The organism is Branchiibius sp. NY16-3462-2 (genome assembly GCF_001594145.1).
Classification (GTDB): Bacteria; Actinomycetota; Actinomycetes; order Actinomycetales; family Dermatophilaceae; genus Branchiibius.
On the sequence record NZ_LVCF01000035.1, the window covers coordinates 1 to 115343 of the forward strand.

At 68.1% G+C, this 115343-nt stretch carries 106 protein-coding genes, 1 tRNA gene and 1 riboswitch (1 of these 108 running past the window's edge); of the genes, 90 read left to right on the forward strand and 17 right to left on the reverse strand.

Annotation, left to right across the window (positions count from 1 at the left end):
• Window positions 1–798: 798 nt before the first annotated feature.
• The 17 genes from AZH51_RS09440 (at window position 799) to AZH51_RS09520 (ending at window position 17938) form a co-directional block, all read left to right on the forward strand.
• Window positions 799–1593, forward strand: coding sequence for a hypothetical protein (locus tag AZH51_RS09440; RefSeq protein WP_291523578.1), 795 nt, complete (start codon window positions 799–801; stop codon window positions 1591–1593).
• 143 nt (window positions 1594–1736) lie between these two features.
• Window positions 1737–2174: a single-stranded DNA-binding protein gene (locus tag AZH51_RS09445; RefSeq protein WP_291523580.1), complete on the forward strand. Its 438-nt coding sequence runs from the start codon at window positions 1737–1739 to the stop codon at window positions 2172–2174.
• A gap of 54 nt (window positions 2175–2228) precedes the next feature.
• Complete coding sequence (locus tag AZH51_RS09450) at window positions 2229–3242, forward strand: HAD-IIA family hydrolase (RefSeq protein ID WP_291523582.1); 1014 nt, start codon at window positions 2229–2231, stop codon at window positions 3240–3242.
• A gap of 27 nt (window positions 3243–3269) precedes the next feature.
• On the forward strand, window positions 3270–4229 hold the full coding sequence (locus AZH51_RS09455) for a hypothetical protein (RefSeq protein ID WP_291523584.1): 960 nt from the start codon (window positions 3270–3272) through the stop codon (window positions 4227–4229).
• Window positions 4226–4483: a hypothetical protein gene (locus tag AZH51_RS09460; protein WP_291523585.1), complete on the forward strand. Its 258-nt coding sequence runs from the start codon at window positions 4226–4228 to the stop codon at window positions 4481–4483. The genes AZH51_RS09455 and AZH51_RS09460 overlap by 4 nt, the downstream gene beginning before the upstream one ends.
• Window positions 4484–4485: 2 nt before the next feature.
• Complete coding sequence (locus AZH51_RS09465; RefSeq protein WP_291523587.1) at window positions 4486–5313, forward strand: TlyA family RNA methyltransferase; 828 nt, start codon at window positions 4486–4488, stop codon at window positions 5311–5313.
• Window positions 5310–6209: an NAD kinase gene (locus AZH51_RS09470; RefSeq protein WP_291523589.1), complete on the forward strand. Its 900-nt coding sequence runs from the start codon at window positions 5310–5312 to the stop codon at window positions 6207–6209. The genes AZH51_RS09465 and AZH51_RS09470 overlap by 4 nt, the downstream gene beginning before the upstream one ends.
• A 2-nt stretch (window positions 6210–6211) precedes the next feature.
• Window positions 6212–7924: a DNA repair protein RecN gene (gene recN / locus AZH51_RS09475; RefSeq protein ID WP_291523592.1), complete on the forward strand. Its 1713-nt coding sequence runs from the start codon at window positions 6212–6214 to the stop codon at window positions 7922–7924.
• Window positions 7925–7943: 19 nt separating this feature from the next.
• Window positions 7944–9134 carry a putative cytokinetic ring protein SteA gene (gene steA / locus AZH51_RS09480; RefSeq protein WP_291523594.1) on the forward strand — a complete coding sequence of 397 codons (1191 nt, stop codon included), beginning with the start codon at window positions 7944–7946 and terminating at the stop codon, window positions 9132–9134.
• Complete coding sequence (locus AZH51_RS09485) at window positions 9131–10051, forward strand: copper transporter (RefSeq protein ID WP_291523596.1); 921 nt, start codon at window positions 9131–9133, stop codon at window positions 10049–10051. Before steA ends, AZH51_RS09485 begins: the two co-directional genes overlap by 4 nt.
• 125 nt (window positions 10052–10176) lie before the next feature.
• Entirely contained in the window at window positions 10177–10833 is a 657-nt protein-coding gene (locus tag AZH51_RS09490) for a hypothetical protein (protein ID WP_291523598.1), read from the forward strand.
• A complete protein-coding gene (murJ, locus tag AZH51_RS09495) occupies window positions 10830–12401 on the forward strand; it encodes a murein biosynthesis integral membrane protein MurJ (protein WP_291523600.1) in 1572 nt (523 codons plus the stop codon). Before AZH51_RS09490 ends, murJ begins: the two co-directional genes overlap by 4 nt.
• A complete protein-coding gene (locus tag AZH51_RS09500) occupies window positions 12398–13435 on the forward strand; it encodes a glycosyltransferase (protein ID WP_291523602.1) in 1038 nt (345 codons plus the stop codon). Before murJ ends, AZH51_RS09500 begins: the two co-directional genes overlap by 4 nt.
• Before the next feature lie 11 nt (window positions 13436–13446).
• On the forward strand, window positions 13447–15132 hold the full coding sequence (locus tag AZH51_RS09505) for a CTP synthase (RefSeq protein ID WP_291523604.1): 1686 nt from the start codon (window positions 13447–13449) through the stop codon (window positions 15130–15132).
• Entirely contained in the window at window positions 15129–15806 is a 678-nt protein-coding gene (locus tag AZH51_RS09510; protein WP_291523606.1) for an NUDIX domain-containing protein, read from the forward strand. Before AZH51_RS09505 ends, AZH51_RS09510 begins: the two co-directional genes overlap by 4 nt.
• Window positions 15779–16954: an aminotransferase class I/II-fold pyridoxal phosphate-dependent enzyme gene (locus AZH51_RS09515; RefSeq protein ID WP_291523608.1), complete on the forward strand. Its 1176-nt coding sequence runs from the start codon at window positions 15779–15781 to the stop codon at window positions 16952–16954. Before AZH51_RS09510 ends, AZH51_RS09515 begins: the two co-directional genes overlap by 28 nt.
• Window positions 16955–16963: 9 nt before the next feature.
• Complete coding sequence (locus AZH51_RS09520; RefSeq protein ID WP_291523610.1) at window positions 16964–17938, forward strand: zinc-binding dehydrogenase; 975 nt, start codon at window positions 16964–16966, stop codon at window positions 17936–17938.
• A gap of 154 nt (window positions 17939–18092) precedes the next feature.
• Here AZH51_RS09520 and argG read toward each other — a convergent pair whose 3' ends face one another.
• Window positions 18093–19511: an argininosuccinate synthase gene (gene argG / locus AZH51_RS09525; protein ID WP_291523612.1), complete on the reverse strand. Its 1419-nt coding sequence runs from the start codon at window positions 19509–19511 to the stop codon at window positions 18093–18095.
• Window positions 19512–19821: 310 nt separating this feature from the next.
• Here argG and aspS point away from each other — a divergent pair, with 310 nt between their 5' ends.
• Genes aspS through AZH51_RS09540 form a run of 3 tightly spaced genes read left to right on the forward strand, consistent with a single transcriptional unit; the run spans window position 19822 to window position 22990 of the window.
• A complete protein-coding gene (aspS, locus tag AZH51_RS09530) occupies window positions 19822–21600 on the forward strand; it encodes an aspartate--tRNA ligase (RefSeq protein WP_291523614.1) in 1779 nt (592 codons plus the stop codon).
• Window positions 21597–22208, forward strand: coding sequence for an HAD family hydrolase (locus AZH51_RS09535; RefSeq protein ID WP_291523616.1), 612 nt, complete (start codon window positions 21597–21599; stop codon window positions 22206–22208). Before aspS ends, AZH51_RS09535 begins: the two co-directional genes overlap by 4 nt.
• A gap of 44 nt (window positions 22209–22252) precedes the next feature.
• Complete coding sequence (locus AZH51_RS09540; protein ID WP_291523618.1) at window positions 22253–22990, forward strand: DinB family protein; 738 nt, start codon at window positions 22253–22255, stop codon at window positions 22988–22990.
• On the opposite strand, the gene AZH51_RS09545 is transcribed toward AZH51_RS09540, so the two are convergent.
• The 3 genes from AZH51_RS09545 to AZH51_RS09555 form a co-directional block, all read right to left on the reverse strand.
• On the reverse strand, window positions 22976–23785 hold the full coding sequence (locus AZH51_RS09545; protein WP_291523620.1) for a thioesterase family protein: 810 nt from the start codon (window positions 23783–23785) through the stop codon (window positions 22976–22978). The genes AZH51_RS09540 and AZH51_RS09545 overlap by 15 nt on opposite strands.
• A gap of 16 nt (window positions 23786–23801) precedes the next feature.
• Entirely contained in the window at window positions 23802–25640 is a 1839-nt protein-coding gene (locus AZH51_RS09550) for a GMC family oxidoreductase (RefSeq protein WP_291523622.1), read from the reverse strand.
• A gap of 78 nt (window positions 25641–25718) precedes the next feature.
• On the reverse strand, window positions 25719–26501 hold the full coding sequence (locus AZH51_RS09555) for a GNAT family N-acetyltransferase (RefSeq protein WP_291523624.1): 783 nt from the start codon (window positions 26499–26501) through the stop codon (window positions 25719–25721).
• Between the two features lie 22 nt (window positions 26502–26523).
• On the opposite strand from AZH51_RS09555, the gene AZH51_RS09560 reads away from it, so the two are divergent.
• From AZH51_RS09560 to AZH51_RS09770, 43 genes are all read left to right on the forward strand, one after another.
• Complete coding sequence (locus tag AZH51_RS09560; RefSeq protein WP_291524263.1) at window positions 26524–27894, forward strand: replication-associated recombination protein A; 1371 nt, start codon at window positions 26524–26526, stop codon at window positions 27892–27894.
• Window positions 27895–28080: 186 nt separating this feature from the next.
• Entirely contained in the window at window positions 28081–29874 is a 1794-nt protein-coding gene (locus AZH51_RS09565) for an ABC transporter substrate-binding protein (protein WP_291523626.1), read from the forward strand.
• A gap of 147 nt (window positions 29875–30021) precedes the next feature.
• Complete coding sequence (locus tag AZH51_RS09570; protein ID WP_291523628.1) at window positions 30022–31065, forward strand: ABC transporter permease; 1044 nt, start codon at window positions 30022–30024, stop codon at window positions 31063–31065.
• An 80-nt stretch (window positions 31066–31145) separates the two neighbouring features.
• Complete coding sequence (locus AZH51_RS09575; RefSeq protein WP_291523630.1) at window positions 31146–32135, forward strand: ABC transporter permease; 990 nt, start codon at window positions 31146–31148, stop codon at window positions 32133–32135.
• A gap of 10 nt (window positions 32136–32145) precedes the next feature.
• Window positions 32146–33222 carry an ABC transporter ATP-binding protein gene (locus AZH51_RS09580; RefSeq protein ID WP_367188040.1) on the forward strand — a complete coding sequence of 359 codons (1077 nt, stop codon included), beginning with the start codon at window positions 32146–32148 and terminating at the stop codon, window positions 33220–33222.
• Between the two features lie 13 nt (window positions 33223–33235).
• Window positions 33236–34438 (forward strand): ABC transporter ATP-binding protein, encoded by a 1203-nt coding sequence (locus tag AZH51_RS09585; RefSeq protein WP_291523632.1) that lies wholly within the window; start codon window positions 33236–33238, stop codon window positions 34436–34438.
• 109 nt (window positions 34439–34547) lie between these two features.
• The gene (gene alaS, locus AZH51_RS09590) at window positions 34548–37256 is read left to right on the forward strand and encodes an alanine--tRNA ligase (protein WP_291523634.1); all 2709 of its coding nucleotides are present in this window, start codon (window positions 34548–34550) and stop codon (window positions 37254–37256) included.
• A 9-nt stretch (window positions 37257–37265) separates the two neighbouring features.
• Entirely contained in the window at window positions 37266–37769 is a 504-nt protein-coding gene (gene ruvX, locus AZH51_RS09595; RefSeq protein WP_291523636.1) for a Holliday junction resolvase RuvX, read from the forward strand.
• A gap of 2 nt (window positions 37770–37771) precedes the next feature.
• Window positions 37772–39115, forward strand: coding sequence for an endolytic transglycosylase MltG (gene mltG, locus AZH51_RS09600; RefSeq protein WP_291523638.1), 1344 nt, complete (start codon window positions 37772–37774; stop codon window positions 39113–39115).
• 6 nt (window positions 39116–39121) lie between these two features.
• Window positions 39122–39937: a shikimate dehydrogenase gene (locus AZH51_RS09605; RefSeq protein ID WP_291523640.1), complete on the forward strand. Its 816-nt coding sequence runs from the start codon at window positions 39122–39124 to the stop codon at window positions 39935–39937.
• A 42-nt stretch (window positions 39938–39979) separates the two neighbouring features.
• Window positions 39980–41200, forward strand: a complete 1221-nt coding sequence (gene aroC, locus AZH51_RS09610) for a chorismate synthase (protein ID WP_291523642.1) — start codon at window positions 39980–39982, stop codon at window positions 41198–41200.
• Window positions 41197–41718 carry a shikimate kinase gene (locus AZH51_RS09615; protein ID WP_367188041.1) on the forward strand — a complete coding sequence of 174 codons (522 nt, stop codon included), beginning with the start codon at window positions 41197–41199 and terminating at the stop codon, window positions 41716–41718. Before aroC ends, AZH51_RS09615 begins: the two co-directional genes overlap by 4 nt.
• Window positions 41715–42782 carry a 3-dehydroquinate synthase gene (gene aroB / locus AZH51_RS09620; protein ID WP_291523646.1) on the forward strand — a complete coding sequence of 356 codons (1068 nt, stop codon included), beginning with the start codon at window positions 41715–41717 and terminating at the stop codon, window positions 42780–42782. Before AZH51_RS09615 ends, aroB begins: the two co-directional genes overlap by 4 nt.
• 28 nt (window positions 42783–42810) lie before the next feature.
• Window positions 42811–43371 carry an elongation factor P gene (gene efp, locus AZH51_RS09625; protein WP_291523648.1) on the forward strand — a complete coding sequence of 187 codons (561 nt, stop codon included), beginning with the start codon at window positions 42811–42813 and terminating at the stop codon, window positions 43369–43371.
• A 3-nt stretch (window positions 43372–43374) separates the two neighbouring features.
• Complete coding sequence (gene nusB / locus AZH51_RS09630; RefSeq protein WP_291523650.1) at window positions 43375–43791, forward strand: transcription antitermination factor NusB; 417 nt, start codon at window positions 43375–43377, stop codon at window positions 43789–43791.
• Window positions 43792–43815: 24 nt separating this feature from the next.
• Window positions 43816–46623, forward strand: a complete 2808-nt coding sequence (locus AZH51_RS09635; protein WP_291523652.1) for an alpha/beta fold hydrolase — start codon at window positions 43816–43818, stop codon at window positions 46621–46623.
• A complete protein-coding gene (locus AZH51_RS09640; protein ID WP_291523654.1) occupies window positions 46623–47432 on the forward strand; it encodes an ABC transporter permease in 810 nt (269 codons plus the stop codon). Before AZH51_RS09635 ends, AZH51_RS09640 begins: the two co-directional genes overlap by 1 nt.
• A gap of 74 nt (window positions 47433–47506) precedes the next feature.
• Window positions 47507–47677: a hypothetical protein gene (locus AZH51_RS09645; protein WP_291523656.1), complete on the forward strand. Its 171-nt coding sequence runs from the start codon at window positions 47507–47509 to the stop codon at window positions 47675–47677.
• A 96-nt stretch (window positions 47678–47773) separates the two neighbouring features.
• On the forward strand, window positions 47774–48331 hold the full coding sequence (gene pyrR, locus AZH51_RS09650; RefSeq protein WP_291524267.1) for a bifunctional pyr operon transcriptional regulator/uracil phosphoribosyltransferase PyrR: 558 nt from the start codon (window positions 47774–47776) through the stop codon (window positions 48329–48331).
• Window positions 48328–49251: an aspartate carbamoyltransferase catalytic subunit gene (locus AZH51_RS09655; protein ID WP_291523658.1), complete on the forward strand. Its 924-nt coding sequence runs from the start codon at window positions 48328–48330 to the stop codon at window positions 49249–49251. Before pyrR ends, AZH51_RS09655 begins: the two co-directional genes overlap by 4 nt.
• Window positions 49248–50540 (forward strand): dihydroorotase, encoded by a 1293-nt coding sequence (locus AZH51_RS09660; protein WP_291523660.1) that lies wholly within the window; start codon window positions 49248–49250, stop codon window positions 50538–50540. The genes AZH51_RS09655 and AZH51_RS09660 overlap by 4 nt, the downstream gene beginning before the upstream one ends.
• Window positions 50537–51673: a glutamine-hydrolyzing carbamoyl-phosphate synthase small subunit gene (carA, locus tag AZH51_RS09665; protein WP_291523663.1), complete on the forward strand. Its 1137-nt coding sequence runs from the start codon at window positions 50537–50539 to the stop codon at window positions 51671–51673. The genes AZH51_RS09660 and carA overlap by 4 nt, the downstream gene beginning before the upstream one ends.
• Window positions 51673–54963, forward strand: coding sequence for a carbamoyl-phosphate synthase large subunit (carB, locus tag AZH51_RS09670; RefSeq protein WP_291523665.1), 3291 nt, complete (start codon window positions 51673–51675; stop codon window positions 54961–54963). Before carA ends, carB begins: the two co-directional genes overlap by 1 nt.
• Window positions 54950–55780 carry an orotidine-5'-phosphate decarboxylase gene (gene pyrF, locus AZH51_RS09675; RefSeq protein WP_291523668.1) on the forward strand — a complete coding sequence of 277 codons (831 nt, stop codon included), beginning with the start codon at window positions 54950–54952 and terminating at the stop codon, window positions 55778–55780. The genes carB and pyrF overlap by 14 nt, the downstream gene beginning before the upstream one ends.
• 61 nt (window positions 55781–55841) lie before the next feature.
• Window positions 55842–56159, forward strand: a complete 318-nt coding sequence (gene mihF, locus AZH51_RS09680) for an integration host factor, actinobacterial type (RefSeq protein ID WP_291523670.1) — start codon at window positions 55842–55844, stop codon at window positions 56157–56159.
• 16 nt (window positions 56160–56175) lie between these two features.
• The gene (gene gmk, locus AZH51_RS09685) at window positions 56176–56733 is read left to right on the forward strand and encodes a guanylate kinase (RefSeq protein WP_291523672.1); all 558 of its coding nucleotides are present in this window, start codon (window positions 56176–56178) and stop codon (window positions 56731–56733) included.
• Window positions 56734–56750: 17 nt separating this feature from the next.
• Entirely contained in the window at window positions 56751–57017 is a 267-nt protein-coding gene (gene rpoZ / locus AZH51_RS09690) for a DNA-directed RNA polymerase subunit omega (protein ID WP_109684753.1), read from the forward strand.
• A gap of 32 nt (window positions 57018–57049) precedes the next feature.
• Entirely contained in the window at window positions 57050–58273 is a 1224-nt protein-coding gene (gene coaBC / locus AZH51_RS09695; RefSeq protein ID WP_291523677.1) for a bifunctional phosphopantothenoylcysteine decarboxylase/phosphopantothenate--cysteine ligase CoaBC, read from the forward strand.
• Between the two features lie 47 nt (window positions 58274–58320).
• On the forward strand, window positions 58321–59535 hold the full coding sequence (gene metK / locus AZH51_RS09700) for a methionine adenosyltransferase (protein WP_291523678.1): 1215 nt from the start codon (window positions 58321–58323) through the stop codon (window positions 59533–59535).
• Between the two features lie 23 nt (window positions 59536–59558).
• Window positions 59559–61421, forward strand: coding sequence for a primosome assembly protein PriA (locus tag AZH51_RS09705; protein WP_291523680.1), 1863 nt, complete (start codon window positions 59559–59561; stop codon window positions 61419–61421).
• Window positions 61422–61443: 22 nt separating this feature from the next.
• Window positions 61444–62100 carry an HAD family hydrolase gene (locus AZH51_RS09710; protein ID WP_291523682.1) on the forward strand — a complete coding sequence of 219 codons (657 nt, stop codon included), beginning with the start codon at window positions 61444–61446 and terminating at the stop codon, window positions 62098–62100.
• On the forward strand, window positions 62101–62643 hold the full coding sequence (def, locus tag AZH51_RS09715; protein WP_291523683.1) for a peptide deformylase: 543 nt from the start codon (window positions 62101–62103) through the stop codon (window positions 62641–62643).
• Window positions 62640–63557 (forward strand): methionyl-tRNA formyltransferase, encoded by a 918-nt coding sequence (gene fmt, locus AZH51_RS09720; RefSeq protein WP_291523685.1) that lies wholly within the window; start codon window positions 62640–62642, stop codon window positions 63555–63557. The genes def and fmt overlap by 4 nt, the downstream gene beginning before the upstream one ends.
• Window positions 63550–65010 (forward strand): transcription antitermination factor NusB, encoded by a 1461-nt coding sequence (locus tag AZH51_RS09725; RefSeq protein ID WP_291523687.1) that lies wholly within the window; start codon window positions 63550–63552, stop codon window positions 65008–65010. The genes fmt and AZH51_RS09725 overlap by 8 nt, the downstream gene beginning before the upstream one ends.
• Window positions 65010–65669: a ribulose-phosphate 3-epimerase gene (gene rpe, locus AZH51_RS09730; RefSeq protein ID WP_291523688.1), complete on the forward strand. Its 660-nt coding sequence runs from the start codon at window positions 65010–65012 to the stop codon at window positions 65667–65669. The genes AZH51_RS09725 and rpe overlap by 1 nt, the downstream gene beginning before the upstream one ends.
• A 27-nt stretch (window positions 65670–65696) precedes the next feature.
• A riboswitch (FMN riboswitch) is annotated at window positions 65697–65832 on the forward strand.
• Window positions 65833–65914: 82 nt separating this feature from the next.
• Window positions 65915–66886, forward strand: a complete 972-nt coding sequence (gene ribD / locus AZH51_RS09735) for a bifunctional diaminohydroxyphosphoribosylaminopyrimidine deaminase/5-amino-6-(5-phosphoribosylamino)uracil reductase RibD (RefSeq protein ID WP_291523689.1) — start codon at window positions 65915–65917, stop codon at window positions 66884–66886.
• Entirely contained in the window at window positions 66886–67464 is a 579-nt protein-coding gene (locus AZH51_RS09740; RefSeq protein ID WP_291523690.1) for a riboflavin synthase, read from the forward strand. The genes ribD and AZH51_RS09740 overlap by 1 nt, the downstream gene beginning before the upstream one ends.
• A 17-nt stretch (window positions 67465–67481) precedes the next feature.
• Window positions 67482–68171 (forward strand): nicotinamide riboside transporter PnuC, encoded by a 690-nt coding sequence (gene pnuC / locus AZH51_RS09745; RefSeq protein WP_291524268.1) that lies wholly within the window; start codon window positions 67482–67484, stop codon window positions 68169–68171.
• A 7-nt stretch (window positions 68172–68178) separates the two neighbouring features.
• The gene (locus AZH51_RS09750) at window positions 68179–69387 is read left to right on the forward strand and encodes a bifunctional 3,4-dihydroxy-2-butanone-4-phosphate synthase/GTP cyclohydrolase II (RefSeq protein WP_367188044.1); all 1209 of its coding nucleotides are present in this window, start codon (window positions 68179–68181) and stop codon (window positions 69385–69387) included.
• Window positions 69384–69869 carry a 6,7-dimethyl-8-ribityllumazine synthase gene (ribH, locus tag AZH51_RS09755; RefSeq protein ID WP_291523701.1) on the forward strand — a complete coding sequence of 162 codons (486 nt, stop codon included), beginning with the start codon at window positions 69384–69386 and terminating at the stop codon, window positions 69867–69869. The genes AZH51_RS09750 and ribH overlap by 4 nt, the downstream gene beginning before the upstream one ends.
• Window positions 69829–70092: a phosphoribosyl-ATP diphosphatase gene (locus AZH51_RS09760; RefSeq protein WP_291523704.1), complete on the forward strand. Its 264-nt coding sequence runs from the start codon at window positions 69829–69831 to the stop codon at window positions 70090–70092. Before ribH ends, AZH51_RS09760 begins: the two co-directional genes overlap by 41 nt.
• A 9-nt stretch (window positions 70093–70101) precedes the next feature.
• Entirely contained in the window at window positions 70102–70938 is an 837-nt protein-coding gene (hisG, locus tag AZH51_RS09765) for an ATP phosphoribosyltransferase (protein ID WP_291523706.1), read from the forward strand.
• Window positions 70926–71372 carry a PH domain-containing protein gene (locus tag AZH51_RS09770; protein ID WP_291523708.1) on the forward strand — a complete coding sequence of 149 codons (447 nt, stop codon included), beginning with the start codon at window positions 70926–70928 and terminating at the stop codon, window positions 71370–71372. Before hisG ends, AZH51_RS09770 begins: the two co-directional genes overlap by 13 nt.
• A gap of 17 nt (window positions 71373–71389) precedes the next feature.
• Here the strand turns inward: AZH51_RS09770 and AZH51_RS09775 are convergent, their stop codons facing one another.
• Together AZH51_RS09775 and AZH51_RS09780 are read right to left on the reverse strand one after the other, a co-directional pair.
• Window positions 71390–71644 carry a GlsB/YeaQ/YmgE family stress response membrane protein gene (locus AZH51_RS09775; protein ID WP_291523710.1) on the reverse strand — a complete coding sequence of 85 codons (255 nt, stop codon included), beginning with the start codon at window positions 71642–71644 and terminating at the stop codon, window positions 71390–71392.
• Window positions 71645–71681: 37 nt separating this feature from the next.
• Window positions 71682–72401: a hypothetical protein gene (locus tag AZH51_RS09780; RefSeq protein ID WP_291523712.1), complete on the reverse strand. Its 720-nt coding sequence runs from the start codon at window positions 72399–72401 to the stop codon at window positions 71682–71684.
• An 18-nt stretch (window positions 72402–72419) separates the two neighbouring features.
• On the opposite strand from AZH51_RS09780, the gene hisF reads away from it, so the two are divergent.
• Complete coding sequence (gene hisF, locus AZH51_RS09785) at window positions 72420–73175, forward strand: imidazole glycerol phosphate synthase subunit HisF (RefSeq protein ID WP_291523715.1); 756 nt, start codon at window positions 72420–72422, stop codon at window positions 73173–73175.
• Between the two features lie 8 nt (window positions 73176–73183).
• Here hisF and AZH51_RS09790 read toward each other — a convergent pair whose 3' ends face one another.
• The gene (locus AZH51_RS09790; RefSeq protein WP_291523717.1) at window positions 73184–73828 is read right to left on the reverse strand and encodes a TIGR03085 family metal-binding protein; all 645 of its coding nucleotides are present in this window, start codon (window positions 73826–73828) and stop codon (window positions 73184–73186) included.
• A 17-nt stretch (window positions 73829–73845) separates the two neighbouring features.
• Here AZH51_RS09790 and hisI point away from each other — a divergent pair, with 17 nt between their 5' ends.
• The 12 genes from hisI to AZH51_RS09850 all read left to right on the forward strand — a co-directional run bounded on the left by hisI (window position 73846) and on the right by AZH51_RS09850 (window position 87959).
• Window positions 73846–74220 carry a phosphoribosyl-AMP cyclohydrolase gene (gene hisI / locus AZH51_RS09795; protein WP_291523719.1) on the forward strand — a complete coding sequence of 125 codons (375 nt, stop codon included), beginning with the start codon at window positions 73846–73848 and terminating at the stop codon, window positions 74218–74220.
• On the forward strand, window positions 74217–75734 hold the full coding sequence (locus AZH51_RS09800) for an anthranilate synthase component I (protein WP_291523721.1): 1518 nt from the start codon (window positions 74217–74219) through the stop codon (window positions 75732–75734). Before hisI ends, AZH51_RS09800 begins: the two co-directional genes overlap by 4 nt.
• Entirely contained in the window at window positions 75731–76297 is a 567-nt protein-coding gene (locus AZH51_RS09805) for a Trp biosynthesis-associated membrane protein (RefSeq protein ID WP_291523723.1), read from the forward strand. The genes AZH51_RS09800 and AZH51_RS09805 overlap by 4 nt, the downstream gene beginning before the upstream one ends.
• A 13-nt stretch (window positions 76298–76310) precedes the next feature.
• Window positions 76311–76574 (forward strand): HGxxPAAW family protein, encoded by a 264-nt coding sequence (locus AZH51_RS09810; RefSeq protein ID WP_291523725.1) that lies wholly within the window; start codon window positions 76311–76313, stop codon window positions 76572–76574.
• A 2-nt stretch (window positions 76575–76576) separates the two neighbouring features.
• On the forward strand, window positions 76577–77350 hold the full coding sequence (trpC, locus tag AZH51_RS09815; protein ID WP_291523726.1) for an indole-3-glycerol phosphate synthase TrpC: 774 nt from the start codon (window positions 76577–76579) through the stop codon (window positions 77348–77350).
• Entirely contained in the window at window positions 77347–78540 is a 1194-nt protein-coding gene (trpB, locus tag AZH51_RS09820) for a tryptophan synthase subunit beta (protein ID WP_291523728.1), read from the forward strand. Before trpC ends, trpB begins: the two co-directional genes overlap by 4 nt.
• Window positions 78537–79343, forward strand: coding sequence for a tryptophan synthase subunit alpha (gene trpA / locus AZH51_RS09825; RefSeq protein ID WP_291523730.1), 807 nt, complete (start codon window positions 78537–78539; stop codon window positions 79341–79343). Before trpB ends, trpA begins: the two co-directional genes overlap by 4 nt.
• Window positions 79343–80212, forward strand: a complete 870-nt coding sequence (gene lgt, locus AZH51_RS09830) for a prolipoprotein diacylglyceryl transferase (RefSeq protein ID WP_291523733.1) — start codon at window positions 79343–79345, stop codon at window positions 80210–80212. Before trpA ends, lgt begins: the two co-directional genes overlap by 1 nt.
• Window positions 80213–80354: 142 nt before the next feature.
• Complete coding sequence (gene gltB / locus AZH51_RS09835) at window positions 80355–84884, forward strand: glutamate synthase large subunit (RefSeq protein ID WP_291523735.1); 4530 nt, start codon at window positions 80355–80357, stop codon at window positions 84882–84884.
• Entirely contained in the window at window positions 84877–86334 is a 1458-nt protein-coding gene (locus AZH51_RS09840) for a glutamate synthase subunit beta (protein WP_291523737.1), read from the forward strand. Before gltB ends, AZH51_RS09840 begins: the two co-directional genes overlap by 8 nt.
• A 46-nt stretch (window positions 86335–86380) precedes the next feature.
• Window positions 86381–87826 carry a pyruvate kinase gene (gene pyk / locus AZH51_RS09845; RefSeq protein ID WP_291523739.1) on the forward strand — a complete coding sequence of 482 codons (1446 nt, stop codon included), beginning with the start codon at window positions 86381–86383 and terminating at the stop codon, window positions 87824–87826.
• Window positions 87827–87876: 50 nt separating this feature from the next.
• Window positions 87877–87959 (forward strand) — tRNA-Leu (locus AZH51_RS09850).
• 72 nt (window positions 87960–88031) lie between these two features.
• Here the strand turns inward: AZH51_RS09850 and ptsP are convergent.
• From ptsP to AZH51_RS09870, 4 genes are read right to left on the reverse strand one after another with little or no spacing between them, the layout of a single operon-like run.
• Window positions 88032–89705: a phosphoenolpyruvate--protein phosphotransferase gene (gene ptsP, locus AZH51_RS09855; RefSeq protein WP_291523741.1), complete on the reverse strand. Its 1674-nt coding sequence runs from the start codon at window positions 89703–89705 to the stop codon at window positions 88032–88034.
• A 4-nt stretch (window positions 89706–89709) separates the two neighbouring features.
• Window positions 89710–89976 carry an HPr family phosphocarrier protein gene (locus AZH51_RS09860; protein WP_291523744.1) on the reverse strand — a complete coding sequence of 89 codons (267 nt, stop codon included), beginning with the start codon at window positions 89974–89976 and terminating at the stop codon, window positions 89710–89712.
• A 36-nt stretch (window positions 89977–90012) separates the two neighbouring features.
• Window positions 90013–93012, reverse strand: coding sequence for a 1-phosphofructokinase (gene pfkB, locus AZH51_RS09865; protein WP_291523745.1), 3000 nt, complete (start codon window positions 93010–93012; stop codon window positions 90013–90015).
• Window positions 93009–93770 (reverse strand): DeoR/GlpR family DNA-binding transcription regulator, encoded by a 762-nt coding sequence (locus tag AZH51_RS09870; protein WP_291523746.1) that lies wholly within the window; start codon window positions 93768–93770, stop codon window positions 93009–93011. Before AZH51_RS09870 ends, pfkB begins: the two co-directional genes overlap by 4 nt.
• Window positions 93771–93919: 149 nt before the next feature.
• On the opposite strand from AZH51_RS09870, the gene AZH51_RS09875 reads away from it, so the two are divergent.
• From AZH51_RS09875 to AZH51_RS09920, 10 genes are all read left to right on the forward strand, one after another.
• Complete coding sequence (locus AZH51_RS09875; protein ID WP_291523748.1) at window positions 93920–95173, forward strand: GAF domain-containing protein; 1254 nt, start codon at window positions 93920–93922, stop codon at window positions 95171–95173.
• A 134-nt stretch (window positions 95174–95307) separates the two neighbouring features.
• Window positions 95308–96831 (forward strand): aldehyde dehydrogenase, encoded by a 1524-nt coding sequence (gene adh / locus AZH51_RS09880; RefSeq protein ID WP_291523750.1) that lies wholly within the window; start codon window positions 95308–95310, stop codon window positions 96829–96831.
• Between the two features lie 9 nt (window positions 96832–96840).
• Window positions 96841–97221 (forward strand): DUF779 domain-containing protein, encoded by a 381-nt coding sequence (locus tag AZH51_RS09885; RefSeq protein ID WP_291523752.1) that lies wholly within the window; start codon window positions 96841–96843, stop codon window positions 97219–97221.
• 57 nt (window positions 97222–97278) lie between these two features.
• Window positions 97279–97965, forward strand: coding sequence for a response regulator (locus AZH51_RS09890; RefSeq protein WP_291523754.1), 687 nt, complete (start codon window positions 97279–97281; stop codon window positions 97963–97965).
• A gap of 112 nt (window positions 97966–98077) precedes the next feature.
• The gene (locus tag AZH51_RS09895) at window positions 98078–99307 is read left to right on the forward strand and encodes a branched-chain amino acid ABC transporter substrate-binding protein (protein WP_291523756.1); all 1230 of its coding nucleotides are present in this window, start codon (window positions 98078–98080) and stop codon (window positions 99305–99307) included.
• A gap of 105 nt (window positions 99308–99412) precedes the next feature.
• Window positions 99413–100417 (forward strand): branched-chain amino acid ABC transporter permease, encoded by a 1005-nt coding sequence (locus AZH51_RS09900; RefSeq protein WP_291523758.1) that lies wholly within the window; start codon window positions 99413–99415, stop codon window positions 100415–100417.
• Window positions 100417–101598: a branched-chain amino acid ABC transporter permease gene (locus tag AZH51_RS09905; protein WP_291523760.1), complete on the forward strand. Its 1182-nt coding sequence runs from the start codon at window positions 100417–100419 to the stop codon at window positions 101596–101598. Before AZH51_RS09900 ends, AZH51_RS09905 begins: the two co-directional genes overlap by 1 nt.
• Window positions 101595–102524 carry an ABC transporter ATP-binding protein gene (locus AZH51_RS09910; RefSeq protein WP_291523762.1) on the forward strand — a complete coding sequence of 310 codons (930 nt, stop codon included), beginning with the start codon at window positions 101595–101597 and terminating at the stop codon, window positions 102522–102524. The genes AZH51_RS09905 and AZH51_RS09910 overlap by 4 nt, the downstream gene beginning before the upstream one ends.
• On the forward strand, window positions 102511–103221 hold the full coding sequence (locus tag AZH51_RS09915) for an ABC transporter ATP-binding protein (RefSeq protein WP_291523764.1): 711 nt from the start codon (window positions 102511–102513) through the stop codon (window positions 103219–103221). The genes AZH51_RS09910 and AZH51_RS09915 overlap by 14 nt, the downstream gene beginning before the upstream one ends.
• A 96-nt stretch (window positions 103222–103317) precedes the next feature.
• Window positions 103318–103857: a GNAT family N-acetyltransferase gene (locus tag AZH51_RS09920; RefSeq protein ID WP_291523766.1), complete on the forward strand. Its 540-nt coding sequence runs from the start codon at window positions 103318–103320 to the stop codon at window positions 103855–103857.
• Here the strand turns inward: AZH51_RS09920 and AZH51_RS09925 are convergent.
• The gene (locus tag AZH51_RS09925; protein ID WP_291523768.1) at window positions 103843–104253 is read right to left on the reverse strand and encodes a PaaI family thioesterase; all 411 of its coding nucleotides are present in this window, start codon (window positions 104251–104253) and stop codon (window positions 103843–103845) included. The two genes, AZH51_RS09920 and AZH51_RS09925, sit on opposite strands and share 15 nt — an antisense overlap.
• Before the next feature lie 19 nt (window positions 104254–104272).
• On the opposite strand from AZH51_RS09925, the gene polA reads away from it, so the two are divergent.
• A complete protein-coding gene (gene polA / locus AZH51_RS09930) occupies window positions 104273–106951 on the forward strand; it encodes a DNA polymerase I (protein ID WP_291523770.1) in 2679 nt (892 codons plus the stop codon).
• A gap of 35 nt (window positions 106952–106986) precedes the next feature.
• Here polA and AZH51_RS09935 read toward each other — a convergent pair whose 3' ends face one another.
• From AZH51_RS09935 to AZH51_RS09950, 4 genes are read right to left on the reverse strand one after another with little or no spacing between them, the layout of a single operon-like run.
• Window positions 106987–107760, reverse strand: coding sequence for a hypothetical protein (locus AZH51_RS09935; protein WP_291523772.1), 774 nt, complete (start codon window positions 107758–107760; stop codon window positions 106987–106989).
• The gene (locus AZH51_RS09940) at window positions 107718–108698 is read right to left on the reverse strand and encodes a hypothetical protein (protein ID WP_291523774.1); all 981 of its coding nucleotides are present in this window, start codon (window positions 108696–108698) and stop codon (window positions 107718–107720) included. The genes AZH51_RS09935 and AZH51_RS09940 overlap by 43 nt, the downstream gene beginning before the upstream one ends.
• Window positions 108695–109441 (reverse strand): nucleotidyltransferase family protein, encoded by a 747-nt coding sequence (locus tag AZH51_RS09945; RefSeq protein ID WP_291523776.1) that lies wholly within the window; start codon window positions 109439–109441, stop codon window positions 108695–108697. Before AZH51_RS09945 ends, AZH51_RS09940 begins: the two co-directional genes overlap by 4 nt.
• Window positions 109438–111408, reverse strand: coding sequence for an acyltransferase family protein (locus AZH51_RS09950; RefSeq protein ID WP_291523778.1), 1971 nt, complete (start codon window positions 111406–111408; stop codon window positions 109438–109440). The genes AZH51_RS09945 and AZH51_RS09950 overlap by 4 nt, the downstream gene beginning before the upstream one ends.
• A gap of 19 nt (window positions 111409–111427) precedes the next feature.
• Between AZH51_RS09950 and AZH51_RS09955 the strand changes: the two genes are divergently transcribed.
• A complete protein-coding gene (locus tag AZH51_RS09955; protein WP_291523780.1) occupies window positions 111428–111835 on the forward strand; it encodes a hypothetical protein in 408 nt (135 codons plus the stop codon).
• Complete coding sequence (locus tag AZH51_RS09960) at window positions 111835–112671, forward strand: class I SAM-dependent methyltransferase (protein WP_291523782.1); 837 nt, start codon at window positions 111835–111837, stop codon at window positions 112669–112671. The genes AZH51_RS09955 and AZH51_RS09960 overlap by 1 nt, the downstream gene beginning before the upstream one ends.
• A gap of 4 nt (window positions 112672–112675) precedes the next feature.
• On the opposite strand, the gene AZH51_RS09965 is transcribed toward AZH51_RS09960, so the two are convergent.
• The gene (locus AZH51_RS09965) at window positions 112676–113866 is read right to left on the reverse strand and encodes an oligosaccharide flippase family protein (protein ID WP_291523784.1); all 1191 of its coding nucleotides are present in this window, start codon (window positions 113864–113866) and stop codon (window positions 112676–112678) included.
• Between the two features lie 71 nt (window positions 113867–113937).
• Between AZH51_RS09965 and AZH51_RS09970 the strand changes: the two genes are divergently transcribed.
• Window positions 113938–115343, forward strand: the 5' end (the start) of a protein-coding gene (locus tag AZH51_RS09970; RefSeq protein WP_291523786.1) for an alpha-(1->3)-arabinofuranosyltransferase family protein. Its footprint extends 2752 nt past the window's final position; the window shows 1406 of its 4158 coding nt (coding positions 1–1406); its start codon is at window positions 113938–113940; its stop codon lies beyond the right edge, outside the window.

Here is a 115343-nt window from a genome sequence, read left to right on the forward strand (position 1 = left end):
ATCCCGAACCCGGAAGCTAAGCCCTTCAGCGCCGATGGTACTGCACCCGTGAGAGTGTGGGAGAGTAGGACACCGCCGAACAACCCTTCCCTTTCAGGGCCACCACACGGTGGCCCTGAAAGCATTTATGGACCCGTGGGCTAGGGTCGCAGTTGGTTGCCAACCACGAGTGGAGCAGTAATGAGCGACAAGGATCCGGACGCGCCGTCGACGGATGACGCATCGGGTTCGTCCCGGGGTGGTCGATCCGGACGCTGGACACGGGCTGCGGGTAACGCAGCGCAACGTGACCAGCCCCCGGAGTCGCAGGAGTCGCCGCGCCCGGAGGGCAGTTCGGGATCCCGAAGCGGTCGTGATGGCGCGGCCAGGGGTGAGTCGCGGGGTTCAGATCGTCGTGATCGCTCTGGTGACCGGCCCCGCAAGAACGCCGGTTCCGGCCGTGATCGAAGGGATGCTCCGCGGGGCCGCGGGGCTGATGCGGGACGCGGCGATCGCGCCGGCGGCTATCGCGGCGCGCGCGACGGCGGCAGTCAAGACCGCAATAGTCGTGATCGCGGGGGACGCCGGGAAGACTCGCGAGGTCGTAGCGGGGGTAGAGGTTTCGGGTCGCGTGACGCAGGCGGCCAGCGCGGGTCTGGTCGTTCGGACCGGGACCGCCAGGATCGGCCGATCTCCGATACGTCGAATCCGCAACGCGCGCCGCGCAGTTGGGACCGGACCTCGCCGCGTAACGAAGGCCGGGACCGCGGCCCGCGGGCCGTCGAGCCGGAGATCCCGGAGGACATCACCGGCCACGAATTGGATCGCGATGTCTGGACCCAGCTTCGAACACTGAGCAAGGACAACGCCGACGGCGTCGCCAAGCATTTGGTCGCGTCGGCATCGGAACTGGACGAGGACCCGGACAAGGCGTTGGCGCACGCGCTGCATGCCGCCGGCCGCGCCGGGCGGGTGCCCGCGGTGCGCGAGGCGCTCGGGCTGGTCTACTACCGTCGCGGCGAGTTCGCTGACGCTCTGCGCGAATTCCGGACCGCTCGCCGGTTGTCCGGCAGCGATCATCTGCTGCCGTACATGGTCGATGCCGAGCGCGGCCTGGGGCGGCACGAGCGTGCGCTGGACCTGGCGTCCAGTCCCGCCGCTCGCAAACTGGCCGAGGCTGACAACATCGAGTTGTTGATCGTCGTCTCGGGAATTCGTCGCGACCTGGACCAGCCCGAGGCCGCCGTAGCCGTGCTGAATGTCCCTGCGCTGCAGCGGGCGAGCACCCAGCCGTGGGCGGCACGGTTGTTCTATGCGTACGCCGATGCGCTGCTCGCAGCCGGGCGGCAGGCCGAGGCGAGGACCTGGTTCGCCAAGGCGGCCGCCGCAGACACCGATGCAGAGACTGACGCCGACGAGCGGCTCGACGAGCTTGAGGGCTTCCTGTTGGTGGACCTGGAAGACGCCGACTCTGATGCTGCCCCTGGCACCGACCCGGAGGACGACGCGGAGGTCACCGGGGTGGATGGTGCCGACGAGAGTGCCCCGACCGACAAGCCCGCCGCATCGAACGAGGCGTACGACGCCCTGACCAATCCGTTCAGCAACGACTGACCGAGGTCAGCGCCTAGGTCGTTGTCCACAGGGCGAATCCGGATATCCACACCGGGGCAGTTTCCGGTGGCGAGCGGTGGACAGTTGACCGCAGGCTGTTCTCCAGCGATGCCGAGGGCGCACCGCGTGGAGGGGGAATAGCGATGAAGGGTGCGCAGGAGGATGTCGCCGCCGAGCAGGAAACGCCACCGGTCAACACGGTGACGCTGTGTGGTCGGGTCAGTGGGGAGCCGACCGTACGCGAACTGCCCAGCGGCGATGAGATTGTCACGTTCCGGTTGGTGGTGCCGCGGCCCGAAGACAGCCGGGCGAGGACGACAGGGCAACGAGTGGACACGTTCGACCTGGTCTGCTGGGCTACGCGTCTGCGACGACAAGGCGCCCGGCTGGCCGATGGCGATCAGATCGCCGTATCCGGTTCGCTGCGGCGACGGTTCTGGCGGGCCGGTCCTGCCGTGCAGAGCCGGGTCGAGGTCGAGGTGGTGGCGATGACCGTCATCACCCGATCCGCGCCGGCGAGTGCGGCCAAACGCGGTGCTGCCGAGCGTGTCAGAGCAAAGTCCAAAGTTGCTGCGGGTTAGCGGTTGACCGGTGGCTGTCGGGCATCGGTTCAGGCGACCCGACACAATGACGGTGTGAGCACACTCGCCGATGGTTACCGCGCCCTTGTCGTCGATCTCGACGGCGTCGTCTACCGAGGTCCGCAACCCATCACACCGGCCGTCGATGCGTTGGCCGCGCTGTCGTCGGGCGGCATGAAGGTCGCCTTCGCGACGAACAACGCCTCCCGGAGCCCGCAGGAGGTCGCTGACCACCTGCGATCGTTCGGGTTGGACGTGCAGCCGGAGGAGGTATTCACCAGCTCGCTGGCAGGTGCGCACCATCTCTCGCAACGACTGTCTCAGGGCGCCAGCGTCCTTCCGGTTGGTGGCGATGGTGTCGCTATTGCGTTGCGGGACAACGGTTTTGAGGTAGCGGACAGTGCGCAGGACAATCCCGAGGCGGTTCTGCAGGGCTACGGTCCGAACGTGACGGCTGCTCGGTTGGCCGAGGCGGCCTACGCCATCGAGAACGGTGCGGTGTGGGTGGCCACCAACACCGACCGGACGCTGCCGACTGATCGCGGGGTGGCACCGGGCAACGGCACTCTGGTGGAAGCCGTCTCAGTCGCTACCGGTGTGCAACCCGAGGTCGTCGGCAAACCGGGGCCGTTGATGTACACCATGGCCGCGTCGGCCCTGGACGTCCCGGCCGCGAAGACCCTCGGGGTCGGCGACCGCTTGGACACCGACATCGCCGGTGCCTCGGCGGCCGGCATGGATTCGCTGTGCGTGCTGTCGGGAGTGCACGGCCCGGCCGACCTCGCCCAGGCGCCCCGCGACCAACGCCCGCGATTCGTCTGTGCCGACGCAGGCGGCTTGCGGGAGCCCTACGACGAACCTGTTTCCGATGGCGATGGCTATCGGGTCGCAGACGGCTCTGCCCACCTGGTGGCGGGAGCGATCCGGTGGTCCGGAACGGCTCCGCATGACGGCGTCGTGGCGCTGCGTGCGGTGCTCCGCGTCCTGTGGGATGCATTGGACGACAACCGGATAGACCAAGGGACGGCCGCACGGCTGGCGGCACAGTACGGTAAGACGAAGGAGTAGCCCCGCCGATGACACAGGAGTCTGGAGATGAGTGACGACATGTTGCAATCGGTGTTACGAGCCTTGTTACAGGTAGCAGACCGCACGATGGAAGCCGCGCACTCGGTGTCAGCCGGAGTCATGACCTCACCGGCCGTCGCGCCGGCGAGTCGACGGGCCCACGACTTCGCCGACCAGGTCGGTGACCTTGCCGGCGCGTTGAGCGATCAGTTCAACGACGTGGCCGATCAGTTGGGTGAGCGGGTCGGCGACTTCGGAGGCTTCACGTCAGCGGTGCCCGGCGGTGTCGGGGAACGCGCCTCCGCAGTGTCCGGTGTCGCCACCGAGTTGGTGACGGCGATCTCGGCCAACCGCGCGATGGTCGAGGATGTGATTCGCGCCGAGATCGAGGGTCAACTGCACCGGGTCGGACTCGCCTCGGAGAACGAGTTGGAACTTGCGCTGGGAGAGATCGACCGGTTGCGTGCGGAGAACCAGCGTCTCCAGCGGGCGCTGGCCCAAGACGCCGAACCGTCGCCGCGTGCCGCGCGGCCGAGCGGCCCGGGAACTCCCAGTCGGCCGGTGGTCTCCCGTGCGGCTCTGCGCCAGGCTGCGCAACAGCAGTCGTCGGCTGCGGGCGCTGCCACGAAGACGGCCGCCGCCACGAAGACAGCGCCTGCCAAGAAGACGGCGAACAAGTCGGCTGCGAAGAAGACGGGTGCGAAGAAGACACCGGCGAAGACCGCACCGGCGAAGACCGCACCGGCGAAGAAGGCCACTGCCAAGAAGACCTCTGCCACGAAGGCACCTGCGAAGACTGCGCCCGCCAAGACCGCCGCCGCGAAGAAGTCGACAGCGCAAAGGACGTCTGCGCAAAGGACGTCTGCGCAAAAGACGACTGCGAAGAAGGCCACGCCCGCCAAGAAGTCGACCACCAAGAAGGCAGCGGCAAAGAAGACGACTGCGAAGAAGGCGACCACCCCGGCCGCCTCGGGTGCCTCCGCATGACCACCGACGAGTCCGGCAACGGTGTGCCGCCGGAGGACGCCGACGACGCGGTGCCCCCATCCGAACTGCCCGGCGCGACGTCGTACACGACGGGCGATCAGGGGGTCGACGCGGTCCTGGCCGACCTGGGACCGATGGCGCACCAGTTGGCCGCTGACGCCGAATCCCGCGAACCGCTGGATGTCGACGCCGCTCTCGAACTGCTTACCGCGGCGCACCAGCGCCTGGCCGACCGGTTGTCCGGGCTGGACTGAGCATGACCCGCGCGCAGCGTGGGCAGCGTCTGGACCAGGCCCTGGTGGACCGGGGCGTAGCCCGATCACGCGCCCTTGCCCGGGAGTACATCGCGGCGGAACGTGTGCGGTGCAACGGGACGGTCCTGGCCAAGGCCAGCAGCCGAGTGACCGATGAGGACGACCTCGAACTGATCGGTGAGCCGGAGCGCTACGTCGGGCGCGCGGCGTACAAACTGATCGGCGCGCTCGAGGAGTTTCCGCAGGTGCGGGTCGAGGGTCGACGCTGTCTTGATGTGGGTGCGTCGACGGGCGGGTTCACCCAGGTCCTGCTCGAACGCGGCGCCGCTGAGGTGGTCGCGCTGGACGTCGGTCACGGACAGTTGGCCGAGCCGGTCCGGTCCGATCCCCGCGTCGTCGAACGATCGGGTACGTCGATCCGGGACGTGACGGTCGATGACCTGGGCGGCGGCTTCGGTGTGGTCGTTGCCGACCTGAGCTTCATCTCGCTCACTCTGGTCATGAACGTCCTGTCCAGCCTGCTGCATCCGGACGGTGACCTGGTGGTTCTGGTGAAACCGCAGTTCGAGGTGGGCCGGGAGCGGCTGGGCTCAGATGGTGTCGTGCGGTCGGCGCAACAACGTGCCGAAGCCGTCGGCGGGGTGCTCGAGGTGGCCGAACAGGCGGGGTTGTCGGTGCACGGCGTGACAATCAGTACGGTCACCGGCACGCACGGCAACCTGGAGTACCTGCTGTGGTTGCGAGCCGCCCCGGAAGGCAGGATGGACCCAGCACAGGTCGCGACCGCCCTCGCGACCATCCGGACCAACGACGACGAAGGACAGCGATGACCCGCCAGATCCTGCTGATCGGCCACCCCGGCCGTCCGGAGGCTCTAGAGATCGCTGCCCAGTTGGTTAAAGACCTGGGGGACAACGACATCCGGGTGGTCGGCACGGCTGAGGAGTTGCGCGCCTTCGGCGTCATCGACGAACCGTTGGTGGAAGTCGCTGCCGAGGACCCCGCGGCCGGCTGCGAGCTGGCCATCGTCCTGGGTGGCGACGGCACCATCCTGCGCGGTGCCGAACTCGTCCGCGATCACCGCGTGCCGCTGCTCGGCATCAACCTCGGACACGTCGGGTTCCTCGCGGAGGCCGAACGCGATGACATCCACACCACGGTCCGCAAGGTCGTCGACCGGTCCTGGACGGTGGAGGAGCGCGCCACCCTCGCGGTCACCGCGTCCTTGGACGGTGAGGTGCTCTGGCAGGACTGGGCGCTCAACGAGGCCAGCGTCGAGAAGCGGGCCCGTGAGCGGATGCTCGAAGTCGTGGTCGAGATCGACGGCCGGCCGTTGTCCAGCTGGGGCTGCGACGGCGTCGTGATGTCCACGCCCACCGGCTCCACGGCCTACGCCTTCTCCGCGGGCGGCCCGATCGTCTGGCCCGGGGTGGCCGCCATCCTGCTGGTTCCGATCTCCGCGCACGCCCTGTTCGCCCGGCCGCTGGTGTTGTCCACCGACGTGCAGATCGCCGTCGAACTCAAACAGGGCGCCGAGGCTGAGGCGGTGGTGTGGTGCGACGGCCGCCGCTCCTACGACCTGCCGGCGGGCTCGCGGATCGAGGTGTGCCGTGCGGACACCCCGGTGCTCCTGGCGAGGCTGACCGATGCGCCGTTCACCGACCGGTTGGTCGCCAAGTTCGATCTGTCCGTCTCCGGGTGGCGCGGCACCCGCCGCGGCAGCTGACGATGCTTCGCGAACTGCGGATCCGCAACCTCGGCGTCATCGAGGACGCCGCCCTCGAACTCAGTCCGGGGCTCAACGTGCTCACTGGTGAGACCGGGGCCGGCAAAACGATGGTCGTGCAGTCGCTGGGCATGCTGCTGGGTCAGCGGGCTGATCCGGGTCTGGTCCGCTCCGGCGCCGACCGCTCAAGTGTCGAAGGGATCGCCGAACTCGCGTCGGACCACCCGGCCGCGGTCCGGGCGCTTGAAGCCGGCGCGCAGATCGACGACGGGGAACTGATCCTGCAGCGCAGTGTGACGACCGCCGGGCGGTCCCGCGCAATCATCGGCGGTAGCACCAGTCCCGTCGGCGTCCTGCGTGAGGTGGGTGAGCAGATCGTCGCGGTCCACGGCCAGGCCGATCAGTGGCGGTTGGCGCGGGCCGATCAGCACCGGGCGGTGCTGGACGACTTCGGTCGCCGGCACGGCCGGGCACTGACCAAGGCGCTGGAGGGCTACCGATCGGCGTACGCCGAGTGGCAGGCAGCGCGCATGGAACTCGCTGCGCTGCAATCGGATTCGCAGACCCGCACGTTGCGGCTGGACCAACTCACCTCAGCGCTGCAGGACATCGAACGGGTCGACCCGGCGCCCGGCGAGGACGCGGCCCTAGCGGCTGAAGCCAATCGCCTCGACCACGTCGAGCTGCTCCGGGAGACCACCACCCAGGCGCACCGGGAACTCGCCGGGGACGACGAGGGCGGCGAACCCGTCCCGCACGTCCTGGGCTCCCTGAGCAGCGCCGGGCACGCGTTGGCCACGGCCGCGGAGTACGACGACACCCTGACCGAGCTGGGCGCCCGGGTCCGCGAACTGGCCGTGCTGGCTGCGGATGTCTCCGCCGACCTGGGCGGCTACCTTGCGGATCTGCCGAGCGACCCCGAGCGGCTGGCGTGGGTGCAACAGCGGCGCGCGGAGCTGAACCACCTGACCCGCCGCTACGGGTCCACGGTGGATGAGGTGCTCGCGTTCGCCGAGAGCGCTGCGAAGGAGATCGCCACGCTCGACGGTGGCGATGACCGGCTGACCGAGTTGCGGGACCAGGTGCCGGTGCTGCAGAAGAAGGCCGTCGAACGCGCCGGCGAACTCACCGCTGCCCGGCGCGCAGCCGCCAAAGCCCTCGCGAAGTCGGTCAACGCCGAACTGGGCCGATTGGCGATGGGTTCGGCGCAGTTGCATGTCACCGTCACACCACGGGAGCCAGCCGCTGCGCACCTGTCCGCTGACGGCGCCGACGACGTGAGCATCGACCTGAGTTCGGCGCCCGGGCAGCCCGCCCGGTCCGTGGCCAAAGCAGCCTCGGGCGGGGAACTGTCACGCATCATGCTGGCGCTCGAGGTCGTGCTGGGCGCCGATGACGTGCCGACGTTCGTCTTCGACGAGGTCGACGCCGGAGTCGGCGGGGCCGCGGCCCACGAGATCGGCGCCCGGCTGGCCGACCTCGCGCGCACCGCGCAGGTGATCGTCGTGACCCACCTGCCCCAGGTCGCGGCGTACGCCGATCATCACCTGGTCGTGCACAAACAGTCGGACGGGGCGGTCACCCAGTCCGATGTCACGGTCGTCGACGGTGAGCACCGGGTCGCCGAGTTGGCCCGGATGCTCGGCGGGGTCGCCGACAGCCGTCCGGCGCGGGAGCACGCCAGGGAGCTGCTGAGCGTTGCGCGGCAGCGGTGACCTGCGCCGACGTGCGACGATGGCAGGCGTGAAGCTGCCCGTACGTCGCGACAACGGCGCCGACGCCGTCGCGGTCCTCGGCACTGCGCGGGTGGACGCGCGCACCAAGACCCTCACCAAACGGTTGAAGCCCGGCGACGTGGCCATCATCGACCACCAGGATCTGGACCGGGTCAGCGCCGAGGCCCTGGTGGCCTGCCGCCCGGTCGCCATCGTCAACGCCGCCCGGTCCAGCACCGGCCGGTATCCCAACCTCGGCCCGGGCATCGTGGTCGACAGCGGCATTCCGCTGATCGACGCCGCCGGCCCGGAGGTGATGGCGGTCGCCGAGGGCCACCAGGTCGGGGTGAGCGCCGAGGGTGAGGTCCTGGTCGATGGTGCGGTGGTCGCGACCGGAACCACGATGACGCCGGCGGCTGTCGAACACGCCATGGACGAGGCCCGGGCCGGCCTGGCCGTGCAGATCGAGGCGTTCGCCGGCAACACGATGAGCTACCTGCGCGAAGAACGGGACCTACTGCTGAACGGCGTCGGCCTGCCTGACCTGCGCACATCGATGGACGGTCGGCCGGTGCTGATCGTCGTACGCGGTTATCACTACCGCGAGGACCTGCAGACGCTGCGCAGCTTCATCCGTGACCAGCGGCCGATCCTGATCGGTGTCGACGGTGGTGCCGACGCGCTGCGCGAGGCGGGGTACAAACCCGATCTGATCGTGGGCGACATGGACTCGGTCTCCGATGCGACCTTGCGCTGTGGCGCCGAGATCGTCGTGCACGCCTATCGCGACGGCCGGGCGCCGGGTCTGGCCCGCGTGCAGGAACTGGGCATCAACGATCCAGTGGTGTTCCCGGCCACCGGCACCAGCGAGGACATCGCGATGCTGCTGGCCGACGAGTCGGGCGCGAACCTGATCGTGGCCGTCGGCACCCACGTGACGTTGATCGAATTCCTCGACAAGGGCCGGGCCGGGATGGCCAGCACGTTCCTGACCCGGCTGCGGGTCGGCAGCAAGCTGGTCGACGCCAAGGGGGTCAGTCAGCTCTACCGCTCCACGATCAGTGCCCGCGCCCTGGTGCTGCTGGTCCTGGCGGGCCTGATCGCACTGATCGTCGCCATGATCGCGACCCCCGGCGGAAGTGCCGCGCTGCAGCTGCTCGGTGCCCGCTGGGATGACCTGTGGGCGTGGTTGCGAGGATTGTTCCAATGATCGACTTCCGCTACCACATCGTGTCGCTGGTCGCCGTGTTCCTGGCGCTCGCGGTCGGCATCGTCATCGGCGCGTTCACCCTGTCCGGTGGCGTCGGCGACTCGTTGAACCAGCAGGCCAGCAGTCTGCGATCCGAGCAGGCCCAACTGCGGGCGCAGGTCCAGGCCACCGGCAACGCCCTGAACCGGGCTGACAATTTCGCCACGCTCGCCGACCCGGCGCTGGTCGACGGGGTCCTGAACGGTGACTCGATCGCGCTGGTCCTGCTGCCCGGCACCCCCGACAGCTTGCTCTCGGCGACCAAGTCGTCGATCGCCTCCGCCGGCGGGTCGGTCGTCACGACAGTGACGCTTAACGAGTCCTGGCTGAAGGAGCCCTCGGTGGAACGCTTGCGGTCGGCTGCATCGACCGTCGGTGTCAACCCGGCCCAGACCGATGTTTCGCGGCTGCCGGGGATCGTGCTGGGCAAGGCCGTCATGAGCAGGGAGACCTCGACAGGGAAGGCAGCTCTGGAAAAGCTGCAATCGGAGTCGCTGATCGACATCGACGGCACCGGCGGGGGTAAACCCACCAGCATCGTGGTCCTGTGGCCGGGGCTGCCGACGACCACCGACCAGCAGACGGTCACCGGTTGGACCGGCTCAGTCGCCGGCATCGGGGCCTCCACCACGGCCGTCGTCGGGGTCTCCAGCGGCCCGGCCGACGGCGACCTCACCAACCCCGATCCGCTGGTGACCTCGTTGCGCGGTTCGGCTGACGCGACGGCCACGATGAGCGTGGTCGATGACGGCAGCCGGGCGATGGGTCAGACGGCAGTCGTGCTGGCCACGCAGAAGGAGTTGGCCGGTGTGTCGGGCCAGTACGGACTCGGAGCGGACGCGACGGGACCGATCCCGGCCATCACCGCAGGCCGGTGACCGGCTATCCGGCCGCCGCCGTCCGAGCGGTAGGGGCAGGGCTGATCACGACTGCGGCCTATCAGGGGCTGCTCCGGTCGTCGTACCGAAACCGCCTGTCCCGCAGGAACTTTGCCGGTCAGGAGGTGACCCTCGCTGAAGGCCCAGCGGTCGTTGCCGGCCTCGTTGTCGCCGGGCCGCTCCCGGCGGCGCTGGGTGTGGCAACGGGTGCTGCGGGACTGCTGGACGACCTGGCCGCCGGTGAAGGGTCGGTCGCCAAGGGGCTGCGTGGCCATCTGCGCGCGCTGGGGCGCGGTGAGGTCACCACCGGCGTCGTGAAGATCGCCGCTATCGGGACCGCCGCCCTGGCCAGCACCGCGGTCGCGGACCGGGGCCGACGCGGCATCGTGGACACGCTGATCGGCGGGGCACTGGTCGCAGGATCAGCGAACCTGCTCAACCTGTTCGACCTGCGCCCGGGCCGTGCGCTCAAAGTCGCCGTCGCCGGCGCCACACCGTTGCTACTGGTCGCGGATGAGTCGGCCGCAGCGATCCTGGGTGTCGCCGCTGCTGCCGCGCCGGCCGATCTGGCCGGGCGCAGCATGCTGGGAGACACCGGCGCCAACGCCCTGGGCGCCGTACTCGGGCTGGCCTGGGCGCGGGGGCTACCCCTGGCGGGCCGGGTGGTCGGCGCCACCGTCGTCGCCGGGCTGATCCTGGCCTCAGAACGCGTCAGTTTCACCGAGGTCATCGCCACCAACCCGGCGCTCAATGCGATCGACCGGTGGGGTCGGCCGGAATGAGCCGCCGCGGTTCCCTGGCCGCTGCCGCCGGAATGATCGCCGGGATCACCCTGCTGGCCCGGATCGTCGGCTTCGGCCGCTGGTTGGCGTTCTCCCACTCGGTCGGCGCGACCTGCGTGGGGCAGGTCTACAACACGGCCAACCTGCTGCCCAACGTCCTGTACGAAGTCGCTGCCGGCGGCGCCCTGGCCGCGGTCGCGGTCCCGCTGGTGGCCCGCGCCCTGGTCACGGATCGTGCCACTGCCGACCGGATCGCCTCCGCCCTGCTCACCTGGGCGATCGCGGTGTTGCTGCCTCTCGCCGTACTCCTGGCCCTGTTCGCCGGCCCGATCGCGTCGGCCATGTTGGGCACCGACGGCTGCGGGGACTCAGCGGTCGACCTCGCCGCGACCTTCGTGCGGATCTTCGCCCCCCAGGTCGTCCTCTACGGCATCGGCGTGGTCGCCGGGGGCGTGCTTCAGGCGCACCAGCGGTTCGTCGCCGCTGCCCTCGCACCGTTGCTGTCCAGCCTGGTCGTGATCGCCTGCTACCTGCTCTACGGCCGGATCGGCACGGGGGACCCGGAGACCATCACCCCGGCAGCCGTCGCCGTCCTGGCGGGTGGCACCACGTTGGGGGTGTGCGCGCTGAGCCTGCCGCTGCTGGCCGTGGCCGCCCGGGCCGGGATCCGACTGCGCCCGCGCTGGGACTTCCCGCCCGGTGTTGCCGCCCAGGCCCGCCGGCTCGCCGGGGCGGGTATCGCCGCGCTGATCGCGCAGCAGCTCGCGGTGCTGATCATCGCCTGGGTCACCAACCACCGGGGCGGCCCGGGCGCGCTGACGGTCTACAACTACGTCCAGGCCCTCTATCTGCTCCCGTACGCCGTGTTGGCCGTTCCCGTCGCGACCGCCGCTTTCCCGCGGCTGGCCACCGGAACTCCCGGCACACTGGGCCGTTCTGCGGCAGTGGTCGCCGTCGCCGGCGCTGCGTCGGCAGCCCTGTTGATCGCGGTGGCGCCGGCGGCGGGACGGTTCTTCGGCGCACTGGACGCAGGGCGCGGTGGCAGCGGAGCGAACGCCCTGGACGCGCTCGCCCCGTCGCTGACGGCGTTCGCCCCCGGAGTGCTCGGATTCGGCTTGACCGCACTGCTGCTACGCGCGGCGTACGCCCGGCACATCACTGGCGGTGCCGCCGCAGCGATGTGCCTCGGCTGGGCGATCGCCGGTCTCGGGCCGCTGTTGACCCTGGGCGCGCGCACTGACTCCAGCACGGTGCTGGTGCGCCTGGGCATCTTCAGCACGATCGGGATGAGCATCGCGGCCCTGGCGCTCGCGGCGCTCCTGCTGCGCGGTGGCCCGGGCTGGGTGCGTCTGCCGTGGCGGACGCTGCTGGCCGGACTGGTGGCCGGTGCAGCGGGCGCCCTCTGCGGGCGGTGGTGCGCCGACCGTCTCGACGGCGCCTCCCTGATCGCAGCGGCCGTCAGCGCGGTGCTTGCGGCGCTGGTGGCGATCGGCGTCTTCGCGGCCCTGCTCGCGCTGCTTGACCGGACCACGTTCGAGCGGCTGGTCGTGCACCGGGGGCGCGCATGAGGATCGCTTTCGTGCTCGGAGAAGTCGCCGGGGGAGTACTGGCGCACGTCCGATCCGTGGCGGGCGGACTGATCGACGCCGGACACGCCGTGGACGTCGCGGCGCCGGAGGGTGTGCTCGACGAGTTGGCCGTCTCCGGAATGGGACGGGTGCCGGTGCGCATCGGCGAGCGGCCTGACCCCCGCGCCGACGCGTCAACCGTGCGCACGCTGCGGTCCCTGCGTGACGCAGACGTCGTGCACGCCCACGGTGTGCGGGCCGGTGCCCTCGCCGCGCTGGCGCGCACCGGGCGACCGCTGGTGACCACCCTGCACAACGCCGCACCGACGACCTCGCGGGTCAACGCCGTGCTGTTCGCTCTGTTGCTGCGGGTCGCCGCTCACGGCAGCGCCGTGGTGCTTACGGTCAGTCCCGACCTGGAGGCGCCGGCCCGTCGCGCCGGCGCTCGGGACGTGCGCCGGGCCGTGATCGCCGCACCCGCCGTCGCAGTGCCGGCGGTCTCCCATGAGGGCTTCCGGGCCGTCTGCGTGGGCCGGTTGACGACCCAGAAACGGATCGACCTGCTGATCGACGCGGCCGGACTGGTCGACGGCGTCACCTGGTCGGTGGTGGGTGACGGTCCGGACCGGGCCGCGCTGCAGGCGCAGATCGACGCCGGCGACGCGCCGGTGGAGTTGCTCGGCCGGCGTGATGACGTGCCGCAGTTGCTGGCCGCCGCCGATGTCGCCGTCTCCACCGCGGCCTGGGAGGGGCAACCGGTGTGGCTGCAGGAAGCCGTCCGGGCCGGGTTGCCCGTGGTCGCCTTCGACGTCGGTGGTATCCGCGAAACCATCGGCGCCGCAGGGGTGTTCGCGCAATTCCCGGACGTGGAGGGGATCGCTCGCGAGGTACGCCGATTGGCCGGCGACGCGGCGTACCTCACCTCCCGACGCGCCCAGGTCCGCGCCGTCGCCGACACGCTCCCGACCCGGCGTGACGAGATCGACGCATTGATCCGGCTGTATCGGTCCCTGACCACCGCCGCGATGTCATAGACTGGTAACCCGTGGTGGACGTGACGAAACAGATCTTCGTAACCGGAGGCGTCGCCTCCTCACTCGGCAAGGGCCTGACCGCCTCGAGCCTCGGGCATCTGCTCCGGGCCCGCGGTCTGCGGGTCACGATGCAGAAACTCGACCCCTACATCAATGTCGATCCCGGCACGATGAACCCGTTCCAGCACGGCGAGGTCTTCGTCACCGAGGACGGCGCCGAGACCGACCTGGACATCGGGCACTACGAGCGGTTCCTGGACACCAACCTCGAGGGCAGCGCCAACGCGACCACAGGCGCGGTCTACAGCCAGGTCATCGCCAAGGAGCGGCGCGGGGAGTACCTCGGCGACACGGTCCAGGTCATCCCGCACATCACCAACGAGATCAAGCGGTTGATGCGCGCCCAGGCGGCCAAGGACGTCGACCTGATCATCACCGAGATCGGCGGCACCGTCGGCGACATCGAGTCGTTGCCGTTCCTGGAGGCGGCGCGTCAGGTGCGCCAGGATCTCGGCCGGGACAACGTCTTCTTCCTGCACGTCTCCCTCGTGCCCTACCTCGCACCCAGTGGGGAACTCAAGACCAAGCCGACCCAGCACTCGGTGGCGGCGTTGCGGCAGTTGGGTCTTCAGCCCGACGGACTGGTGCTGCGTGCCGACCGCGACCTGCCCGAGTCGATCAAACGCAAGATCTCGCTGATGTGCGACGTGGACAGTGAAGCAGTGGCCGCGTGCGTCGATGCGCCCTCGATCTACGACATCCCCAAGGTGCTGCACCGTGAAGGGCTCGACGCCTATGTCGTGCGCCGGCTCGGACTGCCGTTCCGCGACGTGGTCTGGGACGACTGGGATGAGTTGCTGCGCCGCGTCCACGACCCGGCCTACAACGTCGAGATCGCGTTGGTGGGCAAGTACATCGACCTGCCCGACGCCTACTTGTCGGTGACCGAGGCCATGCGCGCCGGGGGTTTCCACCACGACGCGAAGGTCGCCATCCGGTGGGTCGCGTCCGATGACTGCCAGACTCCGGCGGGCGCGCAGAAAGCCCTTGGCGGGGTCGACGCGATCCTGGTGCCGGGCGGTTTCGGCGTGCGCGGTATCGAAGGCAAACTCGGCGCGTTGCGGTGGGCCCGCGAGAACAAGATCCCGACGCTCGGCATCTGCCTCGGCCTGCAGTGCATGGTGATCGAGTACGCACGCAACGTGGTCGGCATCGAGGGCGCCAGTTCCAGCGAGTTCGACCCGCAGACGCCCGACCCGGTGATCGCCACGATGGAGGAGCAGAAGGCCTTCGTCGAGGGAGCGGGGGATCTCGGCGGCACCATGCGACTCGGCTCGTATGCCGCTGTGCTGCAAGAGGATTCGATTGCGGCGTCGGTGTATGACGCAACCGAGGTCACCGAGCGCCACCGGCACCGTTACGAGGTCAACAACGCCTACCGGGACCGGCTCGCGCAAGCCGGGCTGGTGATCAGCGGCACCTCACCGGACGGCAACCTGGTGGAGTTCGTGGAGTTGCCGCGCGACGTACATCCCTACTACGTCTCGACGCAGGCGCACCCGGAGTTCAAGTCACGCCCGGACCGTGCCCACCCGCTGTTCGCGGGTCTGGTCGGCGCGGCGATCGACGCCCAGAAGGCGAGCCGGCTGGTCGAGGTCGAGAAGCCGCGCGTCACCGAAACCGCTGCTGCACAGTGACTTCCAAGCCCTCAGGTACGTCGGCCCCTGGCTTGCCGGCGGATCTCGCCGACCGCATCGAGCCGGCCACGATCCTGTCGTCCAAGACGTCCTTCGCCGGTCACGTATGGGATGTGCGCACGGATGTGGTGGACCTGGGCGGCGAGGGTGGCACGGTGACGCGCGACTACGTGCAGCACCCGGGCGCGGTGGGCATCGTGACGTTGCGCGGTGAACCGGGTCGGGAGGAGTTACTGCTGGTGCGGCAGTACCGTCATCCGGTCCGTGCGCTGGAGTGGGAGCTTCCGGCCGGCCTGCTCGACGTGGCGGGGGAGCCGCCGTATGAGGCGGCGGCCCGTGAGTTGGCCGAGGAGGCACACCTCGGAGCCAGGCAGTGGCACGTTCTGGTCGACATGTTCTCCACGCCGGGCGGCTCCTCAGAAGCGATCCGGGTATTCCTCGCGCGCGACGTTTTCGACTCTGTCGCAGAGGGTTTCATCCGCGAAGGTGAGGAAGCGGGCATGACCTGCGGATGGATCGATCTCGACGCGGTGGTGGTCGCTGCGTTGGAGGGGCGGCTGCACAATTCGTTGCTGATCGCCGGGGCGCTGGCGGCGACTGCGTCGCGGGAGCGCGACTGGACCACGCTGCGCCCAGCAGATGCTCCGTGGCCGGAGCACCCCTCCTACCGATGATCCCGGTCTCCGTCCGCTCGGACGTGCCGCCCTTCCAGGTCATGGAGATCTTCAAGGCGGCGACCAAACGGCAGGCCACGCACGGTGATCTGTTGCTGCTGTGTGTCGGTCAGCCGTCGACTCCGGCGCCGCGGGTGGTGCGCGACGCGGTTGCGACCGCGGTGGAGACACAGAGCCTGGGTTACACCGACCCCGGTGGGACCACCGAGTTGTTGGCGGCGGTGGCGGCGCACTACCGCTCGGAGTACGGCGTCGAGGTCGACCCCGATGAGGTGCTGATCAGCAACGGATCCTCCGGTGGGTTCAGCACGGTGCTGCTCACGGCGTTCGAAGCCGGCGACCTGATCGCGATGACCCGGCCCGGCTATCCGGCCAACCGCAGCTCGGCGTTGGCCCTGGGGCTGCGCGTGGTCGACGTGCCGGTCGATGCCGGCACCCGGTTCCAACCGACGGTCGAGGCGTTGGAGGCACTGCCGGAGAAGCCGCGCGGGCTGGTCGTGGCCAGCCCCGGCAATCCCACCGGCACGATCATCGATCCGCACCGCCTCGCCGAGTTGGCGGCATGGTGCGTGGCGAACGACGTGGTGTTGCTGTCCGATGAGATCTACCACGGGATCAGCTTCGGTGCGCCATGCGTCACGGCCCGCCAGTTCAGCGACGACGCAATCGTGCTGGGATCCTTCAGCAAGTACCACTCGATGACCGGGTGGCGGGTCGGCTGGAGCGTTCTGCCGGCCAACCTGCGCGAGAGAGCCGAAGTGCTGCAGGCGAATCTGTCGATCTGTGCGCCCGCCGTGTCACAGGTCGCTGCGCTCGCCGCGCTCGGCCCGCAGGCTCGCGATGAGTTGGACGGGCACGTCACCAGGTACGCCCGCAACCGCGATCTGCTACTGCGCCGGCTGCCCGAACTCGGCATCACCCGGTTCGCGCCACCGGACGGTGCGTTCTACGCCTACGTGGACGTGTCGCATCTGACCGACGATTCACGGGTGTGGTGTTTCGAGATGCTCGATCGCACCGGTGTCGCGATGGCACCGGGAATCGACTTCGACCTGGTCGAAGGACATCGCTTCGCGCGGCTGTCCTTCTGTGGCAGCACGCAGGAACTGGACGAGGCCATCGACCGGTTGCGGGCGGTCACGCGTTAGCGTGGCTGCATGCTTGCTGCCTACGCCGTCACCGCCGATGCCGAGAACCCGCTGAACGCTCTAGAGGTCGGGCAGATCGACCCGCCGAGCACCCCCGAGGGGTGGGTGCCGGTGCAGATGAAGGCCGGCAGCATCAACCACCACGACGTGTTCTCCCTCAAGGGCGTCGGCCTGCCCGCTGATCGGCTGCCGATGATCCTGGGCTGCGACGGGGTGGGGATCGCGCCCGATGGCACCGAGTGTGTGCTGCACACCGTGATCGCCTCGCCGGGTTTCACCGGTGAGGACGAGACGCTTGACCCCAAGCGTTCGCTGCTCTCGGAGATCTACCCCGGGACCCTCGCCGAGGTCGTCCACGTGCCCCAGGCGAACCTGATCCCGAAACCCGCTGGCTTGAGCACGACGCACGCCGCGGTGCTGTCGACAAGCTGGCTCACGGCGTACCGGATGCTCTTCACCAACGCCCGCGTGAGCAAGGGGGACACGGTCCTGGTGCAGGGTGCTGGCGGTGGAGTTGCTACGGCCGCAGTCCAACTCGGCTCGGCCGCGGGTCTGAAGATGTGGGTCACCAGCCGCGATGAGACCAAGGCGCAGCGGGCGTTGGAGCTCGGCGCGGACCAGGTCTTCGCCTCCGGCGAGCGGCTGCCGGGCCGCGTTGACGCGGTCATCGAGACCGTCGGCGCTGCGACGTGGTCGCACTCGATCAAGTCGCTGCGCCCCGGCGGCACGGTCGTCATCGCCGGCGCCACCTCGGGCGACGCACCGGACAAGGCCGAGCTGACCCGGATCTTCTTCCTGCAGATGCGGATCCAGGGTTCGACCATGGGGACCAAGGCGGAGTTGAAGGACCTGCTGGACTTCCTGGTCGAGCACAAGGTCGAGCCGGTCATCGACTCCGTGCGCCCCCTGACCGAAGCCAAGGACGCGTTCGCCAAGATGATCAACGGCGACGTCTTCGGCAAGCTCGTCGTGACAATGGACTAGCCGCTACGTCCTCGGTCGGTACGCTGCAGGAATGAGCGAGTCGGTGCGATCTGCACCCTTACCGGCGGAGCTGATCAGGCGTCGCCGCACTCTGCCGCCCGTTGATTCGGTCACGTTGCGCTCGGACATTGACCAGGTTTTTCAGGGTCGGGCCTTAGTCGGCGCCGAAGTCGAACGACGCGGACTCCAGCGACTCCTCGCTGGGCTTCGGCACGTCGTTCTCCGCGATCTGTGACGCGCCGCCGGACTCCAACTCGCCCACGAGGTCCCGCTCGCGGGCCGGCAGAGACCCCTGACCGGCGTACTGCTCCAGCTTCGCGCGGGTGTCGGCGATGTCCAGGTTGCGCATCGTCAACTGACCGATCCGGTCGGTCGGGCCGAACGCTGCGTCCTCGGTCCGCTCCATCGACAGCTTGTCCGGGTGGTAGCTGAACGCTGGACCGGAGGTCGCGACGATCGAGTAGTCCTCACCGCGGCGCAGCCGCAGCGTCACCTCGCCGGTGACCACGGAGGCGACCCAGCGCAGCAGACCCTCACGGATCATCAGAGACTGCGGATCGAACCAACGTCCTTCGTAGAGCAGGCGACCCAGCCGCCGGCCGTCGGTGTGGTAGCCGGCGACGGTGTCCTCGTTGTGGATCGCGTTGAGCAACCGCTCGTAGGCGGTGAACAACAACGCCATTCCGGGCGCCTCGTAGATGCCGCGGGACTTGGCTTCGATGATCCGGTTCTCGATCTGGTCGGACATACCCAGGCCGTGCCGGCCGCCGATCTCGTTGGCGGCCATGAACAGCGCGACGATGTCGCCGCCGTACGTGTCGTCATTGATGGCCACCGGCCGGCCGCCCTCGAAGCGGATCGTCACGTCCTCGGCGGCGATGTGCTGCGACTCATCCCAGAACGGCACGCCCATGATGGGCTCGACGATTTCCAGCGAGGAGTCCAGCAGCTCAAGGGTTTTCGCTTCGTGCGTCGCGCCCAGGATGTTGGCGTCGGTGGAGTAGGCCTTCTCCGCGGAGGCCCGGTAGGGCAGGTCGCGAGCGGTCAGCCACTCCGACATCTCCTGACGGCCACCGAGTTCGTCCACGAAGGTCGCGTCCAGCCACGGCTTGTAGATGCGCAGGCCCGGGTTGGCCAGCAACCCGTACCGGTAGAACCGCTCGATGTCGTTGCCCTTGTACGTCGAGCCGTCACCCCAGATCGACACGTCGTCGTCCTGCATCGCGCGCACCAGCAGGGTGCCGGTGACCGCGCGGCCCAGGGGAGTGGTGTTGAAGTAGGTGCGTCCGCCGCTGCGGATGTGGAACGCGCCGCAGGCGATGGCGGCCAGACCTTCCTCGACCAACTGCCGGCGGCAGTCGACCAACCGGGCCAACTCAGCGCCGTACTGCCCGGCCCGGCCGGGGATGGAATCGATGTCCGGTTCGTCGTACTGACCCAGGTCGGCCGTGTAGGCACACGGCACTGCGCCGTGCTCACGCATCCAGGCGACCGCCACGGAGGTGTCCAGGCCACCGGAGAAAGCAATGCCGACGCGCTCGCCGACGGGGATCGAGTTCAACACCTTTGACACAAGGATCAAGCGTAAAGGCAGCAGGGCGGGTCAATGTCACCGCGTGCGCGCGGCGGATATTCAATTCGGAGTACGCCGGGTGGGGCCTTACGATGAAGAGGTCCGCGGCGGTGGAGTGACGCCCGCCAGGGAGCCCACGAGGTCCCGGCCGCCGGACCGCGCGTGCGGCGTACCGACGAGAGGCCGGGGTCTCCTCGGCGAAGGTGTGGTGGCACCGCGACCTAGCCCCCGCCCACACCTCCTGGGCTGCCTTCTCGACAAGGTGGCCGCTCGCGACCTCGTCGGGAACCGACCCGAAAGGACGCACCTCATGCTTCGAACCCATGACGCCGGCACGCTACGAGCCGCCGACGCCGGCAACACCGTGACGCTCACCGGTTGGGTGGCCCGACGCCGCGACCACGGTGGCGTGGCCTTCCTCGACCTGCGCGACGCCAGCGGCATCGTGCAGGTGGTCGCTCGCGACGAGGTGCTGACCGGCGCCGCACACGGCCTGCGCAACGAGTACTGCATCAAGGTCGTCGGCACGGTGACCCCGCGCGATGAGAAGGACGTCAACCCGGACCTGCCCACCGGCGAGGTGGACGTCGTCGCCGACGAGATCGAGGTGCTGAGCGCCGCCGCTCCGCTGCCCTTCCAGATCGACGAGCGCGTGACGGTCGGCGAAGAGGCCCGCCTGAAGTACCGCTACCTCGACCTGCGCCGGCCCGAGCAGGGCGACGCGATCCGGTTGCGCTCCAAGGTGAACGCCGCCGCCCGCACGGTATTGGCGGAGCGCGACTTCGTGGAGATCGAGACCCCCACGCTGACCCGCTCCACTCCCGAAGGCGCCCGCGACTTCCTGGTGCCGGCCCGTCTGGCGCCGGGCAGCTGGTACGCCCTGCCGCAGAGCCCGCAGCTGTTCAAGCAGTTGCTGATGGTGGCCGGTATGGAGCGCTACTACCAGATCGCCCGCTGCTACCGCGACGAGGACTTCCGGGCCGACCGGCAGCCGGAGTTCACCCAGCTCGACATCGAGATGAGCTTCGTCGAGCAGTCCGACATCATCGAGTTGGGCGAGGCCATCGCCAAGGCGCTGTGGGCTGTCATCGGCGTGGACATCCCGACGCCGTTCCCGCAGATGACGTACGCCGAGGCCATGGCCCGGTTCGGCTCGGACAAGCCGGACCTGCGGTTCGGCAACGAACTGACCGAGTGCACCGAGTTGTTCAAGGACACCACCTTCCGGGTCTTCCAGGCGCCGTACGTCGGTGCGGTCGTCATGCCCGGCGGCGCCAGTCAGCCGCGGCGCACGTTGGACGGCTGGCAGGACTGGGCCAAACAGCGTGGCGCGAAGGGCTTGGCGTACGTGCTGGTCCAGGAGGACGGCGAGCTGACCGGTCCGGTCGCCAAGAACCTGTCCGACGCGGAGAAGGCGGCCCTGCCGGGTCACGTGGGTGCCAACCCCGGTGACTGCATCTTCTTCGCCGCCGGCGACGTGAAGTCGTCGCGTGCCCTGCTGGGCGCGGCCCGGTTGGAGATCGGTAAGCGCTGCGAACTCATCGACGAGTCCGCGTGGAGCTTCCTGTGGGTGCTCGACGCGCCGCTGTTCGAACCGGCCGCGGACGCGGTGGCCTCGGGTGACGTGGCGGTCGGCGCCGGTGCCTGGACCGCGGTCCACCACGCCTTCACGATGCCGAAGAAGGAATACCTCGACACCTTCGACACCGACCCCGGCTCGGCGCTCGCGTACGCCTACGACATGGTGTGCAACGGCAACGAGATCGGTGGCGGCTCAATTCGTATTCACCGCAAGGACATTCAGGAGCGGGTGTTCAAGGTGATGGGTCTGTCCGAGGAGGAGGCGAACGAAAAGTTCGGCTTCCTGCTCGAGGCGTTTCAGTTCGGCGCACCGCCGCACGGCGGTATCGCCTTCGGCTGGGACCGGATCTGCGCGTTGCTGGCCGGTACGGACTCGATCCGTGAGGTCATCGCCTTCCCCAAGTCCGGTGGCGGCTACGACCCGCTGACGGCAGCCCCGGCTCCGATCACGGCGCAGCAGCGCAAGGAAGCCGGCGTCGACGCGAAGCCCGAGCCGAAGCAAGCGTGAGCAACGGCACCGGCTCGATCGCGGCGGTGCTGTGGGACGCGGACGGCGTCCTGCAGCACCACCGCGGCGACTGGGTCGCCAAGATGCGTGCCATCGGCGGTGACCATCTGCCTGAGGCGCTCTGGAACGCCGAGGGTCCGTCGCTGCGGGGTGACGAACCGTTCACCGACGGGATCCGCCGGGCGCTGGCCAAGCTGCAGCTGAGTCCTCACTTCACCGCGATCGTGGACACGTGGACGCACGTGGATGTCGACCCCGCCGCGTTCGCGCTGGTGGACCGGGTGAGGGCCGCTGGAACGCTGTGCGCGCTGGCCAGTAACCAGCACGACGAACGCCGCCGCCACATGGTGGAGAACATGGGGTACGCCGAGCACTTCGACCGGCTGTACTTCTCCAGTGATCTGCGGGTGGCCAAACCGGAGCCGCGCTTCTTCGAGACCATCGCTACCGACCTGGACCTTCCGGCCGGGGACCTCTTGTTCATCGACGACCTGGAGATGAACGTGCAGGCCGCGCGGGAGGTCGGGCTGCACGCCGTACGTCATGATCCGAACGACGGGGCCGAGGGCCTGCAGCGGATCCTGCGGCAGTTCGACGTACCCAGCTGACTACACCACGTGTGGATGTCAGTGCCGTGCACGACGATGATCAGATGGCACGCACGTTCCACCAAGAAGATCTACGCGACACCCGGTTCGTCGACTGCGACCTGACCGGGCTGACGATGCGCGGCGTCGAGATGCGCACCGCGGACATCGACTCGCCGTGGCTGTTCGACGACGCGGTCGTATTAGTCAACGGGGTCGACGTGATGCCGTACGTCGTGGCGCAGGTTAATGCGCGATTCCCGGGCCGCACACTGAAGGATGCGCACGACCCCGACGGTCTGCGCGCCGCCTGGACCGCGCTCGAGGAAGCGTGGGCGGCAGCGGTCGACCGCGCGGCGCAGTTGCCCGACCGTGCGGTTGATGTGCAGGTGGACGGGGAGTGGTCCTTCGCGCAGACGTTGCGGCACCTGGTGCTGGCGACCGACCTGTGGTGCGGCTACGCAATCCTGAAGCAGGAGAGGTCCTTTCACCCGCTGGGGATCTACGACGAGAGCCCGAGTGGCTTCCCGTTCGCCGAGCACGGGCTCACGCGTGAGCCGGCGGCGTACGCCGATGTGCTGAGTGCTCGAGCCTCCCGGCAGGCGATGGTGCGGGAGTTTCTGGCCAGCGTGACACCCCAGATCCTCGACGAGGAACGCTCGAACCCGCATGCGCCGCAACACCCCCAGACCGTCCGGTCCTGCCTTCACACCATCCTGGAGGAGGAGTGGGAGCACCTGCGGTTCGCCACCCGCGATCTGGCGTCCCTCAGCTCGCCGGACGCGGGATCAGAAACGCGCTGAGGCCAGCTGGCGGGATTGGGCCACCAGGCGACCGGTGGAGTCCCAGATCTGCGCGTCCTCCTCGTGCAACCCACCCGCGACGGTCGTGGTGCGGGTGCGCACCTGCAGCCAGCCCGGTGCGGGCCGCGCGTGCAGGTAGCCGCTGAACTGCACCGTCGGCACCCAACCCTTGGCGCCGAGATCGAAGGTGACCGGTGGGAAGGCGTCCAGGAAGAGCAACAACGAGTGCAGGTCCGGCTCCCGCCCGTCGGCGAACCGGATCCAGCCACGTAACTCACCGTTGCCGCTGGGTTGCCCGACCGCCCAGCCAACACACGCCGGGTCGAGGCGGATATCGACGCGCGACAGCAGCCCGCTCTGGGACAGCGCCTCCGGCGGGGCGTCAGAGGACCGGACGCACGCGTCGGGCTCCGGCATCGTCGGCGGTTGCGGGTTCAAGGTGATCGGCTCGGCGTAGCGGTCGATGTCGCCCAGCGTCACGAACGCGCGGACCCGTTCGGTGTCGTCCTGGGTGAGCACGGTCTGCGCGGTCGTCATCGAGCGGCCGCTCCGCAGGACGTCGGTGGTCGTCTCGCCGCCGCCGTCCGTGCCGGGCGACAGGAAGACGGCACTCAACCCCAGCACGTCGCCGTGACCGTCGGCGCCCCGGCTGACCGCGGAGGTGGCCTGCGCCAACAGCGACATGATGATGCCGCCGTTGACGGCGTTGCCGATGCCCCAGTCAGAGGACAGTTTCACCGCAGCGCGGTCGGCGGTCAGGTCGAAGGTGGTCGCGTCGTCGTACTCACTGGTCACCCGGCCCAGCCTAGGTTCACGCGTCTTTGAGGATCTCCGCGGCTGCCCGTTCGGCCATCGTCGCCACCGGGGCCCACAGGAAGCTGCCCGGGATGTTGCGGAACGAGGATGCATCAACAACACGAAGCCCGGTCGTGCCGCGCACCCGGTGCTTGGAGTCCAGGACGGCGATCGACTCGTTGGCGGCTCCGATCGGGTTGGTGCACGAACCGTGGTGGCCGAACTGCTCCCGCACCACGTAGGTGTCCAGGTCGGTCGTGGGTCCGGGTGCCAATTCGCGGTACTTCAGCCCGGAGCGTTTGTTGATCCGGCGGGCTGTGGCGATCCCCTCCGCGACCGCCTGGCGGTCGTAGAGATCGCCGGTGCCGTCGTCGAACGAGTGCTTGTTGATCAGCGGGGTGACCGTCGGGTCCGCCGAGCGCAACCGCACGGTGCCGGACCGGCTCTGCGAGTAGGCCTTGACCGCGATCCAGGTGAAGTGGTTGCTCGGCTTACCCAACGCCTTGTCGACCCAGCCGGGCCGGAAGTTGTAGAACTCACCGAAGACACCGAGCAGCGCGATCTCCGGCCGGTTCGGCCGGCCCTTGCTGTAGGGGCGGCGGATGTAGAACGGCGCCCCGTTGCTGCCGTAGACCGCGAGGTTCCCGCCGGTCTTCCACCGGTCGAGGCAGACGTCGTCCGCGGCACCGGTCAGGGCGCACGCGTCGATGGAGCTGAACGGCTTGTCCAGTTCGATGACTGTGGTCGCCTCGTGGCGGTCCTGGAAGTTGCCACCCACTCCGGGTACGTCGACCAGCGGCTCGATCCCGACCGAGCGTAGGTGGGCGGCCGGCCCGATCCCGGACAGCATCAGCAACTGCGGGGAGTTGAAGCAGCCGCCGGCCAGGATGACCTCTTTGCGCACCGAGACGGTCCTTCTCAACTCCGCCCGCTGGCTGTCGGTGAGCGCGGTGGCATCCGGGCTGGCCTGGTACAGATGCCGACCGGCCAGGTAGCTGACGGCGACCGCTCTTTGCGCGCCACCCGGCGTGGTCTCGAAGATCACCTTCTCGGCGAGGGCGTCGGTGAGGATCTGCAGGTTGCTGCGCTTGGCCGCCGTCGCCAGCAGGAACTCTCGCGGGCCGACGCGCTTGCCCTTCGTGGAGTTCTGCGGCGAGACGAAGAACCCCGGACCGTTGGCCTTGGTGTTGGCCCAGGAGTTCGGATCGACTCCCCACTTGATGCCGGCGCCGGGCGGCAGCGTGGTGTCGTCGGTGAGGCCGGCGAGGAACAGCGCGTCGATCTGCAGATCACCGATGTTGCGGAACGGGAGCACCTGTTCGACGGGCTGCCAGGACTTCACCGACTCCCAGTGCTTCCACATCTGGTCCGGATTGAAGGTGGGGTCGCCCGTGATCGTCTGCAGTTCGCTCCAGTCGTCGGGCGAGGCGGTGATGGTGACCATCGCGTGGTGCGCGGTGCAGCCACCGATAGTCGCCGACCGGGGGTAGAGCACGCCGTCCTTCTCCGGCACGAACTGACCGCCGTGCAGCGCTGCATTCGAATAGTGGCGCACGAAGTAGTCCCAGCGGATCTGCGGATCCGACACGGTTCGTGGCCACAACGACGGCACGGTGTAGTAGAGGTCGTCCCCATGGGCAGGCCCGGCCTCGAGGACCAGAACCGAGTAGCCGGCCAGGGCCAGACGGGCGGCAACAGGGCCACCGCCGGGTCCGGATCCCACGACGACGTAGTCGACCTCGCTGGGCTCCGCGGCTGCTTCGGCGGTCAGAATGCCAGGACGTAGGACAGGTGCGACGGCCGCCAGCGCGGCGCCGGTGACGACGGCCCGGCGGGAAGGTCGGAATGAGGGCATGGACGTTCCTCGTTTCGGTGGTGTGACGGTACCTACCGATCCGTAAGCTATGAGCGCGGTCACACGCCGGGAACCTCCCTAGGAGGGTTGCCACCGAAGCGATCGCCAGTCGTGCGCGGTGCCATATCCGAGCCCCCGGTAGAGGCCGACAGCCCGCGCGTTGTCCGTCATGACGCCGAGCGTGGCCACGCCGTACCGCCCGATCGCCCAGTCGGTCAGCGCCGCGGTGATCGCCAGGCCGAGACCGGCGCCGCGGTGGTCGGGGTCGACGGCGATGCCGGTCAGGTGGGGCGCCCCGGCCGGCGTCAGATGGATGGCGCCGACGGCGGCCAGTGGTCCCCGATCGCGGATCCCGAGCCAGTAACGCGAGCTACCTTCGCCCGGCTCGGACTCCGCCGCCGGGTTGGCCCGCCGGTAGAACCCAACCAGTTCCGCTTGATCGCGGGTATCGTCCAGTTCCTCCGGTTGCCAGTGGTTTTCGATGACAACCGGGGCGCGGGTGAACATCCAGCTCCAAGCGCCCATCAACACCATCGGGTACGCCGAGCCGAGCCGTGACTGCGCCTGCGCCACCAGGTGCGCATCCAGTGTGAGTCCTGCCAGCTCGGGGTGGGCCGCGGCCGCTTGCCCCAGCAGGTCCGGCAACGCCTCGATCAACGCGGCCGCGTCGTCACCGGGTCCTTGTAGGTTCATCGACAGACCCCGTCGATGCGGGGGGCGGCGCAGATAGGCGCTCGCCGTCCCCGATGACCACGCGGGCAGAGCAGTGACCGACCCGGGCCCGATGTCGTACCGCAGGAACGGATCGTCCGCGATGTCCAGCAGGTCCTGCACCGACGCGACCGATCGAATGTCACCCACGGTGGTTAGCGTGTCAGGTGTGGTGAGCGGATCTGGCGACGACCTCTTTGCCGCGGCGGCCGGCGACGCCGTCGACCTCGCGGCTCCGCTGGCGGTGCGGATGCGTCCGCGTTCGATCGAGCAGGTCCGTGGCCAGGAGGCCAGCTTGCGCCCGGGTAGCCCGTTGCGGCGGCTGATCGAGGGCGCCAGCGGTGCCGCCGGACCGATGTCGGCGATCCTGTGGGGTCCACCGGGCACCGGTAAGACGACCCTGGCCCACCTGGTGGCGCTCGCCGCCGACCGCAAGTTCGTGGAGTTGTCCGCGATCAACGCCGGCGTCAAGGACGTCCGGGCGGTGATCGATGCCGCCAAGCAGGACCGTGCTCTCTACGGTCGCGCGACGGTGCTCTTCCTCGATGAGATCCACCGGTTCAGCAAGGCCCAGCAGGATGCGTTGCTGCCAGCCGTCGAAAACCGTTTGATCATCCTGGTCGCAGCGACCACCGAGAACCCGTCGTTCAGTGTCATCGCGCCGCTGCTGTCGCGCTCGATTCTCGTGACTGTCCAGCCGTTGTCGGATGATGACATCGCGTCCGTGGTGCAGGATGCGTTGACCGACGAGCGCGGACTGGCGGGCGAGTTCACGCTGGCCGACGATGCGCAGGCCCATCTGGTGCGGATGGCGGGTGGCGATGCCCGTCGTGCCCTGACTGCACTAGAGGCAGCCGCCGGCGCCGCAGCGGGGCAGCAGCAGATCACCGCGGCCCACGTGGAGCAGGCGATGCAACAGGCGATGGTCCGCTACGACCGCGCCGGGGACCAGCACTACGACGTCGCCAGCGCGCTGATCAAGTCGATGAGGGGCAGCGACGTCGATGCGGCGCTGCACTACCTGGCCCGGATGCTCGAGGCGGGGGAGGATCCCCGGTTCATCGCCCGCCGGATCGTGATCGCCGCCAGCGAGGACGTGGGCATGGCGGACCCGACCGCGCTGCAGACCGCGGTTGCCGCGATGCACGCGGTCGCCCAGATCGGCATGCCCGAGGCACGGATCATCCTGGCCCAGGCCGTCGTGCACAACGCGCTGGCACCCAAGTCGAACGCGGCGTACGCCGGAATCAACGCGGCGATCGCCGATGTCCGCGCCGGCCGCGGGGGAGCGGTACCACCCCACCTGCGGGGCAGCGGGTACGCCGGAGCTGAGCGGCTGGGTCATGGTGAGGGGTACCGCTACAGCCACGACGAGCCCGGCGGGGTCGGCCCGCAGCAGTACCTGCCGGATGATCTGGTGGCTGAGGCGGACTACTACCAACCGACCGATCGCGGCTGGGAAAACACCCTGGGACCGCGGTGGAAAGCCAACCGCCGACGCATCCGTGGCGAAACCGCAGTCGATGACGAATCTTCGGTATAACTGGATGTTTACCGTAAAGTCGCCGCATCCACCCCCTCTGTAACGGTTCGGTTAACACCGATAACAGTTGGGTCAAGGGGCATGGACAGTCGGCGCTCAGCGTTGGATGGTGGTGGCCAGCGTGCCGCGGACAACCCGCGCGCTCGTGCCGGAAGTTCCCGGTTCTTACCTATGAGGAGCAACTCAATGCGTTGGACGAAGATCGTGGCGCTGGCCGCCGCAGGTTCGTTGTCGCTCGCCGCGTGTGGCGGCGGAAGCGATAAGGGTGGTGGAAGCAGCGACAACGCGACCAGCGGTGGGGGATCGCAGACGGTTGCGCTGGACCCCACCGCGAAGGGCCCGGCCCCCGCGGTTGACGGTGCCAAGACCGGTGGCACCCTGACGGTGCCCTACAACGCGGTGCCGGAGACGTTCGACCCGACCCGTGACTACTACCAGGACACCGACGCCATCATGAGCCAGTTGGTGACCCGGTCGCTGACCGCCTACCGGGTGGGCAAGGAAGGCAAGCCGGTCCTGGTGCCGGACCTGGCTGAGGACCTGGGCACCCAGTCCGACGGTGGTCTGACCTGGACCTTCAAGCTCAAGCCGAACATGAAGTACTCCGACGGCAGCACCATCAAGGCCGCCGACTTCGTCTACTCGATCAAGCGTTCGTTCGACACCGCGGACTACCCCGACGGTCCGGCCGCTAACTACGGCTTCCAGTACTACAAGAACTTCCCGGACCCCTCGGCTGAGAAGCAGGCGGACAACGTCTACACCGGCCCGTACACCGGCAAGGACGCCAACTTCACGACCGCTGAGGCGCCGAACGACACCACGCTGGTCGTCCACCTGAAGAAGAAGTGGCCGACCTTCCCGTACTACGCCGCGTTCCCGGTGATGTCGCCGATCCCGCAGGCCAAGGACACCAAGGCCAACTACGGCAACAACCCGATCGCCTCCGGGCCATACATGTTCGACAGCTACACCGTCGGCAGCGAGTTGAAGCTGAAGAAGAACCCGAACTGGGACCCCAACTCCGACCCGGTGCGTCACCAGTTCGTCGACGCTTACGACTTCAAGTTCGGCGTCGACATCGTTCCCAACCAGACCGCGATCATCGCCTCCAACGGCACCGCGGCGACGTCGCTGAACTTCGACGGCGTGGACTCCTCGCTGATCAGCAAGGTCAGCGGTGCGGGCGCGAGCAACGCCGACCAGTTGGTCGTCGGTCCGGACCCGTGTGTCACCTACGCGACCATCGACAGCCGGTCGGTCCCGCTCGAGGTTCGCAAGGCGTACGCCGTTGCGTACCCGATCGACCAGCTGCGCAAGGCCACCGGTGAGACGACCCTGTCGTTCACCCCGGCCACCACCTACGGTTCGGCGAACATCCCCGGCTTCGAGGCGTACGCCCCGGTGAACGGGCTGACCGGTAAGGGCAACGGCGACCCGGCCAAGGCCAAGGAAATGCTGGCGGCCGCGGGTAAGACCGGCTTCAAGATCTCCTACTACTACTCCAACAACGACCCGACAGCGGTTGCGGCCAACTCGGTCAAGAAGCAGGCGCTGACCGCGGCCGGCTTCACGGTGCAGGACGTGGGTGTCTCCAAGACCGATCTGCGTAAGAAGCGCAACCTGACGGACGGCTCGGTCAACACCGGCCAGGGTCCGCGCGGTTGGTGCTACGACTGGCCGGCGAACGACTCGGTCTACCCGCAGATCTTCACCTCTGCCGCCATCGGCGCGTCGATCAGCGTCGGCATGCTGAAGGACCCGGCCCTGGACGCGCAGATCGACGCGATCGCCGTCCTGCCGATCGACCAGCAGCAGGCGAAGTGGAACACGCTGGACAAGGAGATCGCGGAGAAGTACCTGCCGGCGGTTCCGCTCGACTACGGTCGTGCGAACCTGTTGTTCGGCAAGCAGGTGCACAACGTGATCAACGACCCGAACCGCGGTATGCCGGACTTCGCCCAGATCTGGGTCGGCTGACCTTCGGGTAGCAACGCCAGGTGAGCCCGCCTTCGCGACCGCGGAGGCGGGCTCACCGGTGCGGCAGTACACCTCACCGGACACACCCGTTCCGGTTAGGCTCGACCAGCGGGCATCAACCGCTCGTGGGCAGGTATTGGAGGATCGATGAGTCTCAGTCCGCAACTGAATCCGGATCAGGCCGCGGAGAGTGTGGAAACACTCACCCAGGCCGAGCACGCCCCTGACGACTCCGGGCGACGTGGCCGGCGCAAAAGTACGGACAACGCCAGCAAGTCCCCTTCGCGGATCGCCTGGGAGCGACTGCGTCGGGACAAAGTGGCGATCTTCTGCTCGTTCATCGTGCTGTTCTTCCTGCTGATGGCGATCTTCGCCCCGCTGCTCGCCTCGTGGGAGGGGCAGGACCCCAACGTCTCCGACACCAACCTGGTCGACCTGGACGGCAACCCGATCGACGGACCAAACTCCGAGCACTGGTTGGGCGTCACGCCCAAGGTCGGCCGTGACATCTTCGCCCGTTACGTCTACGGCGTGCGGCCCAGCCTCGCCATCGCCATCTTCGCCGCCATCGGCACCACGCTGATCGGCCTGGTGCTCGGTCTGCTGGCCGGCTACTTCGGTGGTTGGGTCGACAAGGTGGTCTCCTGGTGGGTCGACTTCCTGCTGTCCCTGCCGTTCCTGCTGTTCGCGATCGGTCTGGTGCCGATCGTCCAGTCGTGGTTCGGCAACCCGTTCACGATCACCCAGGAGACGACCGCCCGGGTCAGATTCGGGGCGCTGATCTTCATTCTGCTGATCTTCGGCTGGGCCACGATGGCCCGGTTGACCCGAAGTACCGTCATCTCCCTGCGTGAGTCTGAATTCATCCAGGCCGCAAGGGTGCTCGGCGTCCCGACCCGGCGGATCCTGTTCAAGGAGATGGTCCCCAACCTGGTTGGTGTGACCCTGGTCTTCCTCACGATGGCCGTCCCGACGTACATCTCCTCCGAGGCCGGTCTGTCCTATCTCGGTGTGGGCCTGCAGGACCCGATCGCCTCGTGGGGCAACATGATCGCCGACGCGCAGAAGTACTACGCCACCCAGCCGCTGTACCTATGGGTACCCGTGCTGTCCGTCGCCCTGCTCGTGCTCGCGCTGAGCCTGCTGGGCGATGCCGTCGCCGATGCGTTCAACCCCAGCACCCGACGATGATGCGGTTATCCCCGTTGCCCATCGTCCACCAACCGACGATCAACCGATCCGACGTGATGTCGCAGACCAAGGAGCGTTGAGTGCTCGTCTACATCCTGCGCCGGCTGGCGCTGACCCTGAGCGTGATCGTGGGGGCGGTCACTCTCACCTTCGTGATCTTCTACCTGGGTCCGAGCGACCCGGTCGCCTCGCTGTGCCCACGCAACTGCACGGCCAACCAGCAAGCCCAGATCGAACGCAAGATGGGCCTGGACCAGCCGCGTATCGAGCAGTACGGGCAGTACATGAAGGGTCTGGTCGCAGGCCGCGAGATCGGGTCCGGGCCGACGACCCAGAGCTGTGACGCGCCGTGCCTGGGGTGGTCGTTCATCCAGAACCGCCCCGTCAAGGACATCGTGTTCCAGGTGCTCCCGGTGACGTTGAGCATCCTCATCGGCGGCGCCGTCGTCTACATCATCTTCGGTCTGGCGTTCGGGGTGATCGCCGCGCGCAACCGGGGAAACTACCTGGATAGATTCATCGTTGGTGTCACCCAGACGGTCCCAGCCGTGCCCTACTACGTGCTGGCGCTGCTGTTCTACCTCTACCTGATGGTGTTGAACCCGATCCTGCCGCAGCCCGGCTATACATCGCCCTTCGAGAACCCCTTCGCCTGGATCACCGGCTTCATCGGGGTGTGGATGCTGTACGGGCTGTACGCCGCGACCGGGTACGTGCGGTATGTCCGCGCGAACATGATCGATGCGCTCTCCGGCGACTACGTCCGCACGGCGCGGTCCAAGGGCCTCTCGGAATGGCGGGTCACGCTGTCCCACGCTCTGCGCGCGACCATGGCACCGTTCCTCACCCTTGTCGGGTTGAACCTGGTGCTCGACGTCGGTGGCGCCATCTTCACCGAGAACATCTTCCAGTTGCAGGGCATGGGATACCTGTCGATCCAGTCCTTCAACAACTCCGATCTGCAGGTCATCAGCGGAATCGTCGTGGTGACCGCGATCGTGACCAGTGTGGGGAACCTGATCGTCGACCTGCTGTACGGCGTCGTCGACCCCCGCGTGAAACTGAGCTGAGGAGCCTTACGTGTCAGCGATTATCGAGACAGGTACCACCCGTCGCCCGCCGGTCGACAAGGACGCCAGGACGATTCTGACGGTCAAGGACCTGCAGGTTCAGTTCCCCACCGGCGACGGTGTCGTCAACGCGGTCAGCGGGGTGTCCTACGAGGTCAAACTGGGCCAGACGCTGGCCATCGTCGGCGAGTCCGGTTCGGGTAAATCCGTGTCCAGCATGGCTGTGATGGGATTGCACGATCCCAAGCGCAGCCTGATCAGTGGCTCGATCGACCTGGACGGCACCGAGTTGGTGGGTGCCGAGCCGAGCGTCTTCCGCAACGTCCGCAGCAAGAAGGTCGCGATGATCTTCCAGGACCCGCAGTCGGCGATGCACCCGTTCAAGCGCGTCGGTGACCAGATCGCCGAGGCCTACAAGATCCACAACAAGGTGTCCAAGAAGGTCGCGAATGCGCGGGCCATCGAGATGCTGGATCGCGTGGGCATCCCCAACCCGCAGCGACGGGCCAAGCAGTACCCGCACGAGTTCTCCGGCGGTATGCGGCAGCGGGCGATGATCGCCCTCGGTCTGGTCAACGACCCGCAGCTTTTGATCGCCGACGAGCCGACCACCGCCCTGGACGTCACCGTGCAGGCCCAGATCCTGGACCTGCTCAACGACCTGCAGAAGGAGTTCGGCTCGGCGATCATCATGATCACCCACGACCTGGCCGTCGTGGCCGAGGTCTCCGACTACGTCATGGTGATGTACGCCGGGCGCAGCGTTGAGTACGGCACCGCCCAGGAGATCCTGGCCAGCCCCCGGCACCCCTACACCTGGGGACTGCTGTCCAGTGTTCCGTCGCTGAGCACCGACGTGGGTAGTGAGTTGAAGCCGGTCCGCGGTAACCCGCCGAGCCTGTTGAAACTGCCGACCGGATGCTCGTTCCACCCTCGCTGCGACTACATGTCGCGTGTCCCGGGGGAGCGCTGCGTCACCGAACTGCCCGAATTCCTGCCCGTCCCCGGCGAGCCGGGCCGACTCTCCCGCTGTCACCTGGCCGACCCGGCCAGCATCTTCGCGGCCGAGATCGAACCGAACCTGTAAGCGAGCCGAGGCCATGACTGATCCAAAAAGAGACGAGATCCTCAGCGACGAGCTGCGCAAGCGCGTCGAGCAGACGAACGAAGGCACCACGCAGGGACTGTCCACCGACGCCGTCGCGGACAACGAGTTGGCGGGTGGTCCGGTCGATCTGACGCAGACCATCGTGCATCCGAGTTCGGATGCCGACCGCACGCCGATCCTGACGTTGGACAACGTCCAGAAGCTGTTCCCGGTCAAGGAGTACAGCGGGCTGTTCCCGACCACCCTGCAGACCCGTGCCGTGGACGGGGTCACCTTCGACCTCGCGGCCGGCGAAACCCTCGGTGTGGTGGGGGAGTCCGGGTGCGGTAAATCCACCGTCGGTCGGTTGATCACCCGTCTGCTGGAACCCACCGACGGCAAGATCACCTTCGAGGGCCAGGACATCACCCACGCCAAGGAGAAGGACCTGCGCCCGATGCGGCGCAACCTGCAGCTGATCTTCCAGGACCCGTACGGATCGTTGAACCCGCGGTTCACCGTGCAGACGATCATCGGCACGCCGCTGGAGATCCACAAGATCGTGCCGAAGAACAAGATCAAGGCGCGGGTCGAGGAACTACTCGACGTCGTGGGCCTGAACCCCGAGCACATCAATCGCTACCCCAACGAGTTCTCCGGCGGTCAGCGGCAGCGCATCGGCATCGCCCGCGCGTTGGCGGTCGAACCCAAGGTGATCGTCGCTGACGAACCGGTCTCGGCGCTGGATGTCTCCATCCAGGCCCAGGTGATGAACCTGATGAGCAAGTTGCGCAAGGAGATGGGCATCGCGTTCGTCTTCATCGCGCACGACCTGGGCGTCGTGCGCCACTTCTCCGACCGGATCGCCGTGATGTACCTGGGCAAGGTGATGGAACTGGGCAGCCGGGACGACATCTATGGCGCGCCCCAGCACCCCTACACGCAGGCCCTACTGTCGGCTGCTCCCGACCTGAACGTGGTCCGTGGCGCGGTCCCTGCCGAACGGATCCGCCTGGTCGGCGACGTACCCAGCCCGATCGACCCGCCGAGTGGTTGCCGCTTCCGCACGCGCTGCTGGAAGGCGCAGGACATCTGCGCCCAGACCGAGCCGCCTCTGGAGAACAAGAAGGGCGCCGAGCCGGGGCACACGATCGCCTGTCACTTCCCGGAGATCAACACCGAGATGATCGCGGACGCGGAGGCCACCCCGGCCTGACTACACTGGGCCGGGTGATCGACCGGTTGGTGCAGGAGCGAGCTATCGAGGGCTGAGAAAGCCCTGCCTAGCTGCCGCCTGCCCGACCACCACAAAGGACTGAATTCACATGGAAACCGCCGAGATCCGGCGCCGCTGGCTGACCTATTTCGAGAATCGCGATCACACGGTGGTGCCCAGCGCCCCACTGATCTACGACGATCCGAACCTGCTGTTCGTCAACGCCGGCATGGTGCCGTTCAAGCCGTATCTGCTGGGTCAGCAGACTCCGCCGTGGCCGCGCGCCACCAGCGTGCAGAAGTGTGTGCGCACCGGTGACATCGAGGAGGTGGGCAAGACCTCGCGGCACGGCACGTTCTTCCAGATGAACGGCAACTTCAGCTTCGGTGACTACTTCAAGCAGGGCGCCATCGAGCTGGCGTGGGGGCTCATCACCACCTCGCAGACCCAGGGCGGCTACGGCCTGGACCCGGAGCGGATCTGGCCGACGGTCTTCCGCGACGACGACGAGGCGTTCGCGCTGTGGCGCGACCTGATCGGTGTTCCCGCCGAACGCATCACCCGACGGGACGAGAACGATAACTACTGGCACATGGGCGTCCCCGGACCGGGCGGACCGTGTTCGGAACTGTTCTACGACCGCGGCCCGGAGTATGGCGCGGAGGGCGGCCCGGCGGTCGATGAGGACCGCTACATGGAGTTCTGGAACCTGGTCTTCATGCAGGACGACCTGTCAGCGGTGCGATCCAAGGCGGACTTCGATGTCGCGGGACCGCTGCCGGCCCAGAACATCGACACCGGAATGGGCCTGGAGCGGATGGCGAGCCTGCTGCAGGGGGTGGACAACCTCTACGAGATCGATGAGGTCTTCCCCGTGCTGGACAAGGCGGCCGAGATGACCGGGAAGAAGTACGGCGCGCACTCGGGTCACGCCGCGAGTTCCAGCCACCCCGACGACGTCCACCTGCGGGTGGTGGCCGACCACGTGCGCTCCTCGCTGATGCTGATCGGCGACGGTGTCACCCCCGGCAACGAGGGCCGGGGATACGTGCTGCGCCGGATGTTGCGCCGCGCCGTACGGGCGATGCGCCTGCTCGGCTACGAGGACGTCGCCCTGCCGCACCTGCTGCCGGTCAGCAAAGACCGGATGAAGGCCTCCTACCCGGAGCTGGAGACCGACTTCGCGCGGATCAGCCAGATCGCCTACGCCGAGGAGGACGCCTTCCGGCGCACCCTCGCGCAGGGCATCACCATCCTGGACACTGCTGTGGCCGACGTGAAGGCGAAGGCGAACGGTGGCTCGGCGACCCTGGGCGGCGACCAGGCGTTCGCGCTGCACGACACCTACGGCTTCCCGATCGACCTGACCCTGGAGATGGCCGCCGAGCAGGGCGTCGCCGTCGACCAGGACGGTTTCCGCACGCTCATGCAGGAGCAGCGCGCGCGGGCCAAGGCCGACGCGAAGGCCAAGAAGCACGGTCACGCTGACACGGAGGTCTGGAAGGAACTGCGCGAGCTCGGTGCGACGGATTGGATTGCCTACCAGTCACTTTCGGCCGAGGGCACGGTCCGCGGTCTCGTCGTGGACGGTGAGCAGGTCGCTGAGTTGCAGCCGGGTCAGACCGGTCAGGTCGTACTGGACCGCACCAGTTTCTACGCCGAGTCCGGTGGTCAGATCGCCGACTCGGGGACCATCACGGCCGACGGTTCCACGCTGAAGGTCATCGACGTACAGCGCCCGGTCAAGGGTCTGGTCGTGCACACCGTGACGGTCGAAGGTGGCCCGGTCACCGTCGGCAGCGCGGCGTACGCGCAAGTCGATCCGGATTGGCGGCTGTCCGCCTGCCAGGCGCACTCCGGCACCCACGTCGTGCACGCGGCACTGCGCCAGGTGCTCGGTCCGTCGGCGTTGCAGTCCGGCTCGTACAACAAGCCGGGCTACCTGCGGTTGGACTTCGCCTGGAACTCCGCGCTGTCCGAGGCGACCCGGTCCGAGATCGAGGAAGTCGCCAATCTCGCTGTGCGACAGGACCTTCCGGTCAGCGCGCAGTACATGACGCTGCCCGAAGCCAAGGAATGGGGCGCCCTGGCGCTCTTCGGCGAGACCTACGACGAGGAAGTCCGCGTCGTGGAGATCGGTGGTCCGTGGTCGCGTGAGTTGTGCGGTGGCACGCACGTGGCGCACTCCAGCCAGGTGGGTGCGATCAGCCTGACCGGCGAGTCGAGCGTGGGTTCGGGCGTACGCCGAGTGGAGGCCATGGTCGGTATCGACGCGTTGCGCTACCTGGGCAAGGAACGCACACTGCTGTCGCAGATCACCGGTCTGCTGAAGGCGCAGTCCTCCGAAGAACTGCCCGAGCGGATCCACGAATTGCTCACGCGCGTCAAGGAATCCGAGCGGGAGATCGCGCGTCTGCACCAGCAGCAGCTGCTTGCTGATGCCGGCCGCCTGGTCAACGAGGCCAGCGACGTCTACGGCGTGCAGTTCGCCAGCGTCGACCTCGGGGACGGGGCCGCCGACGATGCGCGCACCCTGGCGATCGACCTCCGTCAGCGGTTCGGCAACGACCGTCCCGCGGTCGTGGCGGTGACGGTGACCGCGAAGGGGCGCCCGTCGATCGTCGTCGCGACCAACGAGGCGGCCCGCCGGTGGGGTGTGCAGGCCGGTGCCCTGGTCAAGGTGGCCGCCGGAGTCCTCGGCGGCGGTGGCGGTGGCAAGCCGGACCTCGCACAGGGTGGCGGCACCAATCCCGCCAAGACCGGCGAGGCTCTGGAGGCGGGCGAGCACGCCATCGGGTCGACCGTCCCCACCCGCTGAGCCAGCACGGTGTCGGCAGCACGCATCGGGATCGACGTCGGGGCGGCCCGCGTGGGCGTGGCCGTCACCGACCCCGACGGTCTCGTGGTTCTACCGCTGACGACGTTGCAGCGCGACGCCACGAACGACACCGACATCAGCCAGGTGGCCGACCTCGTGGCCCAGCGTGAGGCGGTGGCGGTCATCGTCGGCCTGCCGCTCAACCTGGACGGCTCCGACAGCGCCTCCACCCAGGCGGCCCGGGACTGGGCGACCCGGTTGAGCCAGCTGATCGGCGCCACGCCGGTCCATCTGGTTGACGAGCGCCTGACCACCGTTTCGGCGTACCGTGACCTGCGAGACGGAGGAAAGAACGCCCGGCAGGCGCGGGACTTCATCGATCAGCAGTCCGCTGCCCTTATTCTTCAAAACGCACTGGACACAGAACGAGCCACCGGCCGCCCGGCCGGGGTGCGCGTCGGGGGGCGCAAGCCGAGGCATCGTCGTAAGCGCGACGATGTTGCGAAAGGGTGAACATGGACGAGGCCAACTTGTCGGAGTCGATCTTCGGCTCAGGCGGTTCGCCAACCCCCCGCGGGCCGGCTGACCCGGCCCAGGCGCGTCGTCCGGAGGAAGTTTCAGCCGAAGAACCCGTCCGTGAACCCCTGCCGGCTCCGGCCGCCCCCTTGACCCGTCGGGTCATCCGTGAGCGCGAAGAGGCGTTCGCCCAGGACGAGGACGCCGTTCCTGAGGACGCGCATCTGCACCATCCGGCGTTCTCCGATCAGGATCCGCACCTCGAGCGTTCGAAGGTCCGCGCCCGCCGCGGCTGTCTGGCGATCCTGCTGGTGCTCGCGCTGCTGCTCGCTGGCGCGTTCTTCGCGGTGAAGAACCTGGGGGGATCCCTGTTCAGTAGCAGTTCCTCCTCGCAGGAGAGCACCGACTACACCGGCAACGGGAGCGGATCGGTGCAGATCGTGGTGCGCAAGGGCGACAGTGGCGCAGCCATCGGCGAAACCCTGGAGAAGGCTGGTGTCGTGAAGTCCGCCGGCACCTTCGCCGTCGTCGCCGGATCCACCCCGGGCTTCACCTCGATCCAGCCGGGCACCTACACCATGCGCAAGCAGATGAGTTCCGCTGCAGCGGCGAGCCTGATGCTGGAACCAGGCACCCGGGATGCCGGTGCGATCGTGCGCGAGGGCCTGTGGAACAGCGAGATCTTCGCCCTGCTGTCCAAGGAGACCGGTGTCCCTGTCGCGCAGTACCAGAAAGTCACCGGCGCACAGGTCGGTCTGCCGGCCGACGCGAAGGGCAACCTGACCGGGTGGCTGTTCCCCTCGACGTACCAGTTCGCACCGGGCACCACGGCGGTCCAGCAGCTCAAGACCATGGTCGACCTGACCAAGACCAACCTGAAGTCGGTCGGGATCGATCCGGACAACGCGCAACGAACCCTGATCATCGCCTCGTTGGTGCAAGGTGAGGCTGATCCCGCCAAATACGGCGGCAAGGTCGCCCGGGTGATCGACAACCGCCTGAACCCCGCGGTCGACAAGGGTCAGACCAACGGACTGCTCGGCCTGGACAGCACGGTGAGTTTCGCGGAGGGTAAGCGGTCGCTGACCAACGCGGCGGCCGCGCGGGAGTCCACGAGTCCCTACAACACCTACCGGGTGCCGGGCCTGCCCCCGGGGCCGATCGGCAACCCGGGCTTGGTGGCGATCAAGGCGGCGCAGAATCCGACCCCAGGTCCATGGCTCTACTTCGTGACGGTCAACACCACTACCGGCGAGACCCTCTTCTCCACCACGTTGGAGCAATTCAACGCGGATACCGAAAAGTTCCGCCAGTTCTGCGCTGACAACCCGGGGAAGTGCTGATCGCTCGTGGCACATCGGGCTGCGGTCCTCGGTCAACCTATTGATCACTCGCTGTCCCCGCTCCTGCACCGCACGGCGTACGCCGAACTCGGGCTCACCGACTGGACCTACGAGCGCTTTGAGGTGGGGGCCGGCGAGTTGGCCGCTTTCCTGGCCGGGCGCGACGACCCCTGGCGGGGGTTCTCGGTCACCATGCCGGTAAAGGAGGACGCCTTTGCGATCGCGGCGACCCGCTCCCGGGTCGCCGAGCGCACCGGCGCGGTCAACACCCTGGTGCGTACGCCGGGTGGCTGGGCCGGTGACAACACCGACGTGTACGGCGTGCGGCAGGCCCTCCTCGACGCCGGGCTGGAGCCCGCGGCGGTGCGCGGCGGCGTACCGGTCATCCTCGGCAGTGGTGCCACGGCGCGCTCGGCACTGGCTGCGCTCACCGATCTCGGGGCCACGCGGGTCGGATTCGTGGTGCGTGACCAGGTACGACCCGCCACGCTTGCCCAGGCCGCGGGCGACGGCGTCTCCCTCGGGGCGGCCGACGTCCCGGATGCCCCGGTCGTGGTCAACACGGTGCCGGGCGATGCGGCCGACGGATATGCGTCGTTGTGGGCCGGGTCGACCCGGACCGGTCAGGTCGTCCTCGACGTGCGGTACGCGGCGGACCGTACGCCGCTCGGAGCGGCCGTCACGACGGCCGGTGGGCAGTTGGTCGGCGGGATCGAGATGCTCGTGCACCAGGCGGCCGCCCAGGTCCGGTTGATGACCGGGCACGATGCCCCGCTGGCTGCGATGCAGGTGGCGGGGCGCACTGCGATGGCCGCACGCTGACACACGTCGTCGGCCCCGCGGCGTGCGTGGGAGGATTCAGACATGCTGCGTTGGTTGACCGCGGGGGAGTCACATGGCCCCGCACTGACGGCCGTGATCGAGGGGATCCCGGCCGATGTCCAGGTGACCGTGCCCATGCTGCAGGACGCGTTGGCGCGTCGGCGACTGGGTTACGGGCGCGGTGCGCGGATGAGCTTCGAGAAGGACCAGGTCACCCTGACCGGCGGGATCCGGCACGGGCTGAGCATGGGTTCCCCGATCGCCATCACGATCGCCAACACCGAGTGGCACAAGTGGGAGACCGTGATGAGCCCGGCCCCCGTGGCCACCGAGGACCTCGAACGCGCCAACGACGTCGGGGCGCCGCAGGAGCTGGCCCGCAACAAACCCCTGACCCGGCCGCGACCGGGGCACGCCGACATGGCGGGTATGCAGAAGTACGGTTTCGAGGACGCGCGCCCGGTCCTGGAGCGGGCCTCGGCGCGGGAGACCGCTGCCCGGGTCGCGCTGGGCACGGTTGCCGCCGCGTTGCTGCGGCAGGCGTACGGCATCCGTCTGGTCGCGCACACCGTGGCGATCGGGTCGGCGTCCGTGGCTTCCGATAGTCCGTTGCCGACACCGGATGACGTTGCGGCGCTTGATGATTCGCCGGTCCGCAGTCTCGATGCGACCGGCAGTGCGGCCATGGTCGCCGCGATCGACGAGGCCAAGCAGAACGGAGACACCCTCGGCGGTGTCGTCGAAGTACTGGCGTACGGCGTGCCGCCGGGTCTGGGCTCGTATGTGCAGGCCGACCGGCGACTGGACGCGCGGCTGGCCGGAGCGCTGATGGGTATCCAGGCGATCAAGGGAGTCGAAGTCGGCGACGGCTTCGACGTGGCCCGGCAGCCGGGTTCGCAGGCGCACGACGAGATGGTGCCCGACGAGGAGCGCATCACGCGGCTGAGCAACCGCGCCGGTGGTATCGAGGGCGGGATGAGCAACGGCAGCATCGTGCGGGTCCGCGCGGCGATGAAGCCCATCTCCACGGTGCCCCGGGCGTTGCGCACGGTGGACGTCGCGACGGGTGAGGCGGCCACCGCGATCCATCAACGCTCTGATGTGTGTGCGGTGCCGGCTGCCGGCGTCGTCGCCGAGGCGATGGTCGCCCTGATCCTGGCCCAGGCGGCGTTGGAGAAGTTCGGTGGCGACAGCGTGGCCGAGACCGCCCGCAACCACCAGTCCTACCTGGCCGCGATCCCGGCCGCGATGCGCACGTGGTGAGCGCCGCGCCGCACCCCGCTGCAGTCCTTATCGGGCCGCCCGGAGCGGGCAAGAGCACCGTGGCCGCCGAGATCGCAGCCAGCACCGGCTGGGAGCACCTCGACACCGACGACGTCATCGTCGAGCAGGCCGGTATGCCGATCTCGGACATCTTCGTCGAGCACGGTGAGGCACATTTCCGCGGGCTCGAAGCCGACGTCGTTCGCCAGTCCCTGACCGGTCACGACGGCATCCTGTCCCTGGGTGGCGGCGCACCGATGCACCCGGACACGGCCGCCCTGTTGGACGGGCACGTCGTGGTCTTCCTGGACGTGGACGTCTCCGAGGCGGCCCGGCGCGTGGGGATGAACACGGCGCGGCCGCTGCTGGCGATCAACCCGCGGGCCCAGCTCAATGCGCTGCTCAAAGAACGCCGCCCGCGGTACCAGGAACTCGCGACGTTCACCGTCGACACCACCGGGCGCGAGCCGCAGGACATCGCAGCCGAGATCCTGACCCGCCTGGAGGAACTGGCATGACGGCGGTCATCTCGGTCGGCGGCGACTACGACGTCACCATCGGGCAAGGCGTCCTGGACCAGGTGCCGGCCGCTCTGCCGCCCGGGGTGCTGCGGGTGCTGATCGTGCACGCCCCGGTGATGGCGGCTGCTGCGTGGGCGTTGGAGGATGCGTTGGCGCATCAGGGGATCGGCGCGATCCTGGCGCCGCTGCCGGATGCCGAGGCCGCCAAGACCGCCGAGGTGACGGCGTGGCTGTGGGGACTGCTGGGGGAGGCCGGTTTCACCCGCTCGGACGCTGTCGTGGCGATCGGCGGCGGCGCGACGACTGACCTCGGGGGCTTCGTGGCCGCGACCTGGTTGCGCGGTGTGCCGGTCGTGCAGGTGCCGACGACGCTGCTGGGCATGGTCGACGCGGCCGTGGGTGGCAAGACCGGCATCAACACGGCCGAGGGCAAGAACCTCGTCGGTGCGTTCCATCCGCCCGCTGCGGTGATCGCGGACCTTTCACTCCTGCGCACCCTGCCACGCGAGGATCTGGTGGCCGGTCTGGCCGAGGTCATCAAGTGCGGCTTCATCGCCGACCCGGTAATCCTCGATCTGGTCGAGGCCGACCCGCAGGCCGCCCTCGACGTGGATGGCGAGGTGCTGCCCGAACTCATCCGCCGCGCGGTGCAGGTCAAGGCCGACGTGGTGGCCGCCGACCTCAAGGAATCCTCGCTGCGCGAGATCCTGAACTACGGGCACACCTTCGCGCACGCCATCGAACAGGTCGAGCACTACACCTGGCGGCACGGTGACGCGGTCGCGGTCGGGATGGTCTATGTCGCGGAGTTGTCCCGGTTGGCCGGCCTGATCGACGACGACCTGGTCCAGCGGCACCGGGCGGTGCTGTCGAGCGTGGGTCTGCCCACGGCGTACGCCGAGGGGGACTGGGACGCGCTGCTGACGGCGATGCGCCGGGACAAGAAGACCCGCGGCGACCTGCTGCGGTTCGTGGCCCTGACTGCGGTCGCCCAACCGACCCGGCTGGAAGGCCCCTCACCGGAGGACCTGAGGGCGGCGTACGACGCCGTTTCGGATTGAGCCCCGCGCATCGGTAGGATGGTCGGTCGTGGCTACGACGAATGATTTGAAGAACGGCATTGTGCTCAACATCGACGGTCAGCTGTGGACCGTCGTCGAATTCCAGCACGTCAAGCCGGGCAAGGGCCCGGCGTTTGTGCGCACGAAGCTGAAGAATGTCCTGTCCGGCAAGGTCGTCGACAAGACCTTCAACGCCGGCGTCAAGGTCGAGACGGCGAACGTCGACCGGTCGGACATGCAGTTCCTGTACAAGGACGGCAACGACTTCGTCTTCATGGACACCAAGGACTACGACCAGATCTCCATCCCGGCCGAGACCGTCGGTGACGCCGCGAACTACATGCTGGAGAACCAGGAAGCGATCGTCGCCCGGCACGACGGCACCGTGCTCTACGTTGAACTTCCGGTCTCTGTCGTTCTGGAGATCACCCACACCGAGCCGGGTCTACAGGGCGATCGCTCCACCGGTGGCACCAAGCCGGCGACCCTGGAGACCGGCGCCGAGATCCAGGTGCCGCTGTTCCTGGAGACCGGCACCAAGGTCAAGGTCGACACCCGCGACGGTTCCTACCTCGGTCGGGTCAGCTGACCCGTGGGCGCTCGCACCAAGTCCCGCAAGCGGGCGCTCGACATCCTCTTCGAGTCCGAGCAACGCGGTATCAACGCCGTGACGCTGCTCGAGGAGCGGGTCGCGGTGCCCGTCACCCAGGCACCAGTGAACGACTACACCCAGACGCTGGTGCGCGGTGTCGTCGACCACTGGGGTGTCATCAACGAGGCGATCGCGACCTACAGTCGCGACTGGCCGATGGACCGGATGCCCGCGGTCGACCGCGCGCTGCTGCGAGTTGCCGTGTGGGAGTTAGTGTTCGGACCGGAGGACGTGCCGGAGTCGGCGGCCATCGCCGAGGCGGTCGGCCTGGCGCGCGAACTGTCGACCGATGAGTCACCGCGTTTCGTCAACGGTCTGCTCGGACGCATCGCAGAGGTGAAGACCACCCTGGTCTGACGCGCCGGCGGGTTACCGTGGCGCATGCGCATCCGGTCGGCCCTGCTGGTGCTGCTGGCCGTGGTGGCGTTGCTGGTCCCGGTTCCGCTGGCCTCGGCCGCCACGTCGCTCGATCTGTCCGTGGCGGTCCGTGCGGAGCCCTCTGGTGCTCCGGTGTCCCTGGACACGACGGTCTATTTGCCGGATGGCACCGGCACCCACCCGGCGGTGCTGCTCGCGCACGGCTTCGGCGGCTCCAAGGACTCGGTCCAGTCGCAGGCTTCGTCGCTGGTCGACGACGGCTTCGTCGTGATCACCTACAGCGCTAGGGGTTTTGGCAAGTCCGGCGGCAAGATCCATCTGGACGACCCCGACTACGAGGTCGCCGATGCCCGCGCGGTGATCAGCGCGGTGCTGGCGTCACCGGCCGGTTCCCGGATCCTGCTGGACAAGCCAGGGGATCCGCGCCTGGGCGTCGCCGGTGGGTCGTACGGCGGGGCGCTGGCCTTGATGCTGGCCGCGACCGATCCGCGGGTGGACACCGTGGTCGCCTCGATCACCTGGAACGACCTGGCGCAGGCGTTCTTCCCCGACCATGCGGGTACGGCGATCGCGTCCTCTCCCGGCGCCGCACCGTCCGGTGGGGTGACCGGGCCGCTGAAGCAGCAGTGGGCGTCGTTGTTCTTCCTGGGCGAGGCGGGCGCCAGCAGCCGGGCCGCGGGTTCGGCGGACGCGACCGATCCGGTGTTCGGCGACTCCACCGCGTCCGCTGCCGCACCGCAGCCCTCTGTCAGCGCGCCGACGTCCTCGCAACCGCAGACCAGCGATCCGTGTGGCCGGTTCGACCCGACGATCTGTGCGGGATTCCTGTCCGCGTCGAGTTCGGGACAGCCGAGCGCCGAACTGCTTGCGATGCTGCGTGCGCACAGCCCGGCGGCCTTCTTGTCCCGGTTGAAGGTGCCGACCTTCCTGGTGCAGGGAATGAACGACACCCTGTTCGGCGTCGACCAGGCGGACGCCACCGCGCGGACCCTATCTGCGCAGGGCACGCCGGTGGCGATGCGCTGGATGGACGGCGGGCACGACGGGACCTCTTCGACGCAGGCTGCCGACGACCAGGCACAGGTCACGTGGTTACGGCACTACCTCCTGCGCGATGCGGCCACTGTGCCGGCGTTCGTGTTCGCCGATCCGCTCGGCCGCCGACAGAACACGGCGACGTTGGAGCGGGCGTCCGGGTCGTCGTACGTCGATGCGGCGACGTGGCGCGACCAGCCGATCGACGGTTCGACCCAAGCCATCATCAGCCCACCGGGTGGTCTCCCGGTATCGAACACGCTACTGCCACAGGCCGCTTCGCTCGGGGCAAGTCTCCCGACGTATTCGCTCGCCGCGCTGCCGGGTCTGAGCGCGGCGTACGACACCCCGGCGTTCACCGCACAGACCAAGGTCGTCGGCGCACCGCGATTGAAACTGACGGTCCGCTCCAGCGGGCCGGTCAGCACCCTCTTCCTCAGTGTGTGGACGGTCAACGGCGGCACCGCGACGCTGGCCCGATCGCTCGTCGCCCCGGTCCGGGTGACGGGTCCGGTCGGGCAGGCGCACACCGTTGACGTGTCGCTGCCGGCGGCAACCTGGAACTTCCCGGCGGGGACGTCGCTGCGGGTTCTCGTGACGCCCACGGACAGCACCTTTGCCAATAGCACTGTGGCGCGGGCTGATTCGGTGTCGATCTCGCAGTTCCAGCTGCCGCAGGTCGCATCGGTCGCGCTGCCGGCCGCCGGGTCGGGGGGAGTGGACCGGGAGAGTCTCGGCGTCGCCCTGGCCGTCGCCGCGCTGTTGGCAGTCTTCGGGCTCTGGGCGTGGCGGGATCGGCGGGCGGTGGCGCCGGCGGACGCCGCGTTGGCGGACGTGCCGCTGGTGGTGTCCGGGCTGACTCAGACCTTCAAGGACGGCCACCGTGCGGTGGACGACGTGTCGTGGCGGGCGGAGAGCGGGCAGATCGTCGGGTTGCTCGGTCCCAACGGTGCCGGCAAGACGACCACGTTGCGGATGATGCTGGGGCTGATCCGCCCGGACGCAGGGGAGACCCGCATCCTCGGTGATCAGGTCGTGCCCGGCGCTTCCGTGCTCGCCCGGGTGGGCGCGTTGGTGGAGGGACCGGGCTTCCTGCCGCACCTGACCGGCCGGGCGAACCTACAGGCGTACTGGGCCGCGACCGGACGCGCGGCCGCCGAGGCGCACTATGACGAAGCGCTGTCCGTTGCCGCGCTGGGGGATGCGATCGACCGGCCGGTGCGGTCCTACAGCCAGGGCATGCGGCAACGGCTCGGCATCGCCCAGGCCATGCTGGGTCTGCCGTCGGTGCTGATCCTGGACGAACCCACCAACGGGTTGGACCCGCCGCAGATCGCGGCGATGCGCCCGATCCTGCAGGAGTACGCCGCGGGCGGGCGGACCGTGATCGTCTCCAGTCACCTGCTGGCCGAGGTGGAGCAGACCTGCACGCACATCGTCGTGATGAACGCCGGTCGCGTGGTGACGACCGGTCCGGTGGCGGAGCTGGTGGCCAACAGCGATACGACGGTGCTGGAGGTGACGTCGTTGGATGGCTTGTCAGCGCTGAAGGCCGTGCCCGGGGTCGAGGTGTCGGTGGTGTCGGACACCGAAGTGGTGGTGACGTCCTCCCTGCCGCGCGCTTCGGTGGTGGCCGCGGCGGTGGGCGCCGGGATGGCCGTGACCGGGGTCAGCAGTCGCAAACATCTGGAGGAAGTCTTCCTGGGCATGATCGCCTCATCCAGTGCATCGGCGGACGTTTCGCCGGACGCCCTGCGACGGATCCGGGACCGCTGATGGCCCACCCACTGTCGATCAGAGCCGAGGCGCGGCGCCAACTGGGGCGCCGGCGTACGTTGTGGTCGTTCGTCCTGGTCCTGGCGCTCCCGCTGGTGCTCATCGCGGCGTTCGCCTTCGGGTCGCGGGGTGGTTCCGGGACGTCGCTGGTGTCGCTGGCGACCAGTGGAGCGGCGAATTTCGCTCTCTTCACAACGTCTTCGGCCGCACAGTTCCTCCTGATCGTGCTGACTGCGCTCTTCGTGGGGGATGCCGTGCCATCGGAGGCATCGTGGTCCTCGCTGCGGTACCTCTTGGTCGCACCCGTGCCCCGCTCCCGGCTGCTTACCTCGAAACTGATCGTCGGCCTGCTGACCGTCGCGCTGGCGGTCGTGGTGCTGGTGGGGTGGTCGGTGTTCGTGGGCGGCCTGGCGTATGGCTGGTCGTCGTTCTCGGTGCCCGGCGGCGGGACGCTGGACTGGTCGGTGTTCGGCTGGCGGCTGCTGGGGGTCGCTGTCTACGTGATCATCCTGATGCTGACGGTGGCCGGGATCGCATTCTTCTTCGGTGTCCGCACGGATGCGCCGCTGGCCGCAGTCGGTGGCGCTGTGCTGGTCACGATCATCAGCACGATTCTCGGCCAGATCGATAACCTCGGGTCGCTGCGCAACGGGCTGCCGCTGTACTACGACCGGGCGTGGTTCGACCTGCTGTCGCCGTCGGTGGACTGGATCGCGATGCGGCACGGAGCGTTGTGGTCGGTGCTGTGGTTCACGGCCTTCGTGGGATTGGCGTACGCCGTGTTCCGCCGCAAGGACATCCTCAGCTGAGCGGCTCCGACGAAACTGCCAGGTTTTTGTGAGCGCTCTCACAGCTGGCCCACTGATCAGGCCATGATGGGCGGATGGGTGATCTGCTGGCGGGGCTGACCGTGTGGTGGTTGCAGGTGTTCACCCTCCTGGTGCTCGGTCTGGGAGTGCTGGCTATGGTCGCCCTGCTGGTCGTGCTGGTGGTTTATCGGCGCAAGCCCGCCAAGGCTGGCAGCGGTTCGTCGTCAGCCGGTCCGCTCCGGTAGCATCGAGCGAAACCATCCTTTAACGATTCCGTCCTGTGAGGCGGCGAAGGAGGTCGACAACGCGTGTGCCCAAACACTGAGCGTTCAGACTCTGCCCTGTCCGGCGATGCAGCTATTGATGATCCCGGCGTTGGCAGAGTCGTTCTGTCTTCGGCGGACATCAGCCGCGCGATCCGCCGCATCGCCCACGAGATCCTCGAGCGCAACAAGGGCGCCGACGACCTGATCGTGCTGGGGATCCCGACCCGCGGCGCCGAACTCGCCCACCGCCTGGTCAAGGAGCTGGCCGCCGTCGAAGGGGTCGATGTGCCGGTGGGTGCCCTCGACATCACGATGTACCGCGACGACCTGCGTCGTCAGCCCACCCGGCCGGCGCAGCGCACCGAGATCCCGGCCGGCGGCATCGACGACAAGATCGTGGTGCTGGTCGATGACGTGCTCTACAGCGGACGCACCGTCCGCGCCGCGCTCGATGCGCTGGGTGACCTGGGCCGGCCACGCGCCGTACGTCTGGCGGTCCTGGTGGACCGGGGACACCGCGAACTACCGATCCGCGCCGACCACGTCGGCAAGAACCTGCCGACCTCCAGCAGTGAGCGGGTCCAGGTCCGGCTGGGCGGCATCGATGACACCGAGGAGGTCCGCATCTCATGAAGAACCTGCTGTCCGCGGCTGACCTGAGCCGCGACGAGATCGGCCAGATCCTGGACACGGCCGCCGAGATGCACGACGTGCAGCGGCGTGAGGTCAAGAAGCTGCCCGCGCTGCGTGGACGGACCGTCGTCAACCTGTTCTTCGAGGACTCGACCCGCACCCGGTCCTCCTTCGAGATCGCCGGTAAGTGGTTGTCGGCCGACGTGATCAACGTGTCGGCGAAGGGGTCCTCGGTGAGCAAGGGCGAGTCCCTGCGTGACACTGCGCTGACCATCGCGGCCATGGGCGTCGACGGCATGGTCATTCGCCACCACGCCAGTGGCGCGCCGCACCAGGTCGCCCAGTGGGTCGACGCGGCCATCGTCAACGCCGGTGACGGCACGCACGAGCACCCGACGCAGGCGTTGCTGGACGCCTACACGATGCAACAGCGACTCGGCGACCTCGAAGGCAAGCACGTCGCGATCGTCGGTGACCTCACGCACTCACGGGTCGTGCGGTCCAACCTGCTGTTGCTGAAAACCCTTGGCGCACAGGTCACCCTGGTGGCACCGCCGACGTTGATGCCCAGCGGCATCGTCGAGTGGGCGAAGGCCGACGGGTTCACCCTCAGCCAGGACTTCGATGCGGTGCTGCCGACCGTCGACGCGGTGATGATGCTGCGGGTGCAGAAGGAGCGGATGACCGGCGGCTACTTCCCAACGCCGCGCGAATACACCGTGCACTACGGCCTGACCCGCGATCGGCTGAAACTGCTGCCGGACCATGCGGTGATCTGCCACCCGGGACCGATGAACCGCGGTCTGGAAATTGCCGCCGATGCGGCCGACGAAGCGCGCTCAAGCATCCTGGACCAGGTGTCGGCCGGGGTGGCGGTGCGGATGAGCGTTCTGTACTACCTGCTGGGAGGCGCAGCGTGAAGACCATCATCAAGGGCGCGAAGGTCCTGGGGGACAAGGCGGCTGACGTTCTGATCGAGGACGGGGTCATCACCTCGCTCGACGGAGGCACGGCCGACCGGACGATCGACGCCGACGGACTGGTCCTGCTGCCCGGTCTGGTCGACCTGCACACCCACCTGCGCGAGCCGGGCCGCGAGGACGCCGAGACGGTGGAGACCGGTTCGCGGGCTGCCGCCGCCGGCGGGTTCACCGCGGTCCTGGCGATGGCCAACACCAACCCGGTCACCGACACCGCGGAGGCTGCTGAGCACGTCTACGACCTCGGGCGGCGGGCCGGTCTGGTGGATGTCCAGCCGGTGGGTGCGGTCACGAAAGACCTTGCGGGAGAACAACTTGCGGAGCTCGGCCTGATGGCTCGCTCGCGCGCGCAGGTGCGTGTTTTCTCCGACGACGGCCGCTGTGTGCACGACGCCCGGCTGATGCGCCGGGCGCTGGAGTACATCCGCAGCTTCGGCGGCGTGATCTCCCAGCACAGCCAGGACCCGCGGCTGGCCGATGGTCAGGCCTGCTGCCACGAGGGCGAGATCTCCGGGCGCCTGGGTCTGCCCGGCTGGCCGGTCGTTGCCGAGGAAGTCATCGTCGCGCGTGACGTCATGTTGGCCCGGCACACCGGCAGCCGCGTGCACGTCGCGCACGTGTCGACCGCTGGCTCGCTGGACGTGATCCGGTGGGCCAAGAAGCAGGGCATCGCGGTGACCGCCGAGGTCACGCCGCACCACCTGATGCTGACCACCGATCTGCTGACCGGCTACGACCCGGTCTTCAAGGTCAACCCCCCGCTGCGCCCGGACGAGCACGTGACCGCGCTGCGCGAGGGGTTGGCCGACGGCACGATTGATGCCGTCGCCACCGACCACGCTCCGCATGCCCGGCACGACAAGGAGCACGCGTTCGCCGAGGCCGCCTTCGGGATGCTCGGGCTGGAGCAGGCGCTGCAGGTGGTGAACACCACCATGGTCGCGACCGGTGCGATGACCTGGGCGCAGGTGGCTGAGGTCATGTCCGTGACGCCCGCCCGGATCGCCGGACTCAGCGGCCACGGACGACCGATCCAGGTCGGTGAGCCGGCCAACCTGACGCTGGTCGATCCCTCCGCGAAAGTCACCGTCGATGCCACCGCGTCGTACTCCCTGTCCCGCAACAACCCCTGGGCCGGAAGGGAACTCACCGGCCAGGTGCACACCACGCTGCTACGCGGCGTACCCACGTTTGAGCTTCAGACCCAGCCGCAGGAGGCCACCGCATGACCGACATCCTCACCGGCCGCGAGCCGGCCGTCCTGATCCTGGAGGACGGTACGACGTTCGCCGGGCAGGCGTACGGAGCGATCGGATCGACGTACGGCGAAGCGGTCTTCTCCACCGGCATGACCGGCTACCAGGAGACGCTCACCGACCCCAGCTACCACCGTCAGGTGGTCGTGATGACCGCGCCGCACGTCGGCAACACCGGCGTGAACGACCAGGACTCCGAGTCGCGCAAGATCTGGGTCAGTGGGTACGTCGTGCGCGACCCTGCCATCCGGCCCTCCAACTGGCGCTCGACCAAGACCCTGGAGGACGACCTGCGCGACCAGGGCATTGTCGGGATCTGCGACATCGACACCCGGGCCCTGACTCGCCACCTGCGCGAACGCGGTGCGATGCGCGTGGGCATCTTCTCCGGTGCCGAGGCGGCAGGTGCCAGCGTGCAGCAGGTGAGTGACCAGCCGCTGATGGCCGGCTCCGAGCTGGCCTCGGAGGTGGCGACCAAGGAGGCGTACGTCGTGCCGCCCGTTGGCGAGAAGCGGTTCACCGTCGCTGCTGTCGACCTGGGCATCAAGGCGATGACACCGGCCCTGATGGCCCAGCACGGGATTGAGGTCCACGTGCTGCCGGCCACGACCACGTTTGCGGAGATCGAGGCGATCAAGCCCGACGGGGTCTTCTTCTCCAACGGCCCCGGCGACCCGTCGACCGCCCCCCAGGTCGAACTGCTGCAAGAGGTGCTCGGTGCGAAGATCCCGTTCTTCGGGATCTGCTTCGGTAACCAACTACTCGGCCGGGCGCTCGGCTTCGGCACGTACAAGCTGAAGTACGGTCACCGCGGGATCAACCAGCCGGTGATGGACCGCACCACCGGCAAGGTCGAGGTCACCGCCCACAACCACGGCTTCGCAGTCGACGCGCCGCTGGACAAGGACAGCGAGACCGACTTCGGCCGGGTCCGGGTCTCCCACGTCAACCTCAACGACGACGTGGTGGAAGGGCTGGAATGCCTTGATATCCCGGCGTTCTCAGTGCAGTACCACCCGGAGGCAGCGGCCGGTCCGCACGATGCGGCCTACCTCTTCGATCGGTTCGTCGAGCTGATGAGCAACCAGCAGAAGGAGAACAACTGATGCCCCGCCGCGAGGACATCACGTCCGTCCTGGTCATCGGATCCGGCCCGATCGTCATCGGACAGGCCTGCGAATTCGACTACTCCGGCACCCAGGCCTGTCGGGTGCTGCGCGAGGAGGGCCTGCGCGTCATCCTGGTCAACTCCAACCCGGCCACGATCATGACCGACCCGGAGTTCGCCGACGCGACCTACATCGAGCCGATCAACCCCGAGGTCGTCGAGTCGATCATCGCCAAGGAGCGCCCCGACGCGGTGCTGGCCACCCTCGGTGGGCAGACCGCGCTGAACACCGCGATCGCGTTGCACGAGAACGGCGTCCTGGAGAAGTACAACTGCCCGCTGATCGGTGCGAGCGTCGAGGCGATCGAACTCGGTGAGGACCGCGAACGCTTCAAGGGCGTTGTCGAGCGCTGCGGTGCGGAGTCGGCAAAGTCCTTCATCTGTCACACCATCGACGAATGCATCACGGCCGCAGGTGAACTCGGCTATCCGCTGGTGGTGCGACCGTCCTTCACGATGGGTGGGCTCGGCTCCGGCTTCGCCTACGACGAAGCCGACCTGCGCCGCATCGCGGGGTCCGGTCTGCACGCCAGTCCCACCACCGAGGTGCTCCTGGAGGAGTCCATCCTGGGGTGGAAGGAGTACGAACTCGAGGTCATGCGCGACCGTGCGGACAACGTCGTGGTCGTCTGTTCGATCGAGAACGTCGACCCGGTCGGCGTGCACACCGGTGACTCCATCACCGTGGCTCCGGCGCTGACCCTAACCGACCGCGAGTACCAGCGGATGCGCGACATCGGCATCGCGGTCATCCGCGAGGTCGGTGTCGAGACCGGTGGCTGCAACATCCAGTTCGCGATCGACCCGGAGAACGGGCGGATCATCGTCATCGAGATGAACCCCCGCGTCTCGCGCTCGTCCGCCCTGGCTTCCAAGGCGACCGGCTTCCCGATCGCCAAGATCGCCGCCAAGATGGCGATCGGCTACACCCTGGATGAAGTGCCCAATGACATCACGAAGGAAACACCGGCCAGCTTCGAGCCGACGCTGGACTACATCGTGGTGAAGGTGCCGCGGTTCGCCTTCGAGAAGTTCCCGGCGGCCGACCCGACGTTGACCACCACCATGAAGTCCGTCGGTGAGGCGATGTCGATCGGGCGCAACTTCACCGAGGCGCTGCAGAAGGCGCTGCGCTCGATGGAGCGCAAGGGTGCGGCGTTCCACTGGGACCCGGATAACGAGCCGAGCAAGGAGATGGGTCGGGCCCTGCTGGAGCAGGCCAAGACCCCCACCGACGGCCGCATCGTCCTGGTGCAGCAAGCACTTCGTGCCGGCCTCAGCGTTGAAGAGGTCTTCGACGCCACCAAGATCGACCCGTGGTTCCTTGACCAGATCGCGTTGATCAACCAGGTGGCCGAGATCGTGAAGGACGCAGCGGAGCTGACGCCAGAACTACTGCGGATGGCCAAGAAGCACGGCTTCTCCGATGCCCAGTTGGCCCAGCTGCGCGCCATGCCCGAGGCCGTCGTCCGCGGTGTCCGGCACGCGCTGGGAGTGCGCCCGGTCTACAAGACGGTCGACACCTGCGCGGCCGAGTTCGCCGCCAGCACGCCGTACTACTACTCCTCCTACGACCAGGAGACCGAGGTACTCCCGCGGGAGAAGCCGGCCGTGTTGATCCTCGGCTCCGGTCCGAACCGCATCGGTCAGGGTGTGGAGTTCGACTACTCCTGCGTGCACGCGTCGTTCGCGTTGCGCGACGAGGGCTTCGACACCGTCATGGTCAACTGCAACCCGGAGACCGTCTCCACCGACTACGACACCTCCAGCCGGCTCTACTTCGAGCCGCTCACCCTGGAGGACGTGCTGGAGGTCTACCACGCCGAGCGCACCGCAGGACCGATCGCCGGAGTCATCGTGCAGTTCGGTGGCCAGACACCGCTCGGCCTGGCCGAAGCCCTTGCAGCAGAAGGGGTTCCGATTGTCGGCACCTCACCGGAGGCGATCGACCTGGCCGAGGACCGTGGCGCGTTCGGCCGTGTCCTCGCCGAAGCCGGACTGCCGGCCCCCAAGCACGGCACCGCCTACAGCGCCGCCGAGGCCCTGCAAGTCGCGCGCGGCATCGGCTACCCGGTGCTGGTGCGCCCGTCCTACGTCCTGGGCGGACGCGGGATGGAGATCGTGTACGACGACCCGACGCTGACCGACTACGTCACCCGGGCGACGACCGCCTCGCCGGAGCATCCGGTGCTGGTAGACCGCTTCCTCGACGACGCGATCGAGATCGACGTCGACGCGCTGTACGACGGCACCGATATCTACCTCGGCGGGATCATGGAGCACATCGAGGAGGCCGGGATCCACTCCGGTGACTCCGCGTGTGCGCTGCCGCCGGTGACCCTGGGCGCGGAGGAGATCGCCCGGGTCCGCGAATCCACCCTGAAGCTGGCTGAGGGGATCGGGGTGCGCGGTCTGATGAACGTGCAGTTCGCGCTGGCCCAGGACATACTCTACGTGCTGGAGGCCAACCCGCGGGCCAGCCGCACCGTCCCTTTCGTGGCCAAGGCGACCGGAGTCCCGCTCGCCAAGGCCGCGGCGCGGGTGATGTTGGGCGCCTCGATCAAAGAGCTGCGCGCCGAGGGTCTGCTGCCCGCAGAAGGTGACGGCACGACGTTGCCGCCGGACACCGCGATCTCGGTCAAGGAAGCCGTGTTGCCCTTCAAGCGGTTCCGGACCAAGGACGGTGAGGTCGTCGACAGTCTGCTCGGCCCGGAGATGCGCTCGACCGGTGAGGTCATGGGCATCGATCGCGACTTCGGCTCGGCGTTCGCCAAGAGCCAGCTCGGCAGTGTCACCGGGCTGCCGCGGGCGGGCAAGATCTTCGTCTCGGTCGCCAACCGCGACAAGCGCGCGATGATCTTCCCGGCCAAGCGACTAGCGGATCTCGGATTCACACTACTCGCGACGGCCGGAACCGCAGATGTGTTGCGCCGCAACGGAGTTCACGCGCAAGTGGTTCGCAAGCACAGCGACGGCCGCGGCCCGGACGGTGAGCCGACCATTGTCGACATCATCCTGTCCGGTGAGGTCGGGATGGTCGTCAACACGCCCTCGGGTCAGGGTGCGCGCGCCGACGGTTACGCCATCCGGGCGGCAACCACGAGCGTCGACCGGCCGATCATCACCACGGTCCAGCAACTGGCCGCGGCGGTGCAGGGGATCGAGGCGCAACTGGCCGGTCCGATGCGGGTGAAGTCCCTGCAGGAGCACGCCCGTGAGCTTCGGTAAGCGCCTCGCCGAGCAGGTCGACCGGTTCGGCCCGTTCTGTCCGGGCATCGACCCGCACGCGGCCCTGCTGAAGGCCTGGGGGCTGGCCGACGACGTCGAGGGCCTGCGGGTCTTCGCCGAGATCTGTGTCGAAGCGTTCGGTGGCCAGGTGGCGGTCGTCAAACCCCAGTCCGCGTTCTTCGAGCGCTTCGGTTCCGCGGGTATCGCGGTCCTGGAGGATGTGCTGGCCGGGCTGCGGGAGGCGGGCACGCTGAGTCTGCTGGATGTGAAGCGCGGCGACATCGGTTCCACGATGGGTGGCTATGCGGACGCCTACCTGAGCGAAGCATCACCCTTGCGCGCGGACGCCATCACGCTCTCGCCGTACCTCGGCTTCGGGTCGCTCCAGCCGGCCATCGACCTGGCCGCCGAGACCGGGCGCGGCATCTTCGTCCTGGCCCTGACGAGCAACCCGGAGGCGGCGCACGTCCAACAGGCGACGTACGCCGGGCGCCCAGTGGCCGCCGAGGTGATCGACCGCGTCGGGCGGCTCAACTGCGCCGCGGACCGGTTCGGTGACGTCGGCATGGTGGTGGGAGCCACCACCGGCAAACAGTTGGCAGATCTCGGACTGACCGATGCGCTGGCCGACGCGAAGGCGCCGCTTCTGGCACCCGGCCTCGGTGCGCAAGGTGCGACCTTCGAAGATGTCCGCCGCGGGTTCGGTCCCGCCGCTAGTCTCGTCCTACCAGCGAGTTCCCGGGAGGTACTCGCCGCAGGGCCGGTCGTTGCGGATCTGCGGGAGGCCGCCCGGGACGGCAACGAGGCCGCGCGGTAGGTTCGGCGGGCGTTCCCGTCCTACCGATCGCAGCGTCGTCACTACCGAGTCAGGAGTCTTCGTGGCCCTTCCCAATCTCACCCCGGAGCAGCGCGCCGAAGCCCTGGCCAAGGCCGCGGCAGCACGTCGCGAGCGGGCCGAGATCAAGAACCGGCTGAAGTATTCGCAAGGGTCGCTGCGCGAGGTCATCGAGGCCGGTCAGGAGAACGAAGTCATCGGCAAGATGAAGGTCACGGCATTACTGGAATCGCTGCCCGGCGTCGGACCGGTGACCGCGCGTCAGATCATGGATGAGATCGGCATCGCCCACACCCGCCGGGTGCGCGGGCTCGGGGTCAACCAGATCACCGCGCTGCTCGAACGGTTCGACAGCAACTAAGGGGAATTGCAACTCCGTGAGCCCACTGTTCGTGCTCGCCGGTCCGACGGCTGTCGGCAAAGGCACGGTGTCCGCCTACGTGCGTGATCACTTCCCGCAGGTCTGGCTGTCGGTGTCGGCCACGACCCGCCCGCCGCGGCCGGGAGAGGTCGACGGGGTGCAGTACCTCTTCCTGAGCCAGGACGAGTTCGACGACATGGTCCGGCGCGGGGAGTTCCTGGAGCACGCGGTGGTCCACGGACAGGCCAGTTACGGCACCCCGCGTGAACCCGTGGAGCGTGCCCAGGCCGATGGTCTGCTGCCTCTGCTGGAGATCGACCTGCAGGGTGCGCGCCAGGTCCGGGAAGCCATGCCCGATGCGCACCTGGTCTTCCTCGCGCCGCCGGATATGGATGAGTTGGTACGCCGATTGGTCGGCCGGGGTACCGAGGACGAGGCCGAGCGGGCCCGCCGGCTGCGTACCGCTGAAACCGAGATGGCCGCCATCGAGGAGTTCGATTCGGTCATCGTGAACGACGATGTTCGGCGGGCCGCCGAAGAACTCGTACACTTGATGCAGACCGACGCACACTGAAGAAACGAGATTCATCCGTGTCTGGGACCGTGGCCAAGCCGGAAGGCATCACCAACCCCCCGATCGACGACCTGTTGAAGGTCGCCGACTCCAAGTACGCCCTGGTGCTCTACGGCTCCAAGCGCGCCCGTCAGATCAACGCCTACTACTCACAGTTGTCCGAGGGGCTTCTGGAGTACGTCGGCCCGCTGGTCGACAGCCACATCACCGACAAGCCGTTGTCGATCGCGCTGCGTGAGATCAACGAAGGGCTCTTGTCGATCGAGCCCACGACCGAGGCCTGAGTTCTTCGGATCGAAGCGGCGGAAGCGGACTGGTGCGGATCGTCCTCGGCGTTGCGGGCGGGATCGCCGCCTATAAAACGTGCAGTCTGCTGCGGCTGTTCACCGAGGCCGGTCATGACGTCACCGTCGTGCCGACCGCGTCAGCACTGAAGTTCGTCGGCGCGCCCACGTGGGCTGCGCTATCCGGCAAACCTGTCACCGATGCCGTCTGGGACGACGTCGAACAGGTCCGTCACGTCAAACTCGGTCAGGAAGCTGACCTGATCGTTGTGGCGCCGGCCACTGCCGATCTGCTGGCTCGCGCCGCGCACGGTATGGCCAACGACCTGCTCACCAACGTCCTGCTGACCGCCTCCTGCCCCGTGGTGCTCGCACCGGCGATGCACACGGAGATGTGGCAGCACCCCGCTACCAGCGCGAACGTGGCTCTGCTGCGCGAACGCGGCGTCCACGTGATCGAGCCCGCCTCCGGCCGGTTGACCGGCCGGGATTCCGGACCGGGCCGGCTGCCGGAGCCCGAGGAGATCTTCCAGGCTGCACTGGCCGTCACCGAACTCGCCCCGCAGGACCTGGCCGGGACGTCGATGCTGATCTCCGCCGGTGGGACCCGCGAGCCGCTGGACCCGGTGCGCTATCTGGGAAACCGCTCGTCCGGCAAACAGGGCTACGCGTTGGCGCAGGTGGCAGCCGCCCGTGGGGCCAAGGTCACACTCGTTTCCACCGTCGATCTGCCGGTCCCCGATGGTGTTGACGTGCAACGGGTCGAGACGGCCGACCAACTGCGGGAGCGGGTGCTGGGCGCCGCGGTCGATGTGATCATCATGGCCGCCGCGGTGGCCGACTTCCGGCCCGCCAAGCGCGAAGCGGCCAAGATCAAGAAGACCTTCGATCCGGCTCACCCCGACGACGCCCCGACCATCACGTTGGTGCGCAACCCGGACATCCTGGCCCAGTCGGTGCAGGCTCGCGGCACCGCGCAATGGCCGATCCTGGTCGGCTTCGCCGCCGAGACCGGCGACGCTGAACACACCGTCCTGGAGCACGCCCGCGCCAAGCTCGCGCGCAAGGGATGTGACCTGCTGGTCGCCAACGAGGTCGGCGAGGACATCACGTTCGGCCAGGACACCAGCACCGCCTACCTGCTGCGCGCCGACGGTGGTCCCGAAGTTACCGTCGGTCCCGCTGACAAACGTGAGATCGCCGCCACGGTCCTGGATGTTGTCAGTGACCTGATTGCTGTCCGACGTTCCGTCTAGACTCACCACCAACCAGCCAGCAGCCGCTGCATTACGAGGAGATCTCCATGGCACGCCTTTTCACGTCCGAATCCGTTACCGAGGGTCACCCCGACAAGATCTGCGACCAGATCTCCGACAGCATCCTTGACGCGATGCTGACGGAGGACCCGAACTCGCGGGTAGCCGTCGAGACGATGGTCACGACCGGTCTGGTGCACGTTGCCGGTGAGGTGCGCACCAAGAGCTACGTGCCGATCGCGAAGCTGGTGCGCGACACCATCGTCGAGGTCGGTTACGACTCCTCCGACAAGGGGTTCGACGGCGGCTCCTGTGGTGTCTCGATCTCCATCGGCGAACAGAGCTCGGACATCGCCCAGGGCGTTGACGACGCCCACGAGAGCCGCACCCAGTCCTCCGAGGAGGCCTACGACAAGCAGGGCGCCGGCGACCAGGGCCTGATGTTCGGTTACGCGTGCAATGACACTGCCGAGCTCATGCCGCTGCCGATCTTCCTGGCCCACCGTCTGTCCGAGCGGTTGACCGGGGTGCGCAAGGACGGCACGCTGCCCTACCTGCGTCCCGACGGCAAGACCCAGGTCACCATCGCCTACGAGGGCGACACCGCCGTCTCGCTGGACACGGTGGTGCTGTCCACCCAGCACGCTGACGGCATCTCGCTGGAGGGCATGCTCGAGCCGGACATCGACACCCACGTCATCAAGCCGGTGCTGGAGGAGTTGGCCGCGAACGGCACCGCCCTTCAGACCGACGGCTACCGCAAGCTGATCAACCCGACCGGCAAGTTCGTCATCGGTGGTCCGATGGGCGACGCCGGGCTGACCGGCCGCAAGATCATCGTCGACACCTACGGTGGCATGGCCCGCCACGGTGGCGGTGCCTTCTCCGGCAAGGACCCGTCGAAGGTCGACCGGTCCGCGGCCTACGCCATGCGGTGGGTAGCCAAGAACGTCGTCGCGGCCGGCCTCGCCACGCGATGCGAGGCCCAGGTCGCCTACGCGATCGGCAAAGCCCAGCCCGTCGGCCTCTACGTCGAGACCTTCGGCACCGAGACCGTCCCGGTCGACAAGATCCAGAACGCCATCCAGACCGTCTTCGACCTGCGCCCGGCCGCCATCGTGGACGAGCTGGAGCTGTTGCGTCCGATCTACAAGCCGACCGCTGCCTACGGCCACTTCGGCCGCACCCGCGCGGACGGTGTCGAGAACGCCTTCACCTGGGAGCGGACCAACAAGGTCGAGGATCTCAAGCGCGCTCTGTAATTACACCGGTCGCACAGCCAGCGGTGCCGGGTCTACCGGTCGCCCGGGTCGTGCTCGATGGTCCACTGCCGCATCTGGACCGCGAGTTCGAGTACGCCGTTCCGACTGACCTCGCCGACCTCGCCCTGCCCGGGGTCCGGATCCGGGCCCGGTTCGCCGGTAAGGACACAGCAGGGTTTGTGGTGGCCCGGGCCGACACGGCGCAGCACACCGGCAAACTAACCCCGTTGCGGACAGTGGTCAGCGACGAACCGGTTCTCACCCCGCACATCCTGCGGGTGGCCCGGCAGATCGCTGACCACTACGCGGGGACCTTGTCGGATGTGCTGCGCCTGGCGATCCCACCACGACACGCCCGCGCTGAGAAGGCGCTGACTTCAGTAAGTGCACCACCGCTGCCGGACCTCGACGGTTCGGTGTGGCAGCGCTACGACGCCGGCCCGGCGTTCCTGGACCACCTGCGATCCGGCGGCGCCCCGGCAGCGGTCTGGACCGCCGGGCCGGACTGGCCCGACGGCATCGCCCAGGCGGCCCACGCATCGCTGAGCGCGGGCAGGGGCGTGGTGATCGTCGTACCCGATCACCGGGACGTGAGCCGGGCCGACGCGGCACTGTCCGCCGCGCTCGGTCCGGGCCAGCACGTCCGGCTGACGGCCGATCAGGGACCCCAGGCGCGCTACACCGCGTGGCTGAAAGCCCTTCGGGGACAGGTCAAGTGCGTGGTGGGCAATCGTGCCGCGGCGTTCGCCCCCGTGCACGATCCCGGCCTGTTCATCTGGTGGGACGACGGTGACGACCTGCTCGTGGAGCCCCGGGCGCCCTATCCGCACGTGCGCGAGATCCTGCGGGCCCGCGCGGCGGACGCCGGAGCAGCGCTGCTGTCCGGGGCGGTTTCCCGGTCGGTCGCGGTGCAGGCCTGGCACCTGCCGGAGATCACCAGTCGCGATCCGCATCCGGTCGTGCACATCGCCGGTGATGAGGTCGAGCGCGAACGATCGGGACCCGCCGCGACGGCCCGGATTCCCACCCGGGCCTGGCAACTGGCGCACGATGCGTTGCAGCACGGTCCCGTCCTGGTGCAGGTGCCGCGGCGCGGATATCTGCCAGCACTGCGGTGCGCCGACTGTGGGACGCGGGCCACCTGCGAACGCTGTCAGGGGCCGTTGGCGCTGGCCGGTCCGGACGGTCCAGCGGTGTGCCGGTGGTGCGGGGCACGCGGCGCGCACTGCCGCGAGTGCGGCAGCACCGCGCTGCGGGCAACCGTGGTCGGCGCCCGACGGACCGCCGAGGAGTTGGGCCGGGCGTTCCCGGGGGTGCCGGTCGTGCAATCCGGGGCACGGGAGGTGCTGGAGGCCGTACCCGCAACTCCCGCCCTGGTGATCGCCACCCCGGGTGCCGAACCGGTCGCCGCCGGTGGCTATCGTGCCGCTCTGCTCCTGGACGCCTGGGCGCTGACCGAGCGACCCACCCTCGACGCGGGAGAGGAGGCGCTGCGCCGCTGGCTGGCCGCAGCCGTCCTGGTGGATCCGGCGGGCGCGGTGGTGCTGTGTGGAGTCTCCCGCCAACTGCCGGTGCACCAGGCGCTGGTGCGTTGGGCCCCCGCGGCGTACGCCGATCGCGAACTGGCCGACCGGAGCGAGCTTGGCCTGCCACCGGCCCGGTGGATGGCGCTGCTGCGCGGGGACGATGCGGATGTGCGGCATTTCGCGGCAGGGCTGCCCGCCGACTGGGAACGACTGGCCACGCCCACCCAGACCATCGTACGGGCGCCGGAGGCGCTGGATGATCCGGCCGCGGTCCTCAAGGCGGTGCGTTCGCGGTGGTCGGCAGCCAAGTCCGGTGGCCCGGTCACCGTCCGGGTAGAACCGACCGCGGGCGAACTGTGAGTACGCCGGTAGCCTCGTGACCATGACAGACACTCCCACCACCGACGCCCCCGTCGCCTACGACGTGGTGGTCTTCGACCTGGGGAACGTCCTGATCAAATGGGACCCGGTCGAAGCGATCGCCCAGGACGTCGGTGTCGAGCGGGCCCGCAGATTCGTAAACGATCCGGATTTTGACTTCGCGGGCTGGAACCTGTTGCAGGACAGCGGTCGTAGCTGGGAGGACGCCGAGGCGGCGGCCATCGCATCGCATCCGCACTACCGCGAGGAAGTCCTGGCCTACCGCAACCACTTCCGGCACTCGATCAAGGAACCCGTCGAAGGTACCGAGCAGATCCTGCGGGAGTTGCACGCCGCGGGCGTCCCCCTCGTGGCACTGACCAACTGGTCGGCCGGCATGTTCCCCGCAGCGCTGGACCGCTTCGACTTCCTGGATCTCTTCGACGACATCGTTGTCTCCGGCGAGGAGGGGGTCGCCAAGCCCGACCCGGCGATCTTCGCCATTCTCGCCGACCGGATCCGGCACCTGGGCAGCCTGGACGATGCGCTCTTCGTCGATGATTCCTTGGCCAACGTGCAGGGTGCGATCGACGCGGGACTGGACGCGATCGCGTTCACCACTGCAGCCGAGTTGCGGGCCGATCTGCACGCCCGCGGCCTGCCGATCAAGGAGGCGTGAGTGTCGGTCACCGATATCCGGATCTTCGGTGATCCGGTCCTACGACAGCCGGCCGCCGAGGTCACGGTCTTCGACAAAGAACTGCGGCAACTGGTCAAGGACCTCACCGACACCATGATGGACGCGCCCGGAGCTGGTCTGGCGGCTCCGCAGATCGGCGTCAGTCTTCGGGTCTTCACCTACTACATCGACGGCCAGCTGGGCCATCTAATCAACCCGGACCTGTCGCTGTCGAGCGAGCAGCAGATCGGGGATGAGGGGTGCTTGTCCCTGCCCGGGTTGGTCTTCGAGACACCGCGGGCGTTGCGGACCGTCGCACGCGGGTTCGATATGTACGGCGAGCCGGTCACCATCGAGGGCACCGACCTGATGGCGCGCTGTCTGCAGCACGAGACCGATCACCTGGACGGCATCATCTTCATCGACCGGCTGGACCACGAGACCAAACGCCTGGCAATGAAGGCGATTCGCAATGCGCAGTGGACGGGGCAGGACGTCCCCGAGGTCCGGGTCAGTCCCCACGCATCCGGGGTGCGCCGATGAGAGTGGTGTTCGCGGGGACTCCGGAGGCCGCCGTACCCTCGCTGCAGGCCGTCCTGCACTCACGCCATGAGGTGCTCGCGGTGCTCACCCGACCCGACGCACCCGCGGGCAGAGGTCGTTCGACCCAGCGGTCACCGGTCGGGCAGATCGCCGACCACGCCGGGATCCCCGTCCTCACTCCGGGCCGACCGCGGGAGGTGGCCGCCCAACTCACCGACCTGCACCCCGACGCCTGCCCCGTGGTGGCGTACGGCGCCCTGCTGCCAGCCGATCTCCTCGCGATCCCGCAGTACGGCTGGATCAATCTGCACTTCTCGCTGCTTCCGGCGTGGCGTGGTGCGGCACCGGTCCAGCACGCGATCGCGCACGGTGACGAAGTCACCGGGGCAACGACGTTCGTGATCGATGAAGGGATGGACACCGGTCCGATCCTGGGCCGGATGACCGCCTCGATCGGCCGTCGGGAGACCAGTGGAGACCTGCTGGAACGGCTGGCCCGGACCGGGGCCGATCTGTTGGTGGCCACCTTGGACGCACTGGAGTCGGGCGCGTTGGAGCCTGATCCGCAGCCGTACGACGGCGTCTCCATGGCGCCCAAGATCACCGTTGAGGATGCGCGGATCGATTGGGGCACACCGGCATTCGCCGTTGACCGGCACGTCCGAGCGATGACTCCCGCCCCCGGGGCCTGGACGACGTTCCGCGGTGAGCGGCTCAAGGTGCTGCCGGTCGGCACCTCTGATCAGGTGCTGCCCGCCGGGCAGTTGCAGGTCAGCAAGCGATCGGTACTGGTCGGTACCGGGACGCAGGCCGTTGAGCTGGACCAGGTGCAGGCGGTCGGCAAGAAGGTGATGGACGCGGCGGCGTGGGCGCGCGGCGTACGGGACAGTGATGGTGAGGTGCTCGGTGGCTGAACGGGACGCACGGGGACGGCAACGGCCTGCCGCCCGGACGCAGAAGCGGGGTCAGTTCTCGGCGAACCGGCCCAGCCAACGTCGCCGGGACGGCGATCCGGCCCGCCGTGCTGCCTGGGACCTGCTGCGCCGGGTGGACGGCGGCGGCTACGCGAACCTGGAGATGCCCCGGTTGCTGCGCGCGGCGGGCCTCACCGGTCGTGACGCAGCGTTCGCGACGGAGTTGGGATACGGCACGCTGCGGATGCAGGGGTTCTACGACCCGGTCATCGAACTGTGCGCCGGTCGGCCCGTCGACACGATCGACCCTCCGGTGTTATCGACCCTGCGGCTGGGCGCGCACCAGTTGCTCGGGATGCGGGTGCCGGCGCACGCCGCGGCCTCGGAGACGGTGGGTCTGGCCCGCTCGGTGAACGGTGCAGGCGCGGCCGGCTTCGTCAACGCCGTCCTGCGGCGCGTGACCGAGCGCACCCGCGAGGACTGGGTCGCTGAGGTCACGGCAGGTCGGGAACCGTTGGAGGCGTTGGCGATCGAGCACTCGCACCCGCTGTGGGTGGTCCGGGCGCTGCGTTCCTCCTTACTGGCCAACGGGGTTTCGGCGGACACACTGGAAGCGTTGCTGGTGGCGGACAACACGCCGGCTCCCGTGACTCTGGTCGCGCGACCCGGCCTGTCCAGCGTCCAGGAGTTGGAGCAGTTCGGCGCGGTCGCCTCGGACGTCTCGCCCGTTGGCGCCGTGCTGGAATCCGGTGATCCCGGGGAGATTCCCGCGGTGCGCGACACCCGGGCCGCCGTGCAGGACGCCGGCTCGCAACTGGTGGCACTGGCTGTTGCGGGAGCAGAGGTCACGACCCGTGCCGACCAGGAGTGGCTGGACCTGTGTGCCGGCCCGGGCGGCAAGAGCGGTCTGCTCGCCGCGCTCGCGCACGAGCAGGGCGCCGTACTCTTCGCCAACGAGGTCAGTGAGCACCGCACTGAGCTCGTGCGCAAAACCCTTGTCGCAGCGATCGATTCGGGTGCCGAAGTGATGATCGGCACCGGCGACGGGCGCGACATCGGTGCCGAGGAGCCGGACACCTACGACCGGGTCCTGGTCGACGCACCGTGCACCGGCCTGGGCGCCTTGCGTCGCCGGCCGGAAGCGCGCTGGCGGCGGACACCTGCGGACGTGGCGCCGCTGACCGTGTTGCAGAGCGAGTTGTTGACCTCCGCGCTGGACGCTGCGCGCCCGGGCGGCATCGTCGCCTACGTCACGTGCAGTCCACACCTGGCCGAGACCCACCAGGTCGTCTCGGAGGTCCTGGCCGCTCGCGACGACGTGCGGCAGGAGGATGCGCGCGTGTTGTTCGAGCCGCTGAGTGATCTCGGACCCGGTCCTGCGGTCCAGCTGTGGCCGCACATCCACGGCACCGACGCGATGTTCTTCGCGCTGCTGCGAAAGGTTGCTCCCTGATGTTGATCTCACCCTCGATCCTGTCGGCGGATTTCGCGAATCTGCAGGCGGAGCTGGATCGCATTTCCAACGCCGACTGGGCGCACGTGGACGTCATGGACAACCACTTCGTCCCGAACCTGACATTGGGTGCGCCGGTGGTGGAGGCACTGGCCAAGGTGTCACCGATCCCGTTGGACGCGCACCTGATGATCGAGGACCCAGATCGATGGGCCCCGGAGTACGCCGAGGTCGGCGCGCGCAGCGTGACGTTCCACATCGAAGCGGCCGCTGATCCGGTCAAGCTCGCCCGCACGCTGCGCGCCGAAGGCGCCCGTGCGTCAATGGCGCTGAAGCCGGGAACCCCGTTCGCGCCGTACGAGGATCTGCTGCCCGAGCTCGACATGGTGCTGGTCATGACCGTCGAGCCGGGGTTCGGCGGCCAGTCGTTCATGGCCGACCAGATGCCCAAGGTGCATCAGGTGCGCGAGGCCGTGCGGCGCTTCGGTGGCGAGATCTGGGTGCAGGTCGACGGCGGTGTCTCAGCCTCGACGATCGAGCAGTGCGCGGCCGCCGGGGCCGACGTGTTCGTCGCCGGGTCCGCGGTGTACGGCGCTGAGTCGGCTGCCGGTGCCGTGGACGAACTGCGCGCACTGGCGGGTAAGCACCGGCATACCTGATTCCCGTTCGCGGTGTAGAGTTTCGCTGAACGTGCTCCGGGGTCGGTGTAATTCCGAGCCGGCGGTGATAGTCCGCGACCCACGAGTTCCTTGGGGAATGAGTGGTTGACCTGGTGGAACTCCAGGACCGACGGTGAAAGTCCGGATGGGAGGCAGCACGCCAGCGTCGACGCGCACCCCTGTGTGCGCTCGGCGGTCTCTGGTCACCCCGGTGCGCATCGGCGTACGACGGGAAGGTGGACCAGGTGACCGCGCACTATCTGCACCGGGCCATCGATCTCGCACGCCGCGGTCCGCTCGCCGACCCCAACCCCCAGGTCGGCTGTGTGCTGGTCCGCGGCGACCAGGTGATCGGCGAAGGGTGGCACGAGGGTGCCGGCAGCCCGCACGCCGAGGTCGCCGCGCTGCGCGCCGCCGGCGATGCCCGGGATGCCACCGCCTACGTCAGTCTCGAGCCGTGCAACCACACCGGTCGCACCGGGCCGTGCGCCCAGGCGTTGAACGACGCCGGGGTGGCGAAAGTCGTGTACGCGCAAGCTGATCCGAACGCCACGGCCGCTGGGGGAGCGGCTCGACTGCGCGCAGCGGGCATCGAGGTCGAGCACCAACCAATCGAGACCGACCTCAACCGCTATTGGACGTACGCCGTGACGCACCGGCGCCCGTTCGTCACCTGGAAGTTCGCCGCGACTCTCGATGGTCGCAGCGCGGCAGCCGATGGCAGTAGTCAGTGGATCACCGGCCCGGCGGCCCGTGCAGACGTCCAGGCGCGCCGCGCGACGGCCGGCGCGATCATCGCGGGGACAGGGACCGTACTGGCGGACGACCCGCGACTGACGGTGCGTGGCCACGACGGTAACCCACTGCGGGTGATCGTCGGTCATCGCGAGATCCCTCCCGCCGCACGCGTGAAAGCAGACGAGAACTACCTGCAGATCCCGACGCATGACCCGCTGGTGGTGCTGCATGCCCTGCAGGACAGGGAGATCCGCCATGCGTGGCTCGAAGGCGGGCCGCAGGTTGCCGCAGCGTTCCTGCGAGGGGGCCTGGTCGATGAGGTCGTCGCCTACCTCGCGCCCGCGCTGCTCGGCAAGGGCGCAAGCGCCGTGGGCGATCTCGGGATCGGCAACATCGCGGAGATCCAGCGTTTCGAGCTGCATGAGGTGGACCGGGTCGGCGGCGACGTGCGAATCATCCTGTCCGGAAAGGGAGTCTGATGTTCACCGGGATTGTCGAAGAGCTGGGTTCGATCGTCGCGATCGACACCGATGGCGATGCCGCCAGAGTCACGGTGCGCGGGCCGAAGGTGCTCGATGACGTCAGCCACGGCGCGTCGATCGCGGTGAACGGGGTGTGTCTGACCGTCACCGACTGGACGCAGGACACCTTCACCGTCGACGTGATGGCTGAGACACTGCGCCGCACCAGCCTGGGTTCGACCGGTGACCCGGTGAACCTCGAGCGGGCGATGCGCGCCGACGGCCGGTTCGGTGGACACATCGTGCAAGGGCACGTGGATGGCACGACGAGCATCCAGCACCGCGACGAGCAGCCGCACTGGACGGTGGTCCGGTTCGGGCTGCCGACCCAGCTGGCGCCGTACGTCGTGGAGAAGGGATCGATCACCATCGATGGGGTCTCCCTCACGGTCAGCGCGGTCGGCGAGGACTCCTTCGAGGTGTCGCTCATCCCCACCACGTTGGAGCTGACCACGCTGGGGTGCAAGGGAATCGGTGATCTGGTGAATCTCGAGGTGGATGTGTTGGCGAAGTACGTGGAGAGGTTGATGAAGTGACCGACAGCAACATCTTTATGACGTTGTTCGACGCCCACCTGACGATCGGCGGTCAGGCAATCACCTGGCGCGAGATCATCGGCAACGCGTTCGGCCTCGCCTCGGCGATCGGCGGGATGCGCCGCAAGGTGTGGGCGTGGCCGGTCGGGATCATCGGCAACGCGTTGCTCTTCACGGTGTTCTTCGCGGTCGGCTTCACCGGTCACGGCCAGGAGAAGCTGTACGGCCAGGCCGGTCGGCAGGTCTTCTTCATCCTGACCTCGATCTACGGCTGGTGGCTGTGGCAACGCACCAAGAACCAGTCGTCTGACCCGGATGCCCCTGCGGTGCAGCCGCGTTGGGCCACCACGCAGGAGCGGATCGGCTACCTGCTGGTGTGGGCCGTTGGTGTCGTGGTGTGCCAGTGGGTGTTCCGCACCATCGGCGTCGACTACTGGCAGCCGCCGGAGTTCTACTGGTGGGCGGACGCCTGGATCTTCGTCGGTTCGATGCTGGCGACCTACGCGATGGCCCGCGGGTGGACCGACTTCTGGCTGATGTGGCTGGCCGTCGACCTCGTCGGCGTGCCCGAGCTCATCTATTTCAAGTTCTACCCGTCCGCGGTGCTCTACCTGGTGTACGCCGCGTTCGTGGTCTGGGGCTTCTTCGTGTGGTGGCGTGCCTCCCGGGAGGAACAGCCCGTTCTCCAACCAGCAGGGCAGGTGTGACATGGCAATGGGCGAGTTGGCGACTATCGAGGACGCGTTACGCGACATCGCCTCGGGCCGACCGGTTTTCGTCGTTGACGACGAGGACCGGGAGAACGAGGCCGACCTGGTGATGGCCGCGTCCGCGGCCGACGAGCGGTGGATCGGCTTCGCTATCCGCTACGGCTCGGGGGTGCTGTGCGCTCCCGTGACCGGTGAGATCGCGGACCGCCTGGCGCTGCACCCGATGGTGAGCGACAACCAGGATCCCAAGGGCACGGCGTACACCGTGTCGGTTGACGCCCGCGACGGCGTCAGCACCGGCATCAGTGCCGCCGACCGGGCGCGCACGCTGCAGTTGCTCGCCGACCCAGCCACCACGGCCGGTGACCTCACCCGGCCCGGGCACGTCTTCCCGCTGCGGGCGCGTGACGGGGGCGTGCTCGAGCGGCCGGGGCACACCGAGGCGGCCGTCGATCTGGCCCGCCTGGCCGGGCTCGAGCCGGTCGGCGCCATCGTCGAACTCGTTCACGACGACGGTTCGATGATGCGCCTGGCCGCGGCCCAGGACCTTGCCGACCGCGAGGGCTTGCTACTGATCTCGATCGCCGACCTCATCGCGTGGCGGCAGCGACACGACCGGGTCCGGCGCGTTGCCAGCACCCGGTTGCCCACGGCGTACGGCGAGTTCACGGCCCACGGCTACCTGGACCTGGTCACGGGCGCCGAGCACATCGCCGTGGTTAAGGACGGTGGCGACACGGTCCGCGTGCACTCCGAGTGCCTCACCGGCGACGTCTTCGGTTCGCAGCGCTGCGACTGCGGCCCGCAACTCGACGCGTCGCTGAAGGCGGTCGTCCGGGACGGGGGTGCCGTCATCTACCTCGGTGGCCACGAGGGACGTGGGGTCGGGTTACTCAACAAGCTGCGGGCCTACAGCCTGCAGGACACCGGCCTGGACACCGTCGATGCACAGACAGCGCTCGGGCTGCCGGTCGATGCCCGCGAATTCGTCGCTGCCGCAGCGATTCTGCGTGACCTCGGACTGATCAGTGTCCGGTTACTGACCAATAATCCGGCCAAGGAGCAGGCGCTGCGTGACGCCGGCATCGAGGTGGTGCAGCGGCTGCCGCTGCACGTCGGGGCCAGTGTGCACAACCTGGACTACCTGACCACCAAGCTCCAGCGGATGGGCCACCTGGCCCCTGAGCCGAACATTCTGAAGGGTGCATCATGAGCGGACACGGACCGGTCCTGGAGGTCGACGCCAGCGGACTGCGCGTGGCCATCGTCGCGGCCAGTTGGCACGGCGAAGTGATGGACGGGCTGATCGCCGGCGCCCAGCGCGCCCTGGGTGGAACTGCCGAGGTCATCCGGGTGCCGGGCACCTTCGAACTGTCCGTCGCCTGCGCGAGGCTCGCCCCGGCGTACGACGCACTGGTCGCCCTGGGCGTGGTCATTCGCGGAGGTACCCCGCATTTCGAGTACGTCTGCGAGGCCGCAACGGTGGGAATCACCCAGGTCAGCGTCCGGACCGGTGTGCCGATCGGCTTCGGTGTCCTGACCTGCGACACCGAGCAACAGGCACTGGATCGGGCCGGTCTGCCGGGGTCGGTCGAGGACAAGGGGTTCGAAGCGGCGCAAGCCGCGGTCGCCACGGCCAGTACCCTTGCCTCCTGTGAAGACGTTCGATCAGTTGTGGGTGGAGCTGGCCGCTAAGGCCCAGCAGCGACCGGAGGGTTCGCGCACGGTCGCCGAACTCGACGGCGGCGTCCATGCCATCGGCAAGAAGATCGTCGAGGAGGCGGCTGAGGTCTGGATGGCCGCCGAACACGAGGGCCGCGAGCGCACCGCGGAGGAGATCAGCCAGCTGATCTACCACCTGCAGGTGCTGATGCTGGCCAGCGGCATCGAGCCGTCCGACGTCTACACCCACCTCTGAGGTCCACCCATGCTTCGTATTGCCATGCCCAACAAGGGCGCACTATCCGAACTGGCCGCGCAGATGATGCGCGAGGCCGGTTACCGCGGTCGGCGGGACAGCAAGGAACTGGTCATCTCCGACCCCGACCAGAACGTCGAGCTGTTCTACCTGCGCCCGCGCGACATCGCGGTCTACGTGGGATCCGGCACCTTGGACGTCGGGATCACCGGGCGTGACCTGATGCTCGACTCGGGCTCGCCGGCGACCGAGGTCCTGCAGCTCGGCTTCGGGTCCAGCACCTTCCGCTACGCCGCTCCGGTCGGCGCTTCCCAGGACCTGGCCGGCAAGCGGATCGCGACCAGCTTCCCGGGGCTGGTCCGCAACCACCTGGCCAGCCTGGGTCTGGAAGCCTCCGTGGTCCGGCTGGACGGCGCGGTGGAGTCCGCGGTGACCCTGGGCGTGGCGGACATCATCGCCGACGTCGTCGAGACCGGCACCACCTTGCGCAACGCGGGGTTGGAGGTCTTCGGCGACCCGATCCTGGCCAGCGAGGCAGTGCTGATCCGCCCCGCCAACAGCCCGCGCAACCCGGCCGTCGAGGTGCTCGTACGCCGATTGCAGGGTGTGTTGACCGCGCGCAACTACGTGATGATGGACTACGACATCGCCGTGCAGTTGGTCGAGAAGGCCTGCGAACTCACCCCCGGTCTGGAGAGCCCCACGGTGTCCCCGTTGCACGACAAGGGGTATGTCGCGGTGCGGGCGATGGTGCCCAAGGCGCAGACGAATACGGTGATGGACGAGCTCTACGAACTCGGCGCGCGCGCCATCCTGGTCACGGAGATCGCCGCGTGCCGGATCTGAACGATGCCTACGCGCCGTTCCTGCCGCGGCGGGCGCGGATCGTTTCCAGCATCGCCGCGCTGGGGATCGTCCTGGTGTTCGCGATCGTGGCCATCAATGTGCCGCAAGGCGGTTCGGCCGGCTGGACCGGTTTCGACAGCATCATGCTGGTAGTCGTCGGTGTCGCGATCGCGGCGTTCCTGCTGCGGTATGCCATGGTCGGCGCGTGGCCGGACGAGCAGGGTCTGCGGGTGCGCAACCTGCTGATCACGCGCCGGCTGGACTGGGCGCAGATCGTGGCCGTGCAGTACGGCGGGGGACAGCCCTGGGCGGTTCTCGACCTGGCCGACACCGAGCAGCTGGCGGTCATGGCGATCCAGCGGTCCGACGGACCGGTCGCCATGCGTGAGGCCCAGCGCCTGGCATCGCTCATCGCCGCCCACTCACCGTCCTGACGGTTCGGGCGCGCCGGTTACTGCACCTGGCGACGCTGGTAGGCGTGGTAGCCGGCCGTGACCAGCACAGCGCCCACCAGGGAGCCGATGATGCCGCTGGGCCGGAACGCGAGTCCGTCGCCGTTGAGCAGACTGATCAGCAGGCCCCCGACGAAGGAGCCGATCAAACCGGCCGCGAACGCAACGGGCCAGTTGATCGGCTTGGTGCCGAGTAGCAGTTGTGCTCCCGCGCCGATGAGCATGCCGAACAGAATGATTCCCACGATGAGCATGCGCTCACCCTAGGGGGTGTGCGAGCCGGTGATGATCTCACTGCCGGTTGATGGTCGCGACCAGCTCTGCGGCCACTGAGGTGATCACGCGTTCGTCGCGGACGGCGCCGGCCCAGAACATCTGGTCGAAGCACCGCCGCACGGTGTCCGCCGCGTCGACGGAACCGGGTATCTGGTCGGCCAGGATCGTTGCCTCAGCGTCGTATTCGTCGCGCGGTGCGCCGGCCAGGCCCATCGGATCGGCGTCGTGCAGCGTCGCTGACAGCGCAGCGATCAGTGCCGGCGCGGGTCCGGTGTCGATGACGGTGTCGGCCCATTGCGGTGGGTCGGCAGGGAACAGGACGTCCTCCTGCGCTGCCCACTCATCCCAGTGCGGTGCGAAGGTGTCACCGTCGCGAGCGAGGGCTCGCGCCTTCCGCACTGGCGCCGGGGCAGTCAGCCAGATCCGCTCGTCGTAGAAGTCCGTTGCCGGGGCAGCGCTGCTGCCGACCCCCTCGACCACGATCAGGTCTGCCGGCTCCACAGTGACCGACTCCGCGAATGTCCCTGTGTGCCAATCAAATCGACGGTACGCCGCGTGCTCGCCCCGGCGTAATGGCGCCAGGACCTGCTCGGTCAGGGAGGTGGGCGCGTCCCGCAGACCCGACCACCCGGCGTACAGGTCATCCATATGCAGGGCGGTTGCGCCGGGGAACTGGCCCGCTGCGTAAGCCGTCTTGCCCGAGCCACTCCGTCCGTCAATCGCAATGAGGCGCATCCCATTACGCTAGCGGTCGTGAGTGTCGCGGTCCGTGTCATCCCGTGCTTGGACGTCGACGCCGGACGGGTCGTCAAGGGCGTCAACTTCGAGAACCTGCGCGACGCCGGGGACCCGGTGGAGTTGGCGCACCGCTACGACGACCAGGGCGCCGACGAACTCACCTTCCTGGATGTCACGGCCAGCTTCGACCAGCGCGACACCACCTACGAGGTGGTCAGCCGCACCGCGGAAGAGGTGTTCATCCCGCTCACGGTGGGCGGCGGCGTACGCACGGTCGAGGACGTGGACCGGTTGCTGCGCGCGGGCGCCGACAAGGTCGGCATCAACACCGGCGCGCTGGCCCGGCCCGAAGTGATCGCGGAGATCGCCGACCGGTTCGGTGCGCAGGTGCTGGTGCTGTCCGCCGACGTACGCCGATCGCAACTGGGGCACTTCGAGGTCACCACCCATGGTGGCCGCAAACCGGCCGGTGTCGAGGCGATCGAATGGTGCGCGCGGGCCGAACAACTCGGCGCGGGGGAGATCCTGCTGAACTCGATGGACGCCGACGGCACCAAGGACGGCTTCGACCTGGAACTGATCCGCGCCGTCCGCGCGGAGGTGAGCGTGCCGATCGTGGCCAGCGGGGGAGCCGGCACACCGGAACATTTCGTCGAGGCGATCGAGGCGGGTGCCGACGCGGTCCTCGCGGCCAGCGTCTTCCACTTCGGCGAGTTCACGATCGGCGACGTGAAAGCCGCACTGGCACAAGCGGGTTACGAGGTCCGCTAGCGCGGCGCTCACATGCCGAGCTCGAGCCCCTCGAAGGTAGCGACGTCCGCGTCGGCGCCATCCACCACGACGGCGTCGGTGCGAGGGCGGCCGAAGAGCACCATCACGATGTCCGACAGGGGACCGGTCAGCACGACCGATCCGTGACCGTCCTTGGGTGAATGCAGGTTGCGCCGCCCCAACCCGTCCGGCGCGGCGACCACACCCACCGGCACGCTGCGCAGACTCAGCGCCGTCATCCCGGCCAGTCCCGCCCACACCGCGTGCGCCAGATCGGGGTCGAGCTCCCGGGGCGTCCACGTCGCCGGATCGCCGCGCAGCAGATCCTCGTGATGTACGAAGAACTCCAGCAGGTTCACTTTCTCGTCCACCGCCGGGATGGCCGTCGGCGACCACTTCGGTGGCCCCGAGCGGACCTTCTGCACCAGTCCCGGCCAGTCTCCCGCCTTGAGTTTGTCCATCAACTTCTGCGTATGACCGGCCGCCGCAGGCAGCACGATGCCAATGGCGCCGTCGGGTCGGCGCTCGCGGACCACCAGGTGCGCGGCCAGATCATCCGCGGCCCAGTCCTTGCACAAGGTGGGCGCCTCCGGCCCCAACCGCAGGAAGTCATCACACAGGGCAGCACGCTCGACTCGGGCGTAATCAGTCATGCGTCCATAATGACCCGGTGAGCAGTGCCACCCTCCCTTCCGACATCGCCGACCGTCTCAAACGGGATGAGAACGGCCTGGTCGCGGCGATCATCCAGCAGCACGACACCGACGAGGTGTTGATGCTGGGCTGGATGGACGACGAGGCGCTGGCCCGCACCCTCACTGAAGGCCGGGTCACCTTCTGGTCGCGCAGCCGCGCCGAATACTGGCGCAAAGGTGACACCTCCGGCCACGAGCAGCACGTGAGGTCCGTGGCCATCGACTGTGACGGCGATGCCCTGCTGGTGCGCGTCGAGCAGATCGGCGCCGCGTGCCACACCGGCAACCGGACCTGCTTCTTCACGGACCTGAGCGTGACGGAACCCAGCGTGACGGAACCCAGCGCATGATCCCCTTCGGTGAGACCTGGCCGGCGCTGAACGCGTTCACTGTCCTGGCTGAAGGTCGTCGGGTGATCCCTGTCGTACGCCGGGTGCTCGCCGACGGGGAAACCCCACTGGGCGTCTACCGCAAGTTGGCGGCCGACCGCCCCGGCACGTTCCTTCTGGAGTCCGCCGAGCACGGCGGTGTGTGGTCGCGCTATTCCATCGTCGGTGTCGCCAGTGCAGCGACCCTGACGGAGGTCGACGGCCAGGCGATGTGGCTCGGGAAGCCGCCGATCGGCGTACCCGAAGGTGGTTCTCCGGTGGACGCGCTGCGCGACACGATCGCGTTGCTGGCCACCGACCCGCTGCCCGGTCTGCCGCCGCTGACCGGAGGGATGGTCGGCGCGGTGACCTACGACGCGGTGCGGCACTGGGAAAAACTGCCCGACTCCGGCACCGACACCCTCGGTCTGCCGGAGCTCAGCATGCTGCTGGCGACCGATCTGGCGGTGTTCGATCATTCGGACGGTTCGCTGATGCTGATCGCCAACGCGATCAACTGGGACGCCAGCGACGAACGCGTCGAGCAGGCCTGGACCGACGCGGTGGAGCGTCTCGACGCGATGGCGCACGATCTGCGCAGCGCCGCACCCAGCACCGTCGCGATCCCCAAAGCCATCGAGCAGCAGCCGGTGTCCAGCCACGGCCGGGAGCAGTTCCACGACATGGTCGAGGAGGCCAAGGAGGCGATCCGGGCCGGTGAGGCCTTCCAGATCGTGGTGTCCCAACGGTTCTCAGTGCCGTGTGTGGCTGATGCGCTCGACGTCTACCGGATGCTGCGGGTGTCCAACCCCAGCCCGTACATGTACCTCTTCCGGCTGCCGTTGCCCGGCGGCGGCAGCTACGACGTGGTCGGTTCCAGCCCGGAAGCACTGGTCAAGGTCACCGGACAGCGGGTCATCACCCACCCGATCGCCGGCTCGCGGCCCCGCGGCAAGAGCCCGGAGGAGGACCAGGACCTGGCCGACGATCTGCTCGCCGACCCCAAGGAACGCGCCGAGCACCTGATGCTGGTGGACCTGTCGCGCAACGACCTGCAACGGGTCTGCGACGCCGGGACGGTCGAGACCGTGGAGTTCATGACGATCCGGCACTACAGCCACATCATGCATCTGGAGTCCACGGTGGTGGGTCAGCTGGGGGCCGGCCGATCGGCGTACGACGTGTTGCAGGCGACCTTTCCCGCCGGCACTCTCTCGGGTGCGCCCAAACCCCGCGCGATGGCCCTGATCGACCAGTACGAAGGTTTGCGCCGCGGCGTCTACGGCGGTGTCGTCGGCTATCTCGACTTTGCCGGCGATATGGACATGGCCATCGCGATCCGTACGGCGGTCATCAAGGACGGCGTGGCCCACGTCCAGGCCGGTGCCGGCATCGTGGCCGATTCGGTCCCGGAGAGCGAGTTCCAGGAGACGATCAACAAAGCCGCTGCCGCGCTACGGGCGGTTGCGACCGCCGGGGGACTGACTCCGCTGTGAAGCGTCTCGTCTTCCTGGTCATCGCGCTCGCCGTCGCCGTCCTGATGTTCGCGGCCACCCGCACCTGGGTCACCGGCACCGTCAGCGACGCCGTGCTGTCCGATGTGAAGGTCTCCGTCGCCGGATCCAGCGCGGCTCCCGGGGTGTTTGCCGCCGCGCTGGTCGGGGCTGCCGCCGGCATCGTGGCGCTCACCGCGGGCCGGATCGCCCGGTGGATAGCGGCCGTCTTCGTCCTGCTGTCCGGCGTCCTCGCCCTGATCGCCGTCGTTCTGGTTGTGGCCAACCCTGACGGACCGGTCAGCGACCAGGCGGCTGCGACCACCGGACGCACTGGATCGGTGGCCGCGCACGGCACGCTGACCCCCTGGGTGTGGCTGGCGTTGGCCGCGGCGGTCCTGCTGGTCGCGGCCGGCGTCCTGACGCTCGTGGCCGTCCGGCAGTGGGGCGGCCTGTCCGGCCGGTACGACGCGCCGGCGGTCCGTGCCGAGACTCCGCTCAGCGACTGGGACAAACTATCGGCCGGTCTGGACCCGACCGCCGAGCGCGATGACACCTCCGCCTGACAGAATGAGCGCCATGGCTGAACCCATCCAATCCCATGAGGCCCACGAGATCCACGAGGACCACGGGCACAGCGTTGCCGCATGGACCTGCGTCGGCATCCTGATGATCGCCTCGCTGCTGATCGCGTTCGGGGTTGCTTTCGGCAACCACGTGCTGGACATCATCGGGGTCGTGCTGGTCTTCGTCGGCGTGGCCGCCGGCATCGTGCTGAGCAAGGCCGGCTTCGGGTCGGCGTCTGCGCCCCAGCGTCAGGCCGAAACCCGCGAATCCGTCTGAGCGTGGGCACAGTTCTCGATTCCATCATCGACGGGGTACGTGCCGATCTGGCCGACCGTCGGCGCCAGACTCCGGTGCCGGACGTGCGTGCCGCAGCGCCGGCGTTGGACGCTTTGGCCGCTTTCCAGAGCGCGTCGCTCGGTGTGATCGCCGAAGTGAAGCGGGCCAGCCCCAGCAAGGGTGCTCTGGCCCAGATCGCTGACCCGGCGGCGTTGGCGCAGCAGTACGCCGAGGGGGGCGCGACCGCGATTTCCGTGCTGACCGAGCAGCGCCGGTTCAACGGCTCGCTGGCCGATCTGGACGCGGTCCGCGCTCGGGTCGAAATCCCGGTGTTGCGCAAGGACTTCATGGTCGACGCCTACCAGATCGACGAGGCTCGCGCGCACGGTGCGGACATCGTGCTGCTGATCGTCGCGGCGCTGGACGATGCGCTGCTGCGCGACCTCTACCAACAGGCTCGTGGCCTCGGGATGACCGTGCTGGTCGAGGTGCACGACGAGCAGGAGACCCGGCGAGCCGTTGAGTTGGGTGCCCGGCTGATCGGGGTCAACTCGCGCAATCTGAAGACGCTCGAGGTCGATCCAGAAGTGTTCGCCCGCCTTGCGCCGGCCATCCCCGATGACGTCATCAAGGTGGCTGAGTCCGGTATCACCGGACCGGTCGACGTGGCCAGATACCGCGAACTCGGGGCACGCGCCGTACTCGTCGGTGAGGCGCTGGTCCGCAGCGGCGACCCGCGGTCGGCAGTGAGCACGTTGATAGGACAGGCCGCGTGACGGGGCTCGGACGGTTCGGTGACTTCGGCGGCCGCTACGTGCCCGAAGCGCTGGTCGCTGCTCTGGAGGAGCTCGACGAGGTCCGCACCAAGGCCGCACACGACCCGGCGTTCCTGGGCGAGTTGGCGCAACTGCACCGCACCTACACCGGTCGGCCCTCGATCATCACCGAAGTGCCACGCTTCGCCGAGCACGCCGGTGGCGCCCAGATCGTCCTCAAGCGCGAGGACCTCAATCACACCGGCTCGCACAAGATCAACAACGTCCTGGGGCAGGCGCTGCTGGCCCGCCGGATGGGCAAGAAGCGGCTGATCGCTGAGACCGGCGCCGGACAGCACGGTGTCGCCACGGCCACCGCCGCCGCCCTGATGGGCATGGAATGCGTCGTCTACATGGGCAAGGTCGACACGCAGCGCCAGGCGCTCAACGTGGCCCGGATGCGGTTGCTGGGTGCCACTGTCGTGCCCGTCGAGCACGGCTCCCAGACACTGAAGGACGCCGTCAACGAGGCGTTCCGGGACTGGGTCGCCAACGTCGAGCACACCCATTACGTCCTCGGCACGGTCACCGGGCCCTACCCGTTCCCGGAGATGGTGCGCGACTTCCACCGGATCATCGGTGTCGAGGCCCGCGGCCAGGTGCTGGACACCTACGGGCGCCTGCCGGACGCCGTACTCGCTTGTGTCGGAGGCGGATCCAACGCCATGGGGATCTTCCACCGCTTCATCGACGACCCCGACGTGCGGCTGATCGGTCTCGAAGGCGGCGGTGAAGGCGTCGAATCCGGGCGGCATGCTGCCCGGTTCAGCGGCCAGGCGACGCCCGGGGTGTTGCACGGCGCGTTCACCTACGTGCTGCAGGACGAGGAAGGCCAGACGGTCGAGTCGCATTCGGTGTCCGCCGGGCTGGACTATCCCAGTGTCGGGCCGGAGCACTCCTACCTGCGCGACGCCGGACGGGCCGAGTACTGGCCGATCACCGACGACGAGGCCATGGAGGCGTTCAGTCTGCTGACCCGCACCGAAGGCATCCTGCCGGCCATCGAAAGCTCCCATGCCCTCGCCGGCGCCATCAAACTCGGCCGCGAACTCGGGCCGGGGGCATTGCTGCTGGTGAGTCTGTCCGGGCGCGGTGACAAGGACGTGGAGACCGCGGCGCGCTGGTTCGGGCTGCTGGAGGACGACGCATGAGCGAGGTGACTTCGGCCCTGCAGAGGGCGCGGGACGAAGGCCGGGCCGCGTTCATCGGCTACCTGCCGCTGGGTTTCCCGAGCGTCGCCGACTCCCTCGAGGCGATGCGTGCGCTGGTTGCTGCCGGCGCCGACATCGTCGAGATCGGCCTGCCGTACTCCGACCCGCTGCTGGACGGACCGGTCATCCAGACCGCCGTCAGCAAGGCGCTGGCCCGGGGGTCCCACGTGCGCGACGTGTTCGCCGCCACGCGGGCGGTCCGGGAGGCCGGCGCCGCCGCCGTGGTGATGACCTCCTGGAACCTGGTGCTGCAGTACGGCGTGGCGAAGTTCGCCGAGGACTTCGCCGCCGCGGGTGGCTCGGGAGTGATCACTCCCGACATCACACCCGATGAGGCCGGTGAGTGGTTGGCCGCTGCCGACAAATACGACCTCGACCCCATCTTCCTGATCGCGCCGTCCACGACCCCCGAGCGGCTGGTCCTGACGACCCGGGCCTGTCGCGGGTTCGTCTACGCGGCGTCGGTCATGGGGGTCACCGGTGCGCGCGAGAGCCTCGGCGAGCGCGCCGCCGGTCTGGTCGAACGCGCCAAGGCCGTGACCGATGTGCCGGTCTGTGTCGGGATCGGCGTCTCCAACGCGCAGCAGGCCCACGAAGCCGCCGCGTTCTCCGACGGCGTCATCGTGGGCACCGCCCTGGTGCGACCACTGGTCGATGCCGACGCCGAGGGTCGCAGTGCAGCCGACGGGATCCGCGCCATGGTGGAGGTCGCGCAGGGGCTGTCGGCCGGCGTACGTCGCTGATGGTCGCTTACCTACCCAGTCCCACCCGCGGGGTCTTCTGGATCGGGCCCGTCCCGCTGCGGATGTACGCCCTGTGCATCCTGGCGGGTATCGCGGTGGCGATCTGGATCACCGGGCGGCGGTTGGTCGACCGCGGCGCCAAAGCGGAGGACGCGCTGAGCGTGGCCTGGTGGGCGGTGCCGTTCGGCATCGTCGGCGGCCGGATCTACCACGTCATCACCAGTTGGCAGCCGTACTTCGGGCAGGGCGGACATCCGGTCGATGCCCTCAAGATCTGGCACGGCGGCCTCGGGATCTGGGGTGCCGTCGCGCTCGGCGCGCTCGGCGCCTACATCGGCTGCCGCCGCAACGGTGTGAACTTCCTGGACTTCTGTGACGCGGCCGCGCCGGGGGTGTTGGTCGCCCAGGCGATCGGCCGGTGGGGCAACTACTTCAACAACGAGTTGTACGGCGGGCGCAGTGACCTGCCGTGGGCGCTGCAGATCCACCAGTGGGACGAGTCATCGGGGCGCGCGGTCCTTGACGCAGCCGGAAACCCGATCGTGCTGGGCTATTTCCAACCCACGTTCCTCTATGAATCCCTCTACTGTCTGGCCATCGCCCTCTTCATTGTGCTGCTGGATCGGCGGCGCATCCTGGGCCGCGGACGGGTCTTCGCCCTCTACGTGATGCTCTACCCCTGCGGACGCATCGTGTTCGAACTGATGCGTACCGACCCGGCGAACCATATCCTTGGCGTACGCGTCAACGTCTGGGTGTGCATCCTGGTGTTCATCGCCGGCCTGATCGGCTTCATCGTGGCCGGTAAGCGGCATCCGGACGGGGTGCGTGAGGGACGCGAAGACGCAGAAGAAGTTCTCACAGAATGAGACCGAGTGTCCCATTTTGTGAACACTCCGTCGGCCAACTAGGCTGACGGGACCCCGCAGGCCAACGTCGTCCCGCAGGGCGCACCGCGGTGTGCCCTTGGTAGACGACGAACCGGCCACGGCCGGAGAACGGTGAGCGGATATGGCTTCCATGCCCTTCTCGGCGGTACCCGCTTCCACGGGTCTCTACGACCCGGCGAACGAACACGACGCCTGCGGTGTCGCCATGGTCGTGACCATGCGCGGCACCCCCGGCCACGACATCGTCGAACACGCGATGACCGCGTTGATCAACCTGGAGCACCGCGGTGCGACCGGTGCCGATCCCTTGGTGGGTGACGGTGCAGGCATCCTGACCCAGATCCCCGACGAATTCTTCCGGGCCGTCGTCGATTTCGAACTTCCGCCGGTCGGCTCCTACGCCGTCGGCACCGTGTTCCTGCCCACCGACCCTGACGAGCAGTGGGCCGTGGGGGAGCGCTTCGCCCAGATCGCGGCCGAGGAGGGGCTGCGGGTGCTGGGTTGGCGTGATGTGCCGACCAACCCCGACGTGATCGGCCAGGCCGCCCGCGACGTCATGCCATCGTTCCGCCAGCCCTTCGTGACCTCAGTCGAGGGCGACCTGACCGGCGTTGAACTCGACCGCCGCGCCTACTGTCTGCGCAAGCGGATCGAGAACGAGAAGGGCGTCTACTTCCCGTCGTTCTCCTGTCGGACGATCACCTACAAGGGCATGCTGACAACCGGTCAGGTCGAACCGTTCTACCCGGACCTGTCTGACCGCCGGTTCACCACCGAACTAGCGCTGGTGCACTCGCGGTTCTCGACCAACACGTTCCCGAGTTGGCCGCTGTCTCACCCGTACCGCTACATCGCGCACAACGGGGAGATCAACACCGTCAAGGGCAACCGCAACTGGATGCGCGCCCGCGAATCCCAGCTGAGCAGTGATCTGTTCAAGGGCGACCTGTCCCGGATCCTGCCGATCTGCTCGAACTTCTCCTCCGACTCCGCCAGCTTCGATGAGGTCCTGGAGCTGCTGCACCTGGGTGGTCGCAGCCTGCCGCACGCCGTGCTGATGATGATCCCGGAGGCGTGGGAGAACCACACCACGATGGATCCGGGTCGGCGGGCGTTCTACGAGTACAACTCCACCATCATGGAGCCCTGGGACGGTCCCGCGTGTGTGGCCTTCACCGACGGCACTCTGGTCGGCGCGGTGCTCGACCGCAACGGTCTGCGCCCCGGGCGCTACTCGGTGACCGACGACGGTCTGGTCGTTCTCGCCAGCGAGGCCGGTGTCCTCGACCTCGACCCGTCCAAGGTGGTCCGGCGCGGGCGGTTGCAGCCGGGCCGGATGTTCCTGATTGACACCGCCCAGGGCCGCATCGTCGGCGATGACGAGATCAAGGAAGAGCTTGCCGGCGCGCAGCCGTACGCCCAGTGGCTGGAGGACGGCGTCATCAAACTCGCGGATCTGCCTGAGCGCGAGCACATCTGGCACACGCCCGCTTCGGTGGTGCGCCGTCAGCAGACCTTCGGCTACACCCAGGAGGAGTTGCGGCTCCTCGTGGCGCCGATGGCCAAGACCGGGGGCGAAGCGCTCGGTGCGATGGGCACTGACACGCCGATCGCCGTACTCTCTGATCGGCCACGGCTGATCTTCGACTACTTCACCCAGCTGTTCGCCCAGGTCACCAACCCGCCGTTGGACGCCATCCGGGAGGAACTGGTCACCTCACTCGGCGGCCTGATGGGCCCGGAGAGCAACGCGCTGTCCGCGGGCCCGGAGCACGCCCGGATGCTGCAGTTCGACTTCCCGGTCATCGACAACGACGAGTTGTCCAAGATCACGCACTTCGAGATCGACGGCCGCCAGTCGACGTACGTCATCCGGGGCACCTACAACGTCAACGGTGGTGTCACCGCCCTGCGCGCCCGGTTGCGGGGCATCTTCGCCGAGGTCAGCGAGGCCATCCGGGACGGTTACCAGTTCATCGTGCTGTCCGACCGGGACAGCAACGCCGAGTTCGCGCCGATCCCCTCGCTGCTGCTCACCTCGGCCGTGCACCACCACCTGACCCGCGAGAAGACCCGCACCCTGGTCGGTCTGGTCGTCGAGGCCGGTGACGTGCGCGAGGTGCACCACGTGGCGTTGCTCATCGGGTACGGCGCGGCGTGCGTCAACCCCTACCTGGCCATGGAGTCGGTGGAGGACATGATCCGCCGCGGCGCGATCACCGACATCACGCCGGAGAAGGCGGTCAAGAACCTGATCAAGGCGCTCGGCAAGGGCGTCCTGAAGGTGATGTCCAAGATGGGCATCTCGACGGTCGCCTCCTACCGCGGCGCCCAGGTCTTCGAGGCGATCGGCCTGTCCCGCGAGTTGGTGGACGAGTACTTCACCGGCACGGTCAGCCGCCTGGGTGGCGTCGGCCTGGATGTCATCGCCAAGGAGATCGCGGCCCGGCACGCGGTCGCCTACCCGGTCAACGGCCAGCCGCTGTCGCACCGCACCCTCGAGGTGGGCGGTGAGTACCAGTGGCGCCGCGAAGGGCCGCAGCACCTGTTCGACCCGGAGACGGTCTTCCGGCTGCAGCACGCGACCCGCTCGCGCCGTTACGACATCTTCAAGCAGTACACCTCCCGGGTCGATGACCAGGCCGAGCGGCTGATGACCCTGCGTGGCCTCTTCAAGTTCACCTCCGATCGCCCCTCGATCCCGGTGGATGAGGTCGAGCCGATCGATGCGATCGTGAAGCGGTTCTCGACCGGTGCGATGAGCTACGGATCCATCAGCAAGGAAGCGCACGAGACGCTCGCCATTGCGATGAATCGCCTTGGGGCGCGGTCGAATACCGGTGAGGGCGGTGAGGACGTCGACCGTCTGCTGGACCCGAGCCGACGCTCGGCCATCAAGCAGGTCGCCTCCGGTCGCTTCGGTGTGACCTCGCTCTACCTGACCGAGGCAGACGACATCCAGATCAAGATGGCGCAGGGAGCCAAGCCCGGCGAGGGTGGCCAGTTGCCCGGCAACAAGGTCTATCCCTGGGTGGCCCGCACCCGGCACTCGACACCCGGTGTGGGGTTGATCTCGCCGCCGCCGCACCACGACATCTACTCGATCGAGGACCTGGCCCAGCTGATCCACGACCTGAAGAACGCCAACCCGGAGGCCCGGGTGCACGTGAAGCTGGTCTCCGAGGTCGGTGTCGGCACGGTCGCGACCGGTGTGTCGAAGGCACACGCCGACGTGGTGCTCATCTCCGGACATGACGGTGGCACCGGCGCTGCCCCACTGACCTCTCTGAAGCACGCCGGTGCGCCGTGGGAGATCGGTCTGGCCGAGACCCAGCAGACGCTGCTGCTGAACGACCTGCGCGATCGCATCGTCGTGCAGACCGACGGTCAGATGAAGACCGGACGCGACGTCGTGATCGCCGCGCTGCTCGGCGCCGAGGAGTTCGGTTTCGCCACCGCGCCGCTGGTGGTCAGCGGCTGCATCATGATGCGGGTCTGCCACCTGGACACGTGCCCGGTGGGCGTGGCCACGCAGAACCCCGAATTGCGCGAGCGTTTCAGCGGCAAGCCGGAGTTCATCGAGACGTTCTTCGAGTACATCGCGACCGAGGTGCGAGAACTGTTGGCGCAGTTGGGATTCCGCAGCATCGAGGAGGCTGTCGGCCAGGTCGAGACGCTGGACACGACCGAGGCGATCGACCACTGGAAGGCCCAGGGTCTGGACCTCTCGCCGATCCTGCGGCAGGTCGACGTACCCGAGGATGCCGTCCGTCACCAGGTGGTCCCGCAGGACCACGGTCTGCAGAAGGCGCTGGACCAGCAGCTGATCGCGATGTGCCACGACGCCCTGGAGAACCAGGAGCCGGTGCGCGGCGAGGTCGCCATCGCCAACGTGAACCGCACGGTCGGCACGATGCTCGGTCACGAGGTGACCAAGCGCTACCACGACGGTTTGCCCGACGGCACGATCGAGCTGTCCCTGACCGGCGCGGCCGGGCAGTCCTTCGGCGCCTTCCTGCCCAAGGGCATCACCCTGCGGTTGTACGGCGAGGGCAACGACTACGTCGGAAAGGGCCTGTCCGGTGGCCGGGTCGTGGTCCGTCCGACGCGGGATGCCTCCCTGGTGGCGGAGTTGAACGCGATCGCGGGCAACGTGATCGGGTACGGCGCCACGAGCGGGCAGATCTTCCTGCGCGGTCTGGTGGGCGAGCGCTTCTGCGTCCGCAACTCCGGTGCGACCGCGGTCGTCGAGGGCGTGGGTGACCACGGGTGCGAGTACATGACCGGCGGCACCGCGCTGATCCTCGGCCCGACCGGGCGTAACTTCGCCGCGGGCATGTCCGGCGGCGTGGCCTACGTCCTCGACCTCGACGAGCGGCTGGTCAACCCCGAACTGGTCGACGTGATGGCCTTGCGGATCTCCGATCTGGACGTGGTGCACCGGTTGCTGCAGGAACACCAGGAGTGGACCGACTCAGCAGTCGCTAGCACGTTGCTGGCCGATTGGGAGGCCAACTCCCAGCGGTTCTCGCTGGTGCTACCGCGGGCCTACCAGAAGGTCCTGGACGTGCGCGAGGACGCGCAGGCCGAGGGCCTCGACCTCGACGGCGACGAAGTGTGGGAGCGAATCATGGAGGTGAGCCGTGGCTGACCCGCGCGGTTTTTTGAAGGTCCGCGAGCGTGAACTACCGACTCGTCGTCCCGTCCCGGTGCGCCTCAAGGACTGGAAAGAGGTCTACGAGGAGCAGCAGCTGGGTGTCCTGCAACGACAGGCCAGTCGCTGTATGGATTGTGGAATCCCGTTCTGCCACAGCGGTTGCCCCCTCGGCAACCTGATCCCGGAGTGGAACGACCTGGCTTACCGCGGCGACTGGTCGGACGCGATCGACCGGTTGCACGCGACGAACAACTTCCCGGAGTTCACCGGCCGGTTGTGTCCGGCGCCGTGTGAAACCGCCTGTGTGCTGGGCATTTCCGAGCCGGCGGTGACCATCAAGCAGATCGAGGTCACCACCATCGAGCAGGCGTTCGAGCACGGCAACGTCACGCCGCAGATCCCGACCCGCCTGAGCGGCAAGACGGTCGCGGTCATCGGTTCCGGTCCGGCCGGTCTGGCAGTCGCCCAGCAGTTGACCCGGGTGGGTCACACCGTCGCGGTCTACGAGCGCGCTGACAAGGCGGGCGGCCTGCTGCGGTACGGCATCCCGGAGTTCAAGATGGAGAAGTCCGTCCTGGACCGTCGGCTGGCGCAGATGGAGATGGAGGGCACCCGCTTCCGCTGCAGCACCGCGGTCGGCACCGAGGTGACCGGCGATCAGCTGCGGCAGCGCTACGACGCCGTGGTGCTCGCGATCGGCGCGACCGTGCCGCGCGACCTGCCGGTTCCCGGCCGGGAGCTGAACGGCATCATGCAGGCGATGGACTTCCTGCCCCCGGCCAACCGGGTCGCGGTGGGGGAGACCGTCGAGGGCCAGGTCACCGCCGAGGGCAAGCACGTCGTGGTCATCGGCGGTGGCGACACCGGCGCCGACTGCATCGGGACCTCCCTGCGGCAGGGTGCTGCTTCGGTCACCTCGCTGGAGATCATGCCCCAGCCCAGCGAGGACCGGCCGGACAACCAGCCCTGGCCGACGTACCCGATGATCTACCGGGTCGCAAGCGCCCACGAGGAGGGCGGCGAACGCACCTACGCGGTGAACACCACGGAACTGGTCGGTGACGATCAGGGCAACGTCAAGGCGCTGCGCCTGGTCGAGGTCGAACGCACCGACAAGGGCTTCGAGCCGGTTGCCGGCAGCGAACGCGAGATTCCTGCTGACCTGGTGCTGCTGGCGATGGGCTTCCTGGGTCCGGAGGGCACCGGGGTGGTCGAGCAACTCGAGGTCGAGCTCGACGAACGCTCAAACATCAAGCGGGACAACGACTTTATGACTTCTGTCCCTGGTGTGTTCGTTGCCGGCGACGCCGGACGCGGACAGTCGCTGATCGTATGGGCGATCGCCGAGGGCCGGGCCGCGGCCCGCGGTGTGGACGCCTTCCTGACCGGTGGCTCGGCGCTGCCGGTCCCGATCAAACCCACCGATCGTCCGCTGACCGTCTGAGGTTTGTTACTCGTTCGTACGGCTCCTGGTTATTAGGGTTGAGAACATGCGACGCGCCAAGATCGTGGCCACTCTCGGCCCAGCCACCGATGGTCCGGAACGAACGCTGGAGTTGGTGCAAGCCGGTCTCGATATCGCGCGACTGAATCTGTCGCACGGTGAGCACCCGGACCACGAGAAGCGCTACGTCGCGATCCGGGACGCGTCCAACCAGACCGGACGTGCCGTCGGCATCCTGTGCGACCTGCAGGGCCCGAAGATCCGGACCGGACGGTTCGCCGACGGACCGGTGGAGTTGAAGAACGGCGAGACGTTCACCATCACCACGCGGGACGTTCCCGGCACCAAGGACATCGTGTCGACGACCTTCAAGGGTCTGCCCGGCGACGTCCGACCGGGGGACCGGTTGCTCATCGACGACGGCAAGATCGAATTGCGCGCCGTGTCCGTCGAGGGTGACGACGTCGTGACCACCGTTGTCGAGGGTGGCATCTGCTCGAACAACAAGGGCATCAACCTGCCGGGTGTCGCCGTCAGTGTGCCCGCGTTGTCGGAGAAGGACGAGGACGATCTGCGGTTCGCCCTGCGCCTTGGGGCGGACCTGATCGCGATGTCCTTCGTGCGCGAGCCGTCCGATATCGACCGCGCGCACGAGATCATGCGCGAGGAGGACCGGTTCGTGCCGGTCATCGCGAAAATCGAGAAACCCCAGGCGGTTTCGAACCTGCGCGCCATCGTCGACGCGTTCGACGGGTTAATGGTCGCCCGCGGCGACCTCGGCGTCGAGATGCCGCTGGAGGAGGTGCCGATCGTGCAGAAACGCGCGGTCGAGATCTGCCGCCGGGCGGCGAAGCCGGTGATCGTGGCGACCCAGGTGCTGGAGTCGATGATCGAGAACCCGCGTCCGACCCGCGCCGAGACCAGCGACTGCGCGAACGCCGTACTCGATGGTGCCGACGCCATCATGCTGTCGGGGGAGACCAGCGTCGGCGCGTGGCCCCTGGAAGCGGTCAGGACAATGGCCAAGATCATCCAGAGCACCGAGGAGCACGGGCTGGAGCGGATCCGTCCGCTGGGCACCAAACCGAAGACCAAGGGTGGTGCGATCACCGCCGCCGCGGCCGAGGTCGGCGAGCAGTTGGACGTGAAGTACCTGGTCACGTTCACCACTTCCGGTGACTCGGCGCAGCGGTTGGCCCGGGTGCGCTCGAAGCGGCCGATGCTGGCGTGTACGCCGTTCGAGGCCACCCGCAACCGGCTCGCGGTGGTCTGGGGTGTCCAGACCTACCTGATGCCGCAGGTGAAGCACACCGACCAGATGGCGAGGCAGGTCGATGAGATCCTGCTGAACAGCGGGCTGTGCGAGGAAGGTGACCTGGTGGTGATCGTCGCCGGTGCCCCGCCCGGTATCCCCGGGTCCACGAACGCCCTACGGGTGCACAGCGTCGGTGACGCGGTGAACAAGGTGGCGCCGGCGTACGAGGCTGACTGAAACCCGGGTTTCACGGTAGCCCCGCTGCTCGTTTATGCTGGGGCCGCCCTGCCGGGGTGGTGGAATGGCAGACACGGAGCACTCAAAATGCTTTGCTCGCAAGGGCGTGCGGGTTCAAGTCCCGCTCCCGGCACTTGGTGAGTTTCGGCTCACACGGACGGAGAACGGCCGGATCTGCATCCAGATCCGGCCGTTTCCTCTGCGCTTACAACAACGCTGTGACCTCGGGGTTGGCGCCGTCGCGTACGGCGGCCTGGGCGTCCCCGGCAGACCGTGCCCCACGGGCCAGGGCGGCGAGCCGCTGACAGTCGGACAAGCTGTGCCGGGACAGCGAATAGCGGACCATCGGCACCTTCGCCGGGGCCATCGACAGACTCTGCACACCCAGGCCGGTGAGCACCAGCGCAAGCAACGGGTCGCCGCCGGCCTCCCCGCAGACACCCATCGGCTTGCCCTGGTCGGCGGCGCCATGACAGGCGGCGGCGATCACGTCGAGGACGGCGGGCTGCCAGGGGTCGAGCAGGTCCGACAGTGCACCGTGCATCCGGTCGGCAGCCATGGTGTACTGACCCAGGTCGTTGGTTCCGAGGCTGCCGAAATCCACCTCGGCCATGACGTGCCGGGAGCGCAACGCGGCCGCCGGAACCTCGATCATCACCCCGGATTTCGGCAGGCCGTTCTCCTGGACCCGCCGCGCGAACCAGGCCGCTTCCTCGGCCGTGGCGACCATGGGGGCCATCACTCGCACGTCTGCTCCGGTGTCCTTGGCCGCGATGGACAGGGCTTCCAGTTGCGCATCCAGCAGATCCGGACGCACCGCGGACAGCCGCAGCCCGCGCTGACCGAGCGCCGGGTTCTCCTCGGGCCCGAGATCGGCGAACGCCAACGGCTTGTCCGCGCCGGCATCGAGGGTGCGCACCACGACGCGCCGCCCCGGGAACGGCGCGAACACCTTCCGGTAGATGTCCGCCTGCTCCTGCACCGTGGGTGCCTGGGTCGCGGACAGGAAGACGAACTCGGTGCGGAACAGGCCGACGCCCTCCAGATCCTGGGCGCCGGCGTCCTCGGCGTCCGCGACACCGCCGATGTTGGCCAGCAACGCGACGGGATGCCCGTCCATGGTCCGGCCCGGCCCGGAGGAGGAGGCGAGGGCCGCCGTACGCCGATCGCCCCGCTCGCGCAGTCGGGTCACGGTCTCGTGGGAGGGGGCTAGCAGGACCTCACCGGTGTCGCCGTCGACCGCGACCATGCTGCCCGGCTCGAGGTCGAGCGCGCCTTCGCAGTGCACGACGGCCGGGATCGCCATCTGGGCGGCGAGGATCGCGGTGTGGCTGGTGCGGCCGCCTTCGGCGGTCACGATGCCCGCGACCAGGGAGCGGTCCAGGGTGGCGGTCTCGGCCGGGGCCAGGTCGTGCGCGACGATCACGCTGGGTTCGGTGAGTTCGGGTACGCCGGGTGCGGGCACGCCGAGTACCGCTGCGACAGTGCGGGATCCGACGTCGCGCAGGTCGGTGACCCGCTCGGCGAAGTAACCGCCGAGTGCTTCGAACTGGGCAGCGAACTCCTCCACCCCGGCCGCCACGGAGGTCGCCGGCCCCTGACCGGCGGCCAGGTGCTTGCCGACCGCTTTGTGCAGACTTTTGTCGCGGGCGATCAGCGCGGTGGCCGTCAGGATCTGCTGGGCGGTGTCATCGGCGTGCGCTGCGCGGGTGTCGAGATCGGTGGCTACCTGCTCGAACGCGGCCCTGACCCGGACGAGTTCAGCGTCCGGATCGGCGGCCGCCGGCTCGTTCTCCGGCGGCCGGACCGCCGGAGAGACGAGCACGACCGGACCGTACGCCGCTCCGGCACTGACCCCGATACCTCGCAGCGCGCTCATCAGCTCAGGCGTCCAGGTCCTGCGAGAGCAGATCGACCAGGGAGTCGAGTGCCTCGTCAGCCCCGTCGCCCTCAGCAGTCAGGACGACTTCCTCGCCGTGCTTGGCGCCCAGGGCCATGACGCCGAGGATGCTGGTCGCGTCCACCGGGTCCTCGCCCTTGCGGCCGATCTCGATGTCCAGACCACTCTCGGATGCGGCCTGGACGAAGAGCGCGGCGGGTCGGGCGTGCAGACCAACCGACGAGGCGATGGTGACAGTGCGTTCGGCCATGGGAGTCGCTCCTTGATGTTTGATAAGTGGCGTTGTTCAGACAGTAGCCGCGGCGTCCACCTGCTGTCGGCTGCGGTCACCTGATTTCAGGACCACAACCAGCGCGGTGGTGACGAGGACTCCCACGACGAGTGCCACCAGGAAGAGCAGGAAGTTGCCGATCAGCGGCAGCACCCAGATGCCGCCGTGCGGTGCGCGCAGCGTGGTCCCGAACTGCATCGCCAGCGCACCGGTGACCGCGGAGCCCGCGACCGAGGACACGATGACCCGCCACGGGTCGGCTGCGGCGAACGGGATCGCGCCCTCGCTGATGAAGGACAGTCCGAGCAGCCACGCCGCCTTACCGTTCTCCCGCTCTGGCTCGCTGAACAGACCCGGTCGCAGGGTGGTCGCCAGGGCCATACCCAGCGGCGCCACCATGCCTGCGGCCATCACCGCGGCCATGATCTTCAGCTGCGGAGCGTTGGTCGCGGTCCCCGCCGCGGCCAGACCGGTCGTGGCGAAGGTGTAGGCCACCTTGTTGACGGGGCCACCGAGGTCGAAGCCCATCATCGCGCCCAGGATGGCGCCCAGGAGGATGGCGCTCGTGCCGGACATGCTGTTCAGCCAGTGCGTCAGACCGTCGGAGAGGCCCTTGATCGGACGACCCAGGACCGTGATGAACAGTCCCACCGTCAACAGCGTCGAGAGCAACGGGATGACGACGACCGGCATCACACCACGGATGCCCTTGGGCACCGCCCAACTGGAGATCCACTTGGCCAGGAATCCACCCAGGAAGCCGGTCACGATGCCGCCGATGAAGCCGGCGTACATCGTCACCGCGACCGCACCGCCGACGATGCCGGGCACCAGTCCCGGCCGGTCGGCGATCGCGAACGCGATGAACCCGGACAGGATCGGCACCAGGAAGCCGAAGGCGGCGGCCCCGATCAGGAAGAACAGCGCAGCCCAGTGCATCCCGTTGGTCACGTTGAAGCTGTTCTGCAGGATGGTGACGCCTTGAGCCGTCGAGGTGGGGTCGAGGGTGAAGTTCTTGGTGACCTCGATCGCGCCGGTCTTGCCGCCGGCGAACTGGGCGATCATGAATCCCAGTGCGATCAGGATTCCGCCCGCCGCGACGAACGGGATCATGTAGGACACACCGGTCATCAGGATCTGCCGGATGCGGGTACCCCATCCGGCGTTCTCGTCGACCTTGGTGGCCATGCTGGAGCCACCGCCGCCACCGGCCATTGCTGCGGCGGCCTTGCTCGGGTCCGCCTTCCAGTCGGCGGCCAGCGCGGCTGCCTCGTCGATCAGGGCAGGACCGTCGCTGATGGCCTTCTTCACGCCGACGTCGATCAGCGGCTTGCCGGCGAACCGGCCTCGCTCGCGCACCTCGACGTCGTGCGCGAAGATCACCGCGTCAGCGGCGGCGATCTGCTCCGGCGTCAGCTTGGTCAGGCCGGCCGATCCCTGGGTCTCGACGGTCATCGTGTGCCCGGCTTCCCGGGCGGCGTTCTCCAGTGCTTCGGCCGCCATGTAGGTGTGCGCGATGCCCGTGGGGCAACTGGTCACGCCGACGAGGGTCAACGACGTCGGTGCGTCGTCTGTCGCAGCGCCCGGGGACGTGGCCGCTGCGGATGCGGCGGCTGCCGGCGTGGGCTCATCCAGTGACACGTGCTCGTTGACCAGGTCCACGACCTCCTGGTCGGAGGTCGCTGCCTCGAGGCGAGCGCGGAAATCCTTGTTCATCAGGGCTTTTGCCAGTTTGGGCAGCATCTGCATGTGCGCGTCGCCACCGCCCGCCGGGGCAGCGATGAGGAAGATCAGGTGCGCCGGACCGTCCTTGGCGCCCCAGTCGATGCCGTCGCGGGAGCGGGCGAAGGCCAGCGAAGGTTCGGTGATGGCGGCGCTGCGAGCGTGGGGGATAGCGATACCACCGGGCAGCCCGGTCGCCATCTTCGCTTCCCGTTCGTGGACGTCGGCCAGGAAGGCGTCGACGTCCGTGCAGCGACCCGCGTCGGACAGGGTCTGCGCCAACCGGGTGGTGGCGTCCTGCCTGCTGGTGGAGTCCAGGTCCAACAGGACCTGGTCGGTGGTGATGAGCGACACGGCAATGTGTCCTTTCGTGGTGCGGTGGGAAACGGTGACCTCGATGTCCCGCAGGTCGGCGGCGGTGGGGACGGCACTGCCCGGTAGCCGGACAGCGGCGGCACCCCAGGTAGTACCGGCGACCAATGCGCGCTCGGGATCGTGGCCGGCTTGAAGTTCGGACAGCAGCCCGGCCAGCAAACAATCGCCCGCGCCGACGGTGGAGAGCGGCTTGGTCACCCGGGCGCCGGCCCAGATGCACCGGTCCGCGTCGACCAGTACCGCACCGTCGGCGCCGAGACTGACGACGACAGCGCCGACACCGCCGGTCACCAGATCGCGCGCGGCGTCAATGGCCTCACCAAGGGTGGTCAGCGGCGTCCCGACGAGTTCGGCCAGCTCTTCCTGGTTCGGCTTGATCAGGTCCGGTCCGGCGGCCACGGCTGCCGCCAGCGGCGAACCGGAGGAATCGATGGCCACGCGGACACCGTGCTCACGTGCCAGGGTGACGACCCGAGCATAGAAATCATCGGGTACGCCGGGTGGCAGGCTCCCGCACCCGACGAGCCAGTGCGCGGAGGGCAGTTCGAGCGCGAGCTGTTCCAGCAGGGCCGCCGTGTCGGCCGCTTCGAGCACAGGGCCGGCCTCGTTGAGCTTGGTCGTGGTGCCATCGGGTTCGACGGCGGCAACGTTCATCCGGGTCTGCCCGGCGATCGGCACCGCGCGGTAGGCGACCTGGGCGCGGGTGAGCAGTTGCGACATGAGCAGCCCCTCGGGCCCGCCCGTGGGCAGCACCGCGAGGGATGCACTCCCCAGCGACGTCAGGGCACGGGTCACGTTGATGCCCTTGCCGCCAGGATCGATCCGGCTGGACAGCGCCCGGTTCACCTCTCCGACGCGCACTTCGGGTACCGAGATCGTCCGGTCGACGCTGGGGTTCGGGGTGATGGTGACGATCATGCGAGCACCACTTCCGGTCCGGCGTCCGCGAGCTCGGTGGCCGCATCCGACGCCAGGCCGCGGTCGCTGATGAGCACGTCCACCCGGTGCAGCGGCGCGAACGAGTGGAACTGATCGGCGCCGTACTTACTGGAGTCGGCCACCACCACGACGCGTCGGGCGCAGTCGATCATCGCCTGTTTGGACGTGGCCTCCGCCTGGTCCGGCGTGCTCATCCCGTGCCGGACGCTGAATCCGTTGGTGCCGAGGAAGGCCACGTCCGCGGAGACGGTGGCCAGCGCGTTGGTGGTCCATTGTCCGACGGTGGCTCCGGTCAGCCGGCGGACCCGGCCGCCCACCACGAAGAGGTCAACGTTCGGGAACGTTGAGAGTGCTGCCGCCGCGGACACCGAGTTGGTGACGACCGAAAGCTTGGTCTCGCGGGGGAGGAGTTCGACCAGGGCCTGGGTCGTCGTACCGGCATCGAGCACGATCGTCCCGCCGACCGGGATCTCATCCAGGGCGCGGGCGGCGATCGCCCGCTTCTGGCTGGTGAGTCGACCGGCACGTACGTCGACCGCTGACTCGGGCGTGAACCGCTCGATCGGGATGGCGCCCCCGTGCACCCGGCGCACCGCGCCGCGCTGCTCCAGGACGCGCAGGTCACGGCGGACCGTCTCGGTGGTCACTCCGAGGGTGGTGGCGATCGCGCTGACCTCGACCCGCCCCGCCGTACGAGCCTCGTTGAGGATCCGCTCGTGTCGCTCCGTTGCGTACATGGGACAAGAAAACCACATGAACAGATCCAAAACAACACAAACGGGCATTTGTTTTGGTGGGAATGAGTGAAGAGCAGTGGTCTGGACCACGCGACCGGCCGTGCTGGACGATCGTGAGTGCTGCCGCTCACACGTCGTATGGTTGAACGGTGGACCACCGCGAGCACCGCCGATTGCTGGCGCAGGCCCGTGAGGCCTTCCTGACCCGGGCCGAACCGCCTGCGGTCCGCGACATCGTGCTGGACTCCTGGAAACGCTCGCTGTCCAGCGGACTGGATCCCGAGGCGGAGGTCGAGCAACCGACGTTGTCGGACCAGGACCTCGTCGAGCTGCGGTCGGCCCACCCGCTGGGCGAGTTCATGCCGCTGATCCGCCAGTTGCTCGTCGATGGCGCCTCCGAGGCGGGGATGCTGGTGGCGGTCAGCGACGCCGCGGGCCGGCTGCTGTGGGTCGAGGGCGACCAGGGGCTGCGTGGCCGCGCCGAGTCCATCCTGTTCGTCCCCGGAGCGACGTGGAGTGAGCAGGCAGTGGGCACCAACGCACCCGGCACCGCCCTCGCGCTCGACCAGGCGGTGCAGATCCGGTCCGCCGAACATCTGGCCCGGCAGGTCACCCGGTGGAGTTGTTCGGCAGCACCGATCCACGACCCGGAGACCGGGGCCATGCTCGGCGTCCTGGACCTGACCGGCGACGACGATGCAGCCAATCCGCAGAGCCTGTCGATGGTGCGCGCCACCGTGGCTGCGGTCGAGGCCCAGCTGCGCCTGGCCCGGTTGTCCCGCTGGGCCGACCTCTCGACGTACGCCGTGCCCGCCCCCACCTCCGAACGTCACCTGCAGGTGCTGGGCGCCAGAGCGGGACTTCTCACCGAGCCGCACGGCGTGCGGCGCCTCAGCCTGCGGCACAGTGAACTACTCCTGCTGCTCAGCCTCGCGCCCGATGGTCTGAGCACCGACGAGATCGCGGTCGCTCTCAGTGACCGGGAGATCCCGGCGGTCACGATCCGCGCCGAGATGTCCCGACTGAGAGCGGGACTGGGCGAGGAGACGATCGCGTCGCGGCCCTACCGGATCGCCGGGCCGCTGACCACGGACCTGGCCGCAATGCGGGATCTGCTCGCCGACGGATCGGTAGCCGACGCCGCCCAGCGCTACCGGGGTCCGCTGCTGCCGACCTCGGAATCCCCGGCCATCACCGAGTTGCGTGACGAGGTCCACATGCAGGTGCGCTCCGCCGTGCTGCGCTCCGGCGATCCGGACGTGCTGCTGCGCTTCGCGGACACCGATTTCGGCCGCGACGACCTGGAACTGTGGGAGGTCGCGCGACGCCGGCTGCCGGTGGATTCCCCGCGCATGGTCAGCGTCGAGGCGCGCATCCACGCTCTGACGTTCGGTGATCTCTGACCGGTCCGGGTGCGCCGGACCGGGCCCGGTGATCCGCGCAGTGTGATCTGTGCAACGTTGTTGCAACGCGCCGCTTCGTAACGTGCGTCACATCCGGCAAGGCAGCCGGAGCAGACCACGAAAGGCACTATCCGATGACTGTTTACGCCGCGCCCGGCCAAGAGGGCAGCCCGGTTACCTACAAGTCGCGTTACGACAACTACATCGGCGGCCAGTGGGTCCCGCCGGTCAAGGGCCAGTACTTCGAGAACGTCTCGCCGGTGAACGGCAAGGTCTTCTGCGAGGTGGCCCGCTCCACCGCCGACGACATCGAGAAGGCGCTCGACGCCGCACATGCCGCCGCGCCGGCCTGGGGCAAGACCTCGGTCGCCGAACGCTCCAACATCCTGAACAAGATCGCCGACCGCATCGAGGCCAACCTCGAACTGCTCGCCGTCGGCGAGACCTGGGACAACGGCAAGCCGGTGCGGGAGGGCCTGGCCGCGGACCTGCCGCTCGCGGTCGACCACTTCCGCTACTTCGCGGGTGCACTGCGCGCCCAGGAGGGGCACATCTCCCAGATCGACGACAACACCGTCGCCTACCACTTCCAGGAGCCGCTGGGCGTCGTCGGCCAGATCATCCCGTGGAACTTCCCGCTGCTGATGGCGGTCTGGAAGTTGGCTCCGGCGCTCGCAGCCGGTAACGCGGTCGTCATCAAGCCGGCCGAGCAGACGCCCGCCTCGATCATGTTGCTGATGGAACTCATCGGCGACCTGCTGCCGGCCGGTGTCGTCAACGTCGTCAACGGGTTCGGGGTCGAGGCCGGCAAGCCGCTGGCCTCCTCCAAGCGGATCCGCAAGATCGCCTTCACCGGTGAGACCACCACCGGCCGGTTGATCTCGCAGTATGCGTCGGAGAACCTGATCCCGGTCACCCTGGAACTGGGTGGCAAGAGCCCGAACATCTTCTTCGAGGATGTCGCCAGTCAGCAGGATGCGTTCTACGACAAGGCCCTTGAGGGTTTTGCGATGTTCGCGCTGAACCAGGGCGAGGTCTGCACCTGCCCGAGCCGGGCGCTGATCCAGAAGTCGATCTTCGACCCGTTCCTGGGCGACGGTATCGACCGGGTCAAGGCGATCAAGCAGGGCAACCCCCTGGACACCGACACCATGGTCGGCGCGCAGGCCTCCAACGACCAGTTGGAGAAGATCCTGTCCTACATCGACATCGGCACCCAGGAAGGCGCCCGCATCATCACCGGTGGTGAGCGGGTCGACCTCGGTGGCGACCTGTCCGGCGGATACTACGTAGCCCCAACGGTTTTCGTGGGCAACAACAAGATGCGCATCTTCCAGGAGGAGATCTTCGGCCCGGTCGTGTCCGTGACCGAGTTCGACGACTACGACGATGCGATGTCGATCGCCAACGACACGCTCTACGGTCTGGGCGCCGGCGTGTGGTCCCGTGACATCAACACGGCCTACCGGGCGGGCCGGGAGATCCAGGCCGGTCGGGTGTGGACCAACTGCTACCACGCCTACCCGGCACACGCCGCGTTCGGTGGGTACAAGTCCTCCGGGATCGGCCGCGAGAACCACCTGATGATGCTCGACCACTACCAGCAGACCAAGAACCTGCTGGTGTCGTACGACGCGAACAAGCTCGGCTTCTTCTAAGCCGACACGATGACTGACTACGTCACTGTGCCAACACCCGTCGAGCGGGTGGCGGTGACCGGCGAGGCTGCGCAGATGTTGCGCAGCCTCGCCGCGGCCAACGGTCCGTTGATGTTCCACCAGTCCGGTGGGTGTTGCGACGGATCCGCGCCGATGTGTTTCCCGCAGGGTGAGTTCAAACTGGGCGACTCCGACGTGCACCTGGGTGACTTGAATATCGCTGCGGCGGGGGACAGCCCGGTGTTAGTACCCGTCTGGATGTCCAAGGAACAGTTCGAGGTGTGGAAGCACACCCACCTGACGATCGACCTGGTGCCCGGCCGGGGCGCCGGATTCTCGCTGGAGGCACCGACGGGCAAGCGGTTCCTGATCCGCTCGCGCCTGATGTGAGGCGCCTGACCTGCGGCTGACACGTTGGCGTAACACGGCCGTGCTTGAGTACTGGTTGTGAGCACCGTCGATACCGCATTGCCGCGGATCCTCGTCGCGGAGGACGAGGCCATCATCCGCTTGGACCTGACCGAGATGCTGACCGAATCCGGGTACGACGTCCTGGAGGCCGTCGGGGACGGCAGGGCGGCCGTGGAGAGAGCAACCGCCCTTCAGCCCGACCTGGTCGTCATGGACGTCAAAATGCCTGTCCTGGATGGCATTTCGGCGGCCGAGCAGCTCGGTTCAGCCGGGGTGGCACCGGTGGTCATGTTGACTGCCTTCTCCGACAAGGATCTGGTGGAGCGGGCCTCTGATGCGGGTGTGATGGCCTACGTGTTGAAGCCGTTCACCATCGACGATCTGCGGCCGGCGATCACCATCGCGCTGCACCGGTGGAGCGAGCGCAAGGCGCTGGAGACCGAGATCGCGGACCTGGCGGAGCGCTTGGAGACCCGCAAGCGACTCGATCGCGCCAAGGGCATCCTGATGACCCGCCTCGGCCTGGATGAGCCGGGGGCCTTCCGGTGGATCCAGAAGACCGCGATGGACCGCCGGTTGGGGATGCGGGATGTGGCGGATGCGGTGATCGCCGGCGGCGCGTCGCCGGCGCCGGCACCCGCCGCGCGGGAGGTTCCCGCCCAGTCGACGGGAGAACGACCCAAGCCGGCCCCGCCACGGGCTCCGGTGGACGGCAAAAGGTAACAAACAGGACTCGAACCCGTGTGTGTCCCCGGAAGACCACCGGAATCGGCTTAGTGTTCATCGGCAGACGACTGCGCGGGCAGTTGTTTCGTGTTACAGAAGGAGTTTCCCAGTGCGTTCTTTGATGAAGGTGGCCGTTCCGGCCGTCGCGGCGGGTCTGGCACTCGCCGGCTGCGCCAACAGCAGCTCCAGTGGCGGGGGCACCTCCGCCGCGGCTGCCGGCAACAATCTGACCCAGTTGCCTGCGGTCACCACGATCGATGTGCCCAAGGACGCTGTCATGCCCGCCGGAAACGGCAAGGCGACATGCCCCTCGACGACCACTCTGGCCTACATCGGTGCGGAGACCGGCGCGAACGCGCAGCTCGGTATCAACATCTACAACGGTGTCCAGTTGGCGGTCGACCAGCACAACAAGGCCAACCCGGGCTGCCAGGTGCAGTTCAAGAAGTACGACACCGAGGGTGACCCGACCAAGGCGACCGGCCCGGTCACCCAGGCCGTGAACGACGCCAACATCATCGGTGTCATCGGTCTGCCGTTCTCCGGTGAGTCCAAGGCGACCGGCAAGATCTTCGAGCAGAACGGTCTGGCGCACATCACCCCGTCCGCGACCAACCCGACGCTGACGCAGAACGGCTGGACCACCTTCTTCCGCGGACTGGCCAACGACAACGTGCAGGGCCCGGCCGCCGCCAACCTGGCGTCCAAGCTCGGTGCCACCAAGGTCTTCGTCGTCCAGGACGACTCGGACTACGGCATCGGCCTGGCGGGGACGACCATCAAGGCGCTCGGCGACAAGCTCGCCGGCACCGACAAGGTGACCACCGGTCAGAAGGACTTCTCCGCAACGGCCCAGAAGGTCATCAACTCCAAGGCCGACGTGGTCTTCTACTCCGGTTACTACGCCGAGGGCGCGCCCTTCGACCAGCAGCTGGTGCAGAAGGGCTTCAAGGGCGTGTTCATCGGCCCGGATGGTGTGAAGGACGATGAGTTCATCAAGCAGGCCGGTAGCGCCAGCGCGAACGCCTACTTCACCTGCCCGTGCATCCCCGGCGAGCTGATCCCGTCCTTCGCGAAGGACTATGAGGGCATCTCCGGCGGCAAGGCTCCGGGTACCTACTCCGTCGAGGGTTACGACGCGGCGACCATCCTGTTGACCGGTATCGACAAGGGCGACCAGAGCCGGGCCAAGCTGAAGGAGTTCGTCAAGACCTACGACGCCAACGGCCTGTCCAAGCAGTACAAGTGGAGCTCGACCGGTGAACTCGAGGCTCTGCCGGTCTACGGCTACAAGGTCGAGAACGGCAAGATCGTCTCGGTCGGTGTGATCAGCCAGTAGTAGCCCGATCCGGGCACATCACGGCTGCGGCCCCGTCAGTCCCCGGGCTGACGGGGCCGCATCCGCGAGCGGCCCGAACCTCTGCCCGACCCCCAGGAGCCATTTGTGCACACCTTTGCTCTCGCCGTCGCGACGGACGACAGCTGGATCCAGTTCGACTGGACCTATCTCTTCCAGAACTTCTGGACCGCGACCTTCGACGGATTGACGTTTGGTGCGATCTACGCGCTCGTGGCCCTCGGGTACACGTTGGTGTACGGCGTGCTGAACCTGATCAACTTCGCGCATTCCGAGGTGTTCATCTCCGGTGCGTACGCGGTGGTGTTCACGCTGTCGGCGCTGGGTTTCGGTCCCAACGCGCCGAACCTGCCCCTGGCCTCGATCATCCTCGACCTGGTCCTGGCCTGCCTCGCGGCCATGCTGGTCAGTGGCCTGGTCGCGCTCCTGGTCGAGCGAATCGCCTACAAGCCGCTGCGAGATCGGGGTGCTCCACGGCTGGCCTACCTGATCAGTGCGATCGGTGCGTCGTTCGCGATCCAGTACCTGTTGTTCAACTGGCGCGGTTCCAACGCTGAACCGGCCGTCATCATGTTCACCCCCAAGCCGGTCTTCGACGTGTTCGGCACGATCATCGACAGCCAGCAACTGACCATCGTCATCGCCGCCATCGTGATGATGGTCGCGGTCGACCAGTTCATCCGGCGCACCCGCCTGGGGCGGGGGATCCGCGCGGTCGCGCAAGACCCGGACACCGCCACCCTCATGGGCGTCAACAAGGAACGCATCATCATGTCGACGTTCCTCATCGGTGGTCTGCTGGCAGGTGCGGCCGCACTGTTCTACGTGATGAAAGTCCCCGCGGGCGTGATCTACAACGGCGGATTCGTCCTGGGCATCAAGGCGTTCACCGCCGCCGTGCTCGGTGGTATCGGCAATATCCGGGGTGCGTTGCTCGGTGGCCTGCTCCTGGGGATGATCGGTAACTACGGCCAATACCTGCTGGGCGATGCGCAATGGACCGACGTGGTCTGCTTCGTGGTCCTGGTGCTGGTCCTCATGGTCCGGCCCGAGGGCATCCTCGGCTCCAGTCTGGCGAAGGTGCGTGCGTGATGAGTATGGGTCAAGCCCCCATGGGCGGCGCCGCAGAGGCGCAGGAGATGCAGGACGACCAGCTGGAGGAGTCGACCCGCAAACCAGGTCGGTTCCACAAGATCCAGGAGAAGTGGAACAGCCTCGAACGCTGGCAGCAGTGGGTCTTCCTGGCCGTGTTCGGGCTGATCGTCTTCTTCCTGCCGGTGCTCAACCCGCCGATCATCACCACCGAACCGGGCACCGACTTCCCGTTGGCCTGTTTCGACATGGCCCGGTTCGCCCTGGCGGCACTGGGCTTGAACGTCGTGGTCGGCCAGGCCGGGTTGCTGGACCTGGGGTACGTCGGGTTCTTCGCCGTCGGCTCGTACGTCGCGGCCCTGTGGACCAGTACCGATTCGACGATGGTGCACATCCCCTACCTGTGGACGCTGCCGCTGGCGATGATCGTCACCGTCGTCTTCGGTGTCCTGCTCGGTGTTCCGACGCTGCGGTTACGCGGTGACTATCTGGCCATCGTGACGCTCGGCTTCGGTGAGATCATCCGGCTGTTGGCCAGCATCATCCCGCCGCTGCGCGGCAACGTCGGCTTCCAGAACGTCGGCTCGCCGCCCGGGGAACACAACGGCCAGCCGATCTTCGACAACAGCCACGGCACGCCCTGGTACATGTTCACCGTCGTCATCATCGTGCTGGTGATGATCCTGCTGGGCAACCTCGAACGGTCCCGGGTGGGCCGGGCGTGGGTGGCCATCCGGGAGGACGAGGACGCCGCTGAGACGATGGGCGTGCCGACCTTCAAGTTCAAGTTGTGGGCCTTCGGGACCGGCGCCGCGATCGGTGGTCTGTCGGGTGCGATCTTCGCCGGGCAGGTCGGGTTCGTGAACAACCAGAAGTTCGATGTGGCCACCTCGATGCTCTTCCTGGCCGCGGTGGTCCTCGGAGGTGCCGGCAACAAGTTCGGCGCGATCCTGGGTGGTGCTCTGGTGTCCTACCTGCCGAACCGGTTCCTGTTCATCGCGGACTGGAAGTACTTCATCTTCGGCGTTGCTCTGATCGTGCTGATGATCTTCCGGCCACAGGGTCTGCTTGGCGTGCGCAACCACCTGCTGGCGGCGACGCGACGGCTGAAGGAATGGGTCAGCACCACGCCGGTGCCGGCAACGGGCGCAGCAACGGCCACGGGAGAGGAGCAGCGATGACCAATCCGCACGACGATCCCGAGGCGACACCGCCTGCCTCCGGGCACCTGAGCCCGGAGGTGGAGGTCACCGTTCCGGAGGACCTGCCCGACATCGCCGACGTAGTGGCGCCGGATCGCACCATCCGGGTGGAGGTGGGCGAGCCCCTGGTTTCACTGAACGACCTGACGGTCACCTTCGGTGGTCTGACCGCACTCGACCACGTCACCTTCGACATCCTGCGGGGAGAGATCCTGGGTCTGATCGGACCCAACGGTGCCGGCAAGACCACCTGCTTCAACGCGATGACCGGGGTCTACCGGCCCTCGGCCGGAACCGTGACCATGGAGGGCACGTCCCTGGTCGGCAAGAAGAAGCACGCCATAACCCAGGCCGGTATCGCCCGCACGTTCCAGAACATCCGGCTGTTCGGCGAGATGACCGCGTTGGAGAACGTCGTGGTCGGCCTGGATGCCCGGCACCGCACCAGCGTCCCGGGTGCGATCTTCCGTACCGCCCGGCACCGGCGCGAGGAGCGTGAGTCCATCGACCGGGGTATGGCGTTGCTGGAGTTCGTGGGCATTGCCGATAAGGCGACCGCACCGTCACGCAGCCTGCCGTACGGCTACCAGCGCCGGTTGGAAATTGCCCGCGCGCTGGCCACCGAGCCGAAACTGCTCTGCCTGGACGAACCGGCGGCCGGTTTCAACCCGGCCGAGAAGCAGGAACTGATGGAGTTGATCCGCTCCATCCGCGACGACGGTTACACCGTGCTGCTCATCGAGCACGACATGTCACTGGTCATGGGCGTCACCGACCGCATCGTCGTCCTGGAGTTCGGCCGCAAGATCGCGGACGACGTACCGGCCAAGATCCAACAAGACCCTGCGGTCATTGCCGCCTACCTGGGCACCGACGAAGAGGACGAAGACGATGGCGCTGCTTGAGCTGGACGACGTCAGCGTCCACTACGGGCGCATCCAGGCGATCCACAACATGTCGATCCATGTCGACGAGGGCGAGATCGTCAGCCTGATCGGTGCCAACGGCGCCGGCAAGACCACCACCATGCGCTCGATCGCCGGACTGTTGTCGCTGTCGGGGGGCAGCATCACCTTCGATGGTGAGGACATCTCCAAGACCAAAGCGCATATGCGCGTTGTCAAAGGAATGTCCCTCACCCCCGAAGGGCGGGGAATCTTCCCCTCGTTGACGGTGATGGAGAACCTCGACATGGGCGCCTACACCCGCAGTGACAAGGAGGCGATGGCCGAGGACCTGGACCGGGTGTTCGACCTGTTCCCTCGGTTGAAGGAGCGTCAGAAGCAGTCGGGCGGCACCATGTCCGGTGGTGAGCAACAGATGCTGGCGATCGGACGCGCGCTGATGGCCCGGCCCAAACTGCTGCTGCTGGACGAGCCGTCCATGGGATTGGCGCCGCAGTTCATCCGGCACATCTTCTCGATCGTCAAGCAGGTCAACCAGCAGGGAACCACGGTCCTGCTGGTCGAACAGAACGCCAACCAGGCGCTGAAACTGGCCCACCGCGCCTACATCCTGGAGACCGGCCGGATCACCCGGGAAGGACTTGGTCGCGAGCTCGCATCCGACGATGCGGTGCGCGCTGCCTACTTGGGCGCCTGACTCCCCAGCCGGGGCCGAGCGCGAGTATTGTCTGACGCGTTCTGTCGTCTTTTGCTGAGGAGTTGTGTGTTGGCTGCGAACCTGACCGTTGGTCGTATGGGAAGTGCCGACCATGACACTCTCGCCCCGCTGTGGGTCTCCGCGGTCAGTGACGACGGGCACCGCACCCACTTCGCCGAGCGGCAGGTTACCGAAGGTCGGCTGGCGAGTGCCCTTGCGCGCGAAGAGGTTTCGATCTATCTCGCTCGTGTCGACGATGTCCCGGCCGGGTTCGCGGTCCTGACGCTCGACCAGTTGTCCGGCCTCACCGTCGAGCCGACGCTGTGGCTGGAGCAGTTGTGGGTCGTCCCCGAGATGCGTCGTCGTGGTGTGTCCCGGGTGCTGTTGGCCGCTGCGGTCTCCCGGGCCGAACAGGTCGGAGCGACCTCCCTGGTCTCCTGTGTGCCCGCCACAGGTCGCGACGAGCAGCGGTTCTTCGCCCGGCTGGGTTTCGGACCGTATGTCAACGCACGCAGCGTGGCTCCCGCCGCCCTGCGTCGGCGGCTGACCGCCGACGACCATCGCGAGACCGTCGCGACGGCGCTGGTGCGCCGCCGCCGGTCCTTGCGCGCCCGCGCCGCACTACCCCGCCTGTGACCCCGGCGCGGCGTCGCGCAGCAGACAGGTGATACGCGACGTACACACGCGTTTGCCGTTCTCATCGGTGACCACCACCTCGTAGGACGCGAGGGTGTTGCCCAACGACAGCGCCGTCGCCGTTCCGGTCACCACACCACCGCGTGCCGCCCGGTGATGGGTGGCGTTGATGTCCAGGCCGACCGCGACCCGGTTCTCGCCGGCGTGCAGCGCCGCCCCCACCGAACCCAGGGTCTCTGCGAGCACCACGCTCGCGCCGCCGTGCAGCAATCCGTAGGGCTGGGTGTTGCCGGCCACCGGCATGGTCGCCACGAGCCGCTGCGGGCTGACCTCGATCAGTTCTATTCCCATCCGTTCGATCAGGGTGCCAGTGGTGGAGAAAGAAGTGTCAGTCATAGCGCCTAGGCTGCCATGCGTGAGGCGATTGCTACTGCTCGACGGACACTCGTTGGCCTATCGCGCGTTCTTCGCGCTTCCGGCGGAGAACTTCTCGACCACCACCGGGCAGACCACCAACGCGGTCTACGGCTTCACCTCGATGCTGATCAACGTGCTGCGTGACGAGGAGCCCACCCACGTCGGGGTGGCTTTCGACGTGTCGCGTCAGACGTTCCGCGCCGCCGAGTACCCCGAGTACAAAGCCGGTCGCTCCAAGACACCCGATGAGTTCAAGGGGCAGGTCTCGCTGATCCACGAGGTGCTCGCGGCTCTGCGGATCCCCTATGTCGAGTCGGAGGGTTACGAGGCCGATGACGTCATCGCGACCCTTACGACCCGGGCGGTGGCCGAGGGATTCGATGAGGTCCTGATCTGTTCCGGCGACCGGGACGCCATTCAGTTGGTGAGTCCGCAGGTCACGTTGCTGTATCCGCGCAAGGGTGTCTCCGATCTGGCCCGGATGACGCCCGAGGCGGTGCAGGAGAAGTACGGCGTGCTCCCCGAGCGCTACAGCGACCTGGCTGCGTTGGTGGGGGAGAGCTCGGACAACCTGCCGGGAGTCCCGGGGGTGGGTCCGAAGACTGCCGCCAAATGGCTTGGCCAGTACGGCGATCTGGGCGGTCTCGTGGCGCACGTCGGGGAGATCAAGGGCAAAGCCGGTGAATCGGTGCGCGAGCACCTGGACGGGGTGCTGCGCAACCGCCGCCTCAACCAGTTGCTGCGCGACCTGGACCTGCCGGTCACCCCCGATGACCTGGTCCGGCAGGTGTGGGACCGCGACGAGGTGCACCGGGTCTTCGACGGGCTGGAGTTCCGGGTCCTTCGCGACCGGCTCTTCGCGACCCTGGAGGCAGCAGAGCCGGAGGCGCAGGAGGACGTCACCGTCGACGGCGCCGTGTTGGCCGCCGACGAGGTCGCCGGGTGGCTGGCCGAGCAGGTGCCTGCCGGTGCACGAGCCGGTGTGCATGTGGTCGGCTCGTGGGCCCAGGGCACCGGTGACGCGCGCGGCATCGCCCTCGCCGTCGGGGAGGGCGAGCACGCCGGCGCCTATGTGGATCTGGCCACGCTGACCCCCGAGGCGGAGGAAGCCGTCGCTCAGTGGGCCGCAGATCCGTTGCGGGAGAAGGTGTTTCACGACGTCAAGGGCCAGTTGCAGGCGCTGTCGGCGCGTGGTCTGCCGGTCGAGGGTGTCGTCAGCGACACCGCCCTTGCCGCCTACCTGGTGCGCCCGGACCAACGCTCCTACGACCTGGCCGATCTTGCCCTGCGGCACCTGAAGGTCGAGCTCAACCCGACCGGTGACAACCCCGACCAGGGACTGCTCGCCCTGGACGGGATGGACGACGAGGCCCAACAGGCGATGCGCAACGCCAGCGCGGTGCTGGACCTGTCGGTGGCCCTGGACGACGAGTTGGTCGCGACCGGCGGCGCTGCTCTGTTGCGCGACGTCGAACTTCCGCTCGCCGGGGTGCTGGCCACCATGGAGCGGGACGGGATCGCCGTGGACACCGACCTGCTGGCCGAACTCGAGGACGGCTACGCCGACGGAGTGCACCAGGCCGCGCAGGACGCCTACGAGGCCATCGAGGGCAAGCAGATCAACCTCGGATCGCCCAAACAGTTGCAGGCGGTGCTCTTCGACGATCTGGGCATGCCCAAGACCAAGCGCACCAAGACCGGCTATACGACCGACGCCGACGCGCTGACCGAGCTCTACGCCAAGACCGGTCACCCCTTCCTTGAGGCACTGCTGCGGCACCGGGATGCGACCCGGTTGCGGGTGACGGTGGAGGGCCTGCGCAAATCGGTGGCCGACGACGGTCGGATCCACACGACGTACCAGCAGACCATCGCCGCCACGGGGCGGTTGTCCTCGACGGACCCCAACCTGCAGAACATCCCGATCCGCACCGAGGCCGGACGGCGGATCCGCGAAGTTTTCGTTGTCGGGAACGGTTACGAGTCGCTGATGTCGGCCGACTACAGCCAGATCGAGATGCGGATCATGGCGCATCTGTCCGGCGACGCCGGGCTGATCGAGGCGTTCCGGGGCGGGGAGGACCTGCACCGGTTCGTCGGGTCGCGGGTCTTCTCGGTGGATCCGCCCGAGGTGTCCCAGGAAATGCGCGCGAAGGTGAAGGCGATGTCCTACGGTCTGGCCTACGGGCTGTCGGCCTTCGGTTTGTCCAAGCAGTTGTCGATCTCCACCGGGGAAGCCTCGGGGTTGATGGAGGAGTACTTCGCCCGGTTCGGTGGCGTACGTGACTACCTGCACGAGGTCGTCGAGCAGGCCCGCAAGACCGGGTACACCGAGACGATGCTGGGCCGGCGGCGTTATCTGCCCGACCTCACCTCGGACAACCGGCAACGCCGCGAGATGGCCGAGCGGATGGCGCTCAACGCGCCCATCCAGGGTTCAGCGGCGGACATCATCAAGCTGGCGATGTTGCGCGTCGGAGCCTCGCTGGAGGAGGCCGGGCTGCGCTCGCGGATGCTGCTCCAGGTGCACGACGAACTCGTGCTGGAGATCGCGCCGGGGGAGTTGGCCCAGGTCGAGCAGATCGTGCGCGACGACATGGGCCGGGCGGTTGCCATGGACGTGCCACTGGACGTCAGCATCGGCGTCGGCCGGTCCTGGCACGACGCGGCGCACTAGTCAGCGCCCGTCCACTGCGCTGCGACCTGGCCGCGTCAGCCGGCGATGCACACCTGCGCCCGGTGACCCGGTGCGGTGCTCGATGAGATGTCGAGGTCGTGCTGCTCGCAGTCGTCAGGTGCCGATCCAGGGGACCATTCCACACCCGGGTCAACGTCGCGCAGCCAGACCGTCACGGCGTCGGCCGGTGCCTTGCTGATCCGGCGGAAATCGTCGTCCTGCCGGCGTGGCCACAGCACGTCGAAGTAAACGTCGCGCCCCCGCGCCGCCAGGGCTGCCGCGACCGCCGGACTCAGGCTCGCCCACGAGTAACCGCCGCTGTATCGGACGACGACCGCGCGACCGGCGTACTCGGGTCTTTCCATCTCCTTCACGACGATCTGGTCGACGTTTGCGGCGACCGCGACCTGCCGGGCGTAGTTCGAGCCTGGAAGCACCGTGGCAGGTGCGGGGTAGGTGATGGCGGCGGCGACGACCGCTACAGCCAGCACACCCACCATGCCGGGCCGCCACCGGCGGGGGAGTCGTCGGCACAGCCACCACAACGACATCCCCGCTGACATATAGACAGTGCCGGTCAGGATCGCCAGGTAGCTCAGCTGGAGCCCCGACTGTGCCCGCGATCCCACCAGGAGCGCGGTCATCGTGCCGATTGCCGCCACGACAACGCCGGTCGGCACCACGGCCCGGCGCAATGTCCGGTCGGCGCGGGCTCGACGCAGGCACTCCCACACCGCCAGCGCCGCGACAACGGCGAGTCCAGCCATCACCACCAGGTGCGCTGCCGACCCGCCCCACGGCAGGACCATCTCGCCCAGGGGTTGGGCGGCCGCCCGGAGACCCACGGGGTGCCGGCCGGCCGAACCGCCGTATCCGTGCTCCCGGATCCAGCGCCCACGACCACGTGCCACATCTCGAGGAGATTGTTGGGCTGGAAGGACACTGCCTCAGCAATCACCGGCGCCCAGCACAGCGCAGCCACCGCGACGGCGATCGTGCCGCGTCGACGCCACCAGGCTGGCCGGTGCAGCGGGTGAATGGCCGACAACGGCCACATCGCGTCGTGCCGCAACCCCCACTGCCACAAGCCGATGACCGCCACGAAGACGGTGATGCACAGAATGGGAGGCAGGAGCGCGATGTGCGGCTGCGCCCACAGGCTGGCGAATGCGACGTACGCGATCAGCGCATCGCTGTGACCCACGGCGAGCCGCCACGCCAGGACGATGACGGTGACCAGCCCGAGCAGCGGGAAGTAGAAGTTCCACGGCTCTACCAGGTAGCTGCGAAAGCCCGCGATCAGGAGCGCGAAGACAGCGACGACCAACCAGCCGCCAGCCAGACCACCGGTGCGGTAGGCAGCGCGGACCGCAACCACGATGCACGCGACCTGCACCAGCAGACAGCCGATCAGCAGTCCGGCCGGGAGGTAGCCGGTCATGGCGTACGGCAACGCAAGCAGATAGAACTGCGCCGGTCCGGGATGGTGGGCGAACACGCCGGGGGTGCTCAGGTCGCTCGTTGATCGCTGGCCCTGCAGTGGTGGGTGGCTACTGAAGACGTCGTGCACTTTGACGGCGATGATGCCCTCGTCGCCCTGCGGCACCCAGCCGGAGATGAGGTCGGCGATCACGAAGCCCGCGAGCACCAGGCACAGGAGCACCGTCGCTGCGACCAGCAACTGGTTCCCTCGTCCTGCTGGCAATGCGCGGATGCGAGCCGCCGAGGCGGAGACCGTGACGCTCACGTGCACCGCTCACGGGCGAGGGTCAGCGCCGCGGGCGTTCCAATATCCAGCCCGGCGCTATCGTCGCGGTAGGCGAGAATTTTCGAGCCGGAGGCCAGCAGAGCAGGAAGTACGTCGCGCTCCAGGCTGAGTGACCACTCCGGGTTGGTCGTTGCAAGCCGATCACACTGGGCCGCAACCGAACTGATCACGTCAACGGAAAAGACGTAACAGCCTGCGTTGGCCAGTCCAGCGCCGCCGGTGGCTGGTTTCTCCTCGAACGCTTGCACCCATCCGCCGGGTGTCACGGTGACGGCCCCGAACGCCCGCAGGTCGGGCACGTAACGCACGTGGAGGCATCCGACGGCCGCTGCGCTCGAGCGCGCAGCGGCGAAGGCGTCCAGTTGCGCCGCCAGGTCATGGCCGCCGAGTTCGTCGGCGTTGAGCACGATGACCGTGTCGACGTCACTGAGCAGGCCGGCGGCGGGCAGGAACGCTCCGGCCGTGCCGCGCGGTTGGTGCTGTACGGCGTAACGCAGGCGCACGCCGTACCTGCTGCCATCGCCCAGCGCCGCCTCGAATCGGTCGGCGAGATAGCTGGTGGCCAGTACGACGTCGGTGATCCCGGCCGCGGCCAGTCGGCGCAGCGGGTGGGCGATCACGGGTTCGCCGCCGATGTCCAACAGCGGTTTGGGACAGTCGTCCGTCAGCGGGCGCAGGCGCTGCCCCCGACCCCCCGCCAGCACCAGAGCAGCCACGGTCATTGCTGCTTCTCCAGCTGGTCGGCCATCCAGGTCCAGACGATCGGGGCGGCCTGGGGGGTGAAGTGCAGCCCGTCCTGCCAGAGCGGTTGGCCGTTGATCGTGTCGCGGTACCCGTCCGCGCACAGGAAGGAGAACAGATCGAGCACCTGGACGCCGTTGCGCTTGGCCCACGCCCCGGCAACCGCGTTGAGGTGGCGGACCTTGGCGTCGTCGTTGATGGCGCTGATCTCTGAGTCGTTCGTGAAGGCGGCCATCCGGTGACAGGACAGGTTGAGCAACACGAACCGGCGGGCACCCGCGTGGTCCGCACCGGAGCGCACCTGGTCCAACGACCGTTCGATGAACGCGTCGTGCGCTGCGCTGCCGAAGCGTAGTTGCGTGCCGTCGACCTCGAAGTCGTTCACGAACGCCTGGCTGACGGGGTAGATCACCATGTCGGGGTGCTGTTGGCTGAGATCGGCGACCCACTGGCTTGTCCAGGCGGGGCACTGGCTCAGCGTGGGTTGCACCTGGCCGTCGATGATCCGCTTGCCCGGCCAGGGTTCGCAACCCAGGCTGGTCACGCTCTGCACCTGCATCATCGGTAGGGCCGCGGCCGGAAACCACTGGGCCAGGCCGAGCGGCACCGAGTTCCCGACCAGACTGACCCGCGTGGCCGCGCCGGACGCCGATGGGGCCGGCGCCGAGTAGCTGATCTGGGGGCCGGCGGTCTGGGTGGGTGCGGCCACCGCGTCCCCCGTGCGCACACCCGCGATCAGAGCGATGGCGAGCAAAGGAACCGCCGCACACGCCACGACCTTGCCCAGCCACGGCCGGGAAGGCACCAGGGCGCGCAGACCGCCGCGGTGCACCGGTTGCTCGACGAAGCGATAGCTGAGGTACGCCGCGCCGAGCGAAACAGCAATCCGCACCACCGAGAGGGGTGCGCCTGTGAGGCCGATCCGGTCGGGGGTGAGGAACACGATGACCGGCCAGTGCCACAGGTAGAACGAGTAGCTGAGACGGCCCAGCCATACCAGGGGAGCGGCCGACAACACCCGCTGGACGGGCGTGGCGATCGGGGCCGCCGCTGCGGCGATGACCACGAGCGACAGCAAGCAGATGACAATGAGGCCGCCCCGAAACAGCCACGAGGCGTTCTCGTCGGCTACCACGAAGGTCGCGAGCACGGCCAGGCCGGCAGGGAGCGCGACCCACCCGATCCAGCGGTCGAAAACGCGCAGATCGTCCCCGGCGCCGACTCGCTGCCCGAAGTCATGGCCGCCCAGCCAGATGCCCCCGATGACGCCGATGAGCAGTTCGAACGCACGGGTGAATGTCGAGTAATAGACGTTCGTGGGGTCGGTCCCCGGGATGTATTGCACGCCCATCCACAACGCGGACGCCACGGCCAACACGGTGAAAACGGTGGTCAATGGCCCACGCGGGGCTCGAGGGGTGAATCGCCGGGTCAGTGCGAGCACGGCGATGAGCAGCAACGGGAAGACGAGGTAGAACTGCTCCTCGATGGCCAGCGACCAGGTGTGCCGCAGCGGCGACGGCAGCCCCAGCGTGCTGCCGAAGTAGGTGTCGTCGGACAACAGCAGCCGCCAGTTGGCGACGTAACACAACGTCGCGAGGGCATCCAGGGCGATGGAAGCCCGGCGTGCCGGCAGCGACCAGAAGTTGCTGACAACCAGGACTACCCCGACCATCAGGACCAGGCCCGGTAGCAACCGGCGCGCTCGGGCCAACCAGAACGCGAGCAGGTCGATCGACTGCCACCGCCGGTACTCGGCGAGCAGCAACGAGCAGATCAGGAACCCGGACAACACGAAGAAGACATCGACGCCGAGCCAGCCGCCACGCAACCAACCGGCGCCCAGGTGGAAGATCACCACACCCAGCACGGCCAGTGCCCGCACCCCGTCCAGAGCGGGTCGATAGGGCAGCGTTCGCCCCGCCTGCCGATCCCCCGTGTGCTGCACGCCACTAGAGTAAGTGGCTATGTCCGAGCAACCCGCATTGCCCAGTACCACGCGCAACGCCGTGTCCCTACGGACCGGTAGCAAGGTCTGCCTGCTGCTGGCGCTGGTGGCGCTGGCGGCCGCAGCGTATTTCTACTTCGCGCCCTCGACATTGCGCACCCAGACCGGTGGGGTGTTCGGCTGCGGCTCTCCGGGCAGTCCGGTCGACGGTGACTTCGCCCGCAGTGTCTGTCAGAACATCACCGACGTCGACCTCTACCGCAGCTACCTCCTGCTGGCCGTCGCCCTCATCGTGGGTGTCCTCGGCTGCGCCTTGTTCGGCGTGGATCGCCGGCAGGTCGAGCGACGCCCACGCGGCTACATCTCCGAGGACGGCCGTTTCGAGACCGCACCCCGCCCGGACGACGCGGGCCAGGAGTCTGCCTGATGGACACCGCGAAGTTTCTGGCTGCAGTCCCCGCCCTCTTCGACGGGGATCCGCAGACCACTGCACCCTCGGACCCGCGGTGGCAGGGGTTCGTCGACGGCCCGGATGCGGTGACCGGCTTCACCGGCCCGAACGAGTTGGCCGTGTTGCATGCGGCCGCAAACCTGTTGCCACCAGACGAGGTCTATCTGGAGGTAGGCACGTTCAAGGGGCGCTCGCTGTGCGCCGCGGTGCAGGATGCACAGGACCAGAAGTTCTACGCCATGGAGAACTTCCTCGAATTCGGGATGGCCGGGCAGGAAGCCCGCGCTGAACTCGAGACCAACCTGGAGCAGCATGCATCGGGAGCGCAGGTGCACCTGTTGGAGGGCGACTGCTTCAAACTGATGGCGCAGCCGGACCTTCTGCCCGGTCCGGTGGGGGTCTACTTCTACGACGGTGAACACACCTTGCTGTCGCACTATCTGGCGCTGGCCGTCGTCGAGCCGCTGTTGGCCGATGAAGCGCTGGTACTGGTCGACGACGCGACCTGGCCGGTCGTCAAGCGCGCCCACCAGCAGTTCATCAAGCGGCACCCCGGGTGGCAGGTTGCCGAGTGTTGGGATGCCCGGGAGGCGGACGATCCGCTGTGGGCCAACGGGTTACACGCTCTGGTCTACCGCCGTCCGCCGGGGGCGGGGCGCGAGCTGAGCCGCACCGACGAGGCACTGCGCTACTACCAGGCGCACGTGCAGGACCGTCTCAACAGCGTTGCGTGGAAGGCCGCCGCCCGGTTCCCCGGGCCGGCCAAGGAAGCAGCGCGCTGGGTGATGGGACGCTCGCGCAAGATCGACTGAGGTCTCACCGCCGCAGTCGTAGTTCGATCAGCCCGCCCAGGGCGATGACGCTGGCGCCCACGCCGCAGACCAGGGCGATCTGCGCGCCCGAACCATGCATCCATAGTGCGATCACCGCGATCTGCGCGGCGGTGACCAGCCAGGTCAGGGCGCCCAGGGCGGCGCGCCCGCGGCTCATCTCCGAGAACAGCCATACCTGGGCCAGCGCCCAGGCGATGCCGAGCAGGACGCAGGCCAGCGCGAGAGGTCCGTACTCGGCGTACTCCTGACCGCCCGCCGCCGTGACCCAGAAGCGCGGGTTGATCGCCACAATGGCGAATCCGGTCAGTCCGATCAGGACCACCAGACCCGTCGCCCGCAGCAGCGCGCGGGTCGCGTCCACCCGGTGCATCCGCGGGACCACGATGAGGGCGATGAACTGCGTGCCCCAGAAAATGGCCCGCGCAAAGGTGGAGGCCAGGGCGTAACCGCCTGACTCGTGTGGGCTCAGGAAGTGCCGGGCCAGCAGCACATCGACGTTGGTGAGGGCGATGAACGCGGCGAGCGAACTGTTGGAGCGCACCATCTCGGCGACCAACCCGTGGCCGGTGGCAGGTAGCGCGCGCAGTTCGCGGCGGCACAACCACGCGCCGATCAGGACGGTGGCGACGTTCGCGATGAGCATCGCGGCCATGACGCCGGTGACGTCGGTGCGCAGCGCCGCGGCGACGAAGGCCGCGACCAGCCGGGTGATCGCCGTCGCGATGTAGAGCAGCGCAAGCGCAGGTAGGCGGTGGCTGCCCAGGAGGATGCCCTGCAAACAGCCGGTGATCAGCATCCCGGGCAGCATCGCGGCCAGCAGCACGACCGCCCACACCGACGACAGGTGGAAGGCGGCGGCCAGGGCGGGGGCGATCGCGACCGTGACAACGGTGGCCACCGCGGACAGCAGCAGGGTCGCCCGCAACCCGGAGGTGACCTCGCCGGTGCGATCGAGCGCGATCCGACGGGCAATGATCACCTGGAACGCGCCGGCCGGGATGGACAGCAGGACGCCGTACGCACTCAGCGCGCTGTAACCGCCGAAGTCGGCCGCGCCCAGCGAACGGGACAACAGCAGGACGACCAAGTAGCCGATGGCATTGGCGGCGCCCATCGCGATGCCCAGCGCGGCACTGCGCATCCGCCCCGGCGACGACAGGGGCGGGGCTGACACGGTGACCTAGGTTACTCCCGGGTTATATTGGCGCGGCCCGCCCCCGCTGGCGTGGCCCTGTCCTCAAGCCAATGGAGTCCGTCGTCGTGCGCCGTGTCCTCACCCCCTACCGGGTCACGGTGGGCGTGCTGGTGCTGGCGCTCGCGGCCGTCGTCTTCCTCAACGGGTTGGGCGAGTTCAACACCGACATCAAGCCGGAGGTCTACCTCGACCCGTGGCGTACGGCGCGTAGTTACCTGGCCGCGTGGCTGCCCTCTCCCTACCTCGGCTCACCCAACTTCAACGTCGGTCTCGTCCCGGTCCTGGCGGTCGTCGGTGTCCTGCGCTCGATCGGGTTGTCCCCGGAGTGGGCGTTCAAGGTCTTCCACCTCGGGTTGTGGCTGATCGCGGCCTGCGGCGCAGCCCGGCTGCTGCGCGAACTGTCGCCCCGGATCAGCAAATGGGCCGCGCTTGGTGCCGGTGTTTTCTATCTGGCCAATCCGTACACGGTCCAAGCCGGTTCGACGCTCGCGATCGCCCTCCCGCTGGCCTTCCTGCCCTGGCAGTTGTGGTGTTTCCTGCGCGCGCTGCGTGCCGACAACCGTTGGGGCACCTGGGGGTGGGCCGCGCTGTTCGGGCTGACCTTCTTTGCGATGAGCGGTATGAACGCCGGGGTCGTGCCGGTGCTGCAACTGCTGGCCCTCTTGCCCCTGATCGTCTTCGCGCGAATCCAGTGGCGGATCGGCTGGGGTCGGATCGGGTGGAGCGTGCTGCGCTGCGCCCTCTTCGTGCTCGGGGTTTCGGTCTACTGGTTGGTGCCCGCGATCTCCGCGCAGGCGACCGGTTCCTCGATCACGGCCGCCTCGGAGACCGTGTCCGGTATCGCGCAGGTTTCCTCGTACCCCGAGGTATTGCGCGGGATGGGCCTCTGGCCGCTCTACGGCTACGACTCCACGGGCGCGTGGTTACCGCAGTACCAGGCCTACATCACCAGTCCGCTGGTCATGCTGCTCACCATCGCGTGGCCCGCCCTCGCGCTGGTGTCGCTGCGATGGGCCCGCGGTCTGGCCCGGTGGTTCGCGGTCGGCGGTATCGCGATCGCCGCGGTTATCATGGTCGGCGCGTTCCCCGGCGACCAACCCGCCTCGCCCTTCGGTCAGGCCCTCACTCGGTTGCTCGCGGTGCCGGCCCTGTCGGCGTTCCGCACCACCAACAAGATCGGTGCGGTGCTCGCGCTGTGTTTCGCGTTGGCCCTCGGCGGCGGCCTCGTGGCGCTGGCCCGCCGGTTACGCCGATTGCCGGCGATCGCGCCGGTCGTTGCCGCGGGCGGGGTGGCCCTGCTCGTCGCGTGGACCCTGCCGGCCCTGACCGGCAATTTCTACATCTCGCCCCTCGACATCCCGGGCTACTGGCACCAGGCCGCGGCCGCCGCCGACGAGGGCAACCCCGATTCGGCGGTGCTGGTGCTGCCGGGCCAGGTCACGTCGCAGTACCGCTG

What these genes read in the sequence shown, in the direction of transcription:
- AZH51_RS09445 (WP_291523580.1), top strand. Translation starts at nt 1,737, where the DNA reads ATGAAGGGTGCGCAGGAGGATGTCGCCGCCGAGCAGGAAACGCCACCG.
- AZH51_RS09455 (WP_291523584.1), top strand. Translation starts at nt 3,270, where the DNA reads ATGAGTGACGACATGTTGCAATCGGTGTTACGAGCCTTGTTACAGGTA.
- AZH51_RS09460 (WP_291523585.1), top strand. Translation starts at nt 4,226, where the DNA reads ATGACCACCGACGAGTCCGGCAACGGTGTGCCGCCGGAGGACGCCGAC.
- AZH51_RS09465 (WP_291523587.1), top strand. Translation starts at nt 4,486, where the DNA reads ATGACCCGCGCGCAGCGTGGGCAGCGTCTGGACCAGGCCCTGGTGGAC.
- AZH51_RS09470 (WP_291523589.1), top strand. Translation starts at nt 5,310, where the DNA reads ATGACCCGCCAGATCCTGCTGATCGGCCACCCCGGCCGTCCGGAGGCT.
- recN (WP_291523592.1), top strand. Translation starts at nt 6,212, where the DNA reads ATGCTTCGCGAACTGCGGATCCGCAACCTCGGCGTCATCGAGGACGCC.
- steA (WP_291523594.1), top strand. Translation starts at nt 7,944, where the DNA reads ATGGCAGGCGTGAAGCTGCCCGTACGTCGCGACAACGGCGCCGACGCC.
- AZH51_RS09485 (WP_291523596.1), top strand. Translation starts at nt 9,131, where the DNA reads ATGATCGACTTCCGCTACCACATCGTGTCGCTGGTCGCCGTGTTCCTG.
- murJ (WP_291523600.1), top strand. Translation starts at nt 10,830, where the DNA reads ATGAGCCGCCGCGGTTCCCTGGCCGCTGCCGCCGGAATGATCGCCGGG.
- AZH51_RS09500 (WP_291523602.1), top strand. Translation starts at nt 12,398, where the DNA reads ATGAGGATCGCTTTCGTGCTCGGAGAAGTCGCCGGGGGAGTACTGGCG.
- AZH51_RS09520 (WP_291523610.1), top strand. Translation starts at nt 16,964, where the DNA reads ATGCTTGCTGCCTACGCCGTCACCGCCGATGCCGAGAACCCGCTGAAC.
- aspS (WP_291523614.1), top strand. Translation starts at nt 19,822, where the DNA reads ATGCTTCGAACCCATGACGCCGGCACGCTACGAGCCGCCGACGCCGGC.
- AZH51_RS09540 (WP_291523618.1), top strand. Translation starts at nt 22,253, where the DNA reads ATGGCACGCACGTTCCACCAAGAAGATCTACGCGACACCCGGTTCGTC.
- AZH51_RS09550 (WP_291523622.1), bottom strand. Translation starts at nt 25,640, where the DNA reads ATGCCCTCATTCCGACCTTCCCGCCGGGCCGTCGTCACCGGCGCCGCG.
- AZH51_RS09565 (WP_291523626.1), top strand. Translation starts at nt 28,081, where the DNA reads ATGCGTTGGACGAAGATCGTGGCGCTGGCCGCCGCAGGTTCGTTGTCG.
- AZH51_RS09570 (WP_291523628.1), top strand. Translation starts at nt 30,022, where the DNA reads ATGAGTCTCAGTCCGCAACTGAATCCGGATCAGGCCGCGGAGAGTGTG.
- AZH51_RS09585 (WP_291523632.1), top strand. Translation starts at nt 33,236, where the DNA reads ATGACTGATCCAAAAAGAGACGAGATCCTCAGCGACGAGCTGCGCAAG.
- alaS (WP_291523634.1), top strand. Translation starts at nt 34,548, where the DNA reads ATGGAAACCGCCGAGATCCGGCGCCGCTGGCTGACCTATTTCGAGAAT.
- mltG (WP_291523638.1), top strand. Translation starts at nt 37,772, where the DNA reads ATGGACGAGGCCAACTTGTCGGAGTCGATCTTCGGCTCAGGCGGTTCG.
- aroC (WP_291523642.1), top strand. Translation starts at nt 39,980, where the DNA reads ATGCTGCGTTGGTTGACCGCGGGGGAGTCACATGGCCCCGCACTGACG.
- aroB (WP_291523646.1), top strand. Translation starts at nt 41,715, where the DNA reads ATGACGGCGGTCATCTCGGTCGGCGGCGACTACGACGTCACCATCGGG.
- AZH51_RS09635 (WP_291523652.1), top strand. Translation starts at nt 43,816, where the DNA reads ATGCGCATCCGGTCGGCCCTGCTGGTGCTGCTGGCCGTGGTGGCGTTG.
- AZH51_RS09640 (WP_291523654.1), top strand. Translation starts at nt 46,623, where the DNA reads ATGGCCCACCCACTGTCGATCAGAGCCGAGGCGCGGCGCCAACTGGGG.
- AZH51_RS09645 (WP_291523656.1), top strand. Translation starts at nt 47,507, where the DNA reads ATGGGTGATCTGCTGGCGGGGCTGACCGTGTGGTGGTTGCAGGTGTTC.
- AZH51_RS09655 (WP_291523658.1), top strand. Translation starts at nt 48,328, where the DNA reads ATGAAGAACCTGCTGTCCGCGGCTGACCTGAGCCGCGACGAGATCGGC.
- carA (WP_291523663.1), top strand. Translation starts at nt 50,537, where the DNA reads ATGACCGACATCCTCACCGGCCGCGAGCCGGCCGTCCTGATCCTGGAG.
- carB (WP_291523665.1), top strand. Translation starts at nt 51,673, where the DNA reads ATGCCCCGCCGCGAGGACATCACGTCCGTCCTGGTCATCGGATCCGGC.
- metK (WP_291523678.1), top strand. Translation starts at nt 58,321, where the DNA reads ATGGCACGCCTTTTCACGTCCGAATCCGTTACCGAGGGTCACCCCGAC.
- AZH51_RS09710 (WP_291523682.1), top strand. Translation starts at nt 61,444, where the DNA reads ATGACAGACACTCCCACCACCGACGCCCCCGTCGCCTACGACGTGGTG.
- fmt (WP_291523685.1), top strand. Translation starts at nt 62,640, where the DNA reads ATGAGAGTGGTGTTCGCGGGGACTCCGGAGGCCGCCGTACCCTCGCTG.
- rpe (WP_291523688.1), top strand. Translation starts at nt 65,010, where the DNA reads ATGTTGATCTCACCCTCGATCCTGTCGGCGGATTTCGCGAATCTGCAG.
- AZH51_RS09740 (WP_291523690.1), top strand. Translation starts at nt 66,886, where the DNA reads ATGTTCACCGGGATTGTCGAAGAGCTGGGTTCGATCGTCGCGATCGAC.
- pnuC (WP_291524268.1), top strand. Translation starts at nt 67,482, where the DNA reads ATGACGTTGTTCGACGCCCACCTGACGATCGGCGGTCAGGCAATCACC.
- AZH51_RS09750 (WP_367188044.1), top strand. Translation starts at nt 68,179, where the DNA reads ATGGGCGAGTTGGCGACTATCGAGGACGCGTTACGCGACATCGCCTCG.
- ribH (WP_291523701.1), top strand. Translation starts at nt 69,384, where the DNA reads ATGAGCGGACACGGACCGGTCCTGGAGGTCGACGCCAGCGGACTGCGC.
- hisG (WP_291523706.1), top strand. Translation starts at nt 70,102, where the DNA reads ATGCTTCGTATTGCCATGCCCAACAAGGGCGCACTATCCGAACTGGCC.
- AZH51_RS09775 (WP_291523710.1), bottom strand. Translation starts at nt 71,644, where the DNA reads ATGCTCATCGTGGGAATCATTCTGTTCGGCATGCTCATCGGCGCGGGA.
- AZH51_RS09780 (WP_291523712.1), bottom strand. Translation starts at nt 72,401, where the DNA reads ATGCGCCTCATTGCGATTGACGGACGGAGTGGCTCGGGCAAGACGGCT.
- AZH51_RS09790 (WP_291523717.1), bottom strand. Translation starts at nt 73,828, where the DNA reads ATGACTGATTACGCCCGAGTCGAGCGTGCTGCCCTGTGTGATGACTTC.
- AZH51_RS09800 (WP_291523721.1), top strand. Translation starts at nt 74,217, where the DNA reads ATGATCCCCTTCGGTGAGACCTGGCCGGCGCTGAACGCGTTCACTGTC.
- AZH51_RS09810 (WP_291523725.1), top strand. Translation starts at nt 76,311, where the DNA reads ATGGCTGAACCCATCCAATCCCATGAGGCCCACGAGATCCACGAGGAC.
- trpA (WP_291523730.1), top strand. Translation starts at nt 78,537, where the DNA reads ATGAGCGAGGTGACTTCGGCCCTGCAGAGGGCGCGGGACGAAGGCCGG.
- lgt (WP_291523733.1), top strand. Translation starts at nt 79,343, where the DNA reads ATGGTCGCTTACCTACCCAGTCCCACCCGCGGGGTCTTCTGGATCGGG.
- gltB (WP_291523735.1), top strand. Translation starts at nt 80,355, where the DNA reads ATGGCTTCCATGCCCTTCTCGGCGGTACCCGCTTCCACGGGTCTCTAC.
- pyk (WP_291523739.1), top strand. Translation starts at nt 86,381, where the DNA reads ATGCGACGCGCCAAGATCGTGGCCACTCTCGGCCCAGCCACCGATGGT.
- ptsP (WP_291523741.1), bottom strand. Translation starts at nt 89,705, where the DNA reads ATGAGCGCGCTGCGAGGTATCGGGGTCAGTGCCGGAGCGGCGTACGGT.
- AZH51_RS09860 (WP_291523744.1), bottom strand. Translation starts at nt 89,976, where the DNA reads ATGGCCGAACGCACTGTCACCATCGCCTCGTCGGTTGGTCTGCACGCC.
- pfkB (WP_291523745.1), bottom strand. Translation starts at nt 93,012, where the DNA reads ATGATCGTCACCATCACCCCGAACCCCAGCGTCGACCGGACGATCTCG.
- AZH51_RS09870 (WP_291523746.1), bottom strand. Translation starts at nt 93,770, where the DNA reads ATGTACGCAACGGAGCGACACGAGCGGATCCTCAACGAGGCTCGTACG.
- adh (WP_291523750.1), top strand. Translation starts at nt 95,308, where the DNA reads ATGACTGTTTACGCCGCGCCCGGCCAAGAGGGCAGCCCGGTTACCTAC.
- AZH51_RS09885 (WP_291523752.1), top strand. Translation starts at nt 96,841, where the DNA reads ATGACTGACTACGTCACTGTGCCAACACCCGTCGAGCGGGTGGCGGTG.
- AZH51_RS09905 (WP_291523760.1), top strand. Translation starts at nt 100,417, where the DNA reads ATGAGTATGGGTCAAGCCCCCATGGGCGGCGCCGCAGAGGCGCAGGAG.
- AZH51_RS09910 (WP_291523762.1), top strand. Translation starts at nt 101,595, where the DNA reads ATGACCAATCCGCACGACGATCCCGAGGCGACACCGCCTGCCTCCGGG.
- AZH51_RS09915 (WP_291523764.1), top strand. Translation starts at nt 102,511, where the DNA reads ATGGCGCTGCTTGAGCTGGACGACGTCAGCGTCCACTACGGGCGCATC.
- AZH51_RS09920 (WP_291523766.1), top strand. Translation starts at nt 103,318, where the DNA reads ATGGGAAGTGCCGACCATGACACTCTCGCCCCGCTGTGGGTCTCCGCG.
- AZH51_RS09925 (WP_291523768.1), bottom strand. Translation starts at nt 104,253, where the DNA reads ATGACTGACACTTCTTTCTCCACCACTGGCACCCTGATCGAACGGATG.
- AZH51_RS09935 (WP_291523772.1), bottom strand. Translation starts at nt 107,760, where the DNA reads ATGGTCCTGCCGTGGGGCGGGTCGGCAGCGCACCTGGTGGTGATGGCT.
- AZH51_RS09945 (WP_291523776.1), bottom strand. Translation starts at nt 109,441, where the DNA reads ATGACCGTGGCTGCTCTGGTGCTGGCGGGGGGTCGGGGGCAGCGCCTG.
- AZH51_RS09955 (WP_291523780.1), top strand. Translation starts at nt 111,428, where the DNA reads ATGTCCGAGCAACCCGCATTGCCCAGTACCACGCGCAACGCCGTGTCC.
- AZH51_RS09960 (WP_291523782.1), top strand. Translation starts at nt 111,835, where the DNA reads ATGGACACCGCGAAGTTTCTGGCTGCAGTCCCCGCCCTCTTCGACGGG.